The sequence below is a fragment of the Nocardia paucivorans NBRC 100373 genome (genome assembly GCF_000308675.1).
Lineage (GTDB): Bacteria > Actinomycetota > Actinomycetes > Mycobacteriales > Mycobacteriaceae > Nocardia > Nocardia paucivorans.
This window is the reverse complement of record NZ_BAGE01000006.1, coordinates 1-95,691: the sequence shown is the minus strand read 5'-3', so window position 1 is coordinate 95,691 and position 95,691 is coordinate 1. Positions and strand designations below refer to the sequence as shown.

Here is a 95,691-nt window from a genome sequence, read left to right as displayed (position 1 = left end):
GCGCGTGCAGGCGGTGTGGAAACCGCGCGAGGAGTGGGGCTACGGCCTGGAGAACATCGATCACTTCCGTCCGACCGGCGAGCCGGATGCCGATTACGAAACCTACAAGCATCACCTGTGAGAGGGCTCCCGAGTGACCATCACCGAGCGCTGCACCGATAACACCACCGAGATCGCCGTCGTCGGTTTCGCGCACGCACCCCATGTGTCCGAGACCTACGGCACCACCAATGGTGTGGAAATGCTGGTGCCCTGTTTCCAGCAGCTCTACGACCGACTCGGCATCACCAAGTCGGATATCGACTTCTGGTGCTCGGGATCGTCCGACTACCTGGCCGGACGGTCCTTCTCGTTCATTTCCGCCATCGACTCCATCGGCGCCGTTCCGCCGATCAACGAATCGCATGTGGAGATGGACGCCGCCTGGGCGCTGTACGAGGCCTGGGTGAAACTCCGTTCCGGTCAGGCCCGCACCGCGCTGGTCTACGGTTTCGGCAAATCGTCCGCGAGCACCCTGCGCCGGGTCCTCACCACCCAGCTCGACCCCTACCTGGTGGCTCCGCTGTGGCCGGACGCCCTGGCCATCGCCGGATTGCAGGCGCGGGCCGGTCTGGACACGGGCCGCTGGACCGAACGCGATATGGCCGAGGTCTCGGCCGCCCACACCGTGCACGGCACCGATATCGACGAGCTGTTGGCCGCACCGTATGTGGCCGATCCACTGCGCGAACACGACTGCGCGCCCGTCACCGACGGGGCGGCGGCCATCGTCCTCGCCGTCGGTGACCGGGCTCGGGAACTGTGCGAGCGCCCGGCCTGGATCACCGGAATGGCCCACCGTATCGATTCGAGTGTGCTCGGCGCTCGCGACCTCACCGTCTCTCCGTCCGCCGAGGCGGCGGGTCGGGCGGTGACCGGCGGCGACACCAGCGGTATCGAGGTGGCCGAACTGCACGCGCCGTTCAGCCACCAACTGCTCATCCTCACCGAGGCGCTCGGGTTGAAACCGGAGACCGAGGTGAATCCCTCGGGTGGCGCTCTGGCCGGCAACCCCATGTTCGCCACCGGTCTCGAGCGCATCGGCTATGCCGCGCACCAGATCATGACCGGTGCCGCCGACCGCACCCTGGCGCACGCCACCAGTGGGCCCGCCCTACAGCAAAACCTTGTGACCGTTCTGAATTCGGAGGCCGGCCGATGAGTTTTCCCGCCGCGGTGCTGGGCACCGGACAGACCCACCATGTGTCCAAACGCACCGATGTCTCGATGGCCGGACTGTGCCGGGAGGCCATCGATCGGGCGCTCGCCGACGCCGATGTGACCATGGCCGATATCGATGCCATCGTGATCGGCAAGGCGCCCGACATGTTCGAGGGCGTCATGATGCCCGAGCTGTATCTGGCCGATGCCCTGGGCGCACCCGGTAAACCGCTGCTGCGGGTGCACACGGCCGGTTCGGTCGGTGGCTCCACCGCCATTGTCGCCGCCAATCTGATCCAGGGCGGGGTGCACGAGAAGGTACTCGCCATCGCCTGGGAGAAACAGTCCGAATCCAATGCCATGTGGGCCCTGTCGATCCCGGTGCCGTTCACCATGCCGGTCGGCGCGGGCGCGGGCGGCTACTTCGCCCCCCATGTGCGTTCCTATATCCGCCGTTCCAACGCCCCGCTGCACATCGGGGCCATGGTGGCCGCCAAGGACCGCCGCAATGGCGCCAAGAACCCGCATGCGCATCTGAAGCAGGGCGATAAAACGGTGGAGCAGGTGCTCTCCTCGCAGATGCTGTGGGATCCGATCCGCTTCGACGAGACCTGCCCGTCGTCGGACGGCGCCTGCGCCATCGTCCTCGGCGGCGAGAAATCCGCGACGGCAATGGAGGCCTCGGGCAAGAAGGTTGCCTGGGTGCACGCCACCGCCATGCGCACCGAACCATTGGCCTACGCCGGACGCGACCAGGTCAACCCACAGGCCGGTCGGGCCGCGGCCGAGGCGCTATGGGCGGCGGCCGGGATCACCGATCCGCTGGCCGAGATCGATGCGGCCGAAATCTACGTCCCGTTCTCCTGGTTCGAGCCGATGTGGTTGGAGAACCTCGGTTTCGCCGCCCCCGGGGAGGGGTGGCAGCTGACCGACAAGGGCGAGACCGAGATCGGTGGCGCGCTGCCGGTGAATCCGTCGGGTGGGGTGCTGTCCTCCAATCCGATCGGCGCCTCCGGCATGATCCGCTTCGCGGAGGCCGCCAAACAGGTCATGGGACGCGCCGGGGATTACCAGGTCGAGAACGCGCGCAAGGCATTGGGCCACGCGTATGGTGGCGGATCGCAGTACTTCTCGATGTGGGTCGTGGGATCGGAGCGCCGATGAGCGATATTCGCCTCGGCGCGATCGGATGCGGGACCTCCCGCATGAACAAGGAGCGCCGATGACCTTGAAATTCACCGTGGGTGTGGCGATGAGCCCACTGGATCAACTGCCCGAGCTCGCCAAGACCGCGGAGGAGTGTGGTTTCTCCTCGATCGCGCTACCGGATTCGCTGTTCTATATGAAATCCCAGGCGGCGAAGTATCCCTACACCCCCGACGGCAGTCGCTTCTGGGGTCCGGACACCCCGTGGGTGGATCCCCTCATCGCCGCGGCCTCCATGGGCGCGGTGACCTCACGAATCCGCTTCTACACCAATGTGCTCAAACTGGGCTCACGCAATCCGTTGCTGCTGGCCCGTCAGGTGGGCTCGGTCGCCAATATGACCGGTAACCGTTTCGGCTTCGGAGTCGGCATCGGTTGGGCGCCGGAAGAGTTCGAGTGGTGCGGGGTGCCCTATGCGCGGCGCGGCGCGCGGGTGGACGAGATGATCGAGGTCATCAAACTCGTCCTGGGCGGCGGAATGGTCGAATACCACGGCGAGTTCTTCGATTTCGACGAACTGCAGATGAGCCCGGCGCCGAGCGAACCGGTTCCCTTCTATGTGGGTGGGCACACCGACGTGGCCCTGCGGCGCGCCGCCCGCGTCGGGGACGGCTGGACCTCGGCGATGATGAAGTTCGAGGATCTGCGGTCCACCATCGCGCGGCTGGCGGAGCTACGGGCCGAATACGGCCGCGCCGATGTCCCGTTCGAAATCCAGGCGGTTTGTATCGATAAATTCGGCCGCTCCGGTTACCAGGAACAGTACGACGCGGGTGTCACCGATGCGATCGTAGTTCCGTGGCTGGCCGAGGGCATCGGCTTCGACGGCGAACTCGAGGCGAAGAAGGACGCGCTGCGCAAATTCGCCGAGCAGTACATCGCGGAGCCGATCGGATGAGCACCGAGCATCCCGCCCGCGCCGCCGGCCTGGCCTCCCAGGCCGCGGTGCGTGCCCGCGACAAGGATGCCTGGCTGGCCCTGTTCGCCGAGGACGCCGTCGTGGAGGACCCGATCGGCCCGTCCGGTTTCGACCCGGAGGGCAAGGGCCACCGCGGCCGCGACGCCATTGCCGCATTCTGGGACAAGGCCATTGCCGGCACCGAATCCATCGAATTCCTGTTCGGCGACTCGTTCGCCTGCGGTTCGGAGGTGGCCTTCACCGGCATCATCCGAACCGTTGTCGGCGGACACCGCATCGATGCCGAGGGTGTATTCACCTACAAGGTCGACGAGACCGGCAAGATCACCGCGCTACGCGCCTTTTGGGAGGTCGACCGCGCCATGGCCACGGCCGCGCCGGTCGGCTGATCGGCGAATTTCGGGGCCTTTCCGCCCCTTTCGGCCGGTGCCCGGTCCCGCGAACAGTCGGTATCCGGGGTCGGGCGAGGGCAGGCGACGGACTACGCCGGTTTATCGGGGCGGGTTTCCGGCCATGACCGGCCCGAACCATCATGAGGGGCAAGGTCGCTCTCCCCTGTTTTCGTACCACTCGCATCAGAACCTCGAAAAGTTCCTGAACGAAATGCACTCGGGGATGGGATATCTCGATCGATATGACCCTACCTCGGGTTTCGCAGTCATCGAAAGATGAAGCGACCCTGTGTAACACGTGATGTAGCGCTGTCGATAGGACATTGGACCCGTTGGAGCGGGTCCGCAACTCGTCCGAAAGGCATGCTTTCCATGAGCAGAGCATCACCGGTCGGTTTCAACGCGTTACCGTCCGATGCCTTCCGCTGCAACGCCGCCCGTTCGGGGGCCGTGTAGCACCGTTCGCGTTCCAGCAGTTCGTCCCGCTTGCGGAACCACAACTTCACGTGACGCAGTTGGCCGCTCGTTAACTCGCTCGACCAATCGGTCGACAATCTCGGCACCAGATCCTCCGCAGAACAGGACGTCCTATGAAAAAACTTGTAGTCACTGCCGCCGTGTTCGCCGGACTCGTCGTCCCGGTGGGCCCCGCGGCAGCGGAATCTTTCACCGAACCCGCTGCGCCGGTACCGTCGGCCACCCAGATCAACCTGGCGCAGGACGTTTTCTGCGCCGTCATCATGTTCCTGAAGGGCGGTTGGGCGGGTCGTGTCACCGATTGCACATTCTGATGAGGCCGGCACAGACCGCCGTGGAGAGCAGACCCGCAGACAGAAGGACACTGGGATGGTGAGCAGGGCGATCGGTCGCCGTATTGCAGGAATATCGTGCGGCGCGGCACTGTTGCTGGCCGGTTGCAGCACCTCCGCGGGCACCGCACCGACTCCATCCGAAACCTACTCGACGACGGGCACTTCCGCCGCGACCACCACAATTGGTTCCGACAATGGGGCATCCACACCGGAGGCCTCTCCCGGTGACACCCGTGTCCCCGCACCCGAATCTCCTCTCGCCGTACCTGGGGATTCGGCACCGGAAGCAGCTCCCGCCCCCGAATCACCCGCTGCCACACCCGGGGATTCGGCATCGGAAGGCATCTGGGATCCTTGCTCACTGCCGGACGAGGACCTGGCCAGAGCACGTTTGGCCACCGACACCGAGGAAAGGATTCCCGACGACAGGTTCCCGACGTGGCGAATGTGCAAGTGGAAGGCCATCGATCGGACTTTCGAACTGGTGATCAACGCCTCCGACAGCACGGTTGATGAGGTGCTCGAACCCGGTAAATACCACGACCTGCGGAAAACCACCTTCCAAGGGCGGGAGTTGACCATGTACCGAGCGGTTGCGGATACGCACCGGCTGGCCTGCCACATCGTCACCCCGGCCGATTTCGGCAGCATCGTGTTCGCGGTGCGTAACACCCGCATTCAAACCGATGCGGGCGATCCCTGCGACGAGGCGAATCTGGTGGGCCTGGCACTGTTCCCCTCGCTTCCTTGACCGGAAGTCATGGCACGCCAACCGGATCCCTCGACAGCGGGTCATCACATCATCCAATTGATCGAGGGCCCCACATGTCAGCACTACGGACAATTCTCGTCGGCACCATGATCGTGCCGCGGCCTTGATCGGCGGCGACACCGCCACGGCCACTCTGAATCACATGTTCGGAGCAGGGCGAGCCTGTGGTCGAGGACCTCTACTACTCGCCCGGGCATGGTGCTTCGTCAATGCTCTCTCGGGATGGAGTCCGCCGGAATGGCATGAGGGCAACGCCCGGGGCCCGTGCCCCGACGGGCTCCGGGCCGGCCTCTCTCGGAATCGGAACGGCCCCGCATACCGGCGGTATGCGGGGCCGTGTGCTGCGGCTCGACGGTCGGGCGAGCGTGATTCAGGCGACCGTAGTGTCGACCGTGACGGGGATATTGCCGCGGGTGGCGTTGGAGTAGGGGCACATCGCGTGCGCGGCCGCGACGAGCTCCTCGGCGCTGTCCTGGTCGATACCACCGAGTTCCACGTGCAACGCGGCGGAGAGCCCGAAACCGCCCTCCTGGGTGGGGTGCAGACCGATCTCGGCGACGACGGCCGAATCGGTGATGGTGACCTTCCGGTTGGCGGCGACGGCCTTCAATGCCGAATGGAAGCAGGAGGCCCAGCCGGCGGCGAAAAGCTGTTCGGGGTTCGTCGCACCACCCCGTCCACCCATCTCCCGCGGGATGGCGAGGGTGACGTCGAGCAGGCCGTCATCGGTTGCCGCACGTCCTCCGGCGCGACCGTCGCCGGTCGAGGTGGCAATGGCGGTGTAGATGGCATCGGACATGATGGTGTTCTCTCCTTCAAAGGTGTGGTTTGCGGTGCGGGCGGGGTGTCCGGTGGTGGTCCCCGGGAGGCGACGAGTGGTATGACGTCGCAAACGGAACCGTCGCTCGAGCTCGGCATATCACTGCGCCTCGGTTGTACGGCGATGCAGCCGGATCGCCGAGATCAGGAAGAAGATGCCGCCCAATGTCGCATATCCGGCGAGTGGGGTGAGCGCAGCGTCCGGTGCGCCGGCGCCTGCGATGAAGCTCGCACCGGCGAGGGTGGATATTCCGCCGCTGAGGATCATCGCCCACTGTCCACCGAGCCGGTAGCGCGAGATCGCGATGATCAGCTGCACAATGCCCGCCGTAATCGCCCAGACACCCCACACTCGCAGGACATCGGGGATGCCGGCGGTACCGGCGGCGACCAATCCGAGAGCGGTGAGCAGGCTCAATGCCATATTGAGGTACAGCGGCACCCGCCGACGTGCGGCACCGGAGGTACGGAAGTCGATCACGGCCGCGGCCACGTCGAACAGCGGGTAGATCACCAACAGGGCCACACTGGCCGGGGTGAGCGTCGAAGCGCCCGCCACCAGCAGGCCGGCCCAGACAACGGCGAAGCCGAATCGAAGGTAGTACAGGTCCCGCAGCCCTATAGCGCTATCGACGGTACGAGTCGCGCCGGCGTCGATCGAACTGGACATCAGCTTTCTCTTTCGATGATCGGGGCGGGTGGGTTGCCGGCTCGGCGACTCACAACCACCGGTAGTAGATAGAACGATCGGTACACCAGAAGTCTGCCGCTTCACTGCGATCTTTGTCAAGACCGATCGTTCTATCTGCTAATCTCGAAGCAGGAAGCCGGAGAGTTTGGAGAAGTCAGATGTCGCAAGCACGGGCACGACTGCTCGGCACCGCGAGTGAACTGTTCTACGCCGAAGGACTCCACGCGGTGGGCATCGATCGCATCATTGCCGCCGCCCAGGTGACGCGCGCAACCCTGTACCGGCATTTCCCGAGCAAGGACAACCTCGTCGTCGCCTATCTGACCCGGATCGATGAGGGAATCCGCGCGCAGGTGCATACCGCACGCAGCGAGAACTCCTCCCCCGTCGACGTCATTCGAGCCGTCGGGCAATCCATCGCCGACGGAATTCGTACCCCCGGATTCCGCGGATGCGCATTCCTCAATGCCGTGGCCGAATACCCCGACCCCGCTCATCCGGTCCACCAGGCCGTACTCGCCCACCGCCAGTGGTTCCAGGACACGATCACCGAGATCCTCGCCGAGGCCGGCCACCCCGACCCGGAACCCGCCGCCCGACATTTCATGATGCTGCGCGACGGCGCGATGGCGGCCGGTTGTCTGACCGACCCGACCCTCGTCTGCGAGACATTCCTGAACGGGGTCGAAGAACTCGTGGGCCGTATCCCCCGAACCACGCAGGAAGAGCCCGCGAAAGCCCGATGACCTGCGGGAAACGACGCTGTTCACGGGGCCGCCGTGAACAGCCGCGCGATTACTGTCTCCCCTCCGGCAGAGATACATCCACCCTCGCTCCGCCCGCCCCCGGTGGCGCACCCGATAGCGGTGAGTCGTCGAGGTAGCGGATCTCGTAGACCCGCTCGGTGAACTTCCAGCCGTCGCCCGTTCGCCGATAGCGGTCGTGGTAGATCGCGTAATTCAGATGCGAACCACCGTTGCGCAACCGACCGAATTCACAGATGTGCGCGCGCCCGGAAGCGGTGTCTCCCTCGATCCGGATCACGCCGGGATGGGTATGTTGCACGAAGTACTCCCAGATGTCCTGCATGCGCCGCATCCCGGGCTCGAATTCGGCGCGGCCGGAAAGTTCGATACCCGCGTCGGGGATGCGCAATACCGCGTCGTCGGTGAACAGCGCGGCCAGACGGTCGAAATCGCGCATCATCACCGCATCGGTGAACTCACCGCCGAGCGCTTCGATCTCGACGCGGTCGGCAAGGGCGCGCAGCTCGGGTGATATCGACATGATCGGCTCCTCGGGAATCGGCACGCAGCGAGATATCGACCTGCCGGCTCATACCGGCCATACCCAGGACACCGCGGACCAACCGCAGCTGCTCGAACGCACGGTGAACGGTCGACCCGATCCGGTGGGATGGCTCGACGACACCATCGTGTCGGTCTACGTCTTCGATATGGCCGACGGCCGGATCACCCGCATTCGGGTGATCCGGAACCCGAAGGAACCGCGGCTCCGGAAAGCGGCCCGGCCGATGTGGGCAGTAACAACGGAGTGGCGAGCAGAAGAACACCGGATAGTGCGATCGCAAGGCGAGGACCGGTGAGCGTGGCGAGCAGACCCCAGAGCACCATGAGGCCGGCCTGCGCGATTTTGCCGCCGACACTCCATGCGGCGAGGACACGGGCCGCATGGCCGGCGGGAGTCCGTTGCAGCCGTTCGGTGGCGTTGATCGGATTGAAAATGCCCATGCAGGTGATCAGCAGGGCCTCGACGACAATCACGGTGAGAAGTCCGGTGACACCGGGATGGACGAGTACGAGACCGAGCGGGAAAAACGAGCGCAGCCAACCGAAGACGATCATGACCCCACGCCGACCGTAGCGGGAGACGAGACATGCGGAGAGCCGAGCGCCCACGAAACCGCCGAGCGCCGGGACTCCGAAGGCGAGACCGTATTGCCAGGCCGGAAAGCGGTATTCACCCAACATGAGAACGGCCAGCAACGGGTGGGTGGCCATGATCAGGCCACCGACCAGCACCGAGTTGAGAAACAGGCCCCGCAGTACGCGGTCGCGGAGGATGAACCGCCACCCACCGAGGAGGTCTACACCCCGCGACCCGTCGTCCGGATCACGGGGCGCGGCGATATCGCCACCACGAATGCGGCGGACCCCGAGTGCGGAAAGCAGATAACTGAAGGCATCGACCGCGATGGTGACGACCGGCCCGAGCAACCCGATGAGCGCACCGCCGAGTGGCGGTCCGGCCGCGGTCGCCACCCAACTCGTGCCCTCGAACCTGCCGTTCGCGGCAAGGAGGCGATCACCGCGAACGAGGTGCTTCAGGTATGCACCGGAGGCGGCGGTAAAAGCGATACCCGCGGCGCCGGAGACAACCGAAACCACCAACAGTTGGAGGTAGGACAGCACACCGAGGAAGTACGCGAACGGAATGCTCACCATCGCGAGGAATCGAACCAGATCCGCCCCGATCATCACCGGACGTTTGGCCCGATACTCGATCCACGGCCCGAGCGGGATCGCGACAATCGCCGCTACGGCGAGTCCGGCCGCCTCCAGCAGCGAGACCGCGAAGGCCGAGGAGTGCAGCACCTGCACCGCGATGAGCGGAAACGCCCCGAAGGCGATCCACGTCCCATATGTGCTGACGGCGTAGGCCCACCACAGCCAACCGAGATCGGAGCCCGACCGCACGCTCACACAACTCCTCCGCGACAACCAATATTCGAGTCCTCGAATCACACCGGTTGCCCGAGGCCGAGATCAAACAACCGCCCCTCGGCGAGCCACAACTTTTGGTTGTACATATATAAGATGAGCCGATGGACACCGAGGCAGTGCGCTCATTCGTCCGAGCGGCCGAGCTCGGACAGCTGCGGTATGCGGCCGACGAGTTGGGCGTGACCCAGCAGGCGGTCTCCAAACGGATCGCCGCCCTGGAGCGGGAACTGGGGGTCCGACTGTTCACCCGCACCGCCCGAGGCGTCGAGTTGACACTCGACGGCCAGGCGTTCCTCCCGCACGCCCGAAATATCGTCACCAATGTCGACCGCGCCGTCACCGCGGTCCACCCCGGCTCGCGAGCCCTACGGATCGACGTACTGGGCCGACGCAGCGCCCAGGCCGTCATACTGCACGACTACTGGCGCTCGCACCCCGAAACCGCCCTCGACGTGGTGACTCTCCGGGGCGACGACCCGCACGCGGCGGCCGACGCCGTCCGGGCCGGCGATATCGATGCCTCGTTCCGCACCGTCACCGACCCCACCACGCTGCCGCACGGTGTGCGCATGATCCACGTCTTCGATTCCCCCCTGGAACTCCTCGTCGGCCCCCGGCACCCACTTGCCGCCGCGCGAACACTGACCCCGTCCCGACTGCGCAAACAACGGATCTGGGTGCCGGGTATCGTGCCCCGAAGCGAATGGGCACAGTTCTACGACCAACTCGCCACCGCCTTCGACCTCCGCATCGACGCCACGGGCCCCCACTTCGGCGACGAGGTCCTCCTCGACACCCTCGCGGAATCCGCCGAAGTGGCCACCCTCGTGGGCGCCCGAGACCGCTATATCTGGCCGGCGAACTACGATCTACGCCGCATTCCGATCGTGAACCCGACGCTCGCCTACCCGATTTCCCTTCTGCTCCCCGAAACGAATCCACACCCGGGACTACGGACGATCATCGACCACTTCGCGAGCCTGGCACCGCTTCCCGAACCGGCCTGGCTCCCATCCTGGGCCGCGCACCGCGCCGGTCCCGTCGATCACCCGCACCCGCGCAACAGGATCAGGCCGGGATATCGAGCACCCCTGAGCAGTTGACCGCAGGCACCGGAACCAAACCGGAGTTGACGACCGAGAGATCGAAACGCACCGGCCCGGGGCCGAGGTCCCACGCATCGAAAGCGACCTGCCCCCCGGTGCCGAACATGGAGGACACCGGCACCGATCCACTCGCGGTGCCCGAAACACCGGTGGCCAGGTTGGTCCAGGTGAGCGTGGGATGAGTGGTGTAGTTACCCCAGATGCTCGCACCGGTGTGCACACTCAGACTCGTCCAGCCCGGCCGACCGCTGTACTGACCGACATACACCCTTCCGCTGTAGGGCACATCGACGATATTGGGGCTCAACCCGACGCACTGCATATCGACCACCGCGGAGAAGTCGGCCGCCGATGCCGTGCCCGGCGCTCCGAACATCAGCGCTGCCACCGCGGCCGTTCCCGCGAGTACCCGCCGGGTCGCAGTGCCTTTCGAGGCCTTCCCGTTTCGGAGCATGAGCTACTGAACTCCCTTCAACGCAACCGTTTTGGTCGGAATTCGATGTGATGAAATGTCACGTACCTGCCCTTCTAATCGGACACCGCCGGGAATCGTTACCATGGCAACCGGTGGAGACTCGTGGGGTCGCCACCGCGCGCGTATGCCCGAACGCATCTGGGTAATCGGATCTTGGATTTCTGTCACAACAACCTCGGTATCGTGTCGTCGCGGTGTGGCGGTGACCCGCCCGAGGCGACCCTGATGATGGCGGCAACGCAGTGGTGTCGAAATCAGATTCGCAGCGACATGCTAGCGCGACCAATAGCGAACTGATAGTTCGTCGCCAAACCTTGACGTCGAAGGCCCGCTATTCTCGCGCCAGAGGGGATTCCGATCAGGATCGGCGTCTGCGTCGTGACACAGAAACGAATCGGTGAACGTATCGCCGAGCAACGGAAACTCGCCTGCCTCCCCCGGAAACAGTTGGCCGCAAAGATGGACTACAGCGTGCACACCGTACACCCCATCGAGCGTGGCCACGATACGCCGCCTCCGGCCTTCGTCTCCGCGGCGGCAGCCACCCTCGGCGTCGAGCCGGCGAAGGATCGTAGCGTCCCGGTCGATGTGGTGTGGCCGAATGGCACGACGAGAGACCGATAGCGCCGGAGGAGGAAGCGCCACAGTGGACGCCGAGGTCGGGGAAATACCACGGGTGGACAGTTGTGATTACTGCAGGGTCAAGGTGTCGCCGTTACCGAACTCGGCGACCACGCGAAGCCTTCCTCCAACCGCACGAACATAGGCATCCAATGTGCCGAGCTCGGTGTGCGACATGTCGCCCCGCTCGATATTGGACACCCGCGCTTGCGTAACACCCATCACCTTGGCGATCTCACTTTGCGTACGTGCCTGAGCCTTACGGACCTGCGCCAGGCGATAGGCTCGCCGAGCCCCTTCGATCTCCCGCTTCGCCTCGGCAACATGTGCAGGCGCGATGAGTCCCTGTGCGTGCACGTCGGCCTTCACGTCCTTCCAACTACGCGCCATCGTTCTCACCTTCCCTATCGAGCCACCGCTGATAGCGCGCCTCGGCTACCGGGATGTTGTCGATGTACCACTGTTTCCACCGTCCTGCTTTATCCCCGGCGACCAGCAGAATCGCCTGACGGTCCGAGTCGAAGACAAACAGAATCCGTATGTTGGTCGCCAATGGCCGAAGCTCTTTTGAATGGTGCAGCCGTGATCCCTTGATCCGGTCCGCCAAGGGCCGCCCGAGTAGCGGTCCTTCATCGGCGAGCGTATCGATAGCCGCCTCGACCCGAGCGGCCTGCTCGGCATCGGTGCGAGCCAAGGCAACGAACCACTCATCCACCTCCTCCATCAAGATCACGTTCCACACGCACCGAATATATCCTCAGTATTATACAACGGGTAGGTTATTCCCTCGTCGCGTAGTCGTCGGCCATGCGTTCGTAGTCCGCGACGCCCAACCACATATGGGCGGCGCTTTCCGTAGACGTGCGGGCCGCTCTCGAGCTGATGGGTTATCCCTCCTCCCCATGTTGATCTGAGGTTATTCAGTCCGGGTAAAGGTTTTGCAGTCTGTCGATTCGTTCCGCGACGGCCATGGTGAAGTCATCGTTCGCACCGCGCAGGATGCACAGGTCGGCGTACATGGGTTCGAGTAGCTCGAGCGCGCCGGTCAGGTCACCGGTGCCCGCCAACAGTTCAGCGAGGTCGAATCGTAGGTCGAGGGCGAGTTCGCTGCTGTCGCCGGCGGCCGCGACGACTTCGGCGAGCAGGGTGCGCATGGCGGTCGGTCCCCCGTCGATATCGCCGAGCTGCATCTGACACTGGACGGCCGCGGCACGGATCTCCCACGCCGACTCACTGAACTTTCCCTCGACCCGGCGGTACGCCTCGGCCAACGCCTCCAGCTCGGTGCGCGCGCGGCGGTACTCACCACCGAGCGCCCACGCGGCGGCCATATCGCGCCGCAACCCCAGGACCTTGGCATTGTCCATGCCGCGCGCCTCGGCGGCCTGTTCCAGGACAGCGGCTAGCGCGTCGGCGGCCTGAGCGAAACGTTCGAGTTCGAGGAGCTCCGAATACCGCTCTCGGGCCTTGGCCACGGCGGTGTCGAGGTGTGTCGCGGTGAGCGGCGCGGTGGGTGGAATGCCGGCCGTATGCGTTCGGGTCGGTTCGACCTGCGCTGTTTCCAGGGGCGCATTGGGGCGGCGGAAGATCCGCGTGGGATCGGGTAACCCCGGCAGGTATACCGCGTCGGGTTCTATCTCGGTTCCGGGGATGGGCAGAAACGGCAGCAGACGCTCGTACACGGTGTAGGCGTCGGCCGGGCGCTGTTGTGGTTCCTTCTCCAACAGGTCCAGGACGAGCCGCTCGAATTCGACCGGCACCTCCGGCCGGAGTTGCCGCAGCGGGGTCGGGGGCTCCTCCATATGGGCGTGCTGCACCCGGTAGGGCGATTCGTCGTCGAAGACCGGTTCGCCGCTGACCATTTCGTGGATCAGGCAGCCGAGAGCGTAGAGGTCGGTGCGCGGGGCCACCGCGTAGCCGTGCATCGCTTCCGGCGCCATGTACCGCAGGGTGCCGATGGCCGCGCCGGTTTTGGTGAGCTTGCGGGCGTTGCGGTCGAGGATGGCGGCGATACCGAAGTCGATCACTTTCACCGAACCGTCGCGGGTGATGAGCACATTGGCGGGTTCGAGGTCGCGGTGCACCACCGGCAGGGCGTGCGCGTGGGATAAGACGGTGGCGATCTGGGCGGCGACCGAGGCCACCCACGACAGCGGCAGTCCGGCGCCGGGTTCGATGTAGTCGGCCGGCGGCACGCCGTCGATCAACTCCATCACCAGGAAGACGTGTTCGTAGGACGCGTCGAGTCCGGCGTCGAACACCTGCGGCACCCCGTGGTGGCGGATTCGCGCCGTCACCCGGGCTTCCCGCCGGAAGCGTTCGGCGAATTCCTCGGCCACTTCCCCGGTGTCCACCTGGTCCACCCGGATGCGTTTGATCGCGACCGGCCGGTCGAGCACGCTGTCGTAGCCGCGCCAGACCGAACCCATGCCGCCGGAGCTGAGCTGCTGGGTCAGCTCGTAGCGTCCGGCGATCGTTTTCCCCATATCGTCCCCTGCTGTGTCATCCCACGCGCGGGGAGCACGCGCGCGGTCTTCTGGTGGTTCAGGCCGCCCCGTCTATACCGTGTTGCCGTCTGAGCAGCCGCCACGCCGCGCGGCCGAGCTGTTTGTTCAGGGTTTCCTTGAACGCCGGATCGGATTTGCTGAAGTAGCGGCGGCCCAGGTTCTGCTGGGTGGCGAAGTTCTCCACCATCTTCTTCTCGAAGACCTCGACGAATTTGCCCTGGAAGTCCTCTTCGTTCTGGTTGGCGGCGGCGGCCAGTTGCACCCCGTCGTCCTCCATCGCCTGCTGGAACGGTTTGGCCACGTCGTCTTCGGTGAAGTCGGTGCCGAATTTGTCATTGAACCGCGAGATGAGTTCCGACAGCAGCGTTTTCTCCGGTTCCTGCGGGCCACCGGTCCCGTCACCGAAACCGGGCAGCACTTGCGCGCCCTCCGGGGTGAGGCTGATATCCGCCTCGCCCATCTTCTGCACGCGCAGATAGCTCAGATCCACCTCGCCGATATCGACACCGCCGTCGGACCGGCGCGGCAGCACGTTCAGCAGGTGTTTGCCGTAGAGGTGCAGGGTTTCCAGGTCGACGTCGCGGTAGGGCACGATCTGGGCGAGGAACCCGTATTTACGCACGTAGTCGCGCAGATCCGAACGGAACTCCTCGGCGGTGTCGACGTCGTCCTCGTCGCCGCTGTCCAGCAGCTCCGTGAAACGGTTCACCGCCGGCGCGAGGTGGACGTAGAGGTCGGCGTGCAGATTCTGCCAGACCGCGGTGGACCCGGCGGCCTTCTCCTCCGCGCGGGTGTAGGCGTCGGCGAACGAGCGCATCTCGTGTGACAGCAGGATGGGCGGGGCCAGCACCTTGTCCTGGGCGCGGTAGAGCAGGTTCGGGTCGGTGGGCATGGCCTCGGCCAGCTCGTAGTAGGGCCGGAACGATTCCTGGATCTTGTCGCCGTCGTTGACGAAGTCGAGGACGACCAGGTCCTCCTGGCTCTTGCGTTCGTGGGTGCGGTTCAACCGCGACAGCGTCTGCACTGCCGCGATGCCCTTCAACGATTTGTTGACATACATCGTGGTGAGCAGCGGCTGGTCGAACCCGGTCTGGTATTTCTCCGCGACCACCAGGATCCGGTATTCCCGCTGCCCCTTACCGCCGGACCGGGTGGCGATATCGTCGGCGCGGGTGTAGGCGAAGGCCGCGGGCAGTTCGCTCTCCTTGAGTCCCCCGTTCTCCTTCTCCTCGCTGGTTTCCTCGCCGTCGTAGTCGAGGCCGCCGGAGAACGCGACCAGCACGCCGACGTCCGGGTAGCGGGCGGCGTACTCGTTGAGGTCGAGGTATTCGCGGATGGCGCGGGTCATGGCGACCGCGCTCTTGCGTGAATCGGTGACCACCATGGCCTTGGCGCGGCCGCCTAGCCGGGGCCGGGTGTGGGTGATGAAATGCTCCGCGATCACCTGTGCCTGCTGCTGCACGGTGGACGGGTGGGTGGCGGCGAACCGGGCCAGCAGCGTTTTCGCCTTCGACTCCGGCACCTTCCGGTCGTCGGGGTTCTCGTTGACCAGGCGGTAGAAGGTTTTGTAGGTGGTGTAGTTGCGCAGCGGGTCGAGGATGAAACCCTCCTCGATGGCCTGGCGCATGGAATAGGTGTGGAACGGCCGGTAGTGGTCGCCTTCGAGGGTGCCGAAGGCTTCCAGGGTTTTCGCCTTCGGGGTCGCGGTGAACGCGAAATACGACAGGTTCTTCGCGTGGCCGCGCGCCTCGGCTTTGCGTTTCAGCCGTTCGTCGAGGGTGAGTTCCACCGCGCCCTCGTCCTCGTCGTCGGTGTCCAGGCCCAGGTCGCGCAGCGCCGCCCGCACCGCGGCGGCCGCGTCACCGGACTGCGAGGAATGCGCCTCGTCGACGATCACGGCGAACCGGCCGCCGAGCAGTTCGGCGGGTTCGCCTTTCAGGAAATCCAGCAGCGCGGGGAAGGTCTGCAAGGTGATGGGGATGATCTTGCCCGACTCCTTGGACAGGGCGTCGGCGAGCTGGCGGGACTTCGCGCCCCGCTTCTCGTCGATCTCCACCACCAGGCCCTGCACCCGCTCGAACCCGCCCACGGTCTCTTGAAGCTGGGCGTTGAGGTTGCGGCGGTCGGTGGTGATGATGACCTTGTCGAACACCGGGGTGCCCGGTTTCAGGCCCGCCGCCCGCGGACACCGGCCGCTGCGGTTGCGTCACGGTGACGACCTCCGCGCCCTGCCGCTGCTTCCCCGGCGCAGCCGGTGCGCGGTGACCGGGAAGATCCGCTACTTCGACCCCGAAACCGCCGAGCTGGTGCTGGTCGGCCTCGACCACGACAACCCCAGAAGGCGGGAACAGCGGACCTACCGATGCCCGGAATGCGCCGGCTGGCATCTCACCAGCCAGGCCCGCAATGCCGGCGACCCCACCACCGGCCCCGAACCCGGGGTCTGAACCAGGAGAACCACCCAGCATGAAATCAAGAAACTCACCGCTGCCGCCGCACTCGCGATCGCCGCCGTGGGCGTCGTCGAGCACACCGCCGTCGCGGCCCCGCCACCCGCCGTCGGCGAGACCGCGACCGTCGTGCCGGAAAGCGCCCGAGGAGCCGACCAAGGCGTCGGCTACCTCGTGAGCCGCGACGGGAAAACCCTCACCGCCGAACTCACCGGCGGCACCTTCACCGTCACCGCGGACACGATCGACATCGTCGCCGCGAACGGAACCACTATCGCCGGCATCCCCCGCGCGCTCCAGGTCGGCGAGCACATGCTCACCATGACCCCGCGCGTGGCGGCGAACGGCGCGAAGATGGTCGCCGATATCGCCGCCCAGGACATCGGCTACTGGCGCAAAACCTCGCCGCGCCAACGCAGCATCGAGGCGGGCGTCGCACTCGGCGGCGCGGTCGGCGTCGTCACCGGAATCGTCGTCGGCATGGTGATCGGAATCGCCGCGGGCGGTCTGCTGATCCCGATCAGTCTGCCGGTCGGTCTGCTCGTGGGCCTGTTCGGCGGTATGGCGCTCGGCGGGGCGGCCGGTGCGGCCATCCCCAACTCCGATGTCCCGGACCAGTGGGACTACCAGGAGGAATGCGAATACATCCGCGGGCACCGCTTCTGCTGGTAGCCACCGGTATCCGTTGCAAGTCAACTCGAGGAGTCAGGTCAGATGACCAATCCCCATTATCCCCAGCCCCCGCGCAAAAGCCGCACCGGGCTCTGGATCGTCCTCGGCGTCATCGGTTTCTTCATCCTGCTGTGCGGGGGTTGCGCCGGAATCATCGCCACCAGCGCCGACGACGCGGACAAACCGAGCGGCGGCGTCGCCACCGGCTCCGCGCCGGACACCGGCGAAGACATCGCCCCCGCCGGTTCGGAGGTACGCGACGGCAAATTCGCGTTCGTGGTCACCCGGGTCGAACCGCCCACGAAATCGGTCGGCGATTTCCTGAGCAAAACCGCGCAGGGCGAGTTCATCCTCGTCCACATCGACGTCACCAACACCAGCGACCGGCCCCAGTCCTACTTCGGCAGCAACCAGAAACTCATCGACACCCAAGGCCGCGAGTTCACCAACGACACCGAGGCCGAGATCTACCTGAACGACGACACCTTCGCCGATATCAACCCGGGCAACAAGTTCTCGGTGATCCTCGCCTTCGACGTCCCCACCGGCACCGCCCCCGCGGCGCTGGAATTCCACGACTCGATGTTCTCCGGCGGTGTCCGGGTGGCGGTACGGTGAGGCCCACGATGACCAGCAGTCTGAACTTCGCCGCCTTCGACGTCGAAACCGCCAACCCCAAGTACGGCAGTATCTGCGCGATCGGAATCGCCGTTGTCCGCGACGGAGTGCGCGTCGAAACCCGGACGTGGCTGTGCAGGCCCCCGGAGCCGGTGAACAGCTTCCACCCCAGGAACGTCGGCATTCACGGCATCACCGCCGATATGGTGGCCGGCCAACCGAGCTTCGCCCGGCAACTCGAGGCGGCGCTCGCCGTGATCGACGGACTCCCGGTCGTCGCGCACAACGCCGACTTCGATATGAACGCGCTGACCCAGGCCTGCGGCCACAGCGGAGTGCCCGTCCCGACATGGTCCTACGGCTGCACCCGCCGCTGGGCCGAGCGGCACCTGCCGCAGCTGCGCCGATACCGATTGCCGGATGTGAGCACCGCCCTCGGTGTCCGCCTCGCCACCCATCACCAGGCCGGAGCCGACGCCGCCGCGGCCGCCGATATCGCCGTCGCCATCGCGACCCGAGTCGGCGCCCACGACCTCGAGGCACTCGCGAAAGCCACCGGCACCCGTCTCGGCTCGCTGTCCCCCACCGGTTACCAGCGCTGCCGGTAACCGCCGGCGAGGCCGGGAACGGCCGACCACCGATTTCGTCGGGTCAGTCGTGCTCGTCCCGGTCTCTGGTAGCGTCGCGGGCTCGATCACGAAATGTCTCGTCGTAGACGGCCAACAATGGCTCACAACCATGGGTCTGCTGTTCGTCGGGTTCGGGCGGCTCCGGCGGATAGTCGATAGGGAAACCGTCGAGACCGATACGGCAGACCATGCCGTCGCTCGAAATCAGAATGCCGAGGTAGGGATCGCTGAGCTCGTTCACGGCGCCTCCGAGACGACATGGTCCCCGGACGCATCCTCCACTGCGCGCAAGTGTTCGGCGATCCGGACCAACATGGCGGTGTGCGGCACATCCGCCAGAAACGACTTCCGCCCCTTGACCTGCTCGTCCAGTGGTCTCCGTTGCGGAAGCGCCATCACATCACCTCCGACGTGTAGGCCAACCCGACGAGGAAACGACGGCAACCATGCCCGGCATGGAAGGTGAGCATGAACCGCGCATGCTCGATACCGGTCGGCGCGGCGAGGTCGTCGCACTTCTCCATACGCCACCGATTGACCAACTCGGCGGGCACTACACCGCTCATCGCGTCCTGCCCGTATCGGGAACGATCCGCCCGACCGCGACGAGCGCATCCCAGGCGGCCTGCTTCCGAGCGCATTCCAACCCACAGTCCTTATGGGTTTGCATAACGGCATGAGCCTGAGCGGTGGCGAACGGCTCATCGGGTGCTTCGTGGGGCCATCCCGGCGCCCATATACCCGAACGCATCTCGGCGGCGGGATCGGTGTTGATCTCAGACATGGATACCTCGGCTTGTGTAGTGGTTGTGGTGGTGACCGATCCCGCGCCGGTGCCAAGGATCAATCGGCGGGGATGATGTACGTAGGTTCGTTCGACGTTCACCAGTGAGGGGACAAGACTTTTGGCACCATGGTGTTAGGGGATAACGCCAGGATGTGATGTATGGGTACCAAGCAGAAGATCAACGGCGTGGGGGCGCGCGTAGCCGAAGAACGCAAGCTCGCCGGCTTGACTCAGGCGCGATTGGCCGCCAAGGCCAATGTCTCTACCTCATTGGTCAAAGCCGTGGAGCAAGGGCGTGCTCCGGCATCTCCGGCGTTCGTGAGCGCATGTGCCCGCGCACTGAAGGTCGGTATCGCGGACTTACTGGATCAGCCATACCCGAGGGAAACTCGGGACGAGAAAATGGCGCATTCGGGCATCCCCGATATCCGACGAGAGATGGCCGTGTACCGACTTCCCCCGGATGATGTCCCACCCCGGTCGATCGACGATCTGGTCAAAGATGTGGCACGCGCGTCGAAGCTGCGGCACATGGTGAAGCTGCATGAGTTGGGCACACTGCTGCCCTCGCTGCTTCATGACCTGAGAGTGGCGTGGCACTCCGCTCAGGGATCGGAGCAGGAACGCATTTTCGGTCTGCTCGCGGAGACGTATGCGGCGACCTCTCAGATCGTCTACAAACTCGGCTATACCGACCTCGCATCGCTGGCGGTGGACCGCTATGAATGGGCTGCCGCACAGTCGGGTGACAAATTGGCAGTGCTGGCCGGTGACTACCAGCGTGCGGGGGAAATGATCTGCGCCGCCGACTGGGCCGGGGCGGAGCGCTTCCTGGAAGGCAGCCGCCGGCAGATCGAAGCGGACCTCGGCAGGGGCGATCCGCCCACGCTCGCGATGTGGGGGAACCTGCATCTCAAGTCCGGTTTGGCAGCCGCGCGTGCCGGCCGCAAAGACACTGCTGACGCCCACCTGACCGAGGCGAGGGAGACCGCACAGCGAATCGGTTACGACCGAGACGATTACCGGCTGTGCTTCGGGCCGACGAACGTAGCCATCTGGTCTGTGGGGTTGGCGGTTGAAGCCCTCGACGGCACCACTGCGATAAAGCGAGCCGAAACAGTGCGGTTGCCGAGCGGCACCCCGCGTGAGCGAGCCGGGCATCACTACATCGATCTGGCGCGAGCTTTCTTGTTGCACGGGGATCGGGAGGGCGCGTTCGGCGCGTTGCAGACAGCGCGGCGGATCGCGCCGACGCAGACCCGATACCACCCCATGGTGCACGAGACGGTGCGCGCGTTGGCTCGGGTGGAAGCTCGATCCAGGGAGACTTTGCGCGGATTCGCGGCATGGTGCGGAATCAGCCAGGTATAGCAAGGGCTCACCGGGGGATCAGCTATGGAACAGGACACCCTCGGCCGGCGGATTCGTTGTTACCGAGGCAAGAGGCTGACACAGAAGCAACTGGCCGAACAGGCCGGAGTCAGCCTGGATCTCATCAAGAAACTGGAGCGTGGAGTCCGAACGGGCGCGAGTATCGCCGGCCTGCAGAAGATCGCCCGTGCTCTGGACATCGACATCGCCGACCTGGTCGGGAAGCGGTACGGAATTCCGTCCGAGGACCCGGAGGCGGGTGTGGTCGCGATTCGCCGCGCCCTGACCAGTGTCGACGACCTCATAGAGGTCGACTTCGACGAAGAGTCCGTCGTCTCGCTGAAGCAGGCTCAGCGCGCGGTCGACTATGCGTGGGGCGCGTATTGGGGCGGCCGGTACGAGGTATTGACCTCGGTCCTCCCGCCGGGAATCTCGCAGCTTCGGGCGACTGCGCATGCCGCTCAGGCCGAGGCAGTCGCTCCGGCGCACGAGTTGCTGGCGCGCATGTACTGGGTAACCGGGTGCACGCTCGTTCATCTTGGACAGACGGACCCTGCGTTCACAGCGATTCGGGCGGCACTCGGGGCGGCCGAACGCGGTAACGACCCGCTGCTGGCAGCAACGCTGCGTGGATCAGTGGCGTGGCAACTGCTCGTCCAAGGCCGCTATGAGGAGTCGCACAAGGTAGCGTTGAAGGCGGCCGCGGATGTGGAGCCGGTCGGGAACGCATCGAATGCGGAACTGTCGGTGCACGGGTCGCTGGTGTTGCAGGGTGCGACAGCGACGGGACGTGCCCAGAAACCGGTAGAAGCTCTGGACCTGGCCGCGATCGCCGGGGAGGTGGCCGGTCGGATCGGGATGGACACCAAGGACTACGAGTGCAACTTCGGTCCGTCGCAGGTGGTGATGCAGAGCGTCGATATCAACGTCTCGAGCGAGCGGTACCCGGAGGCGTTGAAGGCGGCGAAGGAGATGCCGAATCACGGCAGCGGTCTTACGCAGGTGAGCCAGGCCCGGCATTTGCTGGATCAGGCAGCGGCGTTGACGCGCACCGGCCGGCATCAGCGGGCGCTGGACATGCTGCTCACCGCCGAACGTGTCGGTGGCGCCGAGTGGGTGCGCTATCAGACCTTGCTGAAGCAGGTGGTCGGTGAATTGTTGGAGAAAGACAGGCAGAGCAGCCTGCGTGCTTTCGCGGAGCGTGTCGGAGTGCGCTGATACGAAGATGATGGACTGACCGACGGCTCCGATTACCCTTCGGCCCAGCCGTCATGATGTTATTCACCGACGATGCGGCCAGCGTCACCGCCGAAGTGGGTTGATCCTCTCCGCTTCGGGAAACGGACGAACTCGGTATCGAAGCGGAGGAACACCCCCACGCCGTGTTCGCTCGCCGAGTGGGGCATGGATGTGCTCTGCCGAAACCAGGTGCCTAAACCCGTTCGCCGGCAAGCTATAACGCGTGTCTGGTATGGAAATCGGGTGGGCGTTCCGGCTGTTGGCGGCACTGTTCAGACCGCTGGTGGAGCTCTACCGATGGTGGCGACCGAACACCGACAGAATGCCACTCGCGGTCCTGGCCGACCGGCTGGCAGGGCAGGTCGAGCAGGAAGAGGCGCGTCTGCGGCGGGAATTACGGGCCGGGGCCAGTTCGTTGGCGCATGTCGAATTCCGCGCCGCACCGCAACCACATCGACCCGATGAGGTACTCGATTCGGCCACGGTCAAGGAGATCGGCGACTACTTCGATCTGCTGGAGCGGCCACACCGGCGCCGATTGGTCGTGCTCGGCGTCCCGGGTAGCGGCAAAACCGTGGCCGCGACGTATCTGGTGTCGAGGCTGCTGGCCCTACGCTGGGATCTGGCCGACGCCCGCCGCGCCGAGGAACCGGTGCCGGTACGGGTCAACGCCGCGGGCTGGGACGGCGAATATGAATTCTCCCGGTGGCTGGCCACTCGCCTCGGTTACGACTATTCGTTGCGCCCCAACGTCGCTCGGATAATGGTCGACCGCGGCCTGGTCCTTCCCGTGATCGACGGTCTCGACGAAATGGACACCCCGGAGGGTGCGGGATCGCGGGCCCGTGCCTTGCTGGGCCTGCTCAATCGCGGTCTGTGGCGTGACCGACCCGTAGTCGTCCTTTGCCGCACCGATGAGTTCGAGCACCTGATGCGTCTGGGTGAAGACCACGGCCTGCACGGCGCCACCATCGTCACCCTGCAACCCCTGCTCCCGAATCAGATCAGCGAATACCTCACCACCTATCGACACGACATCGGCACCACGCACTCCGCCTGGACCGACCTCACCACCCATATTCGCGATCATCCCGACGGGCCCCTGGCCACCGCCCTACGGACACCCTGGCTTCTCGGCCTCACCGCCACCACCCTGCGCCACACCCCCACCCTCGCCGGCCGGCTCGTCGACTGTCCCGACCCCGATGCCGTCCGCGATCTGCTGTTCACCGTCCAGATCCCCGCCGCTGTCGCCGCGACCGACGATATCGAGGAGTACCGCGACTACACCGGTGACAATGTCGAGAAATGGCTGCGGTCACTGGCCCGCTGCCTCCAACACCGCCGCGACACCGGTCGAGACGGCACCGCCATCCGGCTCGACGAAATCTGGGAGATCGCGGATACCACCCGCGTTCGCGTTCTGCACGGACTCGCGGTCGGGATGGTGACCACGCTCATGTTCGAGCTTGCGGTCGGGCTCACTCTCCGCCGCACGGACGCGCCCGCATTCGCGCTGGTGTTCGGGTTGATGGCCGGGTACACGACCTGGAACACCTCGTTCCCCGAAGCGAATCAGGTGGCATGGCGGGTGCCCGCTCGGTCTCGATGGTGGCGGGGGTTCACGACCGGGCTCACAACCGGGGTCGGCACCGTGCTCATGATCGGGGTCTGGGTCCTGGTCGGGGCCATACCCGTGGCCGCCCTCGCACCCGCACTGGCGGCCGGGTGCACGCTCGGACCCGTGGTTGGGATGTTGGTCGGGTTGAGCGCGGACACGGAAGAGCAGCTGGCTCTCGTGGTCGATGAGCGGCGACTCATTCGTGAGGATATCCAGGCCGCGGCCTTGAGCGGTGTTCTGCTCGCGCCCGCCGTCTCGCTCGTGGGCGGACTCGCGTTCAATTTCGCGGAGGGGTTCGCCGCCGAGTTCGCGGTCGTCCTCACGTTCGGGCTCTCGTTCGGGGCGGCGGCCGGACTCGCCACCGGGCTGGTAATCGGACTCGCGGCGGGCCGCTTCTATATCGCGGTGCTCATTTTCCGATTCACGAGACAATTCTCGAAGCGACCCATCGTGTTCCTCGAGTGGGCTCGGCGCAGCGGTCTGCTCCGTATCAACGGCACTGCCTACCAATTTCGGCACGAAACCTACCGGCAGTGGATCCAGCGCTCTCGGCCCATACCGGATCACACGCCCTCACCGACGGATACGGTGTAGATCGGTACATCCGGAGGTTGGAGTGGAGATCTCTTCCCCTACCGAGAGGACCGGGGCCGGTAGCGTGCTCGGGCTGCGCCCCTTCATGCGTGCGATCTCGACGCGGTCGGCGTCATCGGCGGAGCGGGTTGATCCAGCCACTCGTCCACATATGATCGCGCTTCGCGACCTGTCATCGGCGCGGTGAAAATCTTCGGATGTGTGACGCTTTGGACGAAACCGATCAGGCTGTGCCATGGAAACCCGACCCGCACATCACCGTTCATCGCGTCCTCGAGCCAGGCGTGCGCCACCTCATGGTGCGGACTTGCTTTCGTCGACCGCGTAGAGCAGCACGTTGACGTCGACGATCATGACTGCCCCGGATACGGCTCGTCGAGCAGGTCCAGGACTTCCGAGTTACGGGAGAGATTCACCCGCGCGCCCAATGGGCGGGCCCGTTGCCGATAGGACCGTCGCGGAGCCTCGGGGCGGTAATGGATCCCCGCCCGCGCCAGTTCGTTGATCGCCTCGCCGAGACCCAAACCCCGTTCGCGGCGTAACCGTTCGGCGGCGGCCAGAACGTCGCTGTCGAGTTGGATGGTGATGCGCATACCACCATGCTCCATAACTTTCGAGTTCACCCTCGCCGTGACCGGTACTGCTGCTCCCCGCTGTGACGCTGCCGATGCTCCATTCGGGGTCGAACCTCGTCGATCATGCCCGCCGGAACAAACGGGACGATGTCCTTTCGGGACGTGACCATCAGTTTGTGAAAGATGCCGGCCATCTGCGCGTCGACGATCCGACACGAACTCCCCCGGCGTACCGCGATGGCGGTGTTCGTCAATCCCGCCGCGGCGAATACCGCCACCTCCTGCTCCGCCCGGGCCAGTTCGTTCCAACGGTGTCGGGTACCGGTGCGGGCGTTACCACCGGTCACCGGCCTGCCCATGCTCAGTGTTCCCAATGCCAGACGCTGCACCTCGCCCTTTTCGGGGCGTAGGGCGGCACCCTCTTTCTCCATGGCAGCGAACGCGTCGGTTCCCAGGACACCGCGGGCGATCTCGATGGCCTTGTCGGTTTCGTCGGCGAAGGGCCCCAGCTCTTCGATATTCGTTCCCACCTCGGCCCGCAGCGTCTTGGCTCCGCCCACAAGCCGAGCCGTCTCGGTGGCCAGGGCGATGAGCCTGCTCTTGTCGGTGCCGCCGGCGATCGAGTCGGCGATGATCCGCGCCAACGACCAACATCGAATATGCACCGCCAAGGCCGCGCCCCAGTGGTCGCGCACGGCGACCAGTTGTGTCAACGCCGCATGCCCCACCGATAACGCCGTGGTCGGATCACCGTGTTTGGTCAGCGCGAGGGCCCAGATCATCTCCGCCCAGGATTTCAGCCACAGCGCCCCGGCCGCGGCGAAGTCGTCGACGTTACGCCGCGCGAGCGTCAATGCCTGTTCCACCGTTCCGAAGAAGCCGGCGGCCATGGCCTCGAGCAGTCGACCCATCGCCTCGCTGCCGCGGTCGAGGGACTTCTCGCGGGCACGCGCCAATACGGTGATGGAGGCCGGATCGCGGTGCATCACCATCAGTTCCTGGCCCCAGACGAATTCGAGCGGGGCGGGCAGGCCGTGGTCGACGTGGGGGTTGCGGCGCCAGTTCCGCCATATCTCCGGATCGTCCGTGTAGGCGACGATGCAGTCCTGGAGTACCCGTTCGGTGTCGGCGCGTTGCCCCTGCCACAGGGTCAACCATCCGACCAAGGCCATCGCCACGATGTGGAGTTCGGTCGGCCGTGTCGCCGGAGTGCGGCTCGCCTCCAGAGTTCGTTCTGCCCATTGCCGAGTTTCCCGCAACGATCCGTTGAACCACGGCGCGCAACGCCATCAGCCCTACCGAGATCTCCACACCGAGCGCCGATTCATCCGGTGTGGTGAGACTTCCCTCGATGGCGACCAGGATGTCGTCCCACGAGGCGCGCACCCATTCCAGTTGCTCCAGCTCCATCGGGCCGTACCGGGTGGCATACGCCTGTAAGACCTTGTCTCGGTAATGCCGCCGATGCCGCCGGGCCATCCGCGCCGGTTCGTCCACCTCGTCGGTCGAGTATTTCCGCAATTGCTGACGGGCGAATATGCGGATCGTTTCCAGCAGCGAATACCGCACGCTGGTCTCGGTCATGTGCTGGGACACCAACGACTGGTCCACGAGTCGTTCGAGCAACCCCCCCGATCTCTTCTTTCGCCACGCTCACCACGGCGTCCCCGACGCGCTCCGCGTCGCGGGCGCAGATGGCTTCGATGGCTTCCAGGTCGGCGCCCACATCGAATCCGCAGTGGTCGCCGTTGTCCGGACTCGACTCGTACCCGCGCGAATCACGCACCATCCGTAGGATTTCGGAGCCCGCGGCGAACACCGACATTCGCGCCGGCAACAAGCGTTCCTTGTCCGTGCACAGGTCATAGTGTCTCCGTTCCCACCCGCCACGCCCGGGGCCACCACATCCGCTTATCGCTCGCGCCGCCGTTCAACTCCTGGAGGATGGCATCCAGCGGCCGGCGGCGCAGCCGTGCGGCGGCGAGCCGGATGTAGAGCGGATTGTTGTGCATATGACGGCAGATCCGCTCGGCCGTCGCGATCCGGTTCTTTCCGATCACGGGATGACCGGTGAGCTCCGCGCGCTTTCGGAACAGAGTCAAGGCCTGGTGCGGCGACAGCGGAGGAACCTCCACGAGATGTTCGTCGACCCATCCCACCGGTTCGCGGCTGGTGGCCAGAACCACCAGGCCGGGTACCGCCTCCAGCAACGACACGATGAGCGAGGCGGCGTCGGCGAGCACGTGCTCACAGTTGTCCATCACCACCACGGTCGGCAGGTCGCGCCCCTCGCGTCCTTGCCGGTGAGCTTGTCGACAAGGGTGTCCCATATCGATCGCCCCGAGAAATCGGAGTCGAGCACGGCGTGGGCCACCGCTTCCTCCACCGCGGTGCGGCCGGCCCCCTTGGACAGTCTCGCCAACCGCACCCAGCGCACCGGAGTCTGGGTGGCCTTGTGGAATTGGCTCACCGCTTCGGCCGCGAGCCGGGTTTTCCCGATACCGCCCATGCCGATCAGGGTGATCAGCCGGGCCGAACCCAGCAGGGTTCTTATTCGTTCCAGCTCCGGGTCTCTACCGACAAAGCCATCCGCGGTGTGCGGAAATCATGGCGAAATTGTCGGCCCTTACTCGACATGGGACCCGAGTGTAGTCGTCCGACATACGGATTTCGGCGGGTTCGCGACATTGTCGATCCGTGCGACGGCGCCGATCCGAGCGCTTCTGCCGATCCGAGCCGAACAATGTTACGGCGCCTCCGACGAGGTGGTTCGATCGCTCGTCGGAGGCGCCGTATTGTCGGATCCAGCTGCTCAGCTCACCTTTGCGCCGGTCACCGGGCAGGTCTTGTAGTCGACCGGGAACTCCTTGATGCCATTGAGCCAACCCGAGCGCAGTCGCTTGGGGTCACCGATCTTGGTGATATCGGGCAGATGGTCGGCAATGGCGTTGAAGATCAGGTCGATCTCGAGACGGGCCAGGTTGGCGCCGATGCAGTAGTGGGCACCGGTGCCGCCGAAGGCGACATGCGGGTTGTCCTTGCGCATGATGTCGAACTTCTCCGGGTGCTCGAAGACGTCCTCGTCGAAGTTCGCCGAACGGTACAGCAGGACCACCCGCTGGCCCTTCTTGATCTGGACGCCGCCCAGTTCGGTGTCCTGGAGGGCGGTGCGCTGGAAGGAGGTGACCGGGGTGGCCCACCGGATGATCTCGTCCACGGCGGTGGCGGGGCGTTCCTTCTTGTACAGCTCCCACTGGTCGGGGTTTTCCAGGAAGGCGATCATGCCGTGGGTGATGGCGTTGCGGGTGGTCTCGTTACCCGCCACGGCCAGCAGGATGACGAAGAAACCGAACTCTTCCGGGCTCAGTTTGTCGCCGTCGACATCGGCCTCGATCAGGGTGGTGACGATATCGTCGGCCGGGCACGCCTTGCGGTTCTCGGCCATGACGTACGAGTAGCCCAGCAGTTCGGTGGAGGCATTGACCGGGTCGATATCGATATCGGGGTCGTCGTAGCCGGTCATCTCGTTCGACCAGGTGAACACCTTCATCCGGTCTTCTTGCGGGATGCCGATCAGTTCGGCGATGGCCTGTAGGGGCAGTTCGCAGGCGATCTGGGTGACGAAATCACCCGAGCCCGATTCGGCCGCGGCCTTCACGATCGATTCGGCGCGGGCGGACAGTTCGGCGCGCAGCGCGTTGATCGCCCGCGGGGTGAAACCGCGGGAGATGATCTTGCGCATACGGGTGTGCTCGGGGGGATCCATATTGAGCAGGACGAAACGCTGAAGTTCGATCTGTTCGCGCTGGATATCGTCGTTGAAGCGGGGGATGGCGGTGTTTTCGAAGGTGGAGAACACATCGCTGCGCCGGGAGACCTCTTTGACGTCGGCGTGCCTGCTCACCACCCAGAAACCGTCGTCGGGGAAACCGCCGACCTCGGGGGACTTCGGGTTCCACCAGATCGGCGCGGTCCGGCGCAGCTCAGCGAACTCTTCAACCGGAACCCGCTGGGCGTAGATGTCGGGGTCCGTGACGTCGAACCCGTCCGGCAGGTTCGGCCGGGCATTCACCGTATCTACCACCAGTTGTCTCCTTCGACATAACTGAAACACGTTCTACAATCATTGAAGCACAGGCGGGAGTATGAGGAAAGAAACCGGATAGATCCCGCCTGTGACAAGTGCGCGAACACGTTACAGTTTCTGTCCCCCGAGGAAAGGTTGGAGATGGGCACACCCGTTATCGTCGAGGCCGCTCGCACCCCCATCGGCAAGCGCAACGGATGGCTGTCGGGCCTCCACGCCGCCGAGATCCTGGGCCTGGCCCAGCGCGGCCTGCTCGACCGCGCCCATCTCGATCCGGGACAGGTCGAACAGGTCATCGGCGGCTGCGTCACCCAGGCCGGCGAACAGTCCAACAACATCACCCGCACCGCCTGGCTACATGCCGGGTTGCCCTGGGAAGTGGGCTGCACGACCATCGACGCCCAGTGCGGTTCGGCCCAGCAGGCAAACCACCTCATCGCCGGACTCATTGCCACCGGCGCCATCGATATCGGCGTGGCATGCGGTGTCGAGGCCATGAGCCGAGTCCCGTTGGGGGCCAATGTCGGTGACCATGCCGGACCGCGCCGACCGGCGTCCTGGAATATCGATATGCCGAATCAGTTCGAGGCGGCCGAGCGAATCGCCAAGCGACGTGGGATAACTCGCGAGGATGTGGACGCATTCGGTGTCCGCTCACAGCAATTGGCGGCGCAGGCCTGGGCCGAGGGGCGGTTCGAGCGTGAGGTGCTGACGGTGACCGCTCCGGCGGTCGACAAGGAAGGTAACCCCACCGGGGAGAAAATCGACGTCACCCGCGATCAGGGTCTGCGCGAGACCAGCCTGGAGAGCCTGGCCAAGCTGAAGCCGGTACTCGAGGGCGGCGTCCACACCGCGGGCACCTCGTCGCAGATATCCGATGGCGCCGCGGCGGTGCTGCTCATGGACGAGAAGGCCGCCCAGCGCGCGGGTTTGCGCCCCCGGGCACGTATACGCACCCAGTGCCTGGTGGGCGCGGAACCGGAATTCCATCTCGACGGCCCGGTTCAGGCGTGCACCCGACTGCTCGAACGTTCCGGTATGAGCATGAACGATATCGATATTTTCGAGATCAATGAGGCGTTCGCCTCCGTAGCACTGTCCTGGGCCCAGGTCCACGAGCCCGATATGGACCGGGTGAACGTCAACGGTGGCGCCATTGCACTCGGACATCCGGTGGGCTCCACCGGTTCTCGGCTCATCACCACCGCCCTGCACGAACTGGAACGCTCCGACCGCACCACCGCAATGGTTCTCATGTGCGCCGGCGGTGCACTCGCCACCGGAACGATCATCGAACGTCTATAGGGCTTACACCGCAATTGACCATTGGGTTGAACGTTCATCCCAGCACGGGGAAAAACGTGTCGCACACCACACAATGAGCGATACAGGCCTTCGGCGGAGATACCAGCTATCCGAGGGCTACCCGAGGCCCGTCCGGGAAGACCCCCGCGACGGGCCATAACCCGGCGGTACCGCGCGTACACAATACCCCCTCGGGCAACCCGCAAACGCAACGCTGCCGAGCCCTTCTCCGGATGCGCGCCTGGAAGTTTCAAGGAAATCCTGAATCAGGCGTAGGTTTTCAGTTACTGAGCCGCTAATATCAATGATAGGTATCCGAGATAACGACTGTAAGTCCAGTGAAGGGAATTGGGCGGCTCACAATGGCTGATTTCGCGGCGCGGCTCAACAAGCTGTTCGAAACCGTGCATCCCCCGGGCGTAAGCCGCATACCAACGCCGAGGTCGCGGCCGCACTCACAGCGTCCGGACATCCAATCTCCAAGCCCTACCTATCGCAGTTGAGGTCGGGACAGCGGACGAATCCGTCGGACGAGACCGTCGCCGCACTGGCGAAGTTCTTCAAGGTGAAGCCCGACTACTTCTTCAACGACATCTACGCCGCGAAGATCGACCACGATCTCGAGCTATTGTCGCAGCTGCAGGGCTACGGACTGCGTCGACTGTCCAGCCGGGCATTCGACCTTTCCGAAGAATCCCAGAATCTACTCACCTCCATGGCGGAGAAACTGCGGGCGAGCGAAGGTCTGCCCGAAATTCCTCCGGACGGGACCGAATAGATTCCCGTCAATACGGTGCGATCCGCGCGGATCGCACCGTATTGCATCACCTCGCACCCACCGGCCCCTCGGACGGGTTACACCACAATTGACCACCCGAGAGGCGAGTTCTCCAGTCATACGTAGCGCACGGATACCGAACCGACCCGCCGAACCGGCGGGTCGGTTGTTTTTCACGAATCACAGTGACGTAATGGAGGGGTATCCGAGGGATAACTCCGATTATGGCACCCTGGTGGCTATCACCGCGCCACCGAACAGGTCCGCTACCCTTCGGCGTACCGCTACGCCCCGTAGACGGGTTCCGGCGGCGCCGCCTTGGCGAGCAGATCGGTGATCACCGGGCCGAGTTCGGCGGGATCCCACCGAGCGCCCCGGTCGACCGGCACACCATGGCGCCAACCATCGGCGACCGCGATCTTTCCACCCTCCACCTCGAACATTCGACCGGTCACACCCGCCGACTCCGAGCTGCCGAGCCACACCACCAGCGGCGAAATATTTTCCGGCGCCATGGCGTCGAAACCCTCCTCCGGTTTGGCCATCATGTCGGCGAACACGGTTTCGGTCATCCGGGTACGCGCCGAAGGCGCGATGGCATTCACCGTCACCCCGTATCGGGCGAATTCGGCGGCAGCGGTGAGGGTCAGGCCCGCGATACCCGCTTTGGCGGCGCCGTAGTTGCTCTGTCCGACACTGCCCTGCAGACCCGCACCGGAACTGGTGTTGATCACCCGGGCATCCACCGGCCGCCCGGCCTTGGACTCGGCGCGCCAGTAGGCGATGGCATGACGCATGGTGGCGAAATGGCCCTTGAGATGCACCCGGATCACCGAATCCCATTCCTCTTCGCTGAGATTGGCGAGCATTCGGTCGCGGACGAACCCGGCATTGTTGACCAGAACGTCCAATCCACCGAAGGTGTCCACGGCCTGTTGGATCAGCCGCTGGGCACCTGCCCAGTCCGCCACATCGTCCCCATTGGCCACCGCCTGCCCGCCGGCTGCCCGAATCTGTGCGACCACCTGTTCGGCGGGGGTTTCATCGGTGGCGGCCCCATCCAAGGCCGTGCCGATATCGTTGACGACCACATTCGCGCCCTGTGCCGCGAAGGCGAGCGCATGCGCCCGGCCGATTCCCCGCCCCGCTCCGGTGATGATGACGGTGCGTCCGGCGCAGATGCCCTCGGTTGCCATGTCGTTCCTCTCGTCGATACTGGATATCAGTTGGCCGGCTGCGACGCCGGGTTGCCGGAATGGGATGCCGTGGCCACGGAGAGGAAGGCCGGCGGTTCGCCGCCGCCGTGGACCTGCAAGGTCGCGCCACTGATATAGGAGGCCAGCGGAGACATCAAGAAGGCGGCGGCATGACCGACGTCCTCCGGGCGCGCGAGCCTGCCCAGTGGAATGGTCCGCCCCACCGCGGCCACCCCTGCGGCATCGCCATAGTGCAGTTCGCTCAACTCGGTTTCCACCGCGCCGACCACCAGGGAGTTGACCCGCACCCGGGGCGCCCACTCCACTGCCAGCGAAACGGTCAGGGCGTCCACCCCGGCCTTGGCGGCGCCGTAAGCGGCGGTCCCCGGTGACGGGCGATGGCCGCTGAGGCTGGAGATATTGACGATCGAACCGCCCTCGTCCTGCCGCTGCATCACCGCATTGGCGGCCTGCGATACGTGCAGGGCAGCGAGCAGATTCAGTTCGACGATCTTGGTGTGGAACTTGGGGCTGGCATCGGCAGCCAGGGCGTACGGCGCCCCGCCGGCATTGTTGACCAGGTGATCCAGCCGGCCGTAGCGCTGCACGATCGTCTCGATCAGCTGCTGCACCGCCTCGCCGTCGCGCACATCGCACGGTAGGAAGTCGATACCACGTCCCGCCGCTTCCACCACCTGCTCCGCCGGTCGACGCGCGCAGGCCACAACGGTGGCCCCGGCGGTCAGCAGGACCCGGCTTATCCCCGCACCGACGCCGCGGACGCCGCCGGTTACCAGAACGACGCGATCGGACAGGTCGATTTCGAGTGTCACCGTGCTAACCTACCAAGCAATTGCTTGCTTAGCCAAGATGCTCGAGATGGGATACGCGATGGGGATCTCTCGCCGTTCGGAGACCACCGGCGTCGCCGTAGTCACGGTCGACTATCCGCCGGTCAACGCCATACCGTCGGATGGCTGGTTCGCCATCGCCGACGAAATCCGCGACGCCGGGCGCGACCCCGACACCCGCGTAGTGGTGCTGCGCGCCGAGAACCGCGGGTTCAACGCGGGGGTGGATATCAAGGAAATCCAACGCAAGCCCGGTCACCAGGCGCTGATCGACGCCAACCACGGCTGCTTCGAGGCCTTCGCCGCCGTCTACGACTGCCCGGTTCCGGTGATCGCGGCGGTGCAGGGGTTCTGCCTGGGCGGCGGAATCGGCCTGGTCGGCAACGCGGACATCATCATCGCCTCGGAGGACGCGACCTTCGGCCTGCCCGAGGTCGACCGGGGAGCGCTCGGCGCGGCCACCCACCTGGCCCGGCTGGTACCGCAACACCTGATGCGGGCGCTGTTCTTCACCGCGAACACCGCCACCGCCCAGCAGCTGCACCACTACGGATCGGTGCTGCGTGTGGTGCCGCGCGCCGAACTCGACGCCGCGGCCCTGGAGGTCGCCAAGGAGATCGCCGCCAAGGACGGCCGGGTCATCCGCGCCGCCAAACGGGCCCTCAACGGTATCGACCTCCAGGACGTGCACCGTAGCTACCGCTACGAGCAGGGCTTCACCTTCGAACTGAACCTGGCCGGGGTCGCCGACGAGATCCGGGAACGTTTCGACGAAGACCTGGCCGCACGCAAGGAGAACAAGTGACGTCGGAGCGGAAAACCATGCGGGACAAACGGATGACGCTCGACCAGGTGGTGGGCGAGCTGCACAGCGGAATGACGATCGGCATCGGCGGTTGGGGGTCCCGACGCAAGCCGATGGCGCTGGTGCGGGCACTACTGCGTTCGGATATCACCGATCTGACCATCGTTACCTACGGCGGTCCGGACCTGGGACTGCTGTGCTCGGCCGGGAAGGTGCGCAAGGTCTACTACGGTTTCGTCTCCCTGGACTCGCCGCCGTTCTACGATCCCTGGTTCGCCCGGGCCCGTACCTCGGGACAGATCGTGGCCCGGGAAATGGACGAGGGCATGCTCAAATGCGGTTTGGAGGCCGCTGCGGCGCGATTGCCGTTCCTGCCGATCCGGGCCGGACTGGGTTCGGATGTACCCAATTTCTGGGAGGGTGAGCTGAAGACGGTCACCTCCCCCTATCCGGGACCGGACGGTCGGCCGGAAACCTTGATCGCCATGCCGGCACTGAACCTCGACGCCGCCCTGGTGCATCTGAATATCGGCGACGCGCACGGCAATGCGGCGTATCAGGGGGTCGACCCGTATATGGACGACCTGTTCTGCCTGGCCGCCGAGAAACGCTACGTCTCGGTCGAACGCGTGGTGGAGACCGAGGAACTGGTGAAAACCGTTCCTCCACAGGCACTTCTGCTCAACCGCATGATGGTCGACGGTGTGGTGGAGGCCCCGGGCGGCGCGCATTTCACCCTCGCCGGCGAAAGCTACGGACGGGACGAGAAATTCCAGCGCCACTATGCGGCGGCCGCCGGTTCACCGGAGAGCTGGCAGGAATTCGTCGACACCTATCTACGCGGCTCCGAGGCCGACTACCAGGCCGCCGTCGCCCGTTTCGAGGAGGCACAATGAGCACCGAGACCATCGCCCGGGCCGAGGTGTGCGTCGTCGCCTGCGCGGACATCTTCCGCGGCGCCGGGGAAATCATGGCAAGTCCCATGTCGCCGATGTCGCAGCTCGGCGCGCGACTGGCGAAACTGACCACCGAACCCGACCTGCTGCTGTCCGATGGGGAGGCGCTGCTGTTGGCCGAGACTCCCCCACTGGGCGGTAAGGCCCCCATCGAAGGCTGGATTCCGTTCCGGAAGGTCTTCGACGTGGTGGCCTCCGGCCGACGGCACGTGGTGATGGGCGCCAACCAGATCGACCGCTACGGCAACCAGAACCTGTCCGCCTTCGGGCCACTCCAGCAGCCGACCCGACAGATGTTCGGGGTGCGCGGGGCGCCGGGAAACACCATCAACCATCCCACCAGCTACTGGGTGGCACGGCACAGTCGTCGGGTGTTCTGCGAGAAGGTGGATATCGTCTGTGGGGTCGGTTACGACAAGATCGACCCGAACAATCCCGCCTTCCGGTTCCTGAACATCCACCGGGTGGTGACCAACCTGGGGGTTTTCGATTTCGAAGGACCGAACCACACCATGCGGGCCCGCAGCCTGCACCCCGGTGTGACGGCCGCGGAGGTCGCCGAGAACACCTCGTTCGAGATCGCCGGACTGGACGAGGCCGGCGAAACCCGTCTGCCCACCGAGGAGGAACTGCGCCTCATCCGTGAGGTGCTCGACCCGAAGAAGGTGCGGGAAAAGGAGGTGCCCACATCATGACCGCACAATTGCGTACCGCGCTGACCGACCTGGTGGGTATCGAACACCCGATCGTGCAGACCGGTATGGGCTGGGTGGCCGGCCCCGGCCTGGTCTCGGCCACCTCCAACGCCGGCGGCCTCGGCATCCTCGCCTCCGCGACCATGACGTTCGAGGAGCTGGAAGCCGCCATCGCCAAAACCAAGGCGCAGACCGACAAACCGTTCGGAGTGAACATCCGTGCCGACGCCTCGGACGCCGGTGCGCGCATCGACCTGATCATCCGGGAGGAGGTCGCGGTCGCCTCGTTCGCCCTGGCCCCGAAGAAGGAACTCATCGCCAAGCTGAAAGACGCGGGCGTAGTGGTGATTCCGTCCATCGGCGCCGCGAAGCACGCGGTGAAGGTGGCGTCCTGGGGCGCCGATGCGGTGATCGTGCAGGGCGGCGAAGGCGGCGGACACACCGGACCCGTCGCCACCACCCTGCTGCTGCCCTCGGTACTGGACGCGGTGGATATCCCCGTGGTCGCCGCCGGTGGTTTCTTCGACGGTCGTGGCCTGGCCGCCGCCCTCGCCTACGGCGCGGCCGGTATCGCCATGGGCACCCGGTTCCTGCTCACTCGGGAAAGCAGCGTCCCCGATGCGGTGAAACAGGAATACCTGCACCGCGGCCTACAGGACACCGTTGTCTCTACCAAGGTCGACGGTATGCCGCACCGGGTGCTGAACACCGAACTCGTGCAGCGCCTGGAACATTCGGGCCGAATCCGCGGACTCGCCGCTGCCATCGGCAATGCCGCCCGGTTCAAGGGCATGACCGGTATGAAATGGTCGACCATGGTGCGCGACGGTCTGGCCATGCGCAAGGCCAAGGATCTCACCTGGTCGCAGGTCATCATGGCGGCCAATACCCCGATGCTGTTGCGGGCCGGATTGGTGGAGGGCAATACCGAGGCGGGGGTGCTCGCCGCCGGACAGGTCACCGGCATCCTCGACGACCTGCCCACCTGCCAGGAGCTCATCGACCGTATCGTCACCGATGCGGTCGCACGCATCGATACGATCGCCGCACTATCCCATGGCGGGACAGCCGTTTCGGAACACTGACGAGCACTGCTCGAAAGACACGGGAAGGTTGCATTCACCGCGACGGCCGGGACCATGGCGCCTTCGTCATCTCCCTCGACCATGGTCCGGCTCATCGCATGCTCGAGTGGCAGGTCGAACGGGCATATGCGGTGGACCACCTCACTGAATGGTGAAACGCGGCGCGTGTTGAGGATCGGTTCGACAGGTGAAGATCGTCATTGCCGCATAGCGGCCGTGAACCAGCCCTGTCGGTTCACACTCCGGTTCTGCGTCCCTTGACGCGGTTCCCGAATCCACCACCGGCTTCCACCGTGGACCCGAACCGCCGTCCCACTCACAGCTGTCCAGTTTCAGCAGTTCCCTTGTCTCGCCACCACAGTCGAGACACGGCACGTCATACATATCGGTCGCGTGCCACGAGGTCCAACCGCCGACCTTGCAGCCGGGAGCCACCGACAACAGGTATTGATAGCAGCTGCACCCGTATTCCTCGACTTGCTCTTCGTCGTATCCCTCGTCGTGAGGGGTGGTCGGGAAATGGGCGATCTCCCACTGACGAAGTCGTTCTTGCAGCTCCGGCGGATACACCTCGTCACAGGGGTACTCGACGACCCGCTCGGGATGCAGCGAACACGGGTGTGGCAGGTATATCCTGTCGGAGATCCGCCGAGGAGTAGGGGGCGAATCCAGCAGCGCGACACCAGGCTCGGTATGCCGCCACACAAGCCGGACCATGGGCCCCCCAAAATCGAACTGGTCGTGTTCGTCGGGGCACCACAACACCTGCAATACATCGGTGTCATCGGGGTAATCGATTTCGGGAAAGTCGCGGCGCCACAGCTGCGCGATGGGAACCAGGGGGTTCGGTTCCTCGGCTTCGGTCGGCCCCATTCTCATGCCGTGCCGTCCATCGGGTCTCACGACCGGCACCCATGCCAGGTACGGCTCGGTGCAGGTGGGCCACGGCTCATTCGCCGGCCACCACAGCGGGCCACCGATATGACTGTCCGATACCCCGGGCCGCCTCTTCTTCGGGTGCAGACGGACCGTGGTACGGGTGTAGGCGGCAAGCTCCGGCACTTCCGCGGCGAGATCCACCGGCGGCGCAGGCGTCGTGTAACGCAACATTCGCGTCCCTCGTCCGAGAACAGTTCGGTCAGAGACCATCTGACACCTGCCGCACCGTCGAAGGGAAGTCCTCTCGCCATCGACGACGGGAGTTCACCACATCTTTTACCGGTTGTTGATTCGGACTGTGTTCACAAGCCGGTTTCCCATACTTCGTCGAGGAACTCCAGTCAAGCCCGCTGCGAGGTCACACCGGCTGTCGTCCTCGGTTGTCGGTCGACGACTGCGATAACCGCCGGTCTTCATCCGTCGCCGGGTGTATTCGGTCCGCGGTTTCCGGAACAGGCCTCGCGACGACTCGGCCATGCTCGGCGATCTCCGGCATCTCCCCGGATTTCACGCGCGATGTATCGACTCGTGTGACGGCCGAGTTCTCGCATACCGACCTTCATGTACGAAGGCTGCCGTAAATGTCCTGACGACCGTTGCGTTGCGGCTCAGTGGTCCAGGCGTTCGACAATGGTCGCGTTGGCGGTGCCACCGCCCTCGCAGATGGTGAGCAAACCGTACCGTCCGTTGCGCCGCTCGAGTTCGTTGAGCAGCGTGGCGAACAGTTTGGCCCCGGTGGCGCCGAGCGGGTGACCGAGCGCGATCGCACCGCCGTTGACATTCACCTTCTCCGGGTCGGCGCCGGTTTCCTTCAACCAGGCCAACACCACGGAGGCGAAGGCCTCGTTGATCTCGATCAGGTCGATGTCATCGATGGTCAGCCCGGTCTTCTCCAAGGCCCACTTGGTGGCCGGGATGGGCGCGGTGAGCATGTACAGCGGATCGGCGCCACGGGCGCTGACATGGATGATGCGGGCGCGCGGGGTGAGCCCGTATTCCTGTACGGCCCATTCGGAGGCGAGCAGGGTGGCGGAGGCGCCGTCGGATATCTGGGAGGCGACCGCGGCGGTGAGCGGGCTGCCCTCCTCGAGAGGTTTCAGCGCGGCCATCTTCTCCAGACTGGTTTCGCGCGGGCCCTCGTCGATCCAGAAATCGCCGACCGGGACGATCTCGTTGTCGAACCGTCCCTCCTTGATGGCGGCCCGGGCGCGTTCATGGCTGCGCAGCGCCCACCGCTCCATATCCTCGCGGCCGATCCCCCATTTCTCGGCGATCATCGCCGCGCCGCGAAACTGCGAGACCTCACCGGTGCCGTAGCGGTGGTCCCAGCCCTTCGCTCCGACGAAGGGGGAGTCGAAACCGTACTCCTTACCGGCCAACATGGCAGCCGAGATGGGGATGGCGCTCATGTTCTGCACCCCGCCCGCGACGATCACCTCGGCGGTGCCGCTCATAATCGCCTGGGCTCCGAAATTGATGGCCTGCTGGCTGGAACCGCACTGCCGGTCCACCGTGACACCGGGCACCTCTTCCGGATATCCGGCGACCAGCCAGGCGGTGCGGCCGATATTGCCGGCCTGCGGGCCGATATTGTCCACGCAGCCGACGATCACATCGTCGACGTGCGACGGGTCGATCGGGGAACGGTCGAGCAGGCCCCGCAGGGCGGCGGCGCCGAGATCGGCGGGGTGGACCTGGGCCAACGCGCCACCGCGCTTACCGACGGGGGTGCGTACCGCGTCGATCACATACGCCTCGCGCAGCGGGGCGTAGGGGCGTCGGGAGGCGGAGGTAGCCATGGTGTCTCCTAATCGGTGTGCCCGGGCACGGTGAGCCCGTCGAGCACGATGGTGAGGTACTGCTTGGCGAGGGTGTCGACGGTGAGGTCGCCACCCCCGGGCCGATACCAGCGCACGGCCACCCAGACGGTGTCGCGCAGGAATCGGTAGGCCAGGTCGATATCCAGTTCGGGACGGAAGCTGCCGTCGCGCACGCCGGCACTGAGGACGCGCCGCCACAGCTCCCGGAATTCCCGGTTGTAGTCGTCGATATAGGCGAATCGTTCGACGGTGCGCAGCCGTTTGGCCTCGGCCTGGTAGATGGCCACCGCGGCATGTGAACGGTCGAATGCCTCGTAGGAGGCCAGAACCAGGGCCTCGAGAGTGGCGCGGGAGCTCATTCCCGCGGCGGCGATCTCCCGGTAGCGTCCGAACAGCCGGTCGAGGAATCCGCGCAGGATCTCGTCGACCATCGCTTCCTTGGAATCGAAGTGATGATAGAGACTCCCGGAGAGAATTCCGGCCGCATCGGCGATATCCCGCACGGTGGTGGCGCGGACACCGCGCTCGGCGAACAGGTCGGCTGCCAGTGTGAGCAGTTCGGTGCGCCGGGCTGATTTCGAGGGCTCGGATGCGGACACTCCGACATAATACAACCAAGCACTTGCTTGGTACAGTCGGCTTTCCTCGGTCACCGACCCCGGGGCGGTCAGCGCCGCGAATACCGTAAGGGCGAGGCCACGGACAGATCCGCCAGCAACCGATCACAGATCACCAGCGGTGACACCCCGGCCCGCATCATGCGCATGATCAATGCGAGACGACGTTCGCAGGAATCCCACTCCACCACGAGCGGTTCACGGCCGGGACCGGCATCCACGGTCGCCAATACCCGGGGTGGACCGTGCCGGCGCGGCTCCTCGGTCAACTTCAGCAGCATGCCGCGCTGCCAGGCGTGATAGGTGTCCATATCGGCATCACTCGCCAGCTTGTCGGTGACGGCGCCGAGCGCGTGGGCCACCTCGTCGGTAAAGCTCACCCGGTCGAGCCGACATCGGCGACAGCGCTGCACCACCTCCTGAAGATCGGCGCGCACCTCGTAGAGCAGTTCGAGCCGGCGCCGGCGGGACTCGTCCTCGACGGTGCTGCCGCAGTAGCCGGCGATTCGGCGTATCCGCTCCCGGTCGCGGAGCATATCGGCGCGCAGGGCGCCGTGCGGGTCACGCGCGATCTCGGTCTCGTCGACGCTGTGCCGGGCCAACAGTTGAACGGCCCGTTCGATCGCGGCATGTTCGGAGTCCAGCCGCAACAGTTCGCTGCCGAACTCCAGGGCGGCCAGAACCAGCGCCTCCTGTCGACGCCGGGCCAGGACGATATCGCGGACGAGTTCCAGCTCGGGTGGGCTGTCGAATTGTCGCGGCTCCGGCTCCATAGCCATCGCCCCCTTCGGGGAGTGCGATCCGACCTGCCCTCAGAATGGCACACGTCGAGCAGGCTAAACAGCCCCGAGAACAACTACCTTCGACAACGGCATCCGGATCAGGCGCGCTGGCTGCTGATCGAGACCACCTCACCGGTGAGATAGGTGGTGTAGTCGCTGGCCAGCATGGCGATGGTGGCCGCCACCTCCCACGGTTCGGCGGCCCGACCGAACGCCTCCCGCTCGGCGAGACGATCGAGCAGTTCCGGGGAACTGGTCCGGTCCAGGAACGCGTGTCGGGCGATACTCGGCGCGACGGCATTGATCCGCACCCCGAACTCGGCCGCCTCTATGGCACTGCACCTGGTGAGCGCCATGACACCGGCCTTGGCCGCGGCGTAGTGGGCCTGACCGTATTGGGCGCGCCAACCGAGCACACTGGCGTTGTTGACGATCACCCCGCCGTGTTCGACCGAGCGGAAATAGTTCAGTTCGGCGCGGGTGCAGCGGAAGGTGCCGTTGAGGGTGACATCCACCACCCGGTTCCACTGGTCGTCGGTCATATCCGCAACCGGTGTCTCCCCACCGAGCCCGGCGTTGTTGACGAAGATATCCACCCGACCCAGTGCCGCCACCGCGCCGCGAACCAATTCGTCCACCTGTTCGGTGCTGGTCACATCACAGGCGATGGCGTGCACCTTGCGATCGGCGAACTCGGTGGCGAGTTCGGCCCGGGTGGCCTCGAGCCGGCGTTCGTGCCAGTCCGAGACCACGACATCGGCACCTTCGGACAACAACCGCCGAGCCGTCGCAGAACCGATACCGGTACCGGCGGCGGCGGTGACGACGGCATACCGCCCGGCGAGTAGGCCGTGGCCGGAAATCGGCGGCGGCGCGACGGACAGCGGCCCGGTCACGAGCGGTTCTCCCGAGGAAGACCGAGCACCCGCTCGGCGATGATATTGCGCTGCACTTCGTTCGAACCTCCGTAGATGGTGTCGGCGCGGGTGAACAGATACAGCCGCTGCCATTCGTCCAGATCGTCGTTGTCGGCGGCCACCAGTCCGGCGGCGCCGCGCACCGCCATGGCCAGTTCGCCGAGGCTGCGATGCCAGTTGGCCCACAGCAGTTTGCCCACCGAGGCCTGACCGCCGTCGGAAGCGGTCTCCGCCATGGTGCGCAGGGCATGGGCGCGCAGCACCCGCAGTCCCACCCAGGCCCGATCGATCCGGTCCGCCAGCAGCGGATCGTCGATGGCACCGGTTTTCCGGGCCATCTCCTCGATGGCCGACAGTTCCCGAGCGAAGCGGATCTGCTGACCGAGGGTGGAGATACCGCGTTCCACATTGAGCGTGCCCATGGCGACCCGCCACCCGTCACCGGGTTCGCCGACCACCAGATCGGCCTCGGTGCGGGCATTGTCGAAGAACACCTCGTTGAATTCGGAGGTGCCGGTGAGTTGCACGATCGGCCGGACCTCGATGCCCGGCTGATGCATGGGCACCAGCAGATACGACAGGCCCTTGTGCCGTTTAGAGCCGGGTTCGGTGCGGCAGACCGCGAAACACCAGTCGGCCACATGCGCCAGCGAGGTCCAGATCTTCTGGCCGTTGACGACCCATTCGTCCCCGTCCAGCCGGGCGGAGGTGGAAACGGCCGCCAGATCGGAGCCGGCGCCCGGCTCGGAGTAGCCCTGGCACCACAGCTCGGTCACCGTGCGGATACCGGGGAGAAAGCGTTCACGCTGGCGTGGGGTGCCGAAGGCCAGCAGAGTGGGACCGAGAAGTTCTTCGCCCACGTGGGACACCCGCGCCGGCGCGTTCGCCTTGGCGTATTCCTCGTGGAAGATGATCTGCTGCGCCACACTCGCCGCGCGGCCACCGTATTCGACCGGCCATCCCAGACAGGTCCAGCCCGCGGCGGCCAGCCGCCGGTCCCATTCCAGCCGCTCGTCGAAGGCCTCGTGTTCCCGTCCGGGACCACCGAGACCGCGCAGTTCTCGAAACTCGCCGTTCAGCTGTTCTTCGAGCCAGTTCCGCACCTGAGCGGCGAAGACGTCGTCGGGCAGATCGGCCACACTCGTACGTTCGGCCACCGTTTCGGCCGAAGGCCGCCCGGTATCCGAACCGGTACCGGATTCTGAGGTCTGGATAGCACCCACGCCGGTAGGATAACCTACCAAGCACTTGCTTTGTAGACCTGCGAAGGCAACGGCCGCCGGCCGGGGCCGCACGACGGCGAGGACGACCGTGACAATCTCCGCGCATCCGCTCCCGACAGCGCACACCACACCGATGGCGCTGCACGATGCCGCACGCGCCCACGGCAGTGCGCCCGCCCTGGCAGACGGTCCGGTCCGGCTCGACTGGAACCATCTGCTGGAATCGGTCCAGGATGTGGCCCGCGCCCTACTCGCCCGCGGCATCCGAATCGGCGACCGAGTGGCGATCTGGTCGCCGAACACCTACCACTGGGTGATCGCCGCACTGGCCGCGCACTACTGTGGGGCCGCGCTGGTTCCCCTCAACACCCGCTATGTCGCCGCCGAGGTCGTCGATGTACTGCGCCGGGTCGACGCGAAGGCCCTGTTCGTTGCCGGAACCTTCCTCCGCCGCGACCGGCTGACCGAACTGCGCGAGACCGCACCCGACCTGGGCATCGACACGGTGGTGGTGATCCCGGTCGAACAAGACCCCGAAACCGTTCCGGACGGCGTGCTGACCTGGTCCGACCTGGATACCGCGGGGGCGTCCGTCACCCGAGAGCAGGCCCGTGAACGCGCCGAGACCGTACGTCCCGAAGACATCTCCGACATCCTGTTCACCTCTGGCACCACCGGACGCAGCAAGGGTGTGCTGATCGAACACCGGCAGTCGCTGGCCGCGGTGCGCGCATGGGTGGACTGCTCCACTCTGAACGCCACCGACCGCTACCTGATCGTGAACCCCTTCTTCCACAGCTTCGGTTACAAGGCCGGTATCCTCGCCTGCCTGGTCACCGGGGCCACCATGGTGCCGCAGGCGGTATTCGACGTCCCCACCACCATGCGGTTGATCGGCGCGGAGAAGATCACTGTTCTACCCGGCCCGCCGACGATCTACCAATCCATCCTGGACTTCCCCGACCGCACGCACTACGACCTGAGCACCCTGCGGGTCGCGGTCACCGGCGCGGCCACCGTCCCGGTGGTGCTCATCGAGCGCATGCGTTCCGAACTCGACTTCGACGTGGTCCTCACCGCCTACGGCCTATCCGAGGCCGGCGGTTTCGGCACCATGTGCCGCCCGGACGACGATGCCGAAACCATCGCCAACACCTGTGGCCGTCCCATCGCCGACTTCGAACTGAAACTCGGCGACGCCGGCGAGGTCCTGCTGCGCGGCCCCAATGTCATGCGCGGCTACCTAGACGATCCCGCCGCCACCGCCGCGACCATCGACGCCGACGGCTGGCTGCACACCGGCGATATCGGCACCGTCGACGAACGCGGCTATCTGAAGATCACCGACCGTCTCAAGGACATGTACATCAGCGGCGGTTTCAACGTGTATCCCGCCGAGATCGAACAGGCCCTGGCCCGATTGGACGGGGTGGCCGAATCCGCCGTGATCGGTGTCCACGACACCCGCATGGGCGAGGTGGGCAAGGCCTATATCGTCTGCAAACCCGGCGCCACGCTCACCGAGCAGCAGGTCCTCGACCACGCCAAGGCCGTTCTGGCCAACTTCAAGGTGCCGCGCTACGTCGAATTCCGCGACCAACTGCCCTACAACGCCGGCGGCAAGGTGATGAAGCACCGTCTACGTGAGGAGAATTCGTAATGCCGGACAACCCCGCGAACCCCGTCCGGGCGGACAGCCCCGCCGAGGCGAGTGTGCCCTACGAGCCGGATGTGGTGCTCTACGAGCGTCGCGGTCCGATTGCCGTCGTCACCATGAACCGGCCGAAATACCGCAATGCCCAGAACTCGGTGATGACCTATGCCCTCGACGCCGCCTTCGAACGCGCTGTCGCAGACCCCGAGGTCAAGGTGATCGTCCTGGCCGGCAATGGCAAACACTTCAGCGCCGGACACGATCTGGGCACCCCGGGCCGCGACCATCACGTGAAATACCCGAACAAGGCCACCCTGTGGTGGGACCATATCGGTCGGGAAGGCGGCGACCTGCGGTTCTCCCGGGAGATCGAAGTGTATCTCGGGATGTGCCGGCGGTGGCGGGAGATCCCCAAGCCGACCATCGCCATGGTGCAGGGCGCGTGTATCGCGGGCGGACTCATGCTGGCCTGGGTCTGCGACATGATCATCGCCTCCGACGACTCCTTCTTCTCCGACCCGGTGGTGCGCATGGGCATTCCGGGGGTGGAGTACTTCGCCCACCCCTGGGTGATGGGACCGCGCGCCGCCAAGGAATTCCTGTTCACCGGCGACCGGTTCGGCGCCGCGCAGGCCAAGGAATGGGGCATGGTCAACCGGGTCGTCCCGCGGGACGAATTGGAGACCGAGACCATGGCGCTGGCCGAGAAGATCGCCGCCATGCCGCAGTTCGGCCTCGCCCTGACGAAGAAGGCCGTCAACCAGGCCGAAGACCTGATGGGTATGCGCGCGGGTATGGATTCGGTATTCGGCCTGCACCATTTCGCCCACGCGCACAATGCCGAGGTCGGCGCCGACTCGCTGGGCGGGATGAATGCCAAGACGATGAAGGCGCAGGCGGGCTCGGCCGCCGCCGACGAGGGGAAGGCCTAGCAATGGAGCTGGATCTCGACGACAGCACCCGGCAATTCCAACAGGAGGTCCGCGACTTCCTTACCGCGAACGTGCCCGCCGACCCACTGCCCTCGATGGACACCGAAGCGGGCTTCGAGGCGCATCGGGAATGGGAACGCACCCTGGCCCAGGCCCGACTGTCGGTGGTGTCGTGGCCGGAGGAATTCGGTGGCCGCGACGCCTCACTACTGGAATGGGTGCTGTTCGAGCAGGAGTACTACGCGGCCGGCGCGCCGGGACGGGTGAGCCAGAACGGTATCTTCCTGTTGGCCCCCACCCTGTTCGAGCACGGCACACCCGAACAGCTGGCCCGGATCATGCCGCGCATGGCGCGCGGCGACGATATCTGGGCCCAGGCCTGGTCGGAACCGGAAGCGGGCAGCGACCTGGCCGGTATTCGCTCCACCGCCCGACGCACCGACGGCGGCTGGCTGTTGAGCGGGCAGAAGACCTGGAGCTCGCGGGCGTCGTTCGCCGATCGAGCGTTCGGACTGTTTCGCAGCGACCCGGAGGCCGAAAGACATCGCGGCCTCACCTATCTGATGTTCCCGCTCACCGCCGACGGCGTCACGGTCCGTCCCATCCCGCAGCTCGACGGCGAACCCGGCTTCGCGGAAATCTTCCTCGACGATGTGTTCGTCCCCGACGAGGACGTGATCGGCGCGCCCGATGACGGCTGGCGGGTGGCCATGAGCACCTCCAGTAACGAACGCGGCCTGTCACTGCGCAGCCCCGGCCGGTTCAGCGCGACCGCCCGGCGACTGATCGACCTGTGGCGCGACACCGGTGACGCCGGAGCCGCGAGCCGCGATGCCGTGGTGGACGCCTGGATAGGCAGCGAGGCCTACCGGCTGCACACACTGGGCACGGTCACCCGGCTGAACGAGGGCGGGAAACTGGGCGCGGAATCCTCGATCACCAAGGTGTTCTGGTCCGAACTCGATATCGCCATGCACGAGACCGCACTGGAACTGCTCGGCGCCGACGCCGAACAGGCCGGCCGCTGGACCGACGGTTATCTGTTCTCCCTTTCCGGCCCGATCTACGCCGGCACCAACGAGATTCAACGCAATATCATCGCCGAGCGACTCCTCGGCCTACCGAGAGGAGGCGGGCGGTGAGGTTCGCGCTCAGCCCGGAGCAGGTGGACTTCGGCGCCAGTATCCGCAAACTGTTCGAATCCGGGCAGACGCCCGCGGCGGTGCGGTCCTGGGCCGCGAACGATCCGGCACCGGGCCGCAAACTGTTCACCCAACTCGCCGAGGCCGGTGTGTTCGGTCTGGGTATCGCGGAGGAATACGGTGGTCTCGGCGCCGAACCGCTGGATCAGGTGGTGGCGTTCATCGAGGTGGGTCGGGCCGCTGCGCCCGGCCCGCTGGTGGAGACCGCGGCCGCCGTCCCGGCTCTGCTGGGCGCGTTGGCCGCCGGGGAGAGCGAGCCCGCCCGTCGCCTGCTGCCCGAGATCGCCGAAGGCACCACCCTGACCACCCTCGCCCGCGGCGGCGACGGACACCGCGCGGTTGCCCTCGACGCCGACCGCGCCGACCTCGTCCTACTCGTCGACGGGCCACGGCTGTACACCGGCCGGGCGGTCGCGGCGGTGAGATCGGTGGATCCGGCGCGCCGGTTGTTCGTCGTGGAACCCGACGAATTGCTCGCCGAGGCCTCCACCTCCGAATCCGGGGATATCGGTTTCGATTTCGGGGCGCTCGCCAATGCGGCGCAGCTGCTGGGCGCGGGCCGGGCACTATTGGACGCGTCGACCGAGTACGTGAAGCAGCGCAAGCAGTTCGGTCGCCCGATCGGCGAATTCCAGGCCGTCAAACAGAAATTGGCGGATGTGCTGATCGCCCTCGACCTGGCCGAACCCCTGCTGTATCGGGCCGCGCTCACCACCGCGACCCCGCAGCGCGGCCGCGATATCTCGGCCGCGGTCGTCGCCTGTGGCGATGCCGCCTATCGCGCTGCCCGCACCGCCCTCCAGGTGCACGGCGCCATCGGCTACACCGCCGAATACGACCTGTCGCTGTGGCTGACCCGAGTCACCGCACTGCGCACCGCATGGGGCACACCCGATCTGCACCGGCGCCGGATCGCCGAAGCCCTGCGTACCCCGCCCGCGGTGGACGTCGGAGTGCTGACCTGACACCCATCCCCTGGGCCGGCGAGCGCAGGGCGGCCGCGGCGGAGTGAATCGACCGCCGGTGGCACAGGAAACGCCGGGACCGCATACGGCCGGGCACGAATGAGAACAGGCCCCGCGCATTCGTCGGGTGATCTTCGAAAGAGAGCAATGATCAGCGAGGAACAGCAGGAGTTGGTATCGGCGGTCCGTGGACTGCTCACCAAACGCGACGCCCGGGCGGGTGTGCGCGCGGCGATGTCCGGTGATCCGGGATACGACCCGCGCCTGTGGGCGCAGCTGTGTGAGCAGGTCGGAGTCGCCGCTCTGGCCATTCCGGAGGAGTACGGCGGGTTCGGGGCGGGGCTGGTCGAATCCCTTTTGGTGGTGGGCGAACTCGGCCGGGCCCTGGTCGATGTCCCGATGCTCGGCTCCGCGGTGCTCGGCGCCCAGGCGGTCCTGTTGTCCGGGGATACCGAGGCCTGCGAGCGGCTGCTGCCGGGTGTGGCCGAGGGCACCCGTACCCTGGCGGTCTGCTGGGCCGACGCCACGGGCTGGGATGAGTTCGGCGTCCGGGCCACCGGTGACGCCGTGGACGGAACCGCCCACTACGTCCTCGGCGGCACCGTCGCCGACACTCTGATCGTGGTGACCGAAACGGGTCTGTACGAGGTCGACCCGCACGCCCCGGGTGTGCGACGCCGCCGCGTCGCGACCCTGGACCCCACGCGCGCCCTGTCGGAGATCACCTTCACCGCCGTTCCGGCCCGACGCCTCGGCACCGCCGACCCCGCCCCCGTGATCGAGCGGCTGCGCCGTATCGCCTGGGCGGCCCTCGCCGCCGAACAGGTGAGGGCGGCCGAATACTGCCTGGAGATGACCGTCGAATACACCAAGTCGCGTGTGCAGTTCGGCCGGGTCATCGGCAGCTTCCAGGCCCTCAAACACCGGATGGCCGATATGTACGTGCTGGTCGAATCCGCCAAATCCGCGTCCCTGGTCGCCACGCTCGCCGTGGCCGAGGACGCCCTGTCGGCGGCGGAGGACGTCTGGGTGGCCATTCGCCAATGCCGCGAGACCTTCTCCGCCGTAGCCGCCGAAACCATTCAGCTGCACGGCGGTATAGCCATCACCTGGGAACACGACGCGCACCTGTACTTCAAACGCGCCCACGGCGACACTCACCTCTTCGGTGCCCCCGGCCGACCCGCACAACTCGCGTAGCCTCCCGGAACCCGCACAGCACGGAGGACCCCGCTGTTACGAGCTTCGGACGACACCCACCCTACGACTCGGCCCCATGGCCGTATCGGGCCCAGCGGTGCGATCTAAATTCGAGGCTGGATGCCCCCGGCTCCGGCAGACCGAGCACCGCGTTCGCCGTGGCCCCGTCCTGGGACTCGAGGGTATTCGCCGTGGTCTTCAGCAATATGGCCGTAATCGTCGCGGGACTACCACACCTGGCGGTGCGGTGATATGACCACCGCACCGGTACGAATACTCGTGGCGTTGTTTCCCGTGGTGATGCTGAGCGGATGCGGCAGTGCACCGGACGATCCGGGCCGTCCACCCAGTCCCGACGAAATCGCCCACGCCGAAGCCCAGATGCGGAAGCTGCCATCCCTCGAGGAAACCGAACCGCAGCTCATGGCACTCATCCGACAAATCGCCGACGCAGCCGAAACGGTCGCACCAGGACTCGTTTGGCGCCAGGAGACCAACCGCGGGCAAGGAATGCTCGGCTGCCGGGCCCCTACCGAGAAACCGACGGCGCCTCGATGACCACCGGCTCGATGTTCTCGCCGGTTCCGATCAGTAACGCCGAATGGCCCAGGGTCCTCACCATCGCCCGCGATCTGACCGCCCCTCACGGCATCACCGTCCTCACCGTCCGATTCGACGCACCCGGGAACCACCAAGTCGTCCTCCATTCCCCCGACCACGGCAACGAGATCGAGATCGGCACCGGCAAAGCCGCTCTCATCACCGGTCTGACCGGCTGCCGCTATCGGGAGGAAGATCTCCGTGACCAACCTTTCGGATAGGCCGGCCATGACCGCAGACGACAATGGTGTGCCCGGTATCGGGTCCCCGTAGTACGCTGCGGCGATCCCGTAGCCGTCGCCCACCCGTTTTTGCTCACTCTTGAGCTTCTGAGCAGGCAAATCGTCGTATTCCTCTGCGAGGATAAACAACGCTCCGGTACGGAATCACGCGTGCCGAGCCGGCCGAAGTGAACGGAGAATCGAGTGGGGACGAGCTGGACCGGAGTGTATTGCGAAGGGTGGGATCAGAGTGCGCAGCGCTGGGTGGGCCGGCTGCATCCCGATGACGCCCGAGCCAGAGACGAGGCGGGCGAACAGTATTCGGTGGTTCTGCTGGCGGATGACACACCCCGGGTGATCATCGATGTCGCCTGGTCGCAGCATTACCTCGGAGTGTGGACACTGGACGACGCATTGCGGCGCGCGACTCACACCGACTTCCGAAGGCTACGCGACGATCAACTCTTCCCCGTACAAGAGGATCGGTGGCACTACCCGGACGGTCGGCGAGAAGGAGAGAAGGGCGTCCGCAGAGACGGTCTGCGACGCGGGATCGATAGCTGGGTGCGCAAAGAATACGACACTATAGGCGGAGGTAGCGGTCATAGCAGCTACCAGGAGGACCCCGATGGGCACTGGCGTGCCGCCCCCGTATTCGGCGAGTGGGCATGGGCGATTCCCGAACACGACGGCGACCCGATATCCATCACGACGGATGTCGATGCCTCCGATACGGCCTCGCCCACGCACAGGCCGTGGCATCCGCCGACACCGCGTGGTGCGCCTTATCTCCACGATCTGATGCAAGAAGGCTCGCTCGTACGGGACTATCACGGACGACACATGGTCACGAAACACCACCACCTCGGCTCCGTGTGTCTACCCTCTGGCCGAGTGGTGGCCTGCGACCCCGGCTGGTGGCCGGCCACGGAGATGAAGCCGTTCACCGAGCCGGTACCACCGGGTCACTACCAGGTGTACGAGGTCGTGTTGGTCGACGCCACCCTGACCGAATCCGAGCGGATGAGAAAACGCCAGGAACTCGCCGATCGATACGGGCTGCCGGTGGACGGGCTGCGGATCGACGGCTCCGCCGCGTTCCTCCTGCGAGTGTCGTACACGCCCGCGGTCTCCTGGGAACCGGCACTGCGGGACGGCGAAGATCCGCGAACACTCGGCGACGGGGAGTTCTTCGGGTTCGGTGTCGACGGCGGACAGGGATGTTTCACGTCCGTGGAGGCCCTCCCCGAGATGACCGAGTTGATGGATGACGATTTCGAGGAGTGGCTGGAGACGGTCTCGGCCGCGTGCGGCAGTACGCTCCGACTCGGCGACGACCATCTCGATCTGGTGCCCTATGGCTGCTATTTCGGGGATGGCACCTACCCGACCTGGATAGGGCGCGATAGTGACGGCGCCATCGTCTGTTTCGTCACGGATATGCTCACGCTGTCGGATAAGGCGGACTGAGCCGGGGTGATCGGCCTCGAGGCCGTCCTGCTGCTCGAGGCCGTCGGAGCCGCTCTCATCACCGGCCCGACCGGCTGCCGTTATCGGGAGGAAGACCTGCGGAACCAACCTGTTGGGTGAGTTCGGACATGGCGTGGGCGCACGTAGTTACTTCTCGGTCGGGGGATGTCCGTTGTGCCCGAATCCATTGTGGGAAACAATCCGCTCGTGATGATCAGAAGATTCAGGGAACCTCCCTATTGGCCGCGACCGTCGCGGCAGTGACGTCGGCCCCTTCACCGCCGCGACCGCGGTGCGGATGCACCGTTGAGTCCCCCTGAGGTCAGCTTCGAAGGCACCGCACCGGGAACGGTGACGGCGACGCTGCACAACCCGAACGATCAGGGGCAGTGCTGGGCGGAGGCCGGGGTCGGTCCGAACAACGACCATGTCTTCTTCGGAGAGCCCAAGCCGGAGTCGCCGGCCAACCCCGGCCAGACGGTCGAAACATCGTTGACAGGTCTAGAGCCGGGCTCCACGATCACGGCACGGGGGGTTGCGTGGACCCGAACTCCGCGGGCGGCATGGTCTTGGGCGAGACGGTTACGGTGACCGTCCCCTCCGGCGCCCCCGCAACCGGCAGCGCCGGAGGCCAGCCCCCGGGACGCCCCCTCGTGCCGAGTGGCGTAGGACTCGTCGGAGTCCTACGCCACTCGATGTCTGTCGACCCCACCTTTTAGTTAGTTAACCTATGTAATAATATGGGTGCAGTCCACGCCGGTAACCGGTGCAGACCCAGCCACCGTCGTCTCGCTCTGCATCTCGGTCGGCTCAATCACTCGATCCGAAACCGGAATACCGATGAGCACCCTTACCAGCGCCCCGAGCGCCTCCACTCGACAACCGAAAGCAGTCTGGGCCGTCGCCTTCGCCAGCGTTATCGCCTTCATGGGCATCGGCCTGGTCGACCCGATTCTCAAACCGATCGGCGAGCAACTCCACGCCTCACCGTCCCAGGTCTCCCTGCTGTTCACCAGCTACATGCTGGTCACCGGCATCGCCATGCTGGTCACCGGTGTGGTGTCCAGCCGTTTCGGCGCCAAGAAGACCCTGCTGGCGGGTCTGGCGCTCATCATCGTCTTCGCCGCCGCCGCCGGGGCATCGGGTACCGTCGGACAGATCGTCGGTTTCCGGGCCGGTTGGGGCCTCGGCAACGCGCTGTTCATCGCGACCGCCCTGGCCACCATTGTGGGCGCGGCCAGCGGCGGTGTCGCCCGCGCGATCATCCTGTACGAGGCCGCGCTCGGCATCGGTATCGCCACCGGGCCGCTGCTCGGCGGCGCACTCGGCGGGATCAGCTGGCGAGCGCCGTTCTTCGGGGTATCCGTGCTGATGGCGATCGCCCTCATCTCGGTTGTCGTACTACTACCGGACACCGCCCGCCGAGCGACGCCGACCTCCATCACCGCACCCTTCCGGGCGCTGCGCCACCGCGGCCTGCTGGTGTTGAGCATTACCGCCCTGCTGTACAACTTCGGCTTCTTCACCCTGCTCGCCTACACCCCGTTCCCGCTGGATATGGGCACCTACGCCATCGGCTTCATCTTCTTCGGCTGGGGTCTTCTACTGGCCCTGGCATCGGTGTTCCTGGCGCCGTGGCTGCAAACCCGGTTCGGCACCGTGCCGATGATCGCGCTCGCGGTCGGGCTTTTCGCCGCCGATCTGGCGGTGATGGGCATGTTCGCCGAACACAAACCCGTCCTGGTCGTCGGCGTGGTGATCGCCGGACTCTTCCTCGGGGTGAACAACACCCTCATCACCGAAGCGGTCATGACCTCGGCGCCGGTCGAGCGGTCGACGGCCTCCGCGGCCTACAGCTTCGTCCGCTTCGCCGGCGGCGCCGTCGCCCCCTATCTGGCGGGCAAACTCGGTGAACACCACACTCCGCTGCCCTTCTGGGTCGGCGCCGGCTGCACCGCGCTCGGCGTCGTGGTCCTCCTGCTCGGCCGATCCGTCCTGGCCCATATCGACGACCACCGCGCCGCCCCACACAGCGTGGAGGAGGCCACCGCGATCACTGTCGGGGACTGAGGCGGAACCCGTCGTTACCGAACCGCCGCGACCGGGGAACCGGGCGCGGCGGTTCGTCGGTTGTCGGCCCCGAGCGTGCGAAACCGCGGTGGCCGGCCCTGAAGGGGGTAACGAATAATGCGCTGCTCGACGGGACGGTCGCGCTGCTCGGCCCGTCCGGTGCGGGCAAGTCCACCCTGGCGAACGCGTTACTGGGCGCGGAGGTGTTCACCACGAGCGCGGTTCGTTCCTCCGATAAGAAAGGCCGACACACCACGGTGCATCGGGAGCTGCGTCCGTTACCGGGCGGCGGCACACTCATCGATACCCCTGGTTTGCGGGGCGTGAGGTTATGGGATGCGGCCGAGGGAATCGGCCGTGCTTTCCGCGATATCGAGGAATTGGCGCTGCGGTGCCGGTTCACCGATTGCGCACACGAAACCGAGCCGGGGTGCGCCGTGCGCGCGGCGGTGGAATCCGGGGAACTCCCCCGGCGTCGGGTGGACAGCTACCGCAAGCTCTCCAAGGAGAACGCCTGGATGGCCGCATGGACCGACAAGCGGCTCCAGGCCGAGCGCCGGCGCATGTGGCGCAATATCACCAAGCAGACCCGGAAGCAGGGCAACCGGCCCTGAGTCGCGGCGCGGGACAGCGGTTCTGCTGTCCCGCACCCACTCCGCTACTCCGGCACTTCGAGAACACCTTCGTCCACGGCCCACTGGATGGTTTTCTGTAGCCGCTCGCAGGTGTCCGGCCGCCCGGGGCCGTAACCCTTGGACTCGAGTTCGGCGAAGACCGGGCAGTGGGCCGCCGGACTGTCGGTCCACTGCACCGAGGTCTGGCGCGCACTGCTCTTACGGACCAGAACTTCGGCATGACACCCCTGGCACCGCAGGGCCGTCATCCCGTCCTCCAGGTAGCGCTGTCGGTCCACGACGGTCTGGGCCCGCACCTCGGCCTGCCGCTCGGGCCGATCGGCGAAGTCGGGTGCTTTCGCCCAGGTGGGCATATCAGACACCCGCCTCCGCCTGGTCGGCGTTCGCCTGGGCCGCCGCTTGCTCGGCTTCCCGCTTACGCCGCAGGTTCTCCGCGACCTCGGCCTCCCACGCCTCGTTGGCCTTGGTGGTGTCGACCTCGAACTCGAACCGCTGGGTCATCTTCTCGGTGACATCGGCGACGTCGACATAGAACTGCTCGTACCAGCGACGCAGCTGGTAGACGGGCCCGTCCTCCTCGCACAGCAGCGGGTTCTCGACCTTGGACTTGTGTTTCCAGATCTCCACGTCCTGTAGGAAGCCGTCACCGAAGAACTTCGTCATGGTGTCGGCGAGCTTGAGCGCGGACTTCTCGTCGATACCCTTCGGCTTCTCGACGGTCAGACCCCACTGCAATACGAACGAGTCCTGGGTCACCGGGTAGTGGCAGTTGATCAGATTGACCTTGACCTCGTAACCGCCGTAGCTGTTGACCAACGGGTTGATCATGTACGACGGGCCGAAATACGACGCCTCCGACTTCAGTAGGGTCTCACCGCCGTACTTGGCCGCTATACCGACATCCGGACGTCCCTTGGTCTCCAGGTACTGGGTGGCGACATGGCCTTCGAAAACGTTCTTGAAGTAGGTCGGGAACGCGTAGTGGATATAGAAGAAGTGGGCCATATCCACCACGTTGTCGATGATCTCGCGGCAGTTGGCGCCCTCGATCAGCAGCGAGTTCCAGGTCCAGGGGGTCCAGCCGGGGTCCATATCGTCACGCGGATTGCCGTCCGCGTCGGTGTAGGGGCCCTCGATATAGGGGATCGTGACCTCGGGTGGCGGTTCGTTGCCCTCGTGGTCGTGCCAGACGAAGAACTGCCCGTTGCGCTCGAGGGTGGTCCAGCGCCGGGTGCGGGCCAGCGGCGGCACCCGGCGCGCATACGGAATCGAGGTGCACTTTCCATTGGCGCCCCAGCGCCAGTCGTGGAACGGGCAGGCGATGTCGTCGCCCTTGATCTCGCCCATACTCAGGTCCCCGCCCATATGCCGGCAGTAGGCGTCGAGCACGTGCAGTTCACCCGCACTGTCGGCCCAGATCACCAGTTTGGTGCCGAAGGCGTGGACCGAGTGTGGTTTACCGTCACGGAACGACTCGGCCAGGCCGAGGCAATGCCATCCCCGTGCGTACCGGGTGGGCGGGGTGCCCACATCGAGCTCCCGAACCTTCCCCTGTGGGGTTACCGCCATCGCGATTCCTCCTCCTTCATTACTAGAACACGTTACAAAACTGTCGTCCTCGACGCCAGCTATTCACGCCACATCCAGCAGAAGTCCAATAAAGTCGGGTAGGGGACACCTGTTCTCGACATCAACAAGAACCTGTTCTAATCTCAGAGCAACGGCCGACAACGGGCCACCGGGCCACCGGACCAACCGGTTACCAATCGACCAGGCAGGAGCAGGGCCGGAGATGACGCAAGAAGTGACCGAGCGGGTCGAAGCGCTATTGCCAACACTGCGCGCACGCGCGCAGGAGGCCGAGGACCTGCGGCGCATTCCCGACGAATCCATCAAAGACCTGCAGGAGACGGGCTTCTTCCGGCTGCTGCAGCCACGTCAGTGGGGTGGGCACGCGGCCGATCCGGTCGTCTTCTACGACACCGTGCGCAAGATCGCCGGCGCCTGCGGCTCCACCGGCTGGGTGGCGGGCATCGTGGGTGTGCACAACTGGCACCTGGCGCTGTTCGACCAGAAGGCCCAGGAAGAGGTGTGGGGCGAGGACACCGATGTCCGCATCTCTTCCTCGTACGCGCCGATGGGTGCGGGCACGGTCGTCGACGGCGGCTACCTGGTGAACGGCTCCTGGGCCTGGTCGTCCGGTTGCGACCACGCCGACTGGACCTTCGTCGGCGGTCCGGTGATCAAGGACGGCAAACCGGTGGACTTCGGCAGCTTCCTGATCCCGCGCTCCGATTACGAGATCAAGGACGTCTGGCATGTCGTCGGGTTGCGCGGCACCGGATCCAACACCCTGGTGGTCAAGGACGCGTTCGTGCCCAGGCACCGCTTCCTGAGCTACAAGACCATGAACGACCTGGTCTCGCCCGGTCTCGAACAGAACACCGATCCGGTGTACAAGATGCCGTGGGGCACCATCCACCCCACCACCATCTCCACCCCCATCGTCGGTATGGCCTACGGCGCCTACGAGGCGCACGTCGAACACCAAGGCAAACGCATCCGCGCCGCCTACGCCGGAGAGAAAGCCAAGGACGATCCGTTCGCCAAGGTTCGAGTTGCCGAGGCGTCCAGCGATATCGACGCCGCCTGGCGGCAGCTGTCGGGGAATGTCGCCGAGGAGTACGCCCTGCTGGTCGCCGGTAAGGAAATCCCGTTCGATCTGCGCCTGCGGGCCCGACGCGACCAGGTGCGGGCCACCGGCCGGGCCATCGCCGCCATCGATAAGCTGTTCGAGAGCTCCGGCGCCACCGCCCTGGCCAGCGACACCCCGCTCCAGCGGTTCTGGCGCGACGCCCACGCCGGTCGGGTGCACGCCGCCAACGATCCCGAACGGGCCTACGTCATGTACGGCAGCGGTGAATTCGGCCTGCCCGTCACCGACGCGATGGTGTGAGGTGACCATGACCTCGACCACCGAACTCACCTACGAATCGACCTCGCGATTCGCCCAGGTCCGCCCCGATCTGAAACTGCACTATCACGAGGCGGGCGTCGGCAACGGCCCGACCATCGTGCTGTTGCACGGCGGCGGCCCCGGCGCCTCGTCATGGTCCAACTTCGCCCGCAATATTCCCGTGCTGGCCCGGGATTTCCATGTGATCGCGGTGGACCAGCCCGGATACGGCCTGTCCGACAAACCGACCGAACACCCGCAGTACTTCGTGCACAGCGCATCGGCGTTGAAGGACCTACTGGACACCCTGCAGATCACCGAGCGGGTCCACCTGCTCGGCAACTCACTCGGCGGCGGCGCGGCGGTGCGATTCGCACTGGACTACCCCGACCGAGCGGGCAAACTGGTGCTCATGGGCCCCGGCGGTCTGAGCACCAATCTGTTCGCCCCCGACCCCACCGAGGGCGTCAAACTGCTGGGCAAGTTCAATGTCGAACCCACTCGGGAGAACCTCGAGGCGTTCCTGCGGATCATGGTGTTCGACCAGTCGCTGATCACCGAAGAGCTCATCGAGGAGCGTTTCGCCTCGGCGAGCACCCCCGAGGCCCTGGCCGCGGCCCGGGCCATGGGCAAATCGTTCGCCTCCGCCGACTTCGAGAAGGGCATGCTCTGGCGCGAGGCGTACAAACTGCGCCAACCGGTATTGCTGATCTGGGGCCGCGAAGACCGGGTCAACCCGCTCGACGGCGCACTGGTGGCACTCAAGACCATTCCTCGCGCGCAGCTCCATGTGTTCGGCGGCTGCGGCCACTGGGCCCAGTTGGAGAAGTTCGCCGAGTTCAACCGACTGGCAACGGACTTCCTGACCGGTTCCGGCAAACAGGAGAAGTGATCATGGGCATTCGCTCGCTCGGCTATCTGCGCATCGAGGCCACAGATATGGCGGCCTGGCGCGAATACGGCCTCAAGGTACTCGGCATGGTGGAGGGCAAGGGCAATGACCCGAATGCGCTCTATCTGCGCATGGACGAATTCCCGGCCCGGCTGGTCATCGTGCCCGGGGAGAAGGACCGACTCCAGGTGTCCGGCTGGGAAACCGCCAATGCCGAAGAGCTACAGGACATTCGCAACCGTTTGGACGCCGCCGGGGTCTCCTACAAGGAAGGCTCCGCCGAGGAGAAGGCGGAGCGTCGGGTCTACGAGCTGATCCGTTTCGAGGATCCATCCGGCAACATTCTGGAGGCCTTCCACGGGGTGGCGCTGGAACACCGCCGGGTTGTGAGTCCCTACGGCCACAAGTTCGTCACCGAGGAACAGGGCCTGGGTCATGTCGTGCTCAGCACCTCCGACGACCAGGCCGCGCTGGAGTTCTATCGCGACGTCCTGGGCTTCCGGTTGCGCGACTCCATGCGCCTGCCCCCACAGGCGGTGGGCCGTCCCGCCGATGGCGAACCGGCCTGGCTGCGCTTCTTCGGCTGCAACCCCCGCCACCACTCCCTGGCGTTCCTGCCCATGCCCACCCCCAGCGGAATCGTCCACCTCATGCTCGAGGTGGAAACCGCCGACGATGTGGGCCTGTGTCTGGACCGGGCGCTGCGCCGGAACGTGAAGATGTCGGCCACGTTGGGACGGCACGTCAACGACAAGATGCTGTCGTTCTACATGAAAACCCCCGGCGGATTCGATATCGAATTCGGTTGCGAGGGGCTGGAAGTCGACGACCACAGCTGGATCGCCCGGGAATCCACCGCGGTGAGCCTGTGGGGTCACGATTTCAGCGTGGGATTGAAGTAACCACGGCCGTGACAACCGAGGACGGAACGAACGTGACGGCAGCAGCACAGCCGGCGGACCCGGCCCCCACCGAACCGACGGATCAGGCGCATCCGCCCACCATCGACGGTCGCCGATACCGTGACATCCTGGGCCGGTTCTGCACCGGTATCACGGTGATCACCACCTTCACCGAGGAGAACAACCCCATCGGCTTCGCCTGCCAGTCGTTCGCCGCCCTCTCCCTGGACCCGCCCCTGGTCCTCTTCTGCCCCACCAAAGGCTCCCGCTCCTGGGCCGCCATCGAACGCAACGGCCGCTTCTGCGTCAATGTGCTCGCCGAGGAACAACAGCAGGTCTGCGCCAGGTTCGGTTCCCGCGAACCCGACAAGTTCGCCGGAACCCCCTGGCACACCTCGGACCTGGGTCTTCCCCTACTGGACGACACCCTGGCCGCCATCGAATGCGCGGTGGACCGGGTCGTCGACGGCGGTGACCACTACATCGTGATCGGCCGGGTACTGGCCCTGTCCGATTCGACGGTCTCCGACCGGCCGCTGCTGTTCTACCGCGGCCAGTACACCGCCATCGAACCGGAGAAGACCGCCCCGGCCCCCTGGCGCGCCGACCTGGACCATTTCCTCACCACGACCACCCTCGACACCTGGCTCTGATCACGGCCGGCCGCACTCGGTCCGCCGAGCCACCGACACCGGCCGCCGCGGTCACGGCCGACACGACAGCCGGTCGGTCGACTCGAGTCGGGTGATCGTGATCCGTGTGATCCGCCCATCGGCGATCTCGAAACCGATACCGGCCAGCGGATGTCCTCCCGGCGCGATCACCGCCCCGGGACGACCGTTCACGAGCAACGCGGTACTCGCGCGTATCCGGTCGAGGAAATACCTGGTCTCCTCGGCCACCGCTTGTGCACCGCGCACCTCGGCGACCGCTGTGCCGCGCAATAGCCCGGGCTCGACCGTCCGCACCGCATCCGGGGCCAGCACTTCCACCAGGCGGTCCATATCACCTCCGCGAGCGGCGGCGAGAAAGGCATCCACGACCTCGGCGTGCGTGGTGAGTTCACTCATATCGGCCGCCTCATCGCGATCCCGGAGCCGGATTCGGGCCCGGCTGCCCAGTTTCTTGGCATTCGGCACCGAGGTGTCCAGCACGGCGGCGACCCGTTCGAACGGCACATCGAACAGGTCGTGCAGCACATAGGCGACCCGTTGATCCGGGGTGAGCCTGGTGAGCAGTACCAGCAGTGCGCGCGAGACATCCTCGCGACGCAGAAACTCCTCGTCGGCGGCGAGATGCTCGGCCGGGATGGCATCGGCGAGCAACGGTAGCTCACCCCGCCGCTGTCGGGTGCGCAACTGGTCCAGACACAGCCGCGCGGTCACCGTGGTGAACCATCCATCCGGATTGTCGACCGCTTCCCGATTTACGGTCCGGGTGCGCAACCAGGCCGTCTGGACGGCATCCTCGGCATCGTGGACGGAACCCAGGATGCGGTGGGCCAGCGAGAGCAGCCGCGGCCGGGCAGCCTCGAAATCTTCGACCAAATCCATATCGGTGGTCACCTTCCGGGTGTGCGGAACGTCAAGACGATCGAGAAACCACACAACACGGACCCACACACGAAAAGGGCATCCGAAATGAGCATACAAATCCTCCGGCCTCGCGCCGAATGGGTAAATGGGCCGGCCCTACCGATATCACCGCACGTTCCGGGGAGGTGCGACATATGAGCGCAGTACTACCGGTCACAGCGGCCGTCGTGACGGCGGTATGTATCGCCGCCAATGTCTTCATCGTCGCGGCCGATCTGCTACGAGTCGATTTCGTCCTGGCGAACTCCGCCGAGGTCGGCCTGCCATCGACCGCAATACCCTATCTCGCATTGCTCAAAGGCGCCGGCGCCGTCGGCCTGCTGGCGGGATTCGCCGGAATGGACCCGATCGGGGTGGCCGCGGCCGTGGGCCTGCTGTTGTTCTATACAGGGGCGGTCATGGCCCATATTCGCGCCCGGGTATTCCACAACATCGGATTCCCGGTGCTGTTCCTGTTCCTGGCCGCGGGCGCGGTCACCTACTTCCTCGTGGTCGCCCGCTGATATTCGGGTCGGGGCCGTCGAGCACCGAACCCATATGCCACATTCGCCGATCAGAAAAGGAGATACAGCGTCAGCATGACGACGACACTGCCCAGTACACCGGCCAGGACCTCCACGAAAAGGTAGCCGCCGGAATACGTTCCCTGCCGCCACAGCGCCCAGACCGGCGCGAAAACCCGCAATGCCGCCATGAATACGCCCAGGGCCAGTGCTCCGACCAGACCGGGCAACGGCAGCAGGGGATGCAGCCAGGCATATCCGATCGTGAGGAGATAGACCTCGACCTGGGTGCCCAGGAACTGCACGGACAACGAAGCGGGCGCGGCCCGACCCTGTGCCCCGGCCGCGCCTACCTTGTTGTGCGCGGCGTGAATCCGGGCCACCCAGGGATTTCCGTACAAAATCACCATCGCGACCGTATGGACCAGTCCCGCGACCAGACCCCACGCCAGTATCTCTACCGCAACCATGTTCCTCGTTTCGACGGGCCGAGAATCGGAGCGGCTCACCGATCTGAGGAGCCGAACCGGAAACACCGGGCAACCGTTGTCGTGTGACAGTACCCGGGGTGGCGGTGCCGGTCATCGCGGAGCGAGTGCCCCACCGTGGTAACACATCGTGGGCTCCAGGGGCGGAAGCCATGGATCCCGACCGGGCAAGCGCCATTCTCGTCGGCCAGGCGATCTCCGCCTTGTTGGACAAGGCACACCACTGGGACGACCGCTGGTGGACCGGATCAAGGGTTCCCCGCTACTACGCAATCTCGAGGAACTACGACCAGGTTCCACCGGAAACAGCGAGATCAGAATCTCGTTCATCTTCGACCCGGAGCGCAACGCCGTACTCCTGGTTGCCGGAGACAAATCCGGCGACCGGCAGCGTCGGTATCGCGAAGCCATACCTACGGCCGAGCGGAGATACACCGAATATCCGGAAGAGAGGAAGCGCTCATGAGCACTCATTCGTATGGCAAAGAGAGCTTCCTGACCGAGTTTTTCCGAGAAAAAGGACCGGAAGGAAATCGAGGCCGGGGCGCAGCGCATGATCGCTCTCGGCCGCGCTACCCGACTTGTGGAGATGCGCAAACGCCTGGGCCGACCCAGGCACGGATCGCCGAACGGACGCATGTCCGGCAAGAACGAGTATCCGCCCTGGAACGCGCCGAGATCACTGTGAGTGAGCTACGCACCCTCGCTGCTCATATCGAAGCCCACGACGGACGGATGGATGGAGATCATCGCCGACTTCGACGGGGAACGACTCGGCGGCCGACCACGGAGTTCGAGACTGCCGCGGCGCACATCCGCACAGCAGCAATCTCGAAATCCGGAACATCCGCGGGTCTCGTCACGAGGCGGAGGCGGTTTCCTTCTCCTTCTGAAGCTCCAGTGCGATATCGATGAGCTGGTCCTCCTGCCCACCGACCAGATTGCGTTTGCCCGCCCGGACCAACATCTCCGCCGCCGAGACCCCGTAACGCTCCGCCTGGCGTTCGGCGTGCTTGAGGAAGCTGGAGTACACACCCGCGTAACCCATCATCAGCGCCTGCCGGTCGAGCAGACATTCCTGCGGCATGGCGGGACGCACCACGTCCTCGGCGGCGTCTGCGATGGCGAAGAAGTCGATTCCGGTCTTCACACCGAGTTTGTCGCAGACACCGACGAGCGCTTCGACGGGAGTATTGCCGGCGCCGGCGCCGAAGCGGCGGGCCGATCCGTCGATCTGGGTGGCACCGGCGCGGATGGCATAGATCGAGTTCGCGACGGCCAAATCGAGGTTCTCGTGCCCGTGGAAACCGACCTGGGCGTCGTCACCGAGCTCGGCGACCAGGGCGGAAACCCGGTCGGCGACCTGCTCCAGGACCAGAGCACCGGCGGAGTCGACGATATAGACGCACTGGCAGCCGGCGTCGGCCATGACGCGGGCCTGCTTTGCCAGCACCTCCGGCGGCTGGGTATGCGACATCATCAAGAAGCCGACAGTTTCCAGGCCGAGCTCCCGGGCCAGGCCGAAGTGCTGGATGGAGACATCGGCCTCGGTGCAGTGGGTGGCGATACGGCAGATGCTCGCACCATTGTCCTGGGAGATCTTGATGTCTTCCTTGACCCCGACGCCGGGCAGCATGAGCACCGCGATCTTGGCCTGTTTCGCGGTTTCGGCGGCGATCTTCACCAATTCCTGTTCGGGGGTCTTGGAGAATCCGTAGTTGAACGAGGAACCGCCGAGACCGTCGCCATGGGTCACCTCGATCACCGGGACACCGGCGCCGTCGAGGGCGGCGACGATATCGCGCACCTCGGTGGCGGTGAACTGGTGGCGTTTGTGGTGCGATCCGTCGCGCAGCGAGGTGTCGGTTACGCGGATGTCGAGCTGTTGCGAGTACGGCATGGTGGTCTCCCTTCTCAGACCCGGGCCGCGGTGATCTGATCGGCGATGACCTCGCCGACCTTGGTGGCGGCGGCCGTCATGATGTCCAGATTGCCCGAGTACGGCGGCAGGAAGTCACCGGCGCCCTCCACCTCGACGAATACCGAGCATTTCGCCATACCGCCGGATACCACCGACGGCGGATCGAACTGTGGTTCGTTGAGCAGGCGGTAACCGGGCACGTACTGCTGGATATCGGCGACCATCCGGTGGATCGATTCGCTGATGGCATCGGTGTCGGCGTCTTCGGGTATGGCGCAGAAAATGGTGTCGCGCATGATCATCGGCGGTTCGGCCGGGTTGAGGATGATGATCGCCTTACCGCGTTTCGCACCGCCGATGGTTTCCACCCCCCGACTGGTGGTCTTGGTGAATTCGTCGATATTGGCGCGGGTGCCGGGACCGGCCGATACCGACGCCACCGATGCCACGATCTCGGCGTACGGCACATCGACCACCCGTGAGACCGCGGCGACGATCGGGATGGTGGCCTGGCCGCCGCAGGTGATCATATTGACGTTCGGCGCCTCGATATTGGCGTCCAGGTTCACCGGCGGCACCACGGCGGGACCGACCGCGGCGGGGGTGAGATCCACCGCCCGGATACCGGCCTCCTCGTATTTGGGCGCGGCCGCGCGATGCACATAGGCCGAGGTGGCCTCGAAGATGATGTCCGGTTTCTCGGACTGCCGCAGCAACCAGTCCACACCTTCGGCAGAGGTTTCCAACCCGAGGCCGGCGGCACGTTTGAGGCCTTCGCTGTCGGGGTCGATACCGATCATCCACCGCGGCTCGATCACCTGCGAGCGCAGCAGTTTGTACATGAGGTCGGTGCTGATATTGCCGGACCCGACGATCGCGGCACTGACCTTCCCGTTCTCGGTCACGGTATGGCCTCCTAGGCGAATTGCAGACGAACGGAGCCGAGTCCGGCGAACTCGGCCTGGAAAAGATCACCGGGGCGGGCGTCGATGGCACGGGTGCAGGAACCGGGCAGCACGATATCGCCGGCCTTCAATCGCACCCCGAAACTCGCCACCTTGCGGGCCAGCCAGGCCACCGCGATCACCGGGTCGCCGAGCACCGCGTCACTACGTCCCTCGGCGACCACCTCGTCGTTACGCGTGAGCACCGCCTCGATGGCCTTGATATCGATATCGGCGGGCGCCACCCGCTGCGGTCCCAGAACATAGCCCGCCGAGGAGGCGTTGTCGGCGATGGTGTCGCACAGGGCGATATTCCAGTCCTTGATCCGGGAATCGATCAGTTCGAGGGCGGGAGCGTAGGCGATGGTGGCGTCCAGTACGTCGGCCTCGGTGCATTCGGCGCCGGGCAGATCCTTGCCGAGAACGAACCCGACCTCCACCTCGACCCGGGGGAACAGATATTTGCCGGTCTCGACGGGGACGTCCCCGTAGACCTCCATATCGGCGAGCAGATGACCGTAATCGGGTTCGTCCACACCCATCATCCGCTGCATGGCCTCGGACGAGAGCCCGACCTTGTGTCCCACCACCCGCGCACCCGCGTCGAGCCGGCGGCGAATATTGATCAGCTGGATCTCGTAGGCATCGACGACATCGATATCGGGGTGCCTGGCCACCAGGGGGTCGATGGCGACCCGTTCGTGTTCGGCCCGCTCGAGTTCGGCGGCGAGTTCGGTTCGCACCGCATCGGACAGCACGCTAGACCCCTTCCACTGGTGTCCCCGCGGACACGCGATCGTCGGCCGCATCATCGACGGCATGCGGCGCACCCGCCGCGCTGCTGCCCGCACGACGGCCGGAGAAAATACAGTCTGCCAGCGACAGTCCGCTGACGTAAGAGTTCACGCACAGCCCGACAGCGGTTCGTCCCGCCGCGTACAGACCCGGAATATCGGCGCCGTCGACGGCTTTCACCGCGCCGGTCTGCTCGTCGACCACCAGACCGCCGACGGTGAACATCGGGCACGGATTGGTCAGGCTCGGTTTGATCGAAACATCGAGGAGCCAATACGGTCCGTCGCCCACCGAACGGGTGAATTCCGCGGGTTTACCCACCGGATCGGGTTCGCCCCGGGCAATGGCGTCGTTGTGGGCCGCCACGGTCGCGCGCAGGCCGGCCGGATCGATACCGGCCGCGGCCGCGACCTGTTCGAGAGTCCGCCCACGCTTGGCCTTACGACGCATGACCTCGAACTGCATCCGCTGGAACCAGGCGGCCTGGGGACCGATCTGGGCAATGGCGGTGCGCATGAGCTCGTCGTCGGCGAGGATCCATCCGATACCGCCGTGCGCATTGATCAACGCATTGCCGACGGCGGCGCCGTAACGGGTCTCGTCGATGACCCGGCGCCCCTGCCCGTCCACCAACAGGGCACCGGTGAACGCGCTCGGCGGCAGGAGGAAACGCCAGGCCGAGACACTGTCCAGGCGCGCGGCGGCGGCGCCCACACTGCGGCCCAATTCGATACCGCTGCCGTCGTCACCGGAACTACCCAGCGCCAGACCGTGCCGGTAGACGGGAGCATGTTCGCGCACCATGGCCCGATTGGCGATGAAACCCCCCGCGGTGAGCACCACCCCGCGCCGGGCCAGGATTCGGATGGTGGTCCCGTATCGGCGATCCAGCCGAGCGAGCCGCTTCTCCAGGGCTTTGCGCAGCGGGGGGTAGTAGATACCGGGTTTGGCGGCGATCTTCGCCATCCGGATATAGCGGGCGCGCACCGAACCGGGCGCTTCGCGCAGGGTGCGGCATTCGACACCGACCACCGCGCCGCTGTCATCGGTGAGCAGGGCGGTCGCCGTGGTCAGGTTCTCCACTCGCGCACCCGCGCGATTCACCGCCTCCGCCAGCGGGGAGAACAGTTTTTTACCCGAGGTGCCCCACCCCTTGACGCGATGCCCGCGCTGGGCAGCGGGGATATCGGCGAAGGCGCCGGATATCTCGCTGCCGGAGTAATAGAGGTAGTAGTCGTTGTTCGGGTAGGAGGTCTTGTAGGGGCACAGCGACGCCTCGAACGGCACCCCGTGTCCGGTCAGCCAGTCGATCATGGCGGGACTGCCCTCGACGAAACGCCGTAGCGTCTCCGGCGTGACCGCGTCGCCCACCTCGCGCTCCAGATAGGCGAGCATCGCTTCGGGGGTGTCGCGCACTCCGGCGGCACGCTGTACCCAGGTACCGCCCCCGGCATAGATGATCCCGCCGGACAGCGCGGTGGCGCCACCTCCGGCGAACCGATCCAGGACCAGCACTTGGGCGCCGTCCTCGGATGCCTGTAGGGCCGCCGCCGCGCCGGCCGCCCCGTACCCGACGACGACCACGTCAGCGGCCAGGTCCCACTCGTGCGCCATACACTCCAACTCCACTAGAAACTGAAACGAGTTTCCTCATTGTTTCGACTGTCGATCAAGTCTTCTGCCAGACAACATAGACCAACAGCGCCATCATTCTATAACGTGTTCTACATGAGTGATCGGGAATACGACGTGGTGGTGGTCGGCAGCGGCGCCGCCGGAATGACCGCCGCCCTCACCGCCGCCCACAACGGGCTGAGTGTGGTGATCCTCGAGAAAGCCGAGTACTACGGCGGATCGACCGCACGCTCAGGTGGCGGGGTGTGGATCCCCGGTAACAAGGCGCTGCGCGCGTCGGGCCGCCCCGACGACCGAGAGGAGGCCCGGACCTACCTGCACAGCATCATCGGGGACGTGGTGCCCAAGGAACGGATCGACACCTACATCGACCGCGGCGCGGAGTCGTTCGACTTCGTCCTCGATCACACCCCGCTGAAGATGACCTGGGTGCCCAACTACTCCGACTACTATCCGGAGGCCCCCGGTGGTCTGGCGGCGGGCCGGTCCTGCGAACCCAAACCGTTCGACGCCATGACGCTCGGCGAGGAGCGGTTCAAGATCCAGCCGCCATATTCCAAGACCCCACTCAATGTCGCCGTTATGCAGGCCGATTTCGTCCGGCTGAACCTGATTCGCCGCCACCCCAAGGGCATGCTGCGGGCCATGCGGGTCGGGGCGCGCACCTACTGGGCCAAGTTCACCCGTAAACACCTCATGGTGATGGGGCAGGCGATCATCGCCGCCATGCGCAAAGGCCTCATGGACGTCGATGTGCCCCTGCTGCTCGAGACCCCCATGACCGGGCTCGTCGTGGAAAACGGTGTCGTCACCGGTGTCGAGGCGGTGCACGAGGGCGAGAACGTCACCTTCAAGGCCCGGTACGGCGTGGTTCTCGGTAGCGGCGGTTTCGAGCACAACGCCGAGATGCGCAGCAAATACCAACGCGAACCCATCACCACCGAATGGACCACGGGCGCGGCCACCAATACCGGCGATGGCATCGTCGCGGGTATGGCAGCCGGCGCCGCCATCGATTTCATGGAGGACGCCTGGTGGGGACCGACCGTCTTCAAGGGCGGTAGGCCCTGGTTCGCCCTCGCCGAACGCAACCTGCCCGGCTCCATCATGGTCAATGCCCAGGGAAAGCGGTTCGGCAACGAGTCGGCCCCGTATGTCGAGGCCGTGCACACCATGTACGGCGGCGAATACGGACAGGGCGAAGGTCCGGGCGAGAACATCCCGACCTGGCTGATCTTCGACCAGCGCTACCGCAATCGCTATATCTTCGCCGGATTACAGCCTGGCCTGAAGTTCCCGTCGCGCTGGATGGAGAACGACAATATCGTCAAGGCGGACACCCTCGAGGAATTGGCCGCCAGGATCGGGGTACCGGCCGACAATCTCGTCACCACCGTCGAACGCTTCAACACCTTCGCCGAAACCGGTAAGGACGAGGACTTCGGGCGGGGTGAAAGTCGATACGACCGGTACTACGGCGACCCGACCGTCAAACCCAACCCGTGTCTGGCCGCCCTGGTGCAGGCCCCGTACTACGCGGCGAAGATGGTCCCCGGCGATCTCGGCACCAAGGGCGGTCTGGTCGCCGACACCGCCGGTCGCGTACTGCGCGAGGACGGCACCCCGATCGAGGGCCTCTACGCGTCCGGTAACTGCTCCACCCCGGTGATGGGTCACACCTACGCCGGCCCCGGCGCCACCATCGGCCCGGCGATCACCTTCGGTTATCTGGCCGTACAGGACATCATCGAACGTAAGAAGAACCAATCCGCGACGACGTCGGCCTCGGCGTGAGAAGACACCCGCACATGCCACGACGAACACGGCACGATCCTGCTGTGAGCCGATTCGAGCAGTACTGAGGAGTACCGATGCCCATCGACCCGTCGATCGCCTTGGGAGCCGAGCTTCCGAGCCGGGAATTCTCCTGGACCGCTTCCGATGTCCAGCTCTACCACCTGGGCATCGGCGCGGGCGCGCGCTGGACAGATCCCGCCGAACTGCGCTATCTCGACGATCGGGAACCGCAGGTGCTGCCCACCTTCGCCACCGTCGCGCACACCCTGCGCGATACCGAACCTCCTCGGGTGAAATTCCCGGGGGTCGATATCGACTTGGCCAAGGTGGTGCACGGTTTCCAGGAGATCCGGGTGCACCGCCCCATACCGGCCGCGGGTAAGGCCGTCGGCACCGGCCGGATCAGCGAGCTCTGGGACAAGGGTTCGGCGGCGGTGATCGTCCAGGAGACCACGGTTACCGGCTCCGACGGACAGGCCCTGTGGACCGCGCGCTCCTCCATCTTCGCCCGCGGCGAGGGCGGTTTCGGCGGTGAACGCGGCCCGAGCACCAAAACCGAATTACCCGACCGAACACCGGATTTCGATATCACCACCCCAACACTGCCGCAACAGGCCCTGCTGTATCGGCTCTGCGGTGACCGCAACCCGTTGCATTCGGATCCGGAATTCGCCAAGGCGGCAGGATTCCCCGCGCCGATTCTGCACGGACTGTGCACCTACGGAATCATCTGCAAGACCGCCACCGACAATGTGCTGGATTCCGACGCCGGGCGGGTGACCGCTTTCCGGGCCCGGTTCGCGGGAGTGTTGTTCCCCGGGGAAACACTACGGTCCCGTATCTGGCGGGAGAACAACCGTTTGATCATCACCGCCACCGCCGTGGAACGCGACGACGCACCCGTCCTCGGCGATGTGATGCTCGAGTTCGATTCCTAGTTTCCCCAACCGTATCGGTCCGGTCGAAGTGGCACCTCCTCGACCGGACCTCGGAGTCGTAGTACGGAAATCGTGGTGCGATCGGTTCGGGACACAGGAAGTTTCGGCACTCCCAGGGATTGACGACCCTGATACCTATATCGGTGAAATCCTTGACGTTTCGGGTTGCGATCGGGCAGTCGTTCACTGCGCAGATCGCCGCTGTCTGCGCATCCGCGTAACCGATCGGACGGCCGAGCGACCCGATCCCGGGTGATAGCTCAAGATTCGTAGTACTCGGCAACGGCGTCGAACCTGTATTCGACGTATTCGAGATCGGCGACATCACGCAACGGCTCGAGCCCCAGTTCCTCGGGCGTGGAGAACTCTTTGCCCACGGCCCCTTCGCTCGCTCTCCCCTCTCGCTCCACCATCTCGATGATCATCGTCTCGTCATCGGGAGCCGACCGCGGCGGTCGCAGTACTTCGAACCGGGTCCCGGGCAGAAACAAGACCTCCTGCTCATGCTGGTGCTCCGCCTTCCGACCGACAACCTTGCCCGTCTGCGACAGGATCCGAAACTCGACGTTCCCCTGAAACATCCCGGACCGATTGGCGGCCGTGCTCGTAAACGCCGCCTCGGTGACCACACAACCAGGTCGATAACGCTCCAGGACCTCCCGAGGCAGCGACACCCCCCGATAGACCATTCCGCTGTGCTCACCCAGCTTTGCGAGCCCGGACTCCAAAACCTTGATCTGCACCCGCATCTCATCGCTGACATCCCCCGACCTCAGGGCGGGATTGATGTATTTGTAGCCCTCGATGGTGTAATTCAAGAGGGCATCCTCTTCTTCTCTCGTGAGTACGAGATCCGGATCGAACTCTCCGTCGGAATCTCCGAAACCCCAGAAGTCGTCGGTATCCGAGCCGGTGCCCTTCCGACCGCCGCCGTCGTCGACATCCGCTATCGGGCCGGGTTTCCCGAACGCCGTCGACTCGAGGTCGAAAAGGTCGTCCTGACCCATGTAGAGGTCGTCCGTACCGATGTCGTTCGTGCGGTGCGTACCGGCGACAAGTTGTTCGGACACCTCTGTTTTCCGGTCGGAATCCGACCGCACGAACGACCGGAACATGGCGACCAAGCGCTTCGTGGCACCGATGAATCCATTCCTGGGGCCGATCACGAAGCGCGCCCATCCGGCATCTGTTCCCACCTCTCGCCGATCTCGGAAGATCACCCCGTGGCGCACGCGTCCCGCACCCCACTGTTCGGCAGGCCCATACGCGCACGGTTCGCACCGGCACGATTCACCGTAACGGGCTCGAAAGTTACTCGTACGCGCCGAAAGTCACCTGGCACGCTGAGCGATGCCATGGGTAAGGATGGCATACAGCATGATCACCAGTACCGGTGCGACGGCCGGACCCCAGGCAATGTGCAGAGGCAACAACACCACCCCACCGACGAGCACCGTGCAGGCGAGCGCGCCCACCACGGACGCCGCGCTGGTGGGCACCACACCGACGGGCGCCGTGGCCGTCGCGGTGTTCAGCAGATAGGCGGTGGCCACCAAACCGGTGGCCGCGGCGGCGACGACACCGGGATCGGACCAGGCCAGCACCGGGACGGCCAGCAGGATCGCGGCCACGGCCGCGTACCGATACCACCATCCCGCGACCACCAACCCCGCGGCCGGGATCGCCGCCCACGGCAGCATCAGGGCGATCACCCCCACCAGCAGGGCACCGGATAGCACAGCGAGGAATCGGATCATCGGCGCACCCGTATGGTTCGGCGGCGTTCGGGCAGCAGACGCATGATCTGATCCAGGCGGGTCCCCTCGAGCCAGCCCACGACATCCACCCCGACCGTGCTCATATCCCGGTACATGGCGGCCCGCTCCAATTGCCACATCCGCTCGGTCGTCGGATCGAGCTCCTCGGTGAACGGGGTCCCGCGCAGCACATCCACGGCGACCACCACATGACCGCGTTTGCGCAGATCGATGAGCGCCAACGCGAATTCGGTGTCCAGCAGGGTGGAGAAGGCCACCACGATCGCACCGAGCGGTACCGCCGCGTGCGGGGCCAGGGTGCCGTTGACGGGGACGTGCTCGTCGCCGACGTCGAGCACGGTGTCGACGATGCGATAGAACTGGCGACGGCCGATATCGGGCCGCAACCATCGCGGCGTCTGCCCGAGGCAGACGACGGCGGTGCGGTCGCCGTACTGCAGCGACGACTGCACCACCTGCGCGGCGCCGCGCACCGCCAACTCGAGCGCCTCGGTGGCCGGACCGGGGGCCTGCAGGGAGGTGTCCACCAGAACCACCACATCGGCCGCACGATGGGTCAACCGCTCGGTGACGAACAGCTGCCCGCGCCGGGCACTCACCCGCCAGTTCACCAACCGCAGCTGGTCACCCGGCGAATAGGCGCGGATATCGGCGTATTCGATACCGGGACCGTGTTTGTGGGTCAGGTGCACGCCCAGTCGTTCGGGCATCTCGGTGCGCGGCAGCGGCATCTGTTGCGGGTCGGTGACCGGGTAGACATACAGTTCCCCGGCGGGGAGTTCCACGGTGGCGATCGCCAATCCGGCCGGGCTCAGCGCCTCGACCCGCACCGCCACCGGATAACGGCCCCACCGCCGCGCCGATAGCGTCATCCGCAGTCCGGCGGGTGCCGCACCGGAGTCGCTGCTCTCCTCGACGGCGATCGACAGACCTTCCCGTTCGACGGGCCGGCAACGCAGTAGCGCATGCCCCCGCTCCACGAACGCCACGACGGTGATCTCCACCTCCTCACCTTCGAAACAGCGCTGTGGGGTGCTGCCGTCCACCTGGATACGGGTGCGTGTCTGCTGCCACGGCGCGCTCGCCAGCACCCCGAGCAGTGGCGCGGAGAACACCACCAGTTGCCAACTGACGGCCACCACCGCCGCCAACAAGGCCACCGCCGCGCAGATCGCGAGCAGATATGTCAGTGGCGCCGGCCGCCACCGAAGATCGGCCTCGGCCGTGATGCTCTCGTCCCGGTGCCTCATCACACGTCGGCGCGGGGGGCCGGGAGGCGACGCAGTAGTTCGGTGATCACGTCCTCGCCGCGGACGCGACGCACCCACATCTCCGGTCGCAGGGTGATCCGATGGGCCATGGCCGGGACCGCCAGCTCCTTCACGTCTTCGGGGATCACATAGTCGCGGCCGAGCAGCAGGGCGCGGGCGCGCGCCATCTGCACCAGATCCAGTTCCGACCGTGGGCTGGCGCCCACCTCGACCTGGGCGTGGCTACGAGTGGCCGCGGCGAGGGCCACGACATAGCCGACGACGTCGGGATGCACCGAGACGAATTCGACCGCGTGCCGCATCTCCAGCAGACCCTGAGCATCCACCACCTGGTGCACCTGGACCGGACCGGCGCCGCGTTCCAGCCGCCGCCGGATCATCTGGGTTTCGTCGCGTTCGGATAGATAACCCAGACGCAGTTTGATCGCGAATCGGTCCAACTGGGCCTCGGGCAACGGATAGGTGCCCTCGTATTCGATCGGATTGTCTGTGGCGAGCACGATGAACGGCTGGGGCAGCGGGAAGGTTTCGCCGTCGATACTGACCTGCCCCTCGGCCATCGCCTCCAACAACGCCGCCTGCGTTTTCGGTGGAGTGCGGTTGATTTCGTCGGCGAGCAGCATATTGGTGAATATCGGACCGCGCCGGAAAGTGAATCGCCCGGTATTCATATCGTAGATGGTGGAGCCGAGCAGATCGGCGGGCAGCAGGTCGGGCGTGAACTGCACCCGGGTGAAATCCAGGCCCAAGGCGGCGGCGAACGATCTGGCGATGAGCGTTTTGCCCAGACCGGGCAGGTCCTCGATCAGCACATGCCCGCCCGCGAGGAGGGCGATCATGATCAGCTGCAACTCCTCGCGTTTGCCGACCACCGCCCGCGACAGCTCCCGGAGCACGGCATCACTGCGTTGGACGGTTATGTCCAATGGCATCGTCATATGTCATCTCGCCCTGGTCTCGACCTGATTCACATCTTCTGCAGCCGGTGCAGGATTTCGTCCAGCACCGCCCGTCCCGGCGCGGGAGTTCGCTGATCCCGCAGCGCCGAGTCCGCCGGGTCCACCCACCGCCACAGTTCCGGGCCGAAATGATGGATTCCGGCGCTTTCCAGCGCTCGCCGGTTCTTGCTGACCCGCGCCCCGGCGGACAACTGAAATTCCTTGGCCAGCATGGGCCGTAGATACCGGTCCCAGTCGGCGCGGGTGCCGTCCGCGCGCTCGGTGAGCATCTGCGCGCGGGCCTGCCATCGTCGCAGAACCTCGGCGGGCCCGTTCTCCATCTCGGGGAGCTCATCCGGTCGCTCCCGTTTTTCCGGCCGCACGAGGACCCACACGAAACAGGCCAGCGCGATGGCAACCGGCGCCCCCACCGAGAGCGCCATGAACTCGGGAGCCTTGATGTAGGCCACCAGCTGGAACAGCAGCACCGCCACGATGGCGGTGATCGTCACCGCGGGTCTGCTCATATCGACCCTCTCCCCGACAGCGAACCGCTGCGCAATACCGCGTCCACCGTGGGCACTTCCCCGGTGTCCGGCAGCGGATCGCCCTGCAGATCCGCCAGGACTATGCGCACCAACTGTTCGGCCCGCATACGGTGCCATTCGAGCATCGAGTGCGGACTGAACCTGGCCTCCTCGAACAGGGCGACCAGCTCGCGGGCCGAGGCATCGTGCAGCGCTCCCCGTTCGAACGCCCGCGCCAACACCTCCATCGGGGTATCGGAGGCCAAGGGGGCAGCGGTGCGCGCAGTGGACAGGCCGCGTTCCATCGCCACATAACAGGCGATAATGGCGGTGCGCGGGTCCTGTCCGGGCGCGATCACCGCCGCCAGCCCGGCCTCTGCCGCCTTGACCAGTGACGCCGTTTCCGGACGCGATGAGGTTTCGTCCGCGACGCTCTCGACCGCGGGATGCCTGCGGCCGTTGCTCACGGCGACCACCGTCAGAGCGCTGACGGCCACCACCACCAGCGCTATGGCGCCTCCGGCGGTGAGCAGCAGGGCGGTACCGGTGAGCTCGCGCACCGCATCGTCGGGTCCGATGGGTTCCTCGCGGGCCGGCGGCCGATTCGTGGTGGTCTCGGTGACGGTCGGCGGAGGCGGTTCGGCCGCCTGCTCGGTGGGGGTGCGGGCCGCACCGATGAAGTAGACCGCGGCCCCGATCGCGAGCAACAACGCGAGTACCGCGAGAACGAACACCACCACCGACCGGATACGCGCCGGTCGCCATGGTTCGACATCCGGATCGGGGGCCGGTCGGGCCAGCGGCAGACGATGTCGACTGGCGAGGACCCCGGCCAGCAGGATCACGATGGATACGAACATCAGCACCGGCATCAATGCGACGGACACCACCGAGGGCTCCCGCCGCACCCCCGAGGGCTCGGGTGCGCCGGGTAGGTAACCGCGCAATGCGACCGCGACTCCGACCAGGAGCACAACGGCCACGGCGATACGCGATACGAGCGCCCGCGACCCGGCCAAAGTTCTACCCCAGACCTGTGTACTGCTTAAACAGCCCACATATTTACACGCTCGGGCAGCCGATCGGTCGAGAATCGACTACTTGGTATGAATACTATTTTATTCGGAAAAGACATTACTTTTGCCATCCGGCCGTCAACCGGCCCGTTTTGTCCCCCGCGACGAAGGGAAGCGGTCGTTCCCTGTGACGGCTCACCGAGCCCGTCGATCATTTATTCGGTTCCGGGTTCGAGGTCCGGCCGGAGAAAAATCGTCCCATGACGCGACCGCCGAGTCGCGCAATCCGGGGCGGCCCATGGTGGACTCTCCCCCGGGCGACGGTTCCGTGTCGGATCGGTACCGGCTCGACTCCACGGCCCGCCCCGATCGTATTCACGGATTCGGCCGAAATCCGAAAACCGACCGTGCCCCGATGGTCGAAATCGTTTCCGTCGTGCGCACCCCGGAAGTAGGGGCATGCCGATGGCAAGGAGTTTCCGATATCTTCACCAATACTCATAACGAAGACACACGCTCGGGAAAAACCGGAATGAGCAATCACCCGAACGGCCCGGCCATACAGCCGGATAACCCGTATCGGAGACGTTCACGTCAGGGCGGCAACGGTGCCGACACGAAAGCCCATGACTTTCTGTTACGCACACCGTGCGGGGGAGGGATACCTGTGAAGAGGCGATCCGATGCGCTCACCACTTGCGCGTTGATCATCATCGGCTTGGCGAGCACGACCGCCTGCGCGGAATCGTCCGACCCACCACCCCCGGCCCCCACCTCCGTAACCTCGACCGCATCGGCCGCACCCACCATGAGCACTGCCCCGTCCTCGGTTTCGTCTCGGCCGACGCCACCGGGACCCCCCGATACCGAACCGGTTTCCCCACCGCCGGCTCCCGAACCGGAAACCGACGAACCGGCGGCCCCACAACCACCCCCGGAACCGGAAACACCGGAAGAACCGGTAGAACCGGCACCACCGACCCTGCCCGACCCCGGTTTCGCGCCCCGACCGGGATACTGAGCCGCGGAGTTCGCCACGATGAACAATCGAACGGCAGACCTCCGCCCGCGCGGAATACGCGGCCTCATCTCGATCGTATCGGCAATAGCGGCGATCCTGGCCGTATACGGCAGTCCGCCAACCGCATCCGCCGAACCGCCCGAACCTGCCGCCGGTAGGAAACTCGTCGTACTCGGTGACTCCTACACGGCGAACGGTGTTCGGCTCGATGGCAACGAAATGGAATGTCGACACGGGCCGACGGCCTGGCCGATCCAATTGAGCCGCCTGCTGAACGTGGCGGGAACACCGGATTTCGTCGATGTCTCGTGTCCGGGCGCCTCGATTCGGAGCTACACGGCATACAACCTCGTCCACGAAGCCCGAATCGCCGACGGAATGGGAGCATTCGGACCCCGAACCGAAATCATCGCGATTCAACTGGGTATGAACGACACCTGGGGCGCGAACAACACCATGATGTGGACCGCGATGGGGCCGTGCATATTCAACCTGCGCGACGGCTGCGATCTCGAAGCCGCAGAGCAGGGCCGTATCCCGGATTTTCGCGCGGTGACCGGACAGGAATACGCGAATCGCGTTCGCGCCGTGATCGAGTACCTGCGCTACTATGCGCCGAACGCGCGAATCGTTTTCGTCGGCTATCCCGAGCTTTTTCCCCCGGGCTCGAATGTGTTGTGCGCCAGTGCGCTCGGGGCGGTGCCCATCATCCAGCAGCGTGGACGTGCGGTCGTGGAATACCTGGACCGTCTCGATCGAGCGCAGCGTGAGGCGGCCGAGATCCTCGGAGTGCACTTCTTCGATGCCAGGGCCGTCACCGCAGGACACGGCCTGTGTTCGGCGGAACCGTGGATCAACGGGTTCTTCGATCCGCGCGCCGACTTCATCGGAATGCCGTTTCATCCCACCGCCCGCGGCGATACCGCCCTTGCGGTAGGGCTTCGCGACTGGATCGGACATTGACCATCCCCGCCGACCGGCTATCGCCCCCCACCGATACACCGGCGGCCGGACGGAAACTGGACGGGCTCACCGCGGCTCGATGGTGGGCGGCTCTGGCGGTTTTCGCGCTACACGCGCTGGTCTTCCTCCCCACCTACCCGTTCCAGAAATCCGAACTGTTCCGGCGAATCCACCAGGACTTCATGCCGATGCAACTCGGCGCGGCCGGAGTCACGTTCTTCTTCGTCCTGTCCGGATTCATCATCCACTGGTCGTTCCGCCCCAGGACGACCACCGCGGGTTTCTACCGCCGCCGCATACTCAAGATCTACCCCACACATCTGATCGCGGCGGCGGTATTCATCCTGGTGGCCGCCGTACCGCTGAGCCGCGCCGTGGTCTGGGTGCCGAACCTACTGCTGGTGCACACGTGGATTCCGAAGTGGAGCACCGTGGGCGGGCTCAATGTGCCGTCCTGGTCGCTCGGGGCGGAAATGCTGTTCTACCTCGTTTATCCCCTGGTCCGACCGATGGTCCAGCGCATACGCCCCGACCGGTTGATGCACTGGGTCGTGGGACTGTTGGTATTCATCCTCTGCCTGCACACGGCCTATTTCCTCGGTTTCGACGGCCCCACCGATACGACCAATGCATTCGCTCCCCGCCTCGTACCGGGCGATATATCCCCGTTCACCGAGCTCCACGCATCACCGCAGTGGTTCGCCCAACCCGATATCCCGGTTGTCCGGGCATATTGGTTCGGCTACACATTTCCCCTGTCCCGGCTGCCGGAGTTCTTCGTCGGCGTCCTCGCGGCGCGAATGGTTATCGAGAATCGCTGGCGCAATACGAAATTGACCATTCCGGTAATCGCCGTGGCGGTGGCCTACTCGACCACCTGGGTGGTGCCGGTCAACTACAAGATGTCGGCTCTACTGGTGGGACCGATGGCGGCGCTGGTGGCGACAATCGCCGTCCGGAATCTGCGGCGCCCGAAACGCAGCGCGCCCGCACTCCTCGTATGGCTCGGCGAGGTTTCCTACGCCTTCTACCTCATCCAATACCCGGTGATGGTTCTCATCACCCGACTGGTCATCGGCGGTCGACAATTCGGTTTCGCCGGCTGGTTCGGATGCGCGCTGCTCTGTTTCGTTGTGTCGCTGGCGGCCGCCGCCGCCATCTACCACCGGGTGGACGAACCACTCATGCGCCGCTTCGCCCACCGACCCAGCGGAGCAACGGTCAAGAAGGCGAAACAACCCCGTCGGCGCTGAGAATCAGCCCCGACGTCGGAACTCCTGTCCCCGCGGTGACCAGCACATTGTCCACCTTCTCCACTTGGTTCACCGAAGTGCCGCGCAACTGTCGCACAGCCTCGGCGATACCGTTCATCCCGTGGATGTACGCCTCCCCGAGCTGCCCGCCGTGGGTATTGATCGGTAGTCGCCCACCCAGTTCCAGCGCGCCGTCGGCAATGAAGTCCTTGGCCTCGCCGCGACCGCAGAAACCCAATTCCTCCAACTGCATGAGCACGAACGGGGTGAAATGGTCGTAGAGCACCGCGGTGCGGATATCGTCCGGCCGCAGCCCGCTCTGCGCCCAGAGTTGATCGCCGACCAGACCCATTTCCGGCAGCCCGGTCATGGCGTCGCGGTAGTAGCTGGTCATCACGTACTGGTCGGCCCCGCTGCCCTGTGCGGCGGCGGTGATCACCGCGGGACGCTGCGACAGATCCCGGGCCCGTTCGACACTGGTCACCACAAGGGCTACCCCGCCATCGGATTCCTGGCAACAGTCCAACAGTCGCAACGGTTCGGCGATCCACCGGGAGGACTGGTGGTCTTCGAGGGTTATCGGCTTACCGTAGAAGAACGCCGCCGGATTCACCGCCGCGTGTTTGCGGTCGGCGACCGCGACCCGGCCGAAATCCGCGCTGGTCGCGCCGTAGACGTGCATATACCGCCGCGCCACCATCGCCACCTGCGCGGCCGGGGTGCCCAAACCTTGCGGATACGACCACCCGGCGTCGATCCCCGACGAGGTCGGGGCAGCGGCCAAAGAACTGGAGAACTGACCGAATCTCGATCCCGACCGTTCGTTGAACGCCCGATAGGCCACCACCACATCGGCGACCCCGGTGGCCACCGCCATGGCCGCCTGCTGGATCGTGGCGCAGGCCGCGCCCCCGCCGTAACCGATATGGCTGAAGAACTTCAACTGCGGAATGCCCACCGCCCGCGCCACCGCGATCTGCAGGTTGGAGTCCATGGTGAAGGTGGTGAGGCCGTCGACATCGGCCGGGGTGAGTCCGGCATCCGCCAAGGCGGCGGTGACGGCCTCCGCGGCCAGCCGCAGTTCGCTGCGCCCGGAGTCCTTGGAGAAATCGGTGGCGCCGATACCCACGATGGCGGCGCGGCCGGACAAGGGGTGATCTGTCTGTGCGGTCACAGGGCCTCATTCCGAGTGGGGACGGTGATGACGACTTTCGCCGTGATGTGATCGCCGAGGCTGTCGCGACCGAGGACGTCGATATGGATCTCGTCGCCGTCGACCGCGGTCACCGTGCCGGTCAGGGTGAGAGTGTCATTGGCGTACAGCGGGACGCCGAGCCGCAGGGCGATGGATTTGACCACGGTGCGCGGGCCCGACCAGTCGGTCACGAAGCGCTGCACCAATCCGGTGTCGGTGAGGATATTGACGAAGATGTCCTTGGACCCACGTTCGACGGCCTTGTCCCGATCGTGGTGCACATCCTGGAAATCCCGGGTGGCCAGCGCCGTGCTGATGACGAAGGTCGGATCGGCGTGGATGACCAGTTCGGGCAGGGTGGTGCCGACCGTCACGGCGGCCGGTTCGATGGTGGCGGTCATTCGGCCACCACCTTCCAGAACGGCAGCGCCGTATCGTCGTCCAATTTCTCGAAGTCCACTTCCACCGGCAGACCGACCTCCACCTCGTTCGGCTCGACACCGCGCAATTCGCCCAGCATTCGCACCCCTTCCTCCAGTTCGACCAGCGCCACCACGAACGGCAGCGTCCGTCCCGGTACCTTCGGCGCGTGATGCACCACGTAGCTGAACACTGTGCCGCGGCCGGTGGACACCACGTAGTCGACCGGTTCGGCGCGGTCCTGCCAGATCGCCGGGATCGGCGGATGCCGCAGAGTGCCGTCGGGTAGTCGCTGGATGCGCAACTGCCCGACCTTGGTTCCCTCCCAGAAGAATTCGGTGTCCCGGGATACCAGCGGTTTCACCCGCGCACCGGCCGGTTTCGGCGAGGCGGCGGTACCGGGCGCGAATTTCAGCACCCGAAACAGCATTTCGGTGACGACCTCGTCACCGACCGACCACACGGTGCGATAGGTGAGGAAGTAACCCTCCCCCAGACCGGTCCGCTTCGGCCCGGCGATATCGGCGAGTTCGCTGGTAACGGTCACCTCCTCACCGGGCACCAGATAGCGGTGGTAGGTCTGTTCACAGTTGGTGCCGACCACCGAGGTGTAGCCGGCGGCATCGAGCAGTTCGGTGGCGGCCAGCATGGGGTCGTCGGCAGGACGCTCGCCGTTCAGCCCGAGCATGGTCCATACCTGCGCCATGGCGGGTGGGGCCACGATGCCGGGGAAACCGGCCTCCCGAGCGGCCTGCTCGTCGACATATACCGGGTTGGTATCGCCGATGGCCTCCACCCAGTTGTTGATCATCGGTTGGTTCACCGGGTCGCGTCCGGCTCTGGGCGCGCTCGCACCGGCCGCCTTGATCTTTTCCGCGGCGGCGATGATCGCTTCCGGAGTGTAGATTTCCGGCACGCGCTGCTCCTTCGTGTCAGAGGGTTCGACAGGTCGGTCTCACCGCGGCACGCGCGGCAGTTTCAGCCCGGAGGAGGCGATGAGTTCGCGCATCACCTCGTTGACGCCGCCGCCGAAGGTCACCACCAGGTTCTGTTTGGTGCGTCGGTCCAGCCAGGTCAGCAACTCGCCGGTGGCAGGATCGGCCGGATCGCCGTAGCGGCCCACGATCTCCTCCGCCAACCGGCCCGCCTCCTGGAGCGATTCGGTGGAGTAGACCTTGGTGGCCGAGGCGTCTGCGATCACCTGCGCCTGGTCACTTTCGGCACGCTCGGCGGTGGCGGCGACCTGCCAGTTCAGCAGCTCGTTCAACCGCACCATGGCATGGATACGCCCGAGCAACCGCCGCACCTCCGGTTCGTCGAGCACTCCGCGCGGGGCGGCCCACTGCCGCACCCGGTCGTAGAGTTGTTCGATCTTGCCGGACGGACCCAAACTCACCCGCTCGTGGTTGAGCTGGGTGGTGATCAGCCGCCAACCCTTGTTCTCCTCGCCGACCAGCATGTTCGCCGGCACCCGAACATCGTCGAAATAGGTGGCATTGGTGTGGTGGGCGCCGTCGGCGGTGATGATCGGCGTCCACGAATAACCGGGGTCGGAGGTATCGGCGATGAGGATGGTGATTCCGCGGTGCCGCGATTCCACCGTGCCGGTGCGGCAGGCCAACCAGATGAAGTCGGCCTCGTGCGCGCCGGTGGTGAAGATCTTCTGCCCGTTGACGATCCAGTCGCCGGATTCGTCGCGCACCGCGGTGGTGCGCAGCGCCGCCAGGTCGGTACCGGCCTCCGGTTCGGAGTAGCCGATGGCGAAATGGATATCACCGGTGAGGATACCGGGCAGAAAACGCTGCTTCTGCTCCTCGGTGCCGAACTGTTGCAGAGTCGGGCCCACGGTCAGCAGGGTCACCAGCGGGAGCGGGACATCGGCCCGGGAGGCTTCGTTGTAGAAGATCTGCTGTTCGACCGGACCGAAGCCCTGGCCACCGTATTCCTTCGGCCAGCCCACGCCCAGCCACCCGTCGCGGCCCATTCGACGCACCACCGCGCGATAGGCGTCACCATGCCGGTTGACGGCCATCTCGGCCTCTTCCTCCGGCGTGACGAGGGTGCTGAAGTAGGCGCGTAACTCGTCGCGTAACGCGCGCTGTTCGCTGGTCAGGTCGATGAACATTCGGCCCCCAAGAGGTCGAGGCGAAGCGACGCTCCACCCAGCCAGCGGGTGAGGTCTTTGGCCTGTGAGTAGTAGCGGTGCATCGGATGCGTCATATCGACGCCGATACCGCCGTGCAGGTGGTGACATTTCTGCATGGCGCGCGGCAATTCCGCGGCCACCGTATAGGCGAGAACGTTCAGATCGTCGTCGACGCGCCGCTGATGCTCCTCGCTCGGATCATCCTGTCCCAGCGCCCAGTTGGCCGAGAGCGCGGCGGCGTGCAGGGTTCGCGAGACCACGTACAGGTCGGCGATCTGCTGGGCGACCGCCTGGAATTCGGCCAATGGCCGGTTGAACTGGCGGCGGCTGCGCACATGTTCGGCGGTAAGGGTCAGCGCGCCCTTCAGCAGACCGTCGGCCACGGCTCCGATAGAGGCCAACACCGCCCGACACAGCCGAGGTCCGGCCTCGGGGAGCAACTGTTCGGCGGGAATCTCCACATCCTCGAAACGCACCGCCGACTCGGGCAGCCCACCCGAGACGGGTGTATCGGTGCGGGTGATCCCCGCGGCGTCCGACTCGACGAGGGCCACCCCGGCATCGGTGGGCACCAACAGCCAACGGGCCTGTTCGGCGCAGGGCACGACGGTCTTGTAGCCGTTGATCCGCACAGTGTCACCGACGCGCCGCGCGGTGGTCGCCGGCGGGGTGCCCAGCGGCGCGCCCGGTTCGCCCAGCGCGGCGGTGAGGATCGCCCCTTCGGCCACCGCGGGAAAGACCTTGTCGGCCAGCGGCTCGGGGGCCGCCCCGAGCAGGGTCAGCACCCCGAATCCCAGGGTAGGCAGGGCGGGCGCGGTCACGGCGTCGGCGGCCAGCTCGGTGAGCAGCACCGAAACCCCGTCCACGCCCATCCCGTCTCCGCCGCAGCGTTCCGGTAGGGCCACCGCCAACAGTCCGGTCGACACCAGGGCCGGCCATAGTCCGGCGTCGCGCGCCGGTTCCCGTTCCAGTAACCCGACGACGACCTCGGCCACCGCGTCTTGGGCCTCGTCTCTGGTGAAGTCCACGCTCGATCTCCCAGTTGTCGCTTCGAACTAGCCGGCCACGTCGCGGGGCAGTCCGAGAATGCGCTCGGCGGCCACGGTCAGCAGGATCTGCTCGGTTCCACCCGCAATGGACAAACAGCGGGTGAGCAGGAACTCCGCGGTGTCCTCGGTATCGTGTCCACCCATCGGGCCGGCCACCTCCACGGCGAACTCGGCGACCGCTTGGCGGTGCCGCACTCCCACCAGCTTGCGCACACTGCTCTGGGCGGCCGGATCATCACCGGCCAGAATCCGCACCGCGGCGCGCTGTTCCAACAGCAGACCGGCAATGGCCTCGGCCACGAAACCACCCAACCGATCGTTGACCAGTTCCGCGCCCGGACCGCCGGCGGGCAGTTTCGCTATGAGTTCTTCGAGGGTGCGACCGATACCGTTGCCGCTCATGGCCACCCGTTCGGCCGATAGGGTGGAGCGAGCGATCTTCCAACCGTTGCCCAGCTCACCGACCACGCAGTCGTCCGGAACGAAGACATCGTCGAGGAAGACCTCACTGAACCGCGCCTCCCCGGTGATCTGTACCAGGGGCCGGATATCGATCCCGGCGGCGCGCATATCGACCAGGAAGTAGCTGATCCCCTTGTGCTTCGGCGCGGCCGGATCGGTGCGGGCCAGGCAGATCGCCCAATTGGCTTTTTCGGCCAGTGAGGTCCATACCTTCTGTCCGCGTAGTATCCAGCCGCCGTCGGTTCGGGTGGCGGTGGTGCGTAGCGCGGCCAGATCGGAACCGGCCTCCGGTTCGCTGAACAGCTGGCACCACACCACCTCACCGCGCAGGGTCGGCCAGGCGAAACGCTCGATCTGTTCGGGGGTGCCGTGCTGGAGCAGGGTCGGCACGGCCCAGCCGCCGATGGTCAGATCCGGCACGGTCAGTCCGGCGCGACGCAGTTCCTCCGAGATGACCAGGCCGGTCATCGGATCGGCGGCCCGACCGTAGGGCTTGGGCCAGTGCGGCATGATCAGCCCCGCCTCGGCCAGCGCGGCGCGCTGCTCCGCGACCGGTAGCGCGGCGATACGGGCCACTTCGGCAGCCAACCCGGTGTCGCCCGTTTCGTCGGCGGCACCGGTGATCCGCGCCGCGTCCGCGAACACCCGGTCCGCGCCGGTGGTGCGCCGCAGACCAGCGCGGGTCAGCTCGGTGACCCGGGTGCGCCAGTGACTCGACCCGCCCAATAGTTGGCGCAGGGCCACCGCCCGGCGCAGATACAGGTGGGCGTCGTGTTCCCAGGTGAAACCGATCCCGCCGAGCACTTGGATACAGTCCTTGGCGGTTTCCACCGCGGCGTCCAGGCTCGTCGCGGCCGCGATGGCCGCGGCGATGGACAGTTCGGCACCGCCGGAGTCGACGGCGGCCGCGGCATCTGCGGCGACGGCCCGCACGAGCTCGGTGCGGCACAGCATCCAGGCGCAGATGTGTTTGACCGCTTGGAACGAACCGATCTTGCGGCCGAACTGTTCGCGCACCTTGGCGTACTCGGCCGCGGTCTCCAGACACCATCCGGCGACACCCGCCAGTTCCGCCGTGGCCAGCGCCACGATCAGGTCCTCGACCGCGTGGTCCGGGGCGAATACCGCGTCGGCGGCCACCGGCACCGCCGTGGCGCGCACCCGGGCCAGTGGTGTCGTGAGATCGAGTGGTTTCAGCGGTTCGATCCGCAGACCGGGCGCCCCCGGATCGACCAGACACCAGCGCCGACCCTCGGTGGTGTCCACCGGTAGCAGTACCGCGGTTCCCGGCGCGGCGCCGAGCACGGACTCCCAGCTGCCGCCGAGCAACCACGCGCCGTCGGTGGCCTCGAGTGTCGGGGCGGTGGCCGGGTCCTCGGTGCGGCCGGGGCTTGCCGGGCCCGTGACCGTGTCCAGCGCGATACCGCACGGCTGCTGCTCGGATAGCCGCCCGGCGGTCACCAGACCGGCGACCGCGGTGGTCAGCACCGGTCCACCGACCAGGTCACAGGCCGCCTGTTCGAGGAAAACGGCCAGATCGTAGACCGATCCACCCGCCCCGCCTGCGGCCTCGGGAACCGCGACGTGGAAAATTCCCAATTCGGTCAATGTCGACCAGTAAGCCCGCCAGAAGTCGGTTGGGTCGGTCCGCATTGTTGCAATCGGTCGGGCCGCCGCTGCCCATCGACTCATCGACTCCTGAACGGCTTTATGCTCGTCAGTGGTGGCGATGGTCACAGTCCATACCGCCTTTCCGGCGTGACTCCCACACCTAGAACATGTTCTAATATCCACGCCGGGCGGAAGTCAAGAGACCCATCGGCCACCCGGAGCGAAACGCGTACGTACCCGTCTTGCGGAAAGGACCACCATGGCCACCCCCTCCCGATCCCGGCCCGACGATTCGAGCGCGCTGCCCGCCGCCACCGTCACCACGCTGCGGGAGGACGAGTTGAGTTCGGCGGCGCAACGCGAACGACGCAAGCGCATCCTCGACGCGACCCTGGCCCTGGCCTCGAAGGGCGGCTACGACGCGGTGCAGATGCGGGCGGTGGCCGAACGGGCGGATGTGGCGGTGGGCACTCTCTATCGGTACTTCCCGTCCAAGGTGCACCTATTGGTCTCGGCACTGGCCCGGGAGTTCGAGCAGTTCGAGAGCAAACGCAAACCGCTGTCCGGGCAGACCCCACAGGAGCGGATGCATGTCCTGCTCGCCCAGATCACCCGAATGATGCAGCGCGACCCGCTGCTCACCGAGGCGATGACCCGCGCCTTCATGTTCGCCGACGCCTCTGCCGCCGCCGAGGTGGATCGGGTCGGCAAGGTTATGGACCGGGTCTTCGCTCGCGCCATGAACGACGGGGAACCCACCGAGCGCCAACTCGCCATCGCCCGGGTGATCAGCGACGTATGGCTGTCCAACCTGGTGGCCTGGCTCACTCGTCGCGCCTCGGCCACCGATGTCTCCGAGCGGCTGGAACTGACCGTCGACCTCTTGCTCGGCAACCGTTCCTGATCTCGGTGCGCCCACCGGGTTCGACGTGGTTGCGCCCATATCCGACCCACCGCGTATCCGCGCTACGCTTTCCCGGTGAGCGCACAGGACTTGCCACTGGAACTTCGTCGTGCCCTGTCGACGGTTGCACGCGTGCCACGGCTACTGGTCGCATCGGATTACGACGGAACGATCGCGCCCATCGTGTCCGATCCGACAAAGGCCTACCCGCATGGAGAATCCGTCCGCGCCTTACGTGCGCTGGCCGGATTGAGCGGTACCACAGCGGCCGTCATCTCCGGCCGCGCACTGCGTGATCTGGCGGCTCTGTCACGACTGCCGGTCGAGGTGCAACTGATCGGCAGCCACGGTTCCGAATTCGATGTCGGGTTCGTTCACGCCATCGATAGCGACGCCAAACAACTGTTGCGCGAGATCATCACCACACTGAATCAGATCGCCGCGGAAAACCCCGGGGTCGCCGTCGAGGTCAAGCCCGCCAGTGTCGCGCTGCACGTCCGCAATGCCGCTCCCGAGGTCGGCCGCCGCGCGCTGAACCAGGTCCGTCAGGGGCCGGCCTGCTGGGTCGGGGTGCAGGTCACCGAGGGCAAAGCGGTGATCGAACTGGCCGTCGTACCCACCGACAAAGGCACCGCGCTGAACACCATCCGGCACCAGGAGGGGGCGTCGGCGGCGGTGTTCTTCGGCGACGACGTCACCGACGAGAAGGCGTTCCGAGTGCTCTCGGGACCGGATATCGGCATCAAGGTCGGCGAGGGCGAAAGCCTGGCCAAATACCGGGTGTCCTCCACCGAGGAGGTGGCCTACGCCCTGGCCTATCTGCTCGAGGAGCGACGCACCTGGCTGGCCGGCGCCAGTGTGCCCCGGATCGAACGACTCACCATGCTCGCCAGCCCGCGCTCGGTGGCGCTGCTCACCCCCGATGCCACCGTCACCTGGTTCTGTCATCCGGAGCCGGATTCGGCCGCCGTCTTCGCCCATCTGCTGGGCGGCCCGGATGCGGGGCATTTCGGCATCGCTCCGCTGCGCCCGGGACTTCCGCTGTCGCAGCGCTATATCGACGGCACCATGACGGTCGAAACCCGTTGGGCCAAGCTGCAGGTCATCGACTACCTGCCGCATGACGTCGATGCCGAGCGCACCGATCTGACCCGGGTGGTCACCGGACACACCCAAGCGGTGGTGACCTTCGCACCGCGACCGGAATTCGGCCAGGTGCAGGTATCGATCGATATCGAATCCGACGGACTTCGGGTGCGGGGCACCAACGATCCGATGGTGCTGCGCTCCCCCGGCGTCCGGTGGGAGATCGAGAGCGACGGCGTCCACGATTCGGCGCGCGCGGTGATCGATCCATCGAACGGCCCAATCGTGCTGGAGCTGCGTTGCGGCACCGACGATCTGGGGCCGGCGCCGATCGATGAGCCGCAGCGGCGCCGTAAGGCCGAGTCCTACTGGTTCGAATGGGCGGAGAGGCTGGAGCTGCCGGCGCTGAAGCCGGACCTGATGAAACGCTCCGCGCTCACCCTGCGCGGCCTGGTCCACGAGCCCTCGGGCTCCATCCTGGCCGCGGCCACCACCTCGCTGCCGGAGGAGATCGGCGGGGTGCGCAACTGGGACTACCGCTACTGCTGGTTGCGCGACGCGGCACTCACCGCCTCGGCGCTGGTCTCGCTGGGTTCGCTGCGTGAGGCCGATCGGTATCTGGCCTGGGTGCATCGGGTGCTGGAAACCCTGCCCGGACCGGAACGTCTGCACCCGCTCTACACCATCTACGGCGAGACGCTGCCGCCGGAGGCGGTTATCGACCAGTTGCCCGGTTACGCCGGTTCCCGCCCGGTACGGGTGGGCAACGCGGCGAATATGCAGGTCCAGCTGGACGTTTTCGGCCCGATCGTGGACCTCATCGCCAATCTGGCTCACGCGCGCGAACGCAAGGGCATCACCGACCCGAAGACGGCTCTGCCGGACGCCGACTGGGAGCTGGTGTGCGCCATGGTGGAGGCCGTGCAACGGCGTTGGCAGGAACCCGACCACGGAATCTGGGAGATCCGCGGGAACCCGCGCCACCACGTCTACTCCAAGGTGATGGGCTGGCTGACCGTGGACCGGGCGATCACCCTGGCGCAGAAGTTCGGCCGCAAGATCGATCCCACCTGGCCGGAACTGCGCGAAACCATCGCCGACGAGGTGAAGACCAAAGGGTGGAACGACGAGGTCCAGTCCTACACCGCCGCCTACGACGGAACCGATCTGGATGCGGCGACGCTGCATATCGGGCTCAGCGGGTTGATCGACCCCTCGGATCCGCGGTTCGCGGCCACGGTCGTGGCCACGGAGGCGGAGCTGCGCAGCGGTTCCACCGTGTACCGGTACCACCACGACGACGGATTGCCCGGTGGCGAGGGTGGATTCCACCTGTGCGCGGCCTGGCTGGTGGAGGCATACCTGCTGATCGGTAAGCGTTCCGACGCCGAGGCGCTGTTCGCGCAGTTGGTGGATGTCGCCGGACCCACCGGTCTGCTCAGCGAGGAGTACGATCCGGTTGCCGAGCGCTCGCTCGGCAACCACCCGCAGGCCTACAGCCATCTGGGCCTGCTCCGCTGCGCGCAGCTGCTCGCGCAGCCGGCCGAAGCCCTGGTCGGCTGACCCGCTCGTTCGGATATGTCTCGTTCGGATATGTGTCGCAGAGGCCGGACCGATACCACGACCCGGCCTCTGCCGCCGCAATGCCTCCGGTCACACCTACCGGTTGGTAATGCCCGTTTCCACCCTGCTACATTAAACGGAAACGGTTTCCATTAGCGTAAAGTAGGGCCTCACCGTGCGTATCGACCTTGCCCGCAGCGTCGTCGGAATCACCGTGGGGCTGATCGCCTCCCTGAACCTCGTCGCCTGCGGCGGTTCCGATGCGACCTCCGACAAGCCCTCGGTGGTCGCCTCCACCAATGTGTGGGCCGATATCGCCGCCACCGTCGCCGGACCGGACGCCGATGTCTCGGCGATAATCGCCGACCCCGGCGCCGACCCGCACTCCCACGAAACCTCGGCCGTCGAATCGGCTCGTATCAGCGACGCCGATCTGGTCGTCTACAACGGCGGCCACTACGACGAGTTCATCGACAAGCTGCTCGCCCACCGGGACAAGCCCGCGGTCGAGGCCGTCGCACTGCGGGCCGACGATATCGCCGACGACGAGAACGAGCACGTCTGGTACGACATGGACACGGTCGGCCTGGTCGCCGAACGTATCGGCGCCGAACTGGGCACCCTGGATCCCGAACACGCCGCCGCCTACGCCGATCGCGCCCGGGCGCTGCGGGACCGGCTGACCGCGATCGGCGCCATTACCGACAAGATCGCCGCCGACCATCCGCGCACCCCGATCCTGCAGACCGAGCCGCTCGCGCACTACCTGCTCCGGGATGCCGATACGGTGGACCGGACGCCGCACGACTACCAGGAAGCCATCGAACAGGAAACCGACCCGTCACCGGCCTCCATCGCGGCGATCCGCGATCTGATCACCGCCAAGCGGGTCCGGATACTGGTCTACAACGTGCAGACCGAGGACCCGGTGAGCCGTGGCCTGCGCGCCGCGGCCACCGCCGCGGGCATACCGGTGGTCGAGGTCACCGAGACGCTGCCGCCCGACCTCGACTTCGTGACCTGGCAGAAGAAGAACGCGGAGGCCTTGGCCGCCGCCATCGGCTGACGGCCACGCCGACCCGGAAGGAACGGATCGATCGAATGAGCGAGACGGACATACGCACGAACAGCGCGAAGGCGGCCGTCGACAACGACGCCGCACCCGCGGTCGACGCTCACGGTCGAGGACACGACCTTCCCGCCACCGAGTCGAACGGTTCGGCACCGGCCGGTACCCGCCCCACGGAAATCCCTCCCGCCGACGTACCACCCGCCATACAACTCGACGCCGCCACCCTGTCCTTCGGAGAGCGCACTCTGTGGCGGAACCTCGACCTGACGGTCGCCCCGGGCGAATTCGTGGCCGTCCTCGGTCCGAACGGCTCGGGCAAGACCTCCCTCCTGCGGGTGCTGCTCGGCCAACTGGCCCTGACCTCGGGCACCGTCCGAATCGCCGGCGCCCCCGCCCGGGTCGGGCACCCGGCCATCGGTTATGTGCCCCAACAACGCACCATCGATGCCGGGGTTCAGCTACGCGGAACGGACCTGGTGGGTCTGGGCGTGGACGGGCATCGGTGGGGGCCGGGGTTGCGCGGCCGGGCCGAGCGGCGACGTCGGGTCGCGGCCGCCATTGCCGCTGTCGGCGCCCAGAATTTCGCCGACGCCCCGCTGGAGAGCATGTCCGGCGGGGAACAGCAACGGCTGCGGGTGGCGCAGGCGCTGGTGGGCGATCCGTCGGTGCTGCTGTGCGATGAACCGCTGCTCAGTCTGGACCTGGCCAATCAGCGTCTGGTTTCGGAACTGATCGATCGCCGCCGTCGCGAACACGATACGGCGGTGCTGTTCGTCACCCATGAGATCAATCCGGTCCTTCCGCTGGTGGACCGGGTGCTGTATCTGGTGGACGGACGATTCCGGATCGGTACCCCGGACGAGGTGATGACCTCCGCGGTGCTGTCCGAGCTGTACCGAACCGAAGTCGATGTGCTCCGGGTCCGCGGCCGCCTGGTCGTGGTCGGCACCGGGGACACCATGGATGCGCTCGGCGCCGCGGGCGCGCACTGCCACGGCGAACCCGGTATCCCGCATCGCGACCCCGACAACATCACCGAAACCGACCGGGTGCGTGACTGATGGACAAACTCTCCGATGTCGTGGCGCGCATGTTCGACATCACGACCACCGTCGATCTTCTGGGCTACGACTTCGTGCAACAGGCGATCGCCGCGGCGGCGCTGCTCGGACTTCTGGCCGGGATGATCGGACCGCTGATCATCAGTAGGCAGATGTCGTTCGCGGTACACGGCACCAGCGAATTGTCACTCACCGGCGCGGCGGCGGCCCTGCTGGCCGGTATCGGTGTCGGAGCCGGCGCTATCGCCGGTTCGGTGGTGGCGGCAGTGCTGTTCGGGGTGCTCGGCGCTCGGGCCAAGGAACGCGATTCGGTGATCGCAGTGGTGCTGTCGTTCGGCCTGGGGCTGTCGGTGTTGTTCCTGTGGCTCGGACCCGAACGCGCGGGCTCCAAGTTCTCACTGCTCACCGGGCAGGTGGTCGGGGTCGGTTACGACGGGCTGGCCCTGCTCGCCATATGCACCGCGGCGGTGCTCGCGGTAACGGCCGTGATCTACCGCCCACTACTGTTCGCCAGCACCGATCCCGAGGTGGCGGTGGCGCGCGGTGTGCCGGTGCGGGCCCTGTCGATCGTGTTCGCGGTCATGCTCGGCATCACCGCCGCCTTCGGGGTGCAGATTGTCGGAGCCCTGCTGGTGCTGGCCCTGCTGATCACCCCGGCCGCCGCGGCGGCCCAACTCACCGCCGATCCGGTGCGGGCCACTGTGCTCGCCGTGATCTTCGCGGAGGTCTCGGCGGTCGGCGGAATACTGCTCTCGCTCGCACCGGGCGCCCCGGTATCGACCTTCGTCACGACCATCTCGTTCGTGATCTACCTGGGCTGCCGACTGATCGGCAGCCGGCGGCGACAGGTCTCCCGAGTGCGCTGAAATAGACCCCAGCAGCGGAATCATCTATTGCAGGCATCTGCCTTCAGTCGGTCTCGGCCGATTTCGTATGCTCGTCTCAGCGCGCCCCCGAGCAGAAGGTGACCCTCGATGATCGACTTCTCGATTCCCGCCGACCTCGCCGCCGAACGTGATCGGATCCGCCGGTTCATCGTCGACAAGATCGTGCCCTACGAACGCGATCCCCGGCTCACTTCGCACGGCCCCACCGATGAACTGCGCCAGGAACTGGTGGAACTCGCCCGCGCGGAGAAGTTGCTCACCATTCAGGCGCCGGTGGAGCTGGGCGGGCGCGGACTCACCCATGTGGAACAGGCCGTCCTCTACGAGGCCGCCGGCTGGTCCACCCTCGGCCCCGTCGCCATGAACTGTGCCGCCCCCGACGAGGGCAATATGTTCTTGCTGTCCAAGATCGCCAACCCGGAGCAGACCCAGCGCTACCTGGTGCCGGTGATCGAGGGCCACCAGCGATCGGTCTTCGCCATGACCGAACCCGAGGGCGCCGGTTCCGACCCCAATCAACTGGCCACCACCGCCACCTTCGACGGCGAGAACTTCACCATCGAGGGCCGCAAATGGCTCATCACCGGCGCGAACGGCGCCAAGACCTGGATCATCATGGCCCGGCTGGAAGAAAACCCGCATCTGCCGGCCGGCCCGACCCTGTTCCTCTGCGACGGCGATCAACCCGGAATCGTCATCGAACGCACCATGAACACCATGGACCGCAATTATGTGGCCGGGCACTGCGTGGTCCGTTTCGACAAGCTCACCCTGCCCAAGGAGGCGTTGCTCGGTGAGGCCGGGCAGGCCCTGCGCTATGCCCAGCTGCGCCTGGCCCCCGCACGGCTCACCCACTGCATGCGCTGGTTGGGGGCGGCCGAACGGGCCCAGAGCATCGCCATCGAACACGCCAAGACCCGGACCGCGTTCGGCAAAACCCTCGGAGAGCACCAGGGTGTGTCGTTCATGATCGCCGACAACGAGATCGCACTGCACCAGTGTCGCCTGACCATCTGGCACACCTGCTGGCTGATGGACCAGGGCGAGAAGGCACGACACGAGAGCTCGATGGCCAAGTCCTTCGTCTCGGAAGAACTGTTCAAGGTGGCCGACCGCTGCGTGCAGATCCTCGGCGGGATCGGCGTCAGCGATGAGACCGTGGTGGAGATGATCTTCCGCGATATGCGCCCGTTCCGGCTCTACGACGGCCCCACGGAAGTGCACAAATACGCCATCGGACGGAAAGTCCTTCGGTAAGTGGAATTTACCGCCCGGCGGAGGCCACCCCCCGACCGCCGGGGGCACGAAAGAACTCACACCCGTCTACGATCCATGACATGAGTTCGGATCTGCTCGTCGATGTCTCAGCGGGCATCGCCGTCCTCACCCTCAATCGACCGGCCAAACAAAACGCCTTCAACCCTGCCATGATCGCGGAGCTCGGCGCGGCGCTGCACCGCTGCGATACCGAGGACACCATCCGGGTCGTGGTGATCACCGGAACACCACCCGCGTTCTGCGCCGGAGCCGACCTGGCCGACCGCTCCGGTGAGGCCGGCTCGGTCATCGACCCCCCGCCCTTCCGGGTGCGCAAACCGGTGATCGCGGCGGTCAACGGTCACGCCGTGGGAGCCGGCCTGGCCTTGGCCCTCCAGTGCGACCTGCGCTACATGGCGGATGACGCGGTCTACGCGCTGAGTCAGGTCCGCCGGGGCGCGCTGGCCGACGGCTATGTGCACTGGACCCTGCCCAGGCTCGCCGGACTGGCCAATGCCGCCGATATCCTGCTCACCGGCCGCACCTTCGACGGCGACGAGGCCAAGGCCATGGGACTGGCCAATGCCTGCCTACCCGCCGACGAGGTGCTGCCCACCGCCCTGGCGGTGGCCCACGATCTCGCCAATGGATCGGCACCACTGAGCGTCGCGCTGTCCAAGCGGTTGCTGTGGGAGGGGGTCGGAATGGCCCCCGAGATGGTCGGCCGGCTGGAGACGCAGCTGAACGAGCACGTGACCAAGGGAATCGACGGCGGTGAGGCCATGACGGCATTCCGGGAACGCCGACCGCCCCACTGGTCCGGTTCCGTCAACGACGAATGGCCGGTGTGGGACGGTGACGAGCAGCCCGAGCAGCCCGAGACCGAACAACAACCCAGTCTCAGCTGAGCCCGGCCGCGCTATCCGAGCAGGAGCAGCACGTACAGCACGGCCATGATGATCATCAGGATGGTGCCGATCACCCCCAGGGTGAAGCCGACGACCACCTGTGTTCGACCACCGTAGGCACCGCCGGACGCCTCGATCTGGTCGAGGGCCCGCTTACCCAGCACCCAGGCCACTGGCCCGGTTATTCCGCAGCACAGTGGACAGAGCGCTCCGAGGACCAGCACCGCCGTTGCATGCGGATGCTCGACCGGCTGGCCAATGGGCTGATTGGGTATCACCACCAGACGAATTCTACGGGGATCGACCGGCTTTGCGGTCCATCCCCGAATGGATTCGTTTGCCCCCGGGCGGTTTCAGACGCGACGCCGACGGGCCGCCTCGGCCAATACAACCCCGGCGGCCACCGATGCGTTGAGCGACTCCACCGGCCCCGACATCGGAATACTCACCACCGCGTCACAGGTCTCCCGCACCAGACGCGACAGGCCCTTACCCTCCGAACCGACCACCACGACGGTCGGCAGGGAGCCGTCGAATTCGTCGATCGTGATATCGCCACCCGCATCCAAACCCACGACCTGCAACCCGCGGGAGGCCCAATCCTTCAGAGTACGAGTGAGATTCGTCGCACGCGCGATCGGTAACCGAGCCGCGGCACCGGCGCTGGTACGCCAGGCCACCGCGGTGACACCGGCGCTCCGCCGCTGTGGGATAACCACCCCGTGACCGCCGAAAGCGGCCGCGGAACGCACCACCGCCCCCAGATTGCGCGGATCGGAGATATTGTCCAGCGCGACCAGTAGAGGGGGTTGACCACTTTCCTCGGCCCGATCGAGCAGATCGTCGGGATGGGCGTACCGGTACGGCGGCACCTGCAGGGCCAGACCCTGATGTAAGCCGTTGGCGCTCAAGCGATCCAGATCGGTGCGCGGCACTTCCAGAATGGAGATGCCGGTTTCGGCGGCTATGCGCACGCTCTCGGTCAGCCGTTCGTCGTTCTCGGTGCCCAACGCGACATACAGCGCCGTCGCGGGCACGCCCGCGCGCAGACACTCCACCACGGGATTACGGCCGAGCACCAACTCCGGCCCGTCATCGGCCTTACGACCCGCCGGACGCCCTGACTTGGCACCCGAACGAGTCTGCGCCGCACGCGATTTCGCGGCGGCGCGCCGAGCCGCCGGATGGTTCTTGCGCATTTCGGCGGGCGGTGTGGGCCCCCGCCCCTCCAGACCACGCCGGCGCTGGCCGCCGGAACCGACCACCGACCCCTTCTTGGTGCCACCCTTGCGGACGGCGCCGCGGCGCCGCGAATTCCCTGCCATCAGTTCGCCTTTCCGGCCGGCGCGCTCAGCGCCCATTCGGGGCCGTTCGGAGTGTCGGTCACCTCGATGCCCGCAGCCTGCAGTCGGTCGCGCACCGCATCGGCGGTGGCCCAGTCCTTGGCCGCTCGGGCCTGTTGCCGCCGCTCCAATTCGGCGCCCACCAGCACCTCCAGTGCCGCGGTCGCAGCCGAGACATCACCGGCGCTGTTGTTCCAGTGCGGATCCAACGGATCGATACCGAGGATGCCGAGCATGGCACGGACCTGACTCGCGTGTTCTCGCGCGCTCTCGACGACGCCCGCGTCCAGGGCCCGGTTGCCCTCGTGCACCACACGGTGGATTTCGGCCAGCGCTTTGGGCACCGCCAGGTCTTCGTCCAGGGCCGCGGCGAAGGCATCGGTCCATTTACCGATGGGAACCTCACCACCGCGCTCGGCCACCCGGCGCACGAACGCCTCCAGCCGCTGATAGGACTGAGCGGCATCGGCGAGCGCTTTATCGGAATATTCGAGCATGGAACGGTAATGCGCGCTACCCAGGTAATACCGCAATTCCACGGGGCGTACCCGCCTGAGCACATTCGGCACGGAGAGCACATTGCCGAGAGATTTCGACATTTTCTCCCCGCCCATGGTCACCCACCCGTTGTGCAACCAATACCGGGCGAAACCGTTTCCGGCGGCCTTGGACTGGGCGATTTCGTTCTCGTGGTGCGGGAACACCAGATCCATTCCACCGCAGTGGATATCGAATTCGGAGCCGAGGTAGAACTCGGCATGGCCGAGCA

At 65.9% G+C, this 95,691-nt stretch carries 93 protein-coding genes and 5 pseudogenes; 49 read left to right on the top strand and 49 right to left on the bottom strand.

Annotated features, from left to right (window positions below; all coding sequences use genetic code 11):
• From ON32_RS29830 to ON32_RS27500, 7 genes and pseudogenes are all read left to right on the top strand, one after another.
• Positions 1-121 (top strand): annotated as a pseudogene (locus ON32_RS29830) (DNA-binding protein); the annotation flags it as partial.
• Positions 122-133: 12 nt separating this feature from the next.
• Positions 134-1,201, top strand: coding sequence for a thiolase family protein (locus tag ON32_RS02165; RefSeq protein ID WP_083873887.1), 1,068 nt, complete (start codon positions 134-136; stop codon positions 1,199-1,201).
• Positions 1,198-2,364: a thiolase family protein gene (locus ON32_RS02160; RefSeq protein WP_040788278.1), complete on the top strand. Its 1,167-nt coding sequence runs from the start codon at positions 1,198-1,200 to the stop codon at positions 2,362-2,364. The genes ON32_RS02165 and ON32_RS02160 overlap by 4 nt, the downstream gene beginning before the upstream one ends.
• A 64-nt stretch (positions 2,365-2,428) precedes the next feature.
• The gene (locus tag ON32_RS02155; protein ID WP_040788322.1) at positions 2,429-3,304 is read left to right on the top strand and encodes a TIGR03619 family F420-dependent LLM class oxidoreductase; all 876 of its coding nucleotides are present in this window, start codon (positions 2,429-2,431) and stop codon (positions 3,302-3,304) included.
• Positions 3,301-3,714 (top strand): nuclear transport factor 2 family protein, encoded by a 414-nt coding sequence (locus ON32_RS02150; RefSeq protein ID WP_040788277.1) that lies wholly within the window; start codon positions 3,301-3,303, stop codon positions 3,712-3,714. Before ON32_RS02155 ends, ON32_RS02150 begins: the two co-directional genes overlap by 4 nt.
• Positions 3,715-4,307: 593 nt before the next feature.
• Entirely contained in the window at positions 4,308-4,508 is a 201-nt protein-coding gene (locus ON32_RS02145) for a hypothetical protein (RefSeq protein WP_040788276.1), read from the top strand.
• A 55-nt stretch (positions 4,509-4,563) separates the two neighbouring features.
• On the top strand, positions 4,564-5,280 hold the full coding sequence (locus tag ON32_RS27500) for a DUF3558 family protein (RefSeq protein WP_083873885.1): 717 nt from the start codon (positions 4,564-4,566) through the stop codon (positions 5,278-5,280).
• Positions 5,281-5,671: 391 nt separating this feature from the next.
• Here the strand turns inward: ON32_RS27500 and ON32_RS02135 are convergent, their stop codons facing one another.
• On the bottom strand, positions 5,672-6,100 hold the full coding sequence (locus ON32_RS02135; RefSeq protein ID WP_040788274.1) for an organic hydroperoxide resistance protein: 429 nt from the start codon (positions 6,098-6,100) through the stop codon (positions 5,672-5,674).
• A 120-nt stretch (positions 6,101-6,220) separates the two neighbouring features.
• Complete coding sequence (locus ON32_RS02130; RefSeq protein ID WP_040788273.1) at positions 6,221-6,790, bottom strand: hypothetical protein; 570 nt, start codon at positions 6,788-6,790, stop codon at positions 6,221-6,223.
• A 179-nt stretch (positions 6,791-6,969) separates the two neighbouring features.
• Between ON32_RS02130 and ON32_RS02125 the strand changes: the two genes are divergently transcribed.
• Positions 6,970-7,557, top strand: coding sequence for a TetR/AcrR family transcriptional regulator (locus tag ON32_RS02125; protein WP_040788272.1), 588 nt, complete (start codon positions 6,970-6,972; stop codon positions 7,555-7,557).
• A 49-nt stretch (positions 7,558-7,606) separates the two neighbouring features.
• Here the strand turns inward: ON32_RS02125 and ON32_RS02120 are convergent, their stop codons facing one another.
• Together ON32_RS02120 and ON32_RS02115 are read right to left on the bottom strand one after the other, a co-directional pair.
• Positions 7,607-8,098 (bottom strand): nuclear transport factor 2 family protein, encoded by a 492-nt coding sequence (locus ON32_RS02120; RefSeq protein WP_040788321.1) that lies wholly within the window; start codon positions 8,096-8,098, stop codon positions 7,607-7,609.
• Between the two features lie 185 nt (positions 8,099-8,283).
• Positions 8,284-9,534, bottom strand: coding sequence for an MFS transporter (locus tag ON32_RS02115; RefSeq protein WP_040788270.1), 1,251 nt, complete (start codon positions 9,532-9,534; stop codon positions 8,284-8,286).
• A gap of 122 nt (positions 9,535-9,656) precedes the next feature.
• On the opposite strand from ON32_RS02115, the gene ON32_RS02110 reads away from it, so the two are divergent.
• Entirely contained in the window at positions 9,657-10,658 is a 1,002-nt protein-coding gene (locus ON32_RS02110; protein WP_083873884.1) for a LysR family transcriptional regulator, read from the top strand.
• Here ON32_RS02110 and ON32_RS26775 read toward each other — a convergent pair.
• Entirely contained in the window at positions 10,624-11,115 is a 492-nt protein-coding gene (locus ON32_RS26775; RefSeq protein ID WP_051132770.1) for a hypothetical protein, read from the bottom strand. The genes ON32_RS02110 and ON32_RS26775 overlap by 35 nt on opposite strands.
• A 399-nt stretch (positions 11,116-11,514) precedes the next feature.
• On the opposite strand from ON32_RS26775, the gene ON32_RS02100 reads away from it, so the two are divergent.
• Positions 11,515-11,760 (top strand): helix-turn-helix domain-containing protein, encoded by a 246-nt coding sequence (locus tag ON32_RS02100; protein ID WP_040788269.1) that lies wholly within the window; start codon positions 11,515-11,517, stop codon positions 11,758-11,760.
• Between the two features lie 66 nt (positions 11,761-11,826).
• Here the strand turns inward: ON32_RS02100 and ON32_RS02095 are convergent, their stop codons facing one another.
• From ON32_RS02095 to ON32_RS02080, 4 genes are all read right to left on the bottom strand, one after another.
• The gene (locus ON32_RS02095; protein ID WP_040788267.1) at positions 11,827-12,147 is read right to left on the bottom strand and encodes a helix-turn-helix domain-containing protein; all 321 of its coding nucleotides are present in this window, start codon (positions 12,145-12,147) and stop codon (positions 11,827-11,829) included.
• Entirely contained in the window at positions 12,137-12,481 is a 345-nt protein-coding gene (locus tag ON32_RS02090) for a type II toxin-antitoxin system RelE/ParE family toxin (RefSeq protein ID WP_040788315.1), read from the bottom strand. Before ON32_RS02090 ends, ON32_RS02095 begins: the two co-directional genes overlap by 11 nt.
• Positions 12,482-12,677: 196 nt before the next feature.
• A complete protein-coding gene (locus ON32_RS02085; RefSeq protein ID WP_040788266.1) occupies positions 12,678-14,243 on the bottom strand; it encodes a serine/threonine-protein kinase in 1,566 nt (521 codons plus the stop codon).
• Between the two features lie 58 nt (positions 14,244-14,301).
• Complete coding sequence (locus ON32_RS02080; protein WP_051132769.1) at positions 14,302-16,416, bottom strand: type I restriction enzyme subunit R domain-containing protein; 2,115 nt, start codon at positions 16,414-16,416, stop codon at positions 14,302-14,304.
• On the opposite strand from ON32_RS02080, the gene ON32_RS26770 reads away from it, so the two are divergent.
• The 4 genes from ON32_RS26770 (at position 16,400) to ON32_RS02065 (ending at position 18,612) form a co-directional block, all read left to right on the top strand.
• Positions 16,400-16,711 (top strand): hypothetical protein, encoded by a 312-nt coding sequence (locus tag ON32_RS26770; RefSeq protein WP_157224044.1) that lies wholly within the window; start codon positions 16,400-16,402, stop codon positions 16,709-16,711. The genes ON32_RS02080 and ON32_RS26770 overlap by 17 nt on opposite strands.
• A gap of 66 nt (positions 16,712-16,777) precedes the next feature.
• Entirely contained in the window at positions 16,778-17,386 is a 609-nt protein-coding gene (locus tag ON32_RS02075; RefSeq protein ID WP_040788264.1) for a DUF8020 domain-containing protein, read from the top strand.
• Positions 17,387-17,428: 42 nt separating this feature from the next.
• Entirely contained in the window at positions 17,429-18,004 is a 576-nt protein-coding gene (locus ON32_RS02070; protein ID WP_040788263.1) for a DUF4352 domain-containing protein, read from the top strand.
• An 8-nt stretch (positions 18,005-18,012) separates the two neighbouring features.
• Complete coding sequence (locus ON32_RS02065) at positions 18,013-18,612, top strand: exonuclease domain-containing protein (protein WP_040788262.1); 600 nt, start codon at positions 18,013-18,015, stop codon at positions 18,610-18,612.
• A 43-nt stretch (positions 18,613-18,655) separates the two neighbouring features.
• Here the strand turns inward: ON32_RS02065 and ON32_RS02060 are convergent, their stop codons facing one another.
• Genes ON32_RS02060 through ON32_RS02055 form a run of 4 tightly spaced genes read right to left on the bottom strand, consistent with a single transcriptional unit; the run spans position 18,656 to position 19,417 of the window.
• On the bottom strand, positions 18,656-18,874 hold the full coding sequence (locus ON32_RS02060) for a hypothetical protein (RefSeq protein ID WP_040788261.1): 219 nt from the start codon (positions 18,872-18,874) through the stop codon (positions 18,656-18,658).
• Positions 18,871-19,029: a hypothetical protein gene (locus tag ON32_RS28630; RefSeq protein WP_157224043.1), complete on the bottom strand. Its 159-nt coding sequence runs from the start codon at positions 19,027-19,029 to the stop codon at positions 18,871-18,873. The genes ON32_RS02060 and ON32_RS28630 overlap by 4 nt, the downstream gene beginning before the upstream one ends.
• A complete protein-coding gene (locus tag ON32_RS28625) occupies positions 19,029-19,199 on the bottom strand; it encodes a hypothetical protein (protein WP_157224042.1) in 171 nt (56 codons plus the stop codon). Before ON32_RS28625 ends, ON32_RS28630 begins: the two co-directional genes overlap by 1 nt.
• Complete coding sequence (locus ON32_RS02055) at positions 19,196-19,417, bottom strand: hypothetical protein (RefSeq protein ID WP_040788260.1); 222 nt, start codon at positions 19,415-19,417, stop codon at positions 19,196-19,198. The genes ON32_RS28625 and ON32_RS02055 overlap by 4 nt, the downstream gene beginning before the upstream one ends.
• Positions 19,418-19,579: 162 nt before the next feature.
• Between ON32_RS02055 and ON32_RS02050 the strand changes: the two genes are divergently transcribed.
• From ON32_RS02050 to ON32_RS02040, 3 genes are all read left to right on the top strand, one after another.
• Positions 19,580-20,791: a helix-turn-helix domain-containing protein gene (locus ON32_RS02050; protein WP_040788259.1), complete on the top strand. Its 1,212-nt coding sequence runs from the start codon at positions 19,580-19,582 to the stop codon at positions 20,789-20,791.
• A gap of 24 nt (positions 20,792-20,815) precedes the next feature.
• Positions 20,816-22,009, top strand: a complete 1,194-nt coding sequence (locus ON32_RS02045; RefSeq protein WP_040788257.1) for a helix-turn-helix domain-containing protein — start codon at positions 20,816-20,818, stop codon at positions 22,007-22,009.
• Between the two features lie 253 nt (positions 22,010-22,262).
• Positions 22,263-24,245 carry an NACHT domain-containing protein gene (locus tag ON32_RS02040; RefSeq protein WP_040788255.1) on the top strand — a complete coding sequence of 661 codons (1,983 nt, stop codon included), beginning with the start codon at positions 22,263-22,265 and terminating at the stop codon, positions 24,243-24,245.
• A 350-nt stretch (positions 24,246-24,595) separates the two neighbouring features.
• Here the strand turns inward: ON32_RS02040 and ON32_RS02030 are convergent, their stop codons facing one another.
• The 5 genes and pseudogenes from ON32_RS02030 to ON32_RS02005 form a co-directional block, all read right to left on the bottom strand.
• Complete coding sequence (locus ON32_RS02030) at positions 24,596-24,838, bottom strand: hypothetical protein (RefSeq protein WP_040788312.1); 243 nt, start codon at positions 24,836-24,838, stop codon at positions 24,596-24,598.
• 26 nt (positions 24,839-24,864) lie between these two features.
• On the bottom strand, positions 24,865-25,992 hold the full coding sequence (locus ON32_RS02025) for a helix-turn-helix transcriptional regulator (RefSeq protein WP_040788253.1): 1,128 nt from the start codon (positions 25,990-25,992) through the stop codon (positions 24,865-24,867).
• A gap of 690 nt (positions 25,993-26,682) precedes the next feature.
• A complete protein-coding gene (locus tag ON32_RS02015) occupies positions 26,683-27,081 on the bottom strand; it encodes a hypothetical protein (protein WP_157224040.1) in 399 nt (132 codons plus the stop codon).
• Positions 27,081-27,392, bottom strand: a pseudogene (locus ON32_RS02010) (NB-ARC domain-containing protein); the annotation flags it as partial. The gene ON32_RS02015 and the pseudogene ON32_RS02010, both read right to left, overlap by 1 nt.
• 240 nt (positions 27,393-27,632) lie before the next feature.
• Entirely contained in the window at positions 27,633-28,904 is a 1,272-nt protein-coding gene (locus ON32_RS02005) for a cytochrome P450 (RefSeq protein ID WP_040788248.1), read from the bottom strand.
• A gap of 144 nt (positions 28,905-29,048) precedes the next feature.
• Between ON32_RS02005 and ON32_RS02000 the strand changes: the two genes are divergently transcribed.
• On the top strand, positions 29,049-30,212 hold the full coding sequence (locus ON32_RS02000; protein ID WP_040788247.1) for a steroid 3-ketoacyl-CoA thiolase: 1,164 nt from the start codon (positions 29,049-29,051) through the stop codon (positions 30,210-30,212).
• A 362-nt stretch (positions 30,213-30,574) separates the two neighbouring features.
• Positions 30,575-30,990 (top strand): annotated as a pseudogene (locus ON32_RS01995) (helix-turn-helix domain-containing protein).
• Between the two features lie 284 nt (positions 30,991-31,274).
• On the opposite strand, the gene ON32_RS01990 reads toward ON32_RS01995, so the two are convergent.
• Both ON32_RS01990 and ON32_RS01985 read right to left on the bottom strand, forming a co-directional pair.
• Entirely contained in the window at positions 31,275-32,186 is a 912-nt protein-coding gene (locus ON32_RS01990) for an SDR family oxidoreductase (RefSeq protein ID WP_040788246.1), read from the bottom strand.
• A 26-nt stretch (positions 32,187-32,212) separates the two neighbouring features.
• The gene (locus ON32_RS01985) at positions 32,213-33,019 is read right to left on the bottom strand and encodes an SDR family oxidoreductase (RefSeq protein ID WP_040788244.1); all 807 of its coding nucleotides are present in this window, start codon (positions 33,017-33,019) and stop codon (positions 32,213-32,215) included.
• 58 nt (positions 33,020-33,077) lie between these two features.
• Between ON32_RS01985 and ON32_RS01980 the strand changes: the two genes are divergently transcribed.
• The 4 genes from ON32_RS01980 to ON32_RS01965 are packed head-to-tail and all read left to right on the top strand — an operon-like array spanning position 33,078 to position 36,578.
• On the top strand, positions 33,078-33,842 hold the full coding sequence (locus ON32_RS01980) for an enoyl-CoA hydratase family protein (protein ID WP_040788311.1): 765 nt from the start codon (positions 33,078-33,080) through the stop codon (positions 33,840-33,842).
• 17 nt (positions 33,843-33,859) lie between these two features.
• A complete protein-coding gene (locus tag ON32_RS01975) occupies positions 33,860-34,738 on the top strand; it encodes a CoA transferase subunit A (RefSeq protein ID WP_085995105.1) in 879 nt (292 codons plus the stop codon).
• Positions 34,735-35,493, top strand: coding sequence for a CoA-transferase subunit beta (locus ON32_RS01970; RefSeq protein WP_040788242.1), 759 nt, complete (start codon positions 34,735-34,737; stop codon positions 35,491-35,493). The genes ON32_RS01975 and ON32_RS01970 overlap by 4 nt, the downstream gene beginning before the upstream one ends.
• Complete coding sequence (locus ON32_RS01965; RefSeq protein ID WP_040788241.1) at positions 35,490-36,578, top strand: NAD(P)H-dependent flavin oxidoreductase; 1,089 nt, start codon at positions 35,490-35,492, stop codon at positions 36,576-36,578. Before ON32_RS01970 ends, ON32_RS01965 begins: the two co-directional genes overlap by 4 nt.
• Before the next feature lie 141 nt (positions 36,579-36,719).
• Here ON32_RS01965 and ON32_RS01960 read toward each other — a convergent pair whose 3' ends face one another.
• The 6 genes from ON32_RS01960 to ON32_RS28415 form a co-directional block, all read right to left on the bottom strand.
• Positions 36,720-37,688, bottom strand: coding sequence for a YwqG family protein (locus ON32_RS01960; RefSeq protein ID WP_051132766.1), 969 nt, complete (start codon positions 37,686-37,688; stop codon positions 36,720-36,722).
• Positions 37,689-38,125: 437 nt separating this feature from the next.
• Complete coding sequence (locus ON32_RS01955; RefSeq protein WP_040788307.1) at positions 38,126-39,280, bottom strand: acetyl-CoA C-acetyltransferase; 1,155 nt, start codon at positions 39,278-39,280, stop codon at positions 38,126-38,128.
• Positions 39,281-39,324: 44 nt separating this feature from the next.
• Positions 39,325-39,936 (bottom strand): TetR/AcrR family transcriptional regulator, encoded by a 612-nt coding sequence (locus ON32_RS01950; protein ID WP_040788240.1) that lies wholly within the window; start codon positions 39,934-39,936, stop codon positions 39,325-39,327.
• Positions 39,937-40,004: 68 nt separating this feature from the next.
• Positions 40,005-40,733 carry a hypothetical protein gene (locus ON32_RS01945; protein ID WP_245550757.1) on the bottom strand — a complete coding sequence of 243 codons (729 nt, stop codon included), beginning with the start codon at positions 40,731-40,733 and terminating at the stop codon, positions 40,005-40,007.
• Between the two features lie 101 nt (positions 40,734-40,834).
• Entirely contained in the window at positions 40,835-41,632 is a 798-nt protein-coding gene (locus ON32_RS01940; protein WP_040788239.1) for an SDR family oxidoreductase, read from the bottom strand.
• A complete protein-coding gene (locus tag ON32_RS28415; protein WP_051132772.1) occupies positions 41,629-42,810 on the bottom strand; it encodes an acyl-CoA dehydrogenase family protein in 1,182 nt (393 codons plus the stop codon). The genes ON32_RS01940 and ON32_RS28415 overlap by 4 nt, the downstream gene beginning before the upstream one ends.
• A 199-nt stretch (positions 42,811-43,009) precedes the next feature.
• On the opposite strand from ON32_RS28415, the gene ON32_RS01930 reads away from it, so the two are divergent.
• From ON32_RS01930 to rsgA, 9 genes and pseudogenes are all read left to right on the top strand, one after another.
• Complete coding sequence (locus tag ON32_RS01930; protein ID WP_040788238.1) at positions 43,010-44,536, top strand: FadD3 family acyl-CoA ligase; 1,527 nt, start codon at positions 43,010-43,012, stop codon at positions 44,534-44,536.
• Positions 44,536-45,462, top strand: coding sequence for an enoyl-CoA hydratase (locus ON32_RS01925; RefSeq protein ID WP_051132764.1), 927 nt, complete (start codon positions 44,536-44,538; stop codon positions 45,460-45,462). The genes ON32_RS01930 and ON32_RS01925 overlap by 1 nt, the downstream gene beginning before the upstream one ends.
• A gap of 2 nt (positions 45,463-45,464) precedes the next feature.
• Entirely contained in the window at positions 45,465-46,604 is a 1,140-nt protein-coding gene (locus tag ON32_RS01920) for an acyl-CoA dehydrogenase family protein (RefSeq protein ID WP_040788237.1), read from the top strand.
• Positions 46,601-47,629, top strand: a complete 1,029-nt coding sequence (locus ON32_RS01915) for an acyl-CoA dehydrogenase family protein (protein WP_040788235.1) — start codon at positions 46,601-46,603, stop codon at positions 47,627-47,629. Before ON32_RS01920 ends, ON32_RS01915 begins: the two co-directional genes overlap by 4 nt.
• Positions 47,630-47,776: 147 nt before the next feature.
• Positions 47,777-48,829 carry an acyl-CoA dehydrogenase family protein gene (locus ON32_RS01910; RefSeq protein WP_040788234.1) on the top strand — a complete coding sequence of 351 codons (1,053 nt, stop codon included), beginning with the start codon at positions 47,777-47,779 and terminating at the stop codon, positions 48,827-48,829.
• Positions 48,830-49,081: 252 nt separating this feature from the next.
• A pseudogene (locus ON32_RS30765) lies at positions 49,082-49,650 on the top strand (LppA family lipoprotein).
• 204 nt (positions 49,651-49,854) lie between these two features.
• On the top strand, positions 49,855-51,120 hold the full coding sequence (locus tag ON32_RS26760; protein ID WP_157224039.1) for a DUF4241 domain-containing protein: 1,266 nt from the start codon (positions 49,855-49,857) through the stop codon (positions 51,118-51,120).
• Between the two features lie 840 nt (positions 51,121-51,960).
• Complete coding sequence (locus ON32_RS01890) at positions 51,961-53,190, top strand: MFS transporter (RefSeq protein WP_040788232.1); 1,230 nt, start codon at positions 51,961-51,963, stop codon at positions 53,188-53,190.
• Positions 53,191-53,309: 119 nt separating this feature from the next.
• Positions 53,310-53,804, top strand: a pseudogene (gene rsgA, locus ON32_RS01885) (ribosome small subunit-dependent GTPase A); the annotation flags it as partial.
• 44 nt (positions 53,805-53,848) lie between these two features.
• Here the strand turns inward: rsgA and ON32_RS01880 are convergent.
• Together ON32_RS01880 and ON32_RS01875 are read right to left on the bottom strand one after the other, a co-directional pair.
• The gene (locus ON32_RS01880; protein WP_040788230.1) at positions 53,849-54,178 is read right to left on the bottom strand and encodes a hypothetical protein; all 330 of its coding nucleotides are present in this window, start codon (positions 54,176-54,178) and stop codon (positions 53,849-53,851) included.
• 1 nt (position 54,179) lies between these two features.
• On the bottom strand, positions 54,180-55,394 hold the full coding sequence (locus ON32_RS01875) for a 3-ketosteroid-9-alpha-monooxygenase, oxygenase component (protein WP_040788228.1): 1,215 nt from the start codon (positions 55,392-55,394) through the stop codon (positions 54,180-54,182).
• A 223-nt stretch (positions 55,395-55,617) separates the two neighbouring features.
• Between ON32_RS01875 and hsaA the strand changes: the two genes are divergently transcribed.
• The 4 genes from hsaA to hsaB all read left to right on the top strand — a co-directional run bounded on the left by hsaA (position 55,618) and on the right by hsaB (position 59,228).
• The gene (gene hsaA / locus ON32_RS01870) at positions 55,618-56,781 is read left to right on the top strand and encodes a 3-hydroxy-9,10-secoandrosta-1,3,5(10)-triene-9,17-dione monooxygenase oxygenase subunit (RefSeq protein ID WP_040788227.1); all 1,164 of its coding nucleotides are present in this window, start codon (positions 55,618-55,620) and stop codon (positions 56,779-56,781) included.
• A gap of 7 nt (positions 56,782-56,788) precedes the next feature.
• Entirely contained in the window at positions 56,789-57,673 is an 885-nt protein-coding gene (hsaD, locus tag ON32_RS01865; RefSeq protein WP_040788295.1) for a 4,5:9,10-diseco-3-hydroxy-5,9,17-trioxoandrosta-1(10),2-diene-4-oate hydrolase, read from the top strand.
• Between the two features lie 2 nt (positions 57,674-57,675).
• Complete coding sequence (gene hsaC, locus ON32_RS01860; RefSeq protein WP_040788226.1) at positions 57,676-58,575, top strand: iron-dependent extradiol dioxygenase HsaC; 900 nt, start codon at positions 57,676-57,678, stop codon at positions 58,573-58,575.
• 101 nt (positions 58,576-58,676) lie between these two features.
• On the top strand, positions 58,677-59,228 hold the full coding sequence (gene hsaB / locus ON32_RS01855) for a 3-hydroxy-9,10-secoandrosta-1,3,5(10)-triene-9,17-dione monooxygenase reductase subunit (protein WP_040788294.1): 552 nt from the start codon (positions 58,677-58,679) through the stop codon (positions 59,226-59,228).
• 51 nt (positions 59,229-59,279) lie between these two features.
• Here the strand turns inward: hsaB and ON32_RS01850 are convergent, their stop codons facing one another.
• Positions 59,280-60,128: a sigma-70 family RNA polymerase sigma factor gene (locus tag ON32_RS01850; RefSeq protein ID WP_040788293.1), complete on the bottom strand. Its 849-nt coding sequence runs from the start codon at positions 60,126-60,128 to the stop codon at positions 59,280-59,282.
• 176 nt (positions 60,129-60,304) lie between these two features.
• Between ON32_RS01850 and ON32_RS01845 the strand changes: the two genes are divergently transcribed.
• Positions 60,305-60,673: a DoxX family protein gene (locus ON32_RS01845; protein WP_040788291.1), complete on the top strand. Its 369-nt coding sequence runs from the start codon at positions 60,305-60,307 to the stop codon at positions 60,671-60,673.
• A 50-nt stretch (positions 60,674-60,723) separates the two neighbouring features.
• Here ON32_RS01845 and ON32_RS01840 read toward each other — a convergent pair whose 3' ends face one another.
• Positions 60,724-61,143, bottom strand: a complete 420-nt coding sequence (locus ON32_RS01840; RefSeq protein WP_040788224.1) for a hypothetical protein — start codon at positions 61,141-61,143, stop codon at positions 60,724-60,726.
• Between the two features lie 148 nt (positions 61,144-61,291).
• Between ON32_RS01840 and ON32_RS01835 the strand changes: the two genes are divergently transcribed.
• The gene (locus ON32_RS01835; RefSeq protein ID WP_306307642.1) at positions 61,292-61,627 is read left to right on the top strand and encodes a type II toxin-antitoxin system RelE/ParE family toxin; all 336 of its coding nucleotides are present in this window, start codon (positions 61,292-61,294) and stop codon (positions 61,625-61,627) included.
• Positions 61,628-62,020: 393 nt separating this feature from the next.
• Here ON32_RS01835 and dmpG read toward each other — a convergent pair whose 3' ends face one another.
• The 4 genes from dmpG to ON32_RS01815 are packed head-to-tail and all read right to left on the bottom strand — an operon-like array spanning position 62,021 to position 66,435.
• On the bottom strand, positions 62,021-63,061 hold the full coding sequence (gene dmpG / locus ON32_RS01830; RefSeq protein WP_040788222.1) for a 4-hydroxy-2-oxovalerate aldolase: 1,041 nt from the start codon (positions 63,059-63,061) through the stop codon (positions 62,021-62,023).
• Positions 63,062-63,075: 14 nt separating this feature from the next.
• On the bottom strand, positions 63,076-63,987 hold the full coding sequence (locus tag ON32_RS01825) for an acetaldehyde dehydrogenase (acetylating) (RefSeq protein WP_040788221.1): 912 nt from the start codon (positions 63,985-63,987) through the stop codon (positions 63,076-63,078).
• Positions 63,988-63,998: 11 nt separating this feature from the next.
• A complete protein-coding gene (locus ON32_RS01820) occupies positions 63,999-64,784 on the bottom strand; it encodes a 2-keto-4-pentenoate hydratase (protein WP_040788219.1) in 786 nt (261 codons plus the stop codon).
• 1 nt (position 64,785) lies between these two features.
• Positions 64,786-66,435, bottom strand: a complete 1,650-nt coding sequence (locus ON32_RS01815) for an FAD-binding protein (protein ID WP_040788289.1) — start codon at positions 66,433-66,435, stop codon at positions 64,786-64,788.
• 105 nt (positions 66,436-66,540) lie between these two features.
• Here ON32_RS01815 and kstD point away from each other — a divergent pair, with 105 nt between their 5' ends.
• Both kstD and chsH3 read left to right on the top strand, forming a co-directional pair.
• A complete protein-coding gene (kstD, locus tag ON32_RS01810) occupies positions 66,541-68,250 on the top strand; it encodes a 3-oxosteroid 1-dehydrogenase (RefSeq protein WP_040788218.1) in 1,710 nt (569 codons plus the stop codon).
• Between the two features lie 77 nt (positions 68,251-68,327).
• The gene (chsH3, locus tag ON32_RS01805) at positions 68,328-69,191 is read left to right on the top strand and encodes an enoyl-CoA hydratase ChsH3 (RefSeq protein ID WP_040788217.1); all 864 of its coding nucleotides are present in this window, start codon (positions 68,328-68,330) and stop codon (positions 69,189-69,191) included.
• Positions 69,192-69,451: 260 nt separating this feature from the next.
• Here chsH3 and ON32_RS01800 read toward each other — a convergent pair whose 3' ends face one another.
• The 6 genes from ON32_RS01800 to ON32_RS01775 all read right to left on the bottom strand — a co-directional run bounded on the left by ON32_RS01800 (position 69,452) and on the right by ON32_RS01775 (position 74,688).
• A complete protein-coding gene (locus ON32_RS01800; protein WP_157224038.1) occupies positions 69,452-70,261 on the bottom strand; it encodes an ADP-ribosyltransferase in 810 nt (269 codons plus the stop codon).
• Between the two features lie 261 nt (positions 70,262-70,522).
• A complete protein-coding gene (locus tag ON32_RS01795; RefSeq protein ID WP_040788215.1) occupies positions 70,523-70,948 on the bottom strand; it encodes a hypothetical protein in 426 nt (141 codons plus the stop codon).
• A complete protein-coding gene (locus ON32_RS01790; RefSeq protein WP_040788214.1) occupies positions 70,945-72,219 on the bottom strand; it encodes a DUF58 domain-containing protein in 1,275 nt (424 codons plus the stop codon). The genes ON32_RS01795 and ON32_RS01790 overlap by 4 nt, the downstream gene beginning before the upstream one ends.
• Positions 72,219-73,178 carry an AAA family ATPase gene (locus ON32_RS01785; RefSeq protein WP_040788213.1) on the bottom strand — a complete coding sequence of 320 codons (960 nt, stop codon included), beginning with the start codon at positions 73,176-73,178 and terminating at the stop codon, positions 72,219-72,221. The genes ON32_RS01790 and ON32_RS01785 overlap by 1 nt, the downstream gene beginning before the upstream one ends.
• Before the next feature lie 29 nt (positions 73,179-73,207).
• A complete protein-coding gene (locus ON32_RS01780) occupies positions 73,208-73,705 on the bottom strand; it encodes a hypothetical protein (RefSeq protein ID WP_040788212.1) in 498 nt (165 codons plus the stop codon).
• Positions 73,702-74,688, bottom strand: a complete 987-nt coding sequence (locus tag ON32_RS01775) for a DUF4129 domain-containing protein (RefSeq protein ID WP_245550753.1) — start codon at positions 74,686-74,688, stop codon at positions 73,702-73,704. The genes ON32_RS01780 and ON32_RS01775 overlap by 4 nt, the downstream gene beginning before the upstream one ends.
• 1,072 nt (positions 74,689-75,760) lie before the next feature.
• On the opposite strand from ON32_RS01775, the gene ON32_RS01760 reads away from it, so the two are divergent.
• Positions 75,761-76,705, top strand: a complete 945-nt coding sequence (locus ON32_RS01760; RefSeq protein WP_051132760.1) for an SGNH/GDSL hydrolase family protein — start codon at positions 75,761-75,763, stop codon at positions 76,703-76,705.
• Entirely contained in the window at positions 76,702-77,958 is a 1,257-nt protein-coding gene (locus tag ON32_RS01755; RefSeq protein WP_245550751.1) for an acyltransferase family protein, read from the top strand. The genes ON32_RS01760 and ON32_RS01755 overlap by 4 nt, the downstream gene beginning before the upstream one ends.
• Here the strand turns inward: ON32_RS01755 and ON32_RS01750 are convergent.
• Genes ON32_RS01750 through ON32_RS01725 form a run of 6 tightly spaced genes read right to left on the bottom strand, consistent with a single transcriptional unit; the run spans position 77,927 to position 84,967 of the window.
• Positions 77,927-79,132 carry a lipid-transfer protein gene (locus ON32_RS01750; RefSeq protein WP_083873879.1) on the bottom strand — a complete coding sequence of 402 codons (1,206 nt, stop codon included), beginning with the start codon at positions 79,130-79,132 and terminating at the stop codon, positions 77,927-77,929. The two genes, ON32_RS01755 and ON32_RS01750, sit on opposite strands and share 32 nt — an antisense overlap.
• Positions 79,129-79,554, bottom strand: a complete 426-nt coding sequence (locus tag ON32_RS01745; protein WP_040788205.1) for a MaoC family dehydratase — start codon at positions 79,552-79,554, stop codon at positions 79,129-79,131. The genes ON32_RS01750 and ON32_RS01745 overlap by 4 nt, the downstream gene beginning before the upstream one ends.
• Positions 79,551-80,489, bottom strand: a complete 939-nt coding sequence (locus ON32_RS01740) for a bifunctional MaoC family dehydratase N-terminal/OB-fold nucleic acid binding domain-containing protein (protein ID WP_040788204.1) — start codon at positions 80,487-80,489, stop codon at positions 79,551-79,553. Before ON32_RS01740 ends, ON32_RS01745 begins: the two co-directional genes overlap by 4 nt.
• 39 nt (positions 80,490-80,528) lie before the next feature.
• Positions 80,529-81,698 carry an acyl-CoA dehydrogenase family protein gene (locus tag ON32_RS01735; RefSeq protein ID WP_040788203.1) on the bottom strand — a complete coding sequence of 390 codons (1,170 nt, stop codon included), beginning with the start codon at positions 81,696-81,698 and terminating at the stop codon, positions 80,529-80,531.
• Positions 81,683-82,747: an acyl-CoA dehydrogenase family protein gene (locus ON32_RS01730; RefSeq protein ID WP_040788202.1), complete on the bottom strand. Its 1,065-nt coding sequence runs from the start codon at positions 82,745-82,747 to the stop codon at positions 81,683-81,685. The genes ON32_RS01735 and ON32_RS01730 overlap by 16 nt, the downstream gene beginning before the upstream one ends.
• A 27-nt stretch (positions 82,748-82,774) precedes the next feature.
• The gene (locus tag ON32_RS01725; RefSeq protein WP_040788201.1) at positions 82,775-84,967 is read right to left on the bottom strand and encodes an acyl-CoA dehydrogenase family protein; all 2,193 of its coding nucleotides are present in this window, start codon (positions 84,965-84,967) and stop codon (positions 82,775-82,777) included.
• 133 nt (positions 84,968-85,100) lie between these two features.
• On the opposite strand from ON32_RS01725, the gene kstR reads away from it, so the two are divergent.
• The 7 genes from kstR to ON32_RS01690 all read left to right on the top strand — a co-directional run bounded on the left by kstR (position 85,101) and on the right by ON32_RS01690 (position 93,579).
• Complete coding sequence (gene kstR / locus ON32_RS01720; protein WP_040788200.1) at positions 85,101-85,745, top strand: cholesterol catabolism transcriptional regulator KstR; 645 nt, start codon at positions 85,101-85,103, stop codon at positions 85,743-85,745.
• Between the two features lie 75 nt (positions 85,746-85,820).
• On the top strand, positions 85,821-88,394 hold the full coding sequence (otsB, locus tag ON32_RS01715) for a trehalose-phosphatase (RefSeq protein ID WP_040788199.1): 2,574 nt from the start codon (positions 85,821-85,823) through the stop codon (positions 88,392-88,394).
• A gap of 175 nt (positions 88,395-88,569) precedes the next feature.
• Entirely contained in the window at positions 88,570-89,460 is an 891-nt protein-coding gene (locus ON32_RS01710; protein WP_040788198.1) for a metal ABC transporter solute-binding protein, Zn/Mn family, read from the top strand.
• A 35-nt stretch (positions 89,461-89,495) separates the two neighbouring features.
• Positions 89,496-90,527, top strand: a complete 1,032-nt coding sequence (locus ON32_RS01705) for a metal ABC transporter ATP-binding protein (protein WP_083873877.1) — start codon at positions 89,496-89,498, stop codon at positions 90,525-90,527.
• On the top strand, positions 90,527-91,393 hold the full coding sequence (locus ON32_RS01700; protein ID WP_373284234.1) for a metal ABC transporter permease: 867 nt from the start codon (positions 90,527-90,529) through the stop codon (positions 91,391-91,393). The genes ON32_RS01705 and ON32_RS01700 overlap by 1 nt, the downstream gene beginning before the upstream one ends.
• 108 nt (positions 91,394-91,501) lie before the next feature.
• On the top strand, positions 91,502-92,671 hold the full coding sequence (locus tag ON32_RS01695) for an acyl-CoA dehydrogenase family protein (protein ID WP_040788196.1): 1,170 nt from the start codon (positions 91,502-91,504) through the stop codon (positions 92,669-92,671).
• 80 nt (positions 92,672-92,751) lie between these two features.
• Positions 92,752-93,579 (top strand): enoyl-CoA hydratase/isomerase family protein, encoded by an 828-nt coding sequence (locus tag ON32_RS01690; RefSeq protein WP_040788195.1) that lies wholly within the window; start codon positions 92,752-92,754, stop codon positions 93,577-93,579.
• Positions 93,580-93,590: 11 nt separating this feature from the next.
• Here ON32_RS01690 and ON32_RS01685 read toward each other — a convergent pair whose 3' ends face one another.
• The 3 genes from ON32_RS01685 to ON32_RS01675 all read right to left on the bottom strand — a co-directional run.
• Positions 93,591-93,860, bottom strand: coding sequence for a DUF4190 domain-containing protein (locus ON32_RS01685; protein WP_040788194.1), 270 nt, complete (start codon positions 93,858-93,860; stop codon positions 93,591-93,593).
• Between the two features lie 72 nt (positions 93,861-93,932).
• Entirely contained in the window at positions 93,933-94,904 is a 972-nt protein-coding gene (rlmB, locus tag ON32_RS01680) for a 23S rRNA (guanosine(2251)-2'-O)-methyltransferase RlmB (RefSeq protein ID WP_040788280.1), read from the bottom strand.
• On the bottom strand, positions 94,904-95,691 hold a 788-nt coding region (locus ON32_RS01675; RefSeq protein WP_040788193.1), incomplete at its 5' end, for a DALR domain-containing protein. The genes rlmB and ON32_RS01675, both read right to left, overlap by 1 nt.

What these genes read in the sequence shown, in the direction of transcription:
- ON32_RS02160 (WP_040788278.1), top strand. Translation starts at nt 1,198, where the DNA reads ATGAGTTTTCCCGCCGCGGTGCTGGGCACCGGACAGACCCACCATGTG.
- ON32_RS02150 (WP_040788277.1), top strand. Translation starts at nt 3,301, where the DNA reads ATGAGCACCGAGCATCCCGCCCGCGCCGCCGGCCTGGCCTCCCAGGCC.
- ON32_RS02145 (WP_040788276.1), top strand. Translation starts at nt 4,308, where the DNA reads ATGAAAAAACTTGTAGTCACTGCCGCCGTGTTCGCCGGACTCGTCGTC.
- ON32_RS27500 (WP_083873885.1), top strand. Translation starts at nt 4,564, where the DNA reads ATGGTGAGCAGGGCGATCGGTCGCCGTATTGCAGGAATATCGTGCGGC.
- ON32_RS02135 (WP_040788274.1), bottom strand. Translation starts at nt 6,100, where the DNA reads ATGTCCGATGCCATCTACACCGCCATTGCCACCTCGACCGGCGACGGT.
- ON32_RS02130 (WP_040788273.1), bottom strand. Translation starts at nt 6,790, where the DNA reads ATGTCCAGTTCGATCGACGCCGGCGCGACTCGTACCGTCGATAGCGCT.
- ON32_RS02125 (WP_040788272.1), top strand. Translation starts at nt 6,970, where the DNA reads ATGTCGCAAGCACGGGCACGACTGCTCGGCACCGCGAGTGAACTGTTC.
- ON32_RS02120 (WP_040788321.1), bottom strand. Translation starts at nt 8,098, where the DNA reads ATGTCGATATCACCCGAGCTGCGCGCCCTTGCCGACCGCGTCGAGATC.
- ON32_RS02110 (WP_083873884.1), top strand. Translation starts at nt 9,657, where the DNA reads ATGGACACCGAGGCAGTGCGCTCATTCGTCCGAGCGGCCGAGCTCGGA.
- ON32_RS26775 (WP_051132770.1), bottom strand. Translation starts at nt 11,115, where the DNA reads ATGCTCCGAAACGGGAAGGCCTCGAAAGGCACTGCGACCCGGCGGGTA.
- ON32_RS02095 (WP_040788267.1), bottom strand. Translation starts at nt 12,147, where the DNA reads ATGGCGCGTAGTTGGAAGGACGTGAAGGCCGACGTGCACGCACAGGGA.
- ON32_RS02090 (WP_040788315.1), bottom strand. Translation starts at nt 12,481, where the DNA reads ATGGAGGAGGTGGATGAGTGGTTCGTTGCCTTGGCTCGCACCGATGCC.
- ON32_RS02085 (WP_040788266.1), bottom strand. Translation starts at nt 14,243, where the DNA reads ATGGGGAAAACGATCGCCGGACGCTACGAGCTGACCCAGCAGCTCAGC.
- ON32_RS26770 (WP_157224044.1), top strand. Translation starts at nt 16,400, where the DNA reads ATGACCTTGTCGAACACCGGGGTGCCCGGTTTCAGGCCCGCCGCCCGC.
- ON32_RS02070 (WP_040788263.1), top strand. Translation starts at nt 17,429, where the DNA reads ATGACCAATCCCCATTATCCCCAGCCCCCGCGCAAAAGCCGCACCGGG.
- ON32_RS02065 (WP_040788262.1), top strand. Translation starts at nt 18,013, where the DNA reads ATGACCAGCAGTCTGAACTTCGCCGCCTTCGACGTCGAAACCGCCAAC.
- ON32_RS28630 (WP_157224043.1), bottom strand. Translation starts at nt 19,029, where the DNA reads ATGGCGCTTCCGCAACGGAGACCACTGGACGAGCAGGTCAAGGGGCGG.
- ON32_RS28625 (WP_157224042.1), bottom strand. Translation starts at nt 19,199, where the DNA reads ATGAGCGGTGTAGTGCCCGCCGAGTTGGTCAATCGGTGGCGTATGGAG.
- ON32_RS02055 (WP_040788260.1), bottom strand. Translation starts at nt 19,417, where the DNA reads ATGTCTGAGATCAACACCGATCCCGCCGCCGAGATGCGTTCGGGTATA.
- ON32_RS02050 (WP_040788259.1), top strand. Translation starts at nt 19,580, where the DNA reads ATGGGTACCAAGCAGAAGATCAACGGCGTGGGGGCGCGCGTAGCCGAA.
- ON32_RS02045 (WP_040788257.1), top strand. Translation starts at nt 20,816, where the DNA reads ATGGAACAGGACACCCTCGGCCGGCGGATTCGTTGTTACCGAGGCAAG.
- ON32_RS02040 (WP_040788255.1), top strand. Translation starts at nt 22,263, where the DNA reads ATGGAAATCGGGTGGGCGTTCCGGCTGTTGGCGGCACTGTTCAGACCG.
- ON32_RS02030 (WP_040788312.1), bottom strand. Translation starts at nt 24,838, where the DNA reads ATGCGCATCACCATCCAACTCGACAGCGACGTTCTGGCCGCCGCCGAA.
- ON32_RS02025 (WP_040788253.1), bottom strand. Translation starts at nt 25,992, where the DNA reads ATGGCCTTGGTCGGATGGTTGACCCTGTGGCAGGGGCAACGCGCCGAC.
- ON32_RS02015 (WP_157224040.1), bottom strand. Translation starts at nt 27,081, where the DNA reads ATGGACAACTGTGAGCACGTGCTCGCCGACGCCGCCTCGCTCATCGTG.
- ON32_RS02000 (WP_040788247.1), top strand. Translation starts at nt 29,049, where the DNA reads ATGGGCACACCCGTTATCGTCGAGGCCGCTCGCACCCCCATCGGCAAG.
- ON32_RS01990 (WP_040788246.1), bottom strand. Translation starts at nt 32,186, where the DNA reads ATGGCAACCGAGGGCATCTGCGCCGGACGCACCGTCATCATCACCGGA.
- ON32_RS01980 (WP_040788311.1), top strand. Translation starts at nt 33,078, where the DNA reads ATGGGGATCTCTCGCCGTTCGGAGACCACCGGCGTCGCCGTAGTCACG.
- ON32_RS01975 (WP_085995105.1), top strand. Translation starts at nt 33,860, where the DNA reads ATGCGGGACAAACGGATGACGCTCGACCAGGTGGTGGGCGAGCTGCAC.
- ON32_RS01970 (WP_040788242.1), top strand. Translation starts at nt 34,735, where the DNA reads ATGAGCACCGAGACCATCGCCCGGGCCGAGGTGTGCGTCGTCGCCTGC.
- ON32_RS01965 (WP_040788241.1), top strand. Translation starts at nt 35,490, where the DNA reads ATGACCGCACAATTGCGTACCGCGCTGACCGACCTGGTGGGTATCGAA.
- ON32_RS01960 (WP_051132766.1), bottom strand. Translation starts at nt 37,688, where the DNA reads ATGTTGCGTTACACGACGCCTGCGCCGCCGGTGGATCTCGCCGCGGAA.
- ON32_RS01945 (WP_245550757.1), bottom strand. Translation starts at nt 40,733, where the DNA reads ATGGCTATGGAGCCGGAGCCGCGACAATTCGACAGCCCACCCGAGCTG.
- ON32_RS01930 (WP_040788238.1), top strand. Translation starts at nt 43,010, where the DNA reads ATGGCGCTGCACGATGCCGCACGCGCCCACGGCAGTGCGCCCGCCCTG.
- ON32_RS01925 (WP_051132764.1), top strand. Translation starts at nt 44,536, where the DNA reads ATGCCGGACAACCCCGCGAACCCCGTCCGGGCGGACAGCCCCGCCGAG.
- ON32_RS01920 (WP_040788237.1), top strand. Translation starts at nt 45,465, where the DNA reads ATGGAGCTGGATCTCGACGACAGCACCCGGCAATTCCAACAGGAGGTC.
- ON32_RS01910 (WP_040788234.1), top strand. Translation starts at nt 47,777, where the DNA reads ATGATCAGCGAGGAACAGCAGGAGTTGGTATCGGCGGTCCGTGGACTG.
- ON32_RS01890 (WP_040788232.1), top strand. Translation starts at nt 51,961, where the DNA reads ATGAGCACCCTTACCAGCGCCCCGAGCGCCTCCACTCGACAACCGAAA.
- ON32_RS01880 (WP_040788230.1), bottom strand. Translation starts at nt 54,178, where the DNA reads ATGCCCACCTGGGCGAAAGCACCCGACTTCGCCGATCGGCCCGAGCGG.
- ON32_RS01875 (WP_040788228.1), bottom strand. Translation starts at nt 55,394, where the DNA reads ATGGCGGTAACCCCACAGGGGAAGGTTCGGGAGCTCGATGTGGGCACC.
- hsaA (WP_040788227.1), top strand. Translation starts at nt 55,618, where the DNA reads ATGACGCAAGAAGTGACCGAGCGGGTCGAAGCGCTATTGCCAACACTG.
- hsaD (WP_040788295.1), top strand. Translation starts at nt 56,789, where the DNA reads ATGACCTCGACCACCGAACTCACCTACGAATCGACCTCGCGATTCGCC.
- hsaC (WP_040788226.1), top strand. Translation starts at nt 57,676, where the DNA reads ATGGGCATTCGCTCGCTCGGCTATCTGCGCATCGAGGCCACAGATATG.
- ON32_RS01850 (WP_040788293.1), bottom strand. Translation starts at nt 60,128, where the DNA reads ATGGATTTGGTCGAAGATTTCGAGGCTGCCCGGCCGCGGCTGCTCTCG.
- ON32_RS01845 (WP_040788291.1), top strand. Translation starts at nt 60,305, where the DNA reads ATGAGCGCAGTACTACCGGTCACAGCGGCCGTCGTGACGGCGGTATGT.
- ON32_RS01840 (WP_040788224.1), bottom strand. Translation starts at nt 61,143, where the DNA reads ATGGTTGCGGTAGAGATACTGGCGTGGGGTCTGGTCGCGGGACTGGTC.
- dmpG (WP_040788222.1), bottom strand. Translation starts at nt 63,061, where the DNA reads ATGCCGTACTCGCAACAGCTCGACATCCGCGTAACCGACACCTCGCTG.
- ON32_RS01815 (WP_040788289.1), bottom strand. Translation starts at nt 66,435, where the DNA reads ATGGCGCACGAGTGGGACCTGGCCGCTGACGTGGTCGTCGTCGGGTAC.
- chsH3 (WP_040788217.1), top strand. Translation starts at nt 68,328, where the DNA reads ATGCCCATCGACCCGTCGATCGCCTTGGGAGCCGAGCTTCCGAGCCGG.
- ON32_RS01795 (WP_040788215.1), bottom strand. Translation starts at nt 70,948, where the DNA reads ATGATCCGATTCCTCGCTGTGCTATCCGGTGCCCTGCTGGTGGGGGTG.
- ON32_RS01790 (WP_040788214.1), bottom strand. Translation starts at nt 72,219, where the DNA reads ATGAGGCACCGGGACGAGAGCATCACGGCCGAGGCCGATCTTCGGTGG.
- ON32_RS01785 (WP_040788213.1), bottom strand. Translation starts at nt 73,178, where the DNA reads ATGACGATGCCATTGGACATAACCGTCCAACGCAGTGATGCCGTGCTC.
- ON32_RS01780 (WP_040788212.1), bottom strand. Translation starts at nt 73,705, where the DNA reads ATGAGCAGACCCGCGGTGACGATCACCGCCATCGTGGCGGTGCTGCTG.
- ON32_RS01760 (WP_051132760.1), top strand. Translation starts at nt 75,761, where the DNA reads ATGAACAATCGAACGGCAGACCTCCGCCCGCGCGGAATACGCGGCCTC.
- ON32_RS01745 (WP_040788205.1), bottom strand. Translation starts at nt 79,554, where the DNA reads ATGACCGCCACCATCGAACCGGCCGCCGTGACGGTCGGCACCACCCTG.
- ON32_RS01735 (WP_040788203.1), bottom strand. Translation starts at nt 81,698, where the DNA reads ATGTTCATCGACCTGACCAGCGAACAGCGCGCGTTACGCGACGAGTTA.
- kstR (WP_040788200.1), top strand. Translation starts at nt 85,101, where the DNA reads ATGGCCACCCCCTCCCGATCCCGGCCCGACGATTCGAGCGCGCTGCCC.
- ON32_RS01705 (WP_083873877.1), top strand. Translation starts at nt 89,496, where the DNA reads ATGAGCGAGACGGACATACGCACGAACAGCGCGAAGGCGGCCGTCGAC.
- ON32_RS01700 (WP_373284234.1), top strand. Translation starts at nt 90,527, where the DNA reads ATGGACAAACTCTCCGATGTCGTGGCGCGCATGTTCGACATCACGACC.
- ON32_RS01695 (WP_040788196.1), top strand. Translation starts at nt 91,502, where the DNA reads ATGATCGACTTCTCGATTCCCGCCGACCTCGCCGCCGAACGTGATCGG.
- ON32_RS01690 (WP_040788195.1), top strand. Translation starts at nt 92,752, where the DNA reads ATGAGTTCGGATCTGCTCGTCGATGTCTCAGCGGGCATCGCCGTCCTC.
- rlmB (WP_040788280.1), bottom strand. Translation starts at nt 94,904, where the DNA reads ATGGCAGGGAATTCGCGGCGCCGCGGCGCCGTCCGCAAGGGTGGCACC.